The following is a 109,295-nucleotide window of genomic DNA, read 5'->3' on the forward strand; positions in this document are numbered from 1 at the left end:
GAGACTGCGCGTATGCAACGTGCATTCCGTCAGGTCGACGTGTTCACCTCCGTCCCCTATCGAGGCAACCCGCTCGCGGTCGTGCTCGACGGCCAGGGGCTGGACACCGAGGAGATGCAGCGCTTCGCCGCCTGGACGAACCTGTCCGAGACGACGTTCGTGCTGCCGCCGACCGTGCCCGAGGCCGACTACCGGGTCCGGATCTTCACCGGGAGCGGCGAGCTGCCGTTCGCCGGGCACCCGACGCTGGGCACCTGCCACGCCTGGCTGGAGGCGGGCGGGCGGCCGCGCGACGAGGCGCAGGTCGTCCAGGAGTGCGGCGCCGGGCTGATCCGGGTGCGCAGGACCGATGAGGGGCTCGCCTTCGCCGCCCCCGAGCTGGTGCGGTCGGGGCCGGTGGAGGAGGAGCTCGCCGAGCGCCTCGCCGAGAGCCTGCGCATCGGACGCGACCGCATGCTGGCCGTCGAGTGGGCCGACAACGGGCCCGGCTGGGTGGTCGTGCTGCTGGCCGCCGCCGAGGAGGTGCTGGAGCTGCGGCCGGGCGCGATCGAGCACATGGTCGGCGTGGCCGGGCCGTGCCGGGAGGGCTCGCCGTACGCCTACGAGGTGCGCGTCTTCGCCCCCGACGTCGAGGACCCGGTGACCGGCAGCCTGCACGCGTCGCTGGCCCAGTTCCTGCTGCGTACGGGACGGGTGAAGGCGCCGTACACGGCGGGCCAGGGGACCGCGCTCGGCCGGGCGGGGCGTGTGCGTGTCACCGCCGACGATCGGGACGTGTGGGTCGGCGGGGCGGTGGTCACCTGCGTCAGCGGCCGGGTCGCGTTGTGAAGCGCACCTCGTCGCCGGGCCGGAGCTGCGCCGCGACCGGCAGGTCGGCCTGCCGCACCACCGCGATCACCGGGTAGCCGCCCGTGGGCGGGTGGTCGGCGAGGAACACGATCGGCTGCCCGTCCGGCGGCACCTGCACCGCCCCGGCGACCATGCCCTCGCTCGGCAGCTCGCCCTGCCTGGCCCGCGCGAGCCCGGGCCCGCGCAGCCGCACCCCGACGCGGTTGCTGTCCTGGCTCACCGCGTACGGCCCCCCGCACAGCGCCTCCAGCGCCCCCGGGACGAACCAGTCGTCCCGCGGCCCGGCGAGCACCCGCAGCACGGCCGGCGCGGGCCCCGGCGGCGGCGCCAGGTCCACCGAGATGTCCTCGACGGCGAACCCGCCCACCGGCAGCAGCGTCCCCGCCCGCAGCGGCTCGGGGCCGAGCCCCGACAACGAGTCGGTCGACCGGCTGCCCAGCACCGGCTCGACCGCGATCCCGCCGCGCACCGCCACGTACGTGCGCAGCCCCCACTCCGGCGCCTCCAGCCGCAGCTCGCCCCCCGGCGGCACCCAGAACGGCACCCCCATCCGCGCCCCCGCCGGAGCGCCGGTCAGCGCCGCCCACGCCCCCTCGCGGAAGCGCAGCCGCGCCTGGCCGAACGTCACCTCGACGCCCGCCGCGTCCTCCCGGTTGCCCACCAGCCGGTTGGCCAGCCGCAGGCTCGGCGCGTCGGCCGCCCCCGAGCGCGGCACCCCCAGGTGGGCGTGGCCGGGTCGCCCCAGATCCTGGACGGTCGCGTACGGGCCCGGCGCGATCACCTCGATCATGCTCGCTCGAACCGCACGCGCATCCCAGGCCGGAACAGCGACGGCGGATCGGCCGACACGTCCCACACCCGCGTGGTCGTGCGCCCCAGCAGCCGCCACCCCCCGGGCGAGGCGGTCGGGTAGACCGCCGAGTACGGCCCCGCGACCGCCACCGACCCGGCCGGCACCGACGTGCGCGGCGTGTCGAGCCGGGGCAGCTCCAGCACCGGGTCGAGCCCGGTCAGATAGGCGAACCCGGGGGCGAACCCCAGCCACCCGACCACCAGCTCGCGCCCGGTGTGCCGGGCGACCACCTCCTCGGCCGAGATCCCGGCCAGCGACGCGACGGAATCGAGGTCGGCCCCGTCATAGACGACGGGAATCGTCACCACCGGCCCGGCCGCGGCGTCCCCCGGCGGCCCGCCCACCTGCCCGGCGACGGCCGCCAGCCGGGCCCGCAACCGCTCCCGGTCCGCGCCGGGAGCCACCACGAGCACGGTCTCCGGCCCCGGCACGATCTCCACGACCCCTTCGGGCCGGTCGGCGCGCAGGGCCGCGTCCAGCCGGTGGGAGGCCGCCAGCGACCCGGTCTCGACGAGCAGCGCGTGCTCTCCCGCCGTACGGATCACGCGAACGCCTGCAGGACCACTCCGGCCGCCAGCAGGTCGTTGCGCACCGCACGGGCCAGCCCGACGGCGTCAGGCGTGTCTCCGTGGACGCACAGCGAACGGGCGTCGACCGACACCGTACTGCCGTCGACGGCCGTCACGGAGCCTTCCAGGGCCATCTGGCGGGCCCGCGCGGTCACCTCGGCCGCGTCGTGGACGACCGCCCCGGGCTCCCGCCGCGGCACCAGCGTCCCCGCCGCCGTGTAGGCCCGGTCCGCGAACCCCTCGCCCACCGTCGGGACGCCCTCCGCCGCGGCCACCTCGTGCACCACCGACACCGGCAGCGTCAGCACCGGCAGCGAGGGGTCGTAGTCGGCGACCGCGTCGATCACCGCCGCCGCCTGCTCCTTGTCGCGGCAGATGCGGTTGTACAGGGCGCCGTGCGGCTTGACGTAGGACACCCGGCCCCCCATCGCCCTGGCTATGCCGTCGACGGCGGCGAGCTGGTAGAGCACCTCGGCGCACAGCTCCTCGGGCTCGACCTCCATCTCCCTGCGGCCGAAGTGGGCCAGGTCGCGGTAGGACACCTGCGCGCCGATCGACACGCCGCGGTCGACGGCCGCCGCGCACGTGCGCCTGATCGTCACGGGGTCGCCCGCGTGGAAGCCGCAGGCGACGTTCGCGCTGGTGACGATGTCGAGCAGCGCGAGGTCGTCGCCGAGCCGCCAGATGCCGAAACCCTCACCGAGGTCGGCGTTGAGGTCGATCGCCATCCCCCCATCATGGCGGCAGCGCTACCTCGGCGCGACGAACAACGTCTGAGTCGCCGCACCGACTTCGCCGCGCTCGTCGTACAGGGTGGTCCGGGTCAGGCCGCGGCCGGACGGGCCGATCGCGGTGGCCGCGTCCATGCAGGTCCACTCGCCGACCGGGGTGCGGAACAGCGAGATCGTCAGGTCGACGTTGACGAACAGGTGGGTGGCGAAGTCGACGGCCGGGCTCACGCCGTTGCCGCTGTCGGCGAACGCGGCCAGCCGCTCGAACGGGGTCATCTCCTCGCCCTCCACCAGCGGCACGGTCAGCCTGCCCCACACCGTGGCCGGGCCGGTCAGCATCGGGCCGCCGGCGGCGAACCGCCAGTCGAACGCCCTGCCGTAGCCGAAGCCCGACACCAGGTAGGACTCCGCGTGCTCTGGCGAGGGCGGCGGCACGGGCGCGGGCGGCTGCGCGGCCGGGGTGGCGGGCGTGTCCGTCTCGCGGATGCGCCACGCGGTGGCCCTGGCGTACTCCCGCCCGCCGGACAGCACGGCCGCCGACAGGCACTGCACCCGCTTGCCGTCGCGGACGACGTCGGTGACGACCTCCAGCTCGGCGACGGGGACCGGGGCGAACACGTCGACCGCCAGCCTGGACAGCGCCAGGCCGGGCCGCGGCGCGGTGCGGTCGAGCTCGTGCGCGATCAGCGCGGCCACCGGGCCCATGTGCTGGGTGCCCGGGTCCCACGGCCCCTGGGTGTGCTCGGAGGCCAGATATCGCCCATGGGCCAGCCTGCGGTACATCGACATGGGGACGAACTCTAGATCTCGTCGGGGATGTCGGCGATGTCGTCGAGCGCCGCGGCCAGCTCGTCGGGGTCGCCGCCGATGCGCTCGGCGATCTCGATCAGCACGTGGAGCACGTCGTGGCGGTCGTGGCCGAGGTCGAGCAGGCGCTGGGCGGCCTCCCACAGCTGCGGCGGGTCGCCGTCCCACAGCCGGGTCGCGATCTCCTCGTGCCAGGCCAGGTGCTCCTGGTCGATCACGCCGTCGTGGTCGATCTCGAGTAACGTGCGCCGGTCGGCCTCGTCGGCCGGGTTGAGCCGGTCGAGGTCGATCCCGTTGTGCCGGCCCTGCAGATACGGGAACGCGAACACCCGCCTGGCCAGCGCCGACAGGTCGCCGTCGGGCAGCAGCCGCTCCAGCAACGGCCGGTCGAGCCCGAACGACGTCGGGTCGCGGTAGGCCTCGGGGAACTTGCCCGTGGCCTCCCACACCGCGTCGAGCGTGGCCTTGAGCCCCTGCTCGGGCAGCCCGGTGCGGCGCGCGGCGAAGCGCACCCACGCCGACAGCACGTGCGGCATCGCCTCCTGCTCGGCCACGCTCAGCATCACCTTGCGCGGCAGCCAGTCGAGCAGGAACGTCTCGCACTTGGTCGGGCTGACCCGCAGCGGCCGGTTGAAGTCGCGCTCGCAGCCGTAGTCGATGATGTGGTCGGCGCAGCGCGAGGCCGCCGACGGGTCCGACAGGTGCTCGGCCGCGTCGGAGGCGAGGAACTCGGCGGCCAGCATGGCCCGCCGCTCGCGGCTGTAGGGCGCCTCGATGTGCAGCGGCGCCGGACGCTTGCGGCCCGGCGGCAGCGCCTTGAGCCGGGCCCGGGCGAAGGCGTGGTAGGCGCTGTAGCTCTCGCTCACCGGCGGCGGCGTCTTGGGCTCCCTGGTGGCCTTCATGGCCGACTCCAGCAGCGCCCTGGCCTGCTCGGGCTGGATCTCCTCGAACAGCAGCATCGGGTTGCCCGCCGCCTCGGCCCTGGCCTGCTCCAGCAGGTTGTCGACGTGCGAGGACACCCACGCGTCGCGGGCCATCCCGCTCATGTTGTGGTCGACGACCACGACCAGCGCGTGCCGGTCGCTGGGCACCGATGCCTCGTTCCAGCGATAGGCGAACGTGCAGATCACCGTGTCCTGGTCGCCGTAGGCGTCGCGGGAGACGTAGCAGCCGGTGGGCTTGACCGCGCCGACCTTGTCGGCCCATCCGGGCCGGGCCACGCCCGACTCCATCATCGCCAGCGCCGCGCCCTCGGCCTTGGCGCCCTGGCGGGCGGTGCCCAGGTAGGCCAGGCACACCAGCAGCGTCAGGGAGGCCGGGGTGCCGGCCTTGGCCGCGTAGTCGACCAGGCCCTCACCGAGGACCTGCTCCACGTCACCGCCCCTGACCCGCCTGCCCCACCAGGCCCCGATCATGTCTGAGACCATCAGCTCCGCGTCGAGAGGGCTGCGCACCGCGAGCAGCTCGCGGGCCGCCTGCACCATCTCCTGGAACACGTCGTCGGGCGGGCTGCTCTCCCGGGGATCTCGTCGGTGTCGGCGCACGCCCTCACTCTCTCGTATTCCAGGCGCAAACGGCGAAGAGAACTCGGCCTGGTGACCCCGATGTTATCGGTGGAACCGCGATCAGCGGGGACTTCGGGGCGGCGGGGCGGAGTTCACGATGGCGAGCAGATGCTCGCGGGCGATGCGTTCCACGACCTCGGGCGTGGCCGGGACGCCGAGATGCTCGGCGCACGCGCACACGTCGGCCACGCACCGGTCGATGGTGTCCACGGGTACGGTCAGGAACTCTTCGGCCAGCCGGAGACTGACCGGCTCCTTGAGGAAGCGTGTGGCCAGAGCGAGCATAGATGTGAGATTCCTCTGGAGACCCGGGAGCAAACCCCCAGGAACGTATGCAGGGTGACTTGCGATCCCATTTCATCTTTTCTCGGCCTTGTGTCAAGGCTCTGCGGCGCCTGTGTTCGCTTCTCGTGCAAAGCTGTTTCCATGCGCATCCAGCTCGCCCAGCGGGACGAGGCAGACGAGCTCCTCGGCCGCAGCCCGCTCGCCCTGCTCGTCGGCATGCTGCTCGACCAGCAGATCCCCATGGAATGGGCGTTCACTGGGCCGTACACCATCTCGGAGCGGCTGGGGCACGACCTGACCGCCGAGGAGATCGCCGCCTGCGATCCCGAGGCGTTCGCCGCGCTCCTCGCGCAGAAGCCGGCCGTGCACCGCTACCCCAAGTCGATGGCCGCCCGCGTCCAGCAGCTCGCGGCCTACCTCGTCGAACACTACGACGGGCGGCCCGAGGGCATCTGGAGCGACGCGGCCGACGGGAAAGACTTGTTGAAACGACTGCAGGCCCTTCCGGGATACGGCAAGCAGAAGGCCCAGATCTTTTTGGCATTGCTGGGCAAGCAGCTGGGGGTCCAGCCGTCAGGCTGGCGTGAGGCGGCCGGACTCTACGGCGAGGAGGGGTCATACCGATCGGTCGCCGACGTGGTCGACACCGACAGCCTGGGCCGGGTGCGCGCCGCCAAGCAGGAGGCCAAGCGCGCGGCCAAGGGCGAGTAACCTGATCTTGCTGCGCAATGTGGAGCGACTTTGACAGGATGCGTTGACCCTTATGGCGACCGGGCGGCGGCGGGGGCTTCCGTCAGCGCATGCCCATCGCCGATGATGTACTGCAGAATCCGGTCGCCCGGAGCTGCGCTACGCCGATACACAGTTATGGAGATGTGCCGCGTGGGAGACCCTGGCACGCGACGGAGGTGCCGACCATGAGCGCCGAGACCTCCGTTCCCCGTCCCCGGGAGTCGGATGTGGACATCTCAGACTCCGCCCTGTTCAAGGGCATGCTGTCGGAGGCCGAGTTCGCCTTCGCGTTCTTCGACGGCGACGGCCGCGTCCAGCGGGTCAACGACGTGTTCAGCGACGTCGTCAGCGTGCCCGCAGAGCGCATGGTGGGCCGTGCGCCGGTCGAGGTGCTGGCGGCCGACCTGAGCCAGATCATCACCCACGCCGTCCAGGCCGTCATCGAGAGCGACGCGCCGGTCACCGAGGGCCGCGTGCGGGTGCGCTCCGCAGAGGGTGACACCCGCCACTGGTCGTTGTCGTTCTCGCCGGTCCACGACGAGGCGGGCGAGTTGCGCGCCATCGCGCTGGTGGGCCTCGACGTGACCGAGAGCAGGCAGACCGAGGAGGCGCTGCGCCGCAGCGAGGAGCGCTACCGCTCGCTGGTCGAGGCGCAGTCCCAGCTCGTCTGGATCACCTCGCCCACGGGCGCCGTCGTCGAGGACGCGCCCCAGTGGCGCGCGATCACCGGCCAGGGGCTGGAGGAGTACCTCGCCAACGGCTGGCTGGAGGTCGTCCACCCCGAGGAGCGCCAGCAGACCGAGGAGGCCTGGCGCGAGGCGCTGCGCGGCCGCACGATGTTCGAGTGGAACTACCGGGTCCGCACCCGGGCCAGCGGCTACCGCCACTTCGAGGTGCGCGCGGTGCCGATCATCAGGCACGGCAGGGTCGTGGAGTGGGTCGGCGCCAACACCGACGTCACCCCGCAGCGCGAGGCCGAGGAGATGCGCGGCAGGCTGACCGACCAGCTCGGCGCCGCCGCCCTGCGCACCGCCCGGCTCCAGGGCGCCACGGCCCAGCTGGCCGAGGCCCTCACGGTCGAGCAGGTCGTCCAGGTCATCATCGACGTCGGCCGCACCGCCCTGGCCGCCGACCGCTCGGCCGTGGCGCTGCTCGACACCGACCGCGCCGCGCTCAAGCTGGTCAACGGCGAGGGCATCCCCGAGGTTCAGGGCTCGGGCGACGAGATCCCGCTGTCGCACTCCAACGTCATGACGATGGCCGTCAACAGCCGCCGTCCGGTCTTCGCCGAGTCGCCCGAGTCGCTGAAGGCCCAGTTGCTGGAGGCGGGCGACGACGAGGAGGCCCTGGCCGGCTTCATCAGCCAGGGCGACGAGCGGGCCTGGGTGGGCCTGCCGCTGCTGGCCGCCGGCCGGGCGCTCGGCGCGCTGCGCTTCTCGTTCACGCGCCCACAGAAGATCTCCCAGGAGGACGGCGTCTTCCTGGAGGCCCTGGCCGGGCAGTGCGCCCTGGCCGTCGAGCGGGCCACGCTCTTCGAGCGCGAGCACCGCACCGCCGAGACGCTGCAGCGCAGCCTGCTGCCCGACCGCCTGCCCGTGGTCAAGGGCCTGGTGCTGGCCCAGCGCTTCCGTTCGGGCAGCCGCCACGTCCAGGTCGGCGGCGACTGGTACGACGCGTTCGTCCTGCAGGACGGCCGGGTCGCGGCCGTCGTCGGCGACGTCATGGGCAAGGGCGTCAAGGCCGCGGCGGGCATGGGCCGCATCCGCAACGCCATGCGGGCGCTGGCGCTCACCAACCCGCCGCCCGCGGCCGTGCTCACCGGCCTCGACCGGGTCTTCGAGGCCACGGAAGAGGAGGAGCAGGTCACCACGCTGGCCTACATGGTCGTCGAGCCGGTCACCGGCGAGGGCACGCTGGCCATGGCCGGCCACCCGCCGCCCGTCCTCGTCTCGCCCCAGGGCACGGCGATCCTGTGCGACGCCGAGCCCGGCACGCCGCTGGGCTGGCCCACCAGCCGCCGGCAGTTCCGGTTCGTGGTGCCCCCGGGACACACCGCAGTGCTCTACTCAGACGGTCTCGTGGAGAACAGGAAGCGTGGGCTTGACGCCGGTCTCGCAGAGATTTGCAGTGTTGTGACCGAAGCGCCGCCTGAGGTGGTGAGTAGTCCTCACATGTTGCTGGACTTCCTGGTTGACCGGATGTTGTCGGGATATGAACAGGATGATGACGTTACCGCGCTCGCAATTCACGTTCCGCCGGCCACGAAGAGTGACTGAATGAAACAGTCATAACGGTTGCTTTCGGGTATCAGTGCCCCGCTTACGTACGCACTACTGTCTTGGTCGGCCTAGGGTGGAGGACAACCGCCGGGAGGTGGCCGTATGGAGTGCGGGGTCGTGCCACAATGCTGTGTCGGGTCCGTCGCGCTTCGCACGGCCTCACCGATCTCCGAGAGAGGCAACAGCCCCCAGCGGGCATCTGGGTCCATTGTCGCCACGCGTTCGTTCGAGAGGTGTTCGTGTCGCCTGCAAGTTCGACTCGCTCGAAGCCACAAGAGCTGAACGAGCCCGTCATTCAGCGACTGCTCGAGCGTGGGCGCTCGCAGGGTTTCCTCGAGTCTGAGGATGTCCGTCAGGCCTTCGAGGAGGCGGACATCCCCATGTCGCACGCCGCCGCGTTCTTGCGGAACCTCAGCAAAGAGGGCGTGACCGTGGTGGTGACCGCCGCGGATTCGGCTGCGCCGAAGAAGTCTCGTGGTCCAGCAAAGCGCCGCACCGCTGCCCCCGTCAAGACCAAGACGGCAGCGGCCGCCAAAGAGCAGCAGCCCGAGACCGTGACCGCGGTCGTGGGCGCCGCTGAGGCCGAGCCGGCCAAGAAGCCGGCCCCGGCCAAGAAGGCCGCTCCCGCTCCCAAGAAGGCGGCTCCGGCCGCCGCCAAGAAGGCCAAGCCAGAAGTCAGCGCTGGGCCTGCCGAGACCAAGCCGAAGGCGCCCGAGGGCGTCAAGGCGACCGACGCGGACGACGACGATCTCGAGCTCGACGGCGACGTGGAGCTGGAGGACCTCGAGGACATCGAGGTCGACGACGACATCGTGGCCGAGGACGACTCCGACTCCGAGGGCGACTCCGACGACGACTCCGACGACGAGCCCAAGGCCGCCGACGTCGCCGCCGCCACCGCGGACAAGACCGAGGACGAGGTCCTCATCCTGTCCGACGACGACGACGACGCCCCGGTCGCCCAGGTGGCCGCCGCCGGCGCCACCGCCGACCCGGTGAAGGACTACCTCAAGCAGATCGGCAAGGTCCCCCTGCTCAACGCCGAGCAGGAGGTCGAGCTGGCCAAGCGCATCGAGGCGGGCCTGTTCGCCGAGGAGCAGCTCGGCGGCGGCGAGACCGAGAGCCTGCCGGTCGACGTCCGGGCCGAGCTCGAATGGATCGCCGAAGACGGCCGCCGGGCCAAGAACCACCTGCTGGAGGCCAACCTCCGGCTCGTGGTCTCGCTGGCCAAGCGCTACACCGGGCGCGGCATGCTGTTCCTCGACCTGATCCAGGAGGGCAACCTCGGCCTGATCAGGGCCGTGGAGAAGTTCGACTACACCAAGGGCTACAAGTTCTCCACCTACGCCACGTGGTGGATCCGGCAGGCGATCACGCGTGCCATGGCCGACCAGGCGCGGACCATCCGCATCCCGGTCCACATGGTCGAAGTGATCAACAAGCTGGCCCGCGTCCAGCGGCAGATGCTGCAGGACCTCGGCCGCGAGCCCACGCCGGAAGAGCTGGCCCGCGAGCTGGACATGACGCCCGAGAAGGTCGTCGAGGTCCAGAAGTACGGCCGCGAGCCCATCTCCCTCCACACCCCGCTGGGTGAGGAGGGCGACAGCGAGTTCGGTGACCTCATCGAGGACTCCGAGGCCATCGTGCCGGCCGACGCCGTCAGCTTCACGCTGCTGCAGGAGCAGCTGCACTCCGTTCTCGACACGTTGTCGGAGCGGGAGGCGGGCGTCGTGTCCATGCGGTTCGGCCTCACCGACGGGCAGCCGAAGACGCTCGACGAGATCGGCAAGGTTTACGGGGTCACCCGTGAGCGCATCCGCCAGATCGAGTCGAAGACCATGTCCAAGCTGCGTCACCCGTCCCGGTCCCAGGTCCTGCGCGACTACCTGGACTAGGAGCCACCTCGTCGATCGCCCCGTCCGGAACCTTCCGGGCGGGGCGATCGCCGTTTCGGCGGCCGTCAGGCCGGGTCGGTGACGTGTACGTCGAGGAGCCAGGGGCGGTTCGCCCGCGCGGGCTCGGTGAGGTCGACCGTCCAGCCCAGGTTGCCGAGGGTCTTGGCCAGCTCCTCGGGGGTGCCGGGGGCCTCCTCCTGCTGGAGCAGGACGCGGGCGATCTCACCCCGGGTGGCCTTGGCCATGTGGCTGACGACCTTGCCGTCACGGAAGACGCGTACCGACACCGACCGGTCGCCGGGCTGCCACGCCCCCGCGTACGTGGACGAGCGCAGGTCCACCACCAGCCCCGGTATGCGGTCCAGTTCCTTGGCCAGGTGGGTGCGCCAGTAGGCGGCCAGACCGCCCAGCGGCGGCAGGCTGACGCCCATCGACAGGCGGTACGGGGGCACCTGGTCGGTGACGCGCAGCACGCCCCACAGGCCGGAGAAGATCAGCACGGACTCCTCCGCCCTGGCCCTGGCGGCGTCGTCCAGGGTGTTCAGGCCGAGGTTGTCGTACAGGACGCCGGTGTAGAGGTCGGCGGCGGGCAGGGTGGGGGCGGTCCGCAACGCCGTGTTCTTGGCCGCCTCGCCCGCCAGGCCGGGCGTCAGCCCGAGCACCTGCGCGGCGTCGCGGCGCTTGGAGGCCCGGATGAGCGCGGAGACGACCCGCTTGCGGGCACGGTCGAGCTTGGGGAAGGACAGCTCCCCGAGCGGCGGCCCGCTCCCCTCGGAGGCCTTTCCTTCGGACGGCGGCAGCAGAATCAGCACAACCCCACACCCTAACGGGCCGGTCAGAGGGTGTTCGCGCTGGTCGGCTAGGCTGCGCGGATGAATGTGGACCTGCTGGTGCACCAGGCGTGGCCGGCCTACGAACAGCGTTCGCATGACGGCTGGGTGCTGCGTGGCGCTGGAGGCGTGACCAAACGGGCGAACTCGGTGCTGGCCCTGCACGCCCCCGCCGACCTCGACGCCGCGATCGGCGCCGCCGAGGCGTTCTACGGCGAGCGGGGACAGAGCTGCGCCTTCTCCATCGGCCCCGGCACCTGGCCCGGCCTGGACGCCGAGCTGGCCCGCAGAGGTTACGAGCTGGTCGACCCGACGCTCATCATGGCCGGTTCGCCGCCGGCCGAGCCGCACGGCCCGGTCCGGGTCGAGGACCACCCGTGGCCGGAATGGCTGGAGACCTGGTGGTCCGTCGACGGCCGGTACGGCGCCGGCCTGGAGGAGGCCACCCGCATCTGCACCGGCGTGCCCGCCTGGTACGCGGCCGTCGAGGAGGACGGCGTCCCGGTCGCGGTCGGGCGGGTCGTGCCGCAGGGCGACACGGCGGGGATCTTCTGCATGGCGACGTTGCCGAGCGCCCGGCGGCGCGGCCTCGCGCGTACGGTGCTGCGTGCTCTGACCAGGCATGCCGGGGCGAAGAGCGCGTATCTGGTCACCACCGAGCCCAACCGGGCGGCCCAGGCTTTGTACCGCGGCGAGGGATTCCAGACCGTCGGCCGGTACCACTACCGCGTGCGGAACGGCTGAACGCAGAACGGCGACCCCGGCGTGGTGCGCCGGGATCGCCGAGCTGGACGTGCAATATGAGGTTATGTGATCACAACGAACGCGTCAGCGATCGTCGTTGGGGTTCATTGAAGGGGTTTCGCTGAGGCGAGCCGACTCGTCCAGGATGTCGGCGCCCTTTTCGCGCAGCGCTGCGACGTGCTGACGCCCATGGTGGGCGCAGAACAGCAGCTCCCCACCAACAGGCAGGGTCGCGCGAATGTAGGCCTGGGCGCCGCAGCGGTCGCAGCGGTCGAGGGCCGTCAGCGGCTTAACGGGGGCGAGAGCTCCAGTCACGTATCGCCTTTCGGGTCACCCCCGCCGAAGCGAGGATCTGGCGTCAGTCACTTGAGACAACATCTAACCGGACGTGGACGTTCCCAACCTCCGCCTCGCTACGCCCAGAGCAGAATGTGTCCGAAAGTAATGGCGATCAGCCGGTTGGTAACGGCAAACGTGTCGCCATGGCAAGCTTGTACGCGTGCCTAAGGGAAGAACGGTAGGCTACGCACACGTGTTCGATGCTTAGACCAGGGGAGCAAGAGTGACGGTAGTGGAGGCGGGTTACACGGCTCGTCACCTGTCGGTGCTTGAGGGCCTCGAGGCCGTACGCAAGCGGCCGGGCATGTACATCGGGTCCACCGACAGCCGCGGGCTCATGCACTGCCTCTGGGAGATCGTGGACAACGGCGTCGACGAGGCGCTGGCCGGCCACTGCGACCGCATCGAGGTCGAGCTCTACGCCGACGGCTCCATCGAGGTGCGGGACAACGGCCGCGGCATCCCCGTTGACATCCACCCCAAGACCGGCCTGGCCGGTGTCGAGCTCGTCTACACCAAGCTGCACGCCGGCGGGAAGTTCGGCAGCGGCTCCTACGGCGCCTCCGGCGGCCTCCACGGCGTGGGCGCCTCCGTGGTCAACGCCCTGTCCTCCCGGCTCGACGTCGAGGTCGACCTCGACGGGCGGGTCCACGAGATCAGCTTCAGGCGCGGCGTGCCCGGCGTCTTCGACGGCGACGGGCCCACGGCCAAGTTCAAGAAGAAGTCCGGGCTGCGGATCGGCGGCAGCCTGCCCAAGAACGTCACGGGCACCCGCGTGCGCTTCTGGGCCGACAAGCAGATCTTCCTGCCCGACGCCGAGGTCTCGCTCGACGAGATCCACGTGCGCCTGCGGCAGACCGCGTTCCTGGTGCCCGGCCTGACGCTGGCGGTCTTCGACAGCAGAGGCGAGGAGCGCACCGGCGAGGAGTTCCGCTTCGACGGCGGCATCTCCGAGTTCACCGAGTTCCTGGCCCGCGACGAGCCCGTCTGCGACGTGCTGCGCCTGCAGGGCGTGGGCCACTTCCACGAGACCGTGCCGGTCCTCGACGACCAGGGCCACATGACACCCACCGAGGTGCAGCGCGAGCTCACCGTCGACGTGGCGGTCCGGTGGGGCAAGGGCTACGAGTCGACCATCCGCTCGTTCGTCAACGTGATCGCCACGCCCAAGGGCGGCACCCACCTGACCGGTTTCGAACGCGGCCTGGTCCGTACGATCAACGAGCTGCTGCGCGAGACCCGGCTGCTGAAGAGCGGCGACGACCCGGTCAACAAGGAGGACATCTCCGAGGGGCTGACCGGCGTGGTCACCGTCCGGGTGCCCGAGCCGCAGTTCGAGGGGCAGACCAAGGAGGTCCTCGGCACCTCGGCGGCCACCCGCATCGTCTCGCACGTCGTCTCGCGCGAGCTCAAGGAGCTGTTCGCCAACCCGCCGCGCGGGTTCAAGCAGCCGCTGCGGGCCGTGCTGGAGAAGATCGTCGCCGCCGCCAAGGCCCGCATCGCGGCCCGTGAGCACCGCGACAACCAGCGGCGCAAGAGCGCCCTGGAGAACTCGGCGCTGCCGGCCAAGCTGGTCGACTGCCGCAGCGACGCCGTCGACCGCAGCGAGCTGTTCATCGTCGAGGGCGACTCCGCGCTCGGCACGGCCAAGCTGGCCCGCGACTCCGAGTTCCAGGCGCTGCTGCCGATCCGCGGCAAGATCCTCAACGTGCAGAAGGCGTCCGTGAGCGACATGCTCAAGAACGCCGAGTGCGCCGCGATCATCCAGGTGGTGGGGGCCGGGTCGGGGCGTTCGTTCGACATCGAGGCGGCCCGCTACGGCAAGGTCATCCTCATGGCCGACGCCGACGTCGACGGCGCGCACATCCGCTGCCTGCTGCTCACCCTGTTCCACCGCTACATGCGGCCGATGGTGGAGGCCGGGCGGGTGTTCGCGGCCGTGCCGCCGCTGCACCGCATCGAGCTCACCAACCCGGGGCGCGGCAAGGAGAAGTACATCTACTGCTACTCCGACGCCGAGCTGCACAAGGTTCTGCGCGACCTGGAGCGGCGGGGCAAGCGCTGGAAGGACCCGGTGCAGCGGTACAAGGGCCTGGGGGAGATGGACGCCGACCAGCTCGCCGAGACCACGATGGACCCGCGGCACCGGGTGCTGCGCCGGGTGCGCATCGAGGACGCCGAAGGGGCCGAGTCCATCTTCAGCCTGCTGATGGGGAGCGACGTGGCGCCGCGGCGGGAGTTCATCGTCAGCAGCGCGGCCGAGGTCGACCGCGACCACATCGACGCCTGATCCGGGACGGGCACCTTCTGAGGCCGGTTGCCCCGGCCTCAGGGTGCCCCCGGTGGCTCCAGAGGGACACCGCCTTGAGAGGGCCGGGGCCGCAGAGGGAATCTGAGGCTCCAAACGGCCCCGGCGCGGGGCCCGGTTCTCGGAGGACATCCCGGTCCCACGGAATGCCTGAGCGCCAGAGGGTTCCTGGCTCCAGAGAGATCGCGGGCCTCACGGTGATGCGCCTGGTGTCAGCAGGCGTCAAGCCGAGCTGGCCTTGAGGTGTGTCGTGCCCGTTGTCGCCGTGTGAGGCGGCCGGGTGGGGCTCTCGGGGGTGTGGGTATGCCGCCTCCGGTGGCGTCGAGGCCTGAGGGTGCCCCTTCGGTTGCTCAGGGGGCCTGGGGGCGACGCCTCGGCGCTACGGCCTCTCGTAGAGCTTCGGAGGTCCGGGCGGAGGTCGAGGCGCTCCAGGGGCGTTCTGGGGCCGTGGGGGCCCTTCCGGGGGCGAGGCTGCAGACCCGTCGTGGGCGGCACGAATGACTGCTCTCGGTAACGGTTGGTTGCTTAGTGTCATCGCGGGTCGAGTGGGTACGGGCGGAATGCCGCCGTTTCGCGGGCAATCGGTCAGGGACGAGTTCATGTGGCTCGCCGGCCCCCGATCACGCGCTCGGGGCGTGCTCGCGGGGGAGGGGGCGTTCGATGGGGCTGGCTGCGGGGGCGGCGGTGGATCTCGGCGCGGCGCGGATGCAGATGGCGTTGTCGCTCGGCTGGCACATCGTCATCGCCTGTCTCGGCGTCGGGATGCCGGCCATCACGTTGCTGGCCGAGTGGCGGGGGCAGCGCACCGGGGACAACAACTACCGGCTGCTGGCGCGGCGGTGGGCCAGGGCGCTCGGGGTGCTGTTCGCGGTCGGGGCGGTGTCCGGGACGATCCTGTCGTTCGAGATGGGGCTCCTGTGGCCGGGCATGATGGGCGTGTACGGCGAGGTCATCGGCCTGCCGTTCTCGCTGGAGGGCATCGCGTTCTTCGTCGAGGCCATCTTCCTCGGCATCTACCTGTACGCCTGGGACCGGCTGCGTCCCGTCCCGCACCTGTTGTCGGGGATCCCCATCGTGCTGGCGGGGGTGGCCAGCGCGTTCTTCGTGGTGGCCGCCAACGCCTGGATGCAGCAGCCCACGGGGTACCGGGTGGAGGGCGGCCGGATCGTCGCCGTCGATCCGTGGGCGGCGATGTTCAACCGGGCCACGCCGCCGCAGACCGTGCACATGATCCTGGCGGCGTTCATGGTGGCCGGGTTCCTGATGGCCGGCGTGTACGCGGTCGCCATGCTGCGCGGCCGCCGGGACCGCTACCACCGCCTCGGCCTGCTGCTGCCGCTCACGGTCGCGGCGGCCGTCACCCCCGTGCAGATCGGCGTCGGCGACTGGGCCGCGCACTTCGTGGCCGAGTACCAGCCGGTCAAGCTGGCCGCCATGGAAGGCGTGTTCCGGACGAGCCGCGACGTGCCGCTGCACCTGGGCGGGATCGCGGTGGACGGCGAGCTGAAGTACGCCCTGGAGATCCCCTACGGCCTGTCCCTGCTGGCCCACTGGAACCCGCACGCCGAGATCGCCGGCCTGACCGAGGTGCCGCCCGCCGACTGGCCGCCGGTCAACATCGTGCACTGGGGGTTCCAGGTCATGGTGCTGCTGGGCTTCGCGCTGCTGCTGCTCGCGGCCTGTCTCGCGCTGTCCTGGAAGCGGCGGCGTGACCTGCCGCGAACGCCGTGGTTCCTGCGCGGTGTCGCGCTGTCGGGCGTGGCCGCCGTGCTGGCGCTGGAGAGCGGCTGGGTGGTCACGGAGGTCGGACGCCAGCCGTGGATCGTGTTCCGGGTGATGCGCACGTCGGAGGCGGTCAACCCCGCGCCCGGCCTGGTGTACGGGTTCGCGCTGGTCACCGCCGTGTACGTGGCCCTGACCGTCGCCACCGTGTACGTGATGCGCCGCCTGTCCCGGGACGTGCCCGTGCCGCTGGCGCCGCAGGAGCCCGACGTCACCGGCTACAAGGTCGTGTGACCATGCCGCTGCCGCAGATCATGCTGGCCGTCATGTGGGTCGGGCTGACGGCGTACGTGCTGTTCGGGGGCGCGGACTTCGGCGGCGGCGTCTGGGACCTGCTGGCCGGCGGCGCCGAGCGCGGCCGGCGGCGGCGGGATCTGGTGGAGCACTCCATCGGCCCGATCTGGGAGGCCAACCACGTGTGGCTGATCTTCGTGATCGTGCTGGCGTGGACCGGCGTGCCGTCGGTGTTCGCCTCGGTCGCCTCCACCCTCTACATCCCGCTCACGCTGGTGGCGCTGGGTGTGATCGGGCGCGGAGCGGCGTTCGCCTTCCGCAAGGTCTCCGCGCGGCTCTGGCAGCGGCGGCTGTTCGGCGCCACCTTCGCCTTCTCCTCGGTGGTGACCCCGTTCTTCCTCGGCGCCGCGGCGGGCGGCATCGCCTCCGGCCGGGTGCCGCCCGGCATCGCCAAGGGCGACCTGGTCCGAAGCTGGCTCAACCCCACGTCGATGGCGGTCGGCGCGCTGGGCGTCGCCACGGCCGCGTACCTGGCGGCCGTCTACCTGACCCGCGACGCCCGGCGCGGCGGCGAGGAGGACCTGGCCGAGGAGTTCCGGCGGCGGGCGCTGGGCTGCGGGGCGGTCGTCGGCGTGCTGGCGGTGGTGAGCCTGCTCGTGCTGCGCGCCGACGCGCCCGCCCTGTTCACCGAGCTGACCTCGGGTCGAGCCCTGCCGCTGCTGGTGCTGTCGGTGGCGGCCGGGCTGGCCTCGCTGGTGCTGCTGTGGCGGCGGGCCTACCTCGCGGTACGCGTCACCGCCGCGCTGGCCGTGACGGGGCTGCTGTGGGGGTGGGGCGTGGGGCAGTACCCCGTGCTGCTCCCCGGCCTGACCCTCGACCGCGCCGCGGCCACCGACGCGGTGCTGGGCGCCAGCCTCGGGTCGCTGGCCGTCGGCGCGGTGCTGCTGGTCCCGTCGCTGTGGTGGCTGTACGCAACCTTCCAGCGCGATCGGCGCGAGGCTGTCAGTCGGCGACCGGCGTGAGCCGGCCCGTGCGGACGTCGTAGATCGCGCCCGTCACCGGCATGTCGGCGGGCAGGAACGGCGTCGTGCGGATGCGGGTGAGGTCGTGCCGGAGCGCCATGCCCTGGTCGGGGACGGTGTGGAACTCCAGGCTGCGGGTGTCCACCCCGCGGGCGCTGGTCAGCTCGTGCACGTCGCCGTCCGTCACCTTGGTCATCCCGCAGTCGGTGTGCGGCATGACCAGGACCCGCTCGACGCCGAGCAGGTACACGGCCAGGACCAGCGTGCGCAGCACGTCGTCGGTGACGCGGGCGCCGGCGTTGCGCAGGATCTTGGCGTCGCCGGGCTGCAGGCCCAGCAGGCCCAGCGGGTCGATGCGGGAGTCCATGCAGGTCACCACGGCCAGCCCGCGGGCTGCGCGGCCGGTGAGCCCGGAGTCGCCGAAGTCCTTGGCGTACTTCGCGTTGGCGGCATAGAGGTCGTCGAACGCAGTCATGCCTCAGATCTTCCCTTACGTCCCAAAGATGATGCTTTCCGGGGTGGCGACTGGCGCGAGTTCCCGAAGGTCCCACCAAATACACTCACCTTGAGTGATGATGTCGTCACCATCTGTACGTCGTCGAAGAGGTCAGTCGTGAGTAGGTCCGAATCGCTCGCCGCGTATCTCCGCGCTCAGGCCCGGCGTCGCCTCGACCGCGTGGAGTCCAACGACGACGGGCGCAACGCCAGATGCGCGCTGGCCCTGCTCGACACCGCCGCGTACGCCGCCGGCCTGCCCGAGGACGACCCGATCATCCTCATGCTCGACCAGGCGGGCTGCTACGGCCCGCTCGGCTGCGAGGAGTTCGACCCGGGCGAGGCCGGGGTCCGGCTGATCCGATCGTGGACCGGTGGTGAGCCGCACGAACTGCTGCTCGCGTTGCCCGCCGCCATCGAGGCCGCCGCCTCCGCCTGACGCCGCCTTCGCCTGACACGGTCAGGCCGTGGGCTCGTTCCCCGGCCGCCACTTGATGCCGCAGCCGATCGAGGCGCGCTGGTCGGCCGGGACGGGGTCGCCCGCGAGCAGCGCGTCGACCGCCGCCCGGAGGGAGGAACCCGTCACAGGGACCGGGTTGCCGGGGCGCGACCCGTCGAACTCACCCCGGTAGACGAGCCGCAGCTCGCCGTCGTAGAGGAAGAAGTCGGGCGTGCAGGCCGCGCGGTACGCCTTGGCGACGTCCTGGGTGTCGTCGAGCAGATACGGGAACGGAAACCCCGCACGCCGGGCCTGTTCGGCCAGGTGTGTGGGATCATCGTCCGGGTAGTTCACGCTGTCGTTGCTGCAGATGCCCACCACCGACAGCCTGGAGCCGTAGCCGGCGGCCAGCGCTCCGAGGCCCGTCTCGATGTGCCGTACGTAGGGGCAGTGGTTGGACAGGAAGACCACCAGCGTGGCGGGGGAGCCCTTGAGGTCCGCGAGCGAGACGCTGCCGCCGTCGATGGCGGTGAGGTCGAAGGACGGCGCGGGCGCGCCCAGGGGAACCATGTACGAGTTGGCAGCCATGACCTTCATTCTCGTCGGCGGGGACGCCGGCGAAACAAGTCCAGGAGGTGAATGATGGACGGCATCGCGGAGTTCCGCACGACGGTCCTCGACTGCCCGGAGCCGCGGGCGCTCGCCGAGTTCTACTCTCGGTTGCTCGGCTGGCCCGTCACGTACGAGGACGAGGACTGGGTGGTCGTCGAGGACGGCGGCTCGCCCAAGCGCCTGGCCTTCCAGCGCGTCCCCGGCCACCGGCCGCCGACGTGGCCGGACGGCGAGCGGCCGCAGCAGCTCCACATCGACGTCACGGTCACCGACCTGGACAAGGCCGAGCGGCAGGTGCTGGAGATCGGCGCGACCAAGCACGAGCGGCAGCCGAGCGAGGACGACAGCTTCCGGGTCTTCCTCGACCCCGCCGGCCACCCGTTCTGCCTCTGCAAGGACTGAGCGGGCGCCTGTCCCGTCCCGGAGCAAGGCGGGAGCACGCGCCCGCCCCGCACCGAAGCGGGGCGGGCGCGCGGTCAGCGGGCCGCCTGGGCCAGCAGGTCCACGGCCTTGCGCGGGCGGCCGGAGGCCAGTTCGTGGTCGGCCGCCGCCTGAAGGTCGAAGCGCCTGCCCGTGGCCTGGGCGACGTCCCTGGCCACCGAGACCACGGCGTCGTCCACGGCCGCCGAGTCGGTGCGGGAGCGTTCGAGCAGCGAGGCCGACGTCCCCACGGCGGCCAGCACGGCGCGCGCGTCGCGGACCGAGCCGTCGGCGTGCCACGCCCGCTCGCCCAGCGCGAGGGTCAGCGCCGCCGCCGCGGCCCTGGACGGTCCGTCGCCGCCGGCGAGCGTGTCACGGGCGGCCCTGAGCCGGTCCCGCGCCCGATCGGTCCGCAGGCCCCACCCGTACGGCCACAGCGGGTCGTAGGCGGCGTCGCCCACGTTGACGGGCACCTGCGCGGCCGTCCGGAACCAGGTGAACGGCAGCCGCCCGGTGTACGGCACGGCCCCGAACAGCGGGTCGGCCACCCCTGAGCCCTCGGTGCCCGGCAGCCAGGACGCCACCACCGCCTCGACGCCCGTCAGGTCGCCCAGCGCCAGCGGACGCCCCGACACGACCAGCACGACGCATCTCATCGCCGCGCACACCCGGTCCACCGCGGCCCGGTCGGCCGCCGACAGCTCCAGCGTGCGCCCGGCGCGGCCCACGTCGCCCACACCTTCCGCGTACGGCTTCTCGCCCACCACCAAGACCCCCACGTCGTGCCCGGCGAGCGGCGCGGAGGCGTCGGCCGAGTAGGTGACCGACGCGGCGCGGGCCCGGACGGCCCGCAGGATCGTCGTGCCCGGGGTGATCGGGCCGGAGGAGCCCTGCCAGGTGATCGTCCAGCCGCCCGCCTGGGCGCCGAGGTCGTCGGCGTTCGAGCCGGCCACGTACAGCCTGGCGGTGGGGCTCAGCGGCAGCAGGGCGCCGTCGTTCTTCAGCAGCACCTGCGACCTGGCCGCCGCCGTACGGGCCACCGCCCGGTGCGCCGCCGAGCCGACGTCGCCGATGCCGGACCGGTCGGCGTACGGGCGCTCGAACAGGCCCAGCCGGAACTTCTGCGTCAGGATCCTGGAGACCGCGTCGTCGATCCGCGACATCGGCACCCGCCCGGCCTCCGCCTCGGCCTTCAACGCGGCGAAGAACGCCGGGTACGCGTACGGCACCATGATCATGTCCAGGCCGGCGTTGACCGAGGTGCGCACGTCGCTCGCGTAGTCGCCGGGGAGCTGGTCGATGGCCTGCCAGTCGCTGACCACGAACCCCTTGAAGCCGAGCCGGCCCTTGAGCACGTCGGTGATCAGCTCCTTGTGCGCGTGCATCTTCAGCGGGCCGTCGCCGAAGTCCACGCTGGAGAAGGACGGCATGACGCTGCCGACGCCGCGCCTGACCGCCTCGGCGAACGGCGCCAGGTGGAGCGCCTCCAGCTCCGTCCTGGTGGTCCTGGTGACGCCCTGGTCGATCGTGTAGTCGCCGGTGGTCGAGGAGCCGTACGCGGTGCCGCCGTCGCCGGCGTAGTGCTTGGCGGTGGCCAGCACGCCGTTGTCCTGGAGGCCGTCCACGATGGTGGCCAGCCTGGAGACCAGGGCGGGGTCCTCGCTGAAGGACTCGTACGCGCGGCCCCACCGGTCGTCGCGCGAGACGCACAGGCACGGCGCGAAGTCCCACGGGACGCCGGTGGCCCTGACCTCGCGGGCGGTGATCTTCCCCTCCTGCCTGACCAGCTCGGGGTCGCGGGTGGCGCCCATGCCCACGTTGTGCGGGAAGATCGTCGCGCTGACGACGTTGTTGTGGCCGTGCACGGCGTCCACGCCGTAGATCAGCGGGATCTGCAGGCGGGTCTGCAACGCGCGGGCCTGGAAGGCGTCGATCATGTCGGCCCAGGCCGCCGGGGTGTTGACGGCCGGGGTCGAGCCGCCGCCCGACAGCAGCGAGCCGAGCACGTACGTGGCGATGTCGCTCTGCTTGGCCAGCGCGCCGCGTTCGGCCTGCGTCATCTGGCCGACCTTCTCTTCCAGGGTCATCCGGGCCAGCAGGTCGGCCACGCGTTGCCGGACCGGGCGGCGCGTGTCCAGGTAGGGCAGGCCGTGCGCGTTGATCACGATGACCGGCTGCTCGGCCGGGGGCCTGGCGCCGGAGCCCGAGAGGGTGAGGGGGATGGTCTCGGCGACCTCGTTCTCGCCGTCGGCGAGCGTCTTGACGGTGAACGTCCTGGACGAGCCGGAGGCCGTGCCCGCCGGGAAGGTCAGCGTGCCGCGCGCCGGGGTGTAGTCCGCGCCCGGGGTGGCCGTGCCGGTGCCGGTGGCGTAGTCGACGGTCAGGGCGGCGGGCAGGGGAGCGCCGTCGGCCGTGGTGAGCGTGACGCCGACCTGGGCGACGCCCTTCTCGTCCACCGTGTAGACGGGCCTGGTGGTGGACAGGCGGGCCGGGCGGGGCGGCGCGGTGCCGTAGACCTGGACGTCGTCCCAGATCAGGGTGCCCGAGGCGGCCGGCAGGCGCATCGAGTAGCCCCACATGGCGACCAGGTCGAGCTCGCCGTCCGTGGGCGCGCCGCCCGGCTGGTAGTCGGCGCGGCGGACGAAGTCGGCGAAGGGCGTCCTGATCTGCCGCCAGCCGGCGGTGTCGTCGGTGAAGGAGGACTCGAACAGCTCGGACGCGCCCGCGCCGGCGCCGCCGTCCTTGATCTCGAAGAAGACCTTCTGGCCGGAGCCGGTGCCGTTCACCCAGAACGAGAAGCCCTCGTACGGGGACCAGTCCTGGGTGGCGGACAGGTCGTGGGACCAGCCGCCCCACTGGCTCACGTCGTAGACCGCCTTGAGCGCCCGGTTCGCCGCGGTGGCGTCCGGGCGGTCCTGGGCGGGCTGCACGGTGAGCGTGGGGGTGGAGGGGGCGTCGTTGCCCCAGGCGGACACGCCTTGGGGGACGCCGTCGGACTCGAAGTCGGTGACCGTACGCGGTTCGGCCGCCGCCTGGGCGGCGGGCGGGACGACGGCCAGCGAGGCGACCAGGGCGAGGGCCGTCCATGACGATGGTCTGGCTCGGAACACGTTACCTCCCAGCAGAGAGAGCGCTCTCACGAAGGGATCGTGCCGCGAGCCGGTTTCATAACAGCCTGACGGGAAACCGCTCTCGCCCGCGTCCGGCGGAGGGGGCCGGGCCCGCCTCCGCCGGACGGCGGTCACTCCTCGTCGGCCGCCCGAGGTGGCGGCGCGTCCGTCTCGGGGCCCGCGGCCAGGGCGCCGCCGACGGCGCCGATGGTGTGCGTCAGGCGCACGCCCGAGCCGTCGCGGCGGCCCACCTCCTCCGGCAGCGGCACCGGCTTGCCCACCGCCGACACCGCCTTGGCGGGCGCGGGGCCGGCCCAGGCGAGCAGCAGCTCGTCCTCGCCCTTCAGGAAGCGCTGGGCCCGCACGCCGCCCGTGGCCCGCCCCTTCGGCGGGAACTCGGCGTAGTCGGAGACCTTGCCGCCGCCGACCTGCGTGCCCGGCAGCGCCGTCGAGGACCCGGCCACGGTGACCACCTGCGACGGACGCGAGGGGTCGACCACGCCGAACCAGATCACCCGGGCGCCGTCGTCGAGCCGGATGCCGGCCATGCCGCCCGCCGGACGCCCCTGGGGACGCACCAGCGAGGCCGGGTAGCGCAGGAGCTGGGCGTCGGAGGAGATGAAGACCAGGTCGTGGTCCTCGGAGTCGAGCTCGGCGGCGCCCACCACGGTGTCGCCGTCCTTGAGGGCGATCACCTCGAAGTCGTCGCGGTTGGCCGGGTAGTCGGGCACCACCCGCTTGACCACGCCCTGGGCCGTGCCCAGCGCGAGCCCGGGGCTGTCGGGATCGAGCGAGCCGAGGCCCACGACCTTCTCGTCCGGCTGCAGCGAGACGAACTCGGAGACCGGATGGCCGCCCGACAGCGTCGGCGGGTTGGCCGAGGGCGGCAACGTCGGCAGATCGACCACCTGGACCCGGATCAGCCGCCCGAGCGAGGTCACCACGCCCACCTCACCGCGTACGGACGTGCGCGCCACCGACACCAGCACGTCGTGCGCGGACCGATCGCCGTCACCCGCCAGCGGAGCGGCGTCGGACGTGCGGGCCAGCAGCCCGGTCGAGGACAGCAGCGCCCAGCACGGGTCGTCGGCCACCTGCAGCGACACCACCGGCGTGCGGGCCACGCCCGGCGCCTCCAGCAGCACGGTACGGCGCGGCGTGGCGTACTTCTTGGCCACCTCGGCCAGCTCGCCCGAGACCACCTGCCGCAGCTTCGTCTCCGAGGACAGGATCTCGGTGAGCGCCGCGATCTCCTGGCTCAGCGTCTCCTTCTCGCTGTCGAGCTCCAGCTTGTCGAACCTGGTCAGCCGGCGCAGCGGCGTGTCGAGGATGTAGGCGGCCTGGATCTCGGTCAGGTCGAAGACCTCCATCAACCGGGCGCGGGCCTGCGCCGAGTCGTCGGAGGAACGGATGACCTGGATGACCTCGTCGATGTTGAGCAGCGCGATGATCAGGCCGTCGACCAGGTGCAGGCGCTCCTCGCGCTTGCGCCGGCGGTACTCGGACCTGCGCCGCACGACCTCCAGCCGGTGGTCGACGTAGACCTGCAGCAGCTCGCGCAGGCCGAGCGTGCGCGGCTCGCCGTCGACCAGGGCGACGTTGTTGATGCCGAAGGTCTCCTCCATCGGCGTGAGCCGGTAGAGCTCCTCCAGGACGGCCTCGGGGATGAAGCCGTTCTTGATCTCGATGACCAGGCGCAGGCCCTTGTGCCGGTCGGTGAGGTCCTTCAGGTCGGCGATGCCCTGGAGCTTCTTGTTGGTCACCAGCTCCTTGATCTTGGTGACCACGCGCTCGGGGCCGACGTTGTAGGGCAGCTCGGTGACGATGATGCCCTTGCGCCGCGGCGTGATCTGCTCGACCGCGCACCTGGCCCGCATGCGGAACGTGCCGCGGCCGGTCTCGTAGGCGTCGCGCACGCCCTGCAGCCCGATGATCGAGCCGCCGGTCGGCAGGTCGGGGCCGGGCACGAACTTCATCAGCTCGTCGAGCGTGGCGTCGGGCTTCTTGATCAGGTGACGGGCGGCGGCCACGACCTCGGCGAGGTTGTGCGGCGCCATGTTGGTCGCCATGCCGACCGCGATGCCGGTGGTGCCGTTGACCAGCAGGTTGGGGAACGCCGACGGCATGACCGTGGGCTCGGTCTCCTGGCCGTCGTAGTTGGGCTTGAAGTTGACGGTGTCCTCGTCGAGCGACTCCACCATGAGCATCGCCGCCGGGGCCAGCCTGGCCTCGGTGTACCGCATGGCGGCCGGCATGTCGTCGGGGGAGCCGAAGTTGCCGTGGCCGTCGACCAGCGGCAGGCGCATGGAGAACGGTTGCGCCAGGCGCACGAGGGCGTCGTAGATGGCGCTGTCGCCATGGGGGTGGAGCTTGCCCATGACGTCGCCGACGACGCGCGAGGACTTGACGTGGCCGCGGTCGGGACGCAGGCCCATCTCGCTCATGGAGTAGAGGATGCGCCGCTGCACCGGTTTGAGGCCGTCGCGAGCGTCGGGCAGAGCCCGCTGGTAGATCACCGAGTACGCGTACTCGAGATAGCTCTTGCGCATCTCGGAGGAGACGTCGATGTCGACGATCCGCTCCTCGAAGTCCTCAGGCGGGGGTGCAGTCGTACGTCGGGCCATGTCGAACATTGTGCCGAAGAGACTCGGGTGCCCGCGACTCGTCGGCGCGTCTCCTGGCCTTGACCAAGCAATTGCTTGGGTCTTACCGTCGGAGACGAGGACCCCGTCCCCCCGCCTCCGGAGGCTTCGCCATGATCGAGTTTCATCCCGTGACCAAGCACATCGGCGCCGAGGTCACCGGGGTCGATCTGCGCAAACCCCTCTCCCCGGAAGACGTCGCGACCCTGCGCGAGGGGTGGCTGAGGCATCTGGTGCTCTTCTTCCGCGACCAGCACATCGACGACGAGCAGCACCTTCAGTTCGCCCTCAACTTCGGCACGCTCAACCATCCGGCGTTCAAGAAGGACTCCGGCAGCCCGATCCACGTCCTCGACCAGACCTCCCCGAAGGGCGAGGGCGGCGACGAATGGCACAGCGACAACACCTTCGAGCCCACGCCGCCGATGGGCTCGCTGCTGCGCTGCATGCAGCTGCCGAGCGTGGGCGGCGACACCTGCTGGGCCAACACCTACCTGGCCTACGAGACGCTGTCGCCGTCGATCCAGCGGCTGTGCGACGAGCTGACGGCCGTGCACGACATCACGATGTCGATGAAGAAGGCGATCTCCAAGGGACACCCGTTCGACCTGGCCGAGATCCAGGCCAAATGGCCGCCGATCGAGCGCCCGGTCGTCCGCGTGCACGCCGAGACCGGTCGCAAGGCCCTGTTCGTCAACCGCGCCTCCACCACCCGCCTGGTGGGGCTGAGCGACCGCGAGAACGAGGCCCTGCTGCCGATGCTCATCGACCACATCCGCTCGCCCGAGTACCAGTGCAGGCTGAACTGGCGCCCCGGCACGCTCGCCTTCTGGGACAACCGCCCCACCCAGCACTACGCGGTCGCCGACTACACCGAACGCCGCCGCATGCACCGCGTCACGATCAACGCGTTCCCCGAGCACGCGGACGGGCAGGGCCTCACGGCTTGAGGCCCGCCCAGCTCGACAGGGCGAGGAACAGGAGCAGCAGGGCCTCCACGCCGTAGACGATGTTGCGTCCCGTCGGGCCGATGAGCACGTACGCCACGGCGGCCAGCGTGCACCCCACCACCAGGATCACGTCGACGACCCCCAGGACGATGGCCAGCGCCAGGCGTACCAGGAACCACAGGAAGCCCAGGCCGAACCAGCTCGACATCGTGGAGTCGTCGTAGGCCCACCTGGACAGCGCCATGGGGGAGTAGAAGGAGGCGTCCCAGAACTCCTGCCAGCGGTCCCCGATGCCCGCGGAGCGCTCCTTGACGGCCGTCTCGGCGTTCCTGAACTCGATGGTCCGCACGGTGCCGTTCGTGACGTCAACGATCACCTGCCGGCGGACGACCTGGATCACGGCCGTCCCGTTGACCACGGCAGTGAACTCGCCGGAACCGCTGTTCACCTTGTAGATGTGGTCGAAGCCCGCGACGTCCGGGTTGTCCGGGCTCTTGCGGGCGTCGCGGACGACGACGTAGAAGGCGTCGTCGTCCGCCTCGGGCAGGTTGTACGCGGCGCCGATCGAGAAGACGCCGACCGGCGTGACCAGCGAGGTCTCCCCCGAGACCTGGACCATCCCGTCGGACCCCCACTCCAGCTTCACCGGGAGGAAGGTGGGGTGGTAGGAGGCTTTCATGCCGGTTCCGGCACAGCCCGCCGTGGTGAGGATCATGACTGCCAGGACCACCCTGGCCACCATCTCGAAGTGGTCTTCCATGCTTCTGCGGCGGCGCGTCGTCGCCGCCGGTGCCGCCGAGGTGCAGGCAAGCCCCGTCATCAGCCCTCCTGGGGGCGAAAGCCGCTTGACGTCTGCTCAACGTTCCTCCCCCGCCCAACGTTCCTCCCACCTCCGGGCTCCCACCCCCGGGCTCCCACCCCCGGGCTCCCACCCCCGGGCTCCCACCCCCGGGCTCCCACCCCCGGAGGCCCTTCCGGAGGGACAGGACCGTGGCAGGTCTGTTCCGCGCTCCTTCCCCCTCCCTTCCGGGGAGACAGGGGCCGTGGCGGGCCGGTTCTGCGCCCTTCCCCTCCCTTACGGAGGGACAGTGGGCCATGGTGGGCCTGTTCCGTCGGTGGGAGCTGGTAATAAGGGGGGCATGATTGAAGCCCCCGACGCGGCGATGCTGCGCGAAGAGGCCGAGGAGCGCCTACGGGCCCTGGCCGGCGACCACGCCCGGCTGCGAGACGACCAGTGGTCCGCCATCGAGGCGCTCGTGCTCGACCGGCGCAGGGTCCTCGTCGTGCAGCGCACCGGCTGGGGCAAGTCCGCCGTCTACTTCGTGGCCACCGCCCTGCTGCGCGAGCTCGGCGAGGGCCCCACGGTCATCGTCTCGCCGCTGCTCGCCCTCATGCGCAACCAGATCGCCGCCGCCGAGCGCGCCGGCATCAGGGCCGTCACGATCAACTCCGCCAACCCCGAGGCGTGGGAGGAGATCTACGGCCAGGTCGCCGAGGGCATGGTCGACGTGCTGCTGGTCAGCCCCGAGCGGCTCAACAACCCCGACTTCCGCGACAACGTGCTGCCCGAGCTGGCCGAGAGCGCCGGCCTGGTCGTCGTCGACGAGGCCCACTGCATCTCCGACTGGGGCCACGACTTCCGGCCCGACTACCGCAGGCTCGCCACGCTGTTCGACGAGCTGCCGCCCGGCATTCCCGTGCTGGCCACCACCGCCACGGCCAACGCCCGCGTCACGCGCGACGTCGCCGAGCAGATGGGCGAGGGCACGTTCGTGCTGCGCGGCGCGCTGGAGCGCGAGAGCCTGCACCTGAGCGTCGTCAAGCTGCCCTCGGCCGAGCAGCGCCTGGCCTGGCTGGCCCAGACCCTGCGCGAGCTGCCGGGCTCGGGCATCGTCTACACGCTCACCGTCGCCGCCGCCCACGAGATCGCCGGCTACCTGCGCGAGCAGGGCCACGAGGTGGCCGCCTACTCCGGGCAGACCGACCCGGCCGAGCGGCTGGCCGCCGAGGAGGCGCTGCTCAACAACAAGATCAAGGCGCTGGTCGCCACCAGCGCGCTCGGCATGGGGTTCGACAAGCCCGATCTGGGGTTCGTCGTGCACGTCGGCGCGCCGCAGTCGCCCGTCGCCTACTACCAGCAGGTCGGCCGGGCCGGGCGCGGCGTCGAGCGCGCCGAGGTCATCCTGCTGCCCGGCGCCGAAGACCGCGAGATCTGGGCCTACTTCACCTCCCTGGCCTTCCCGCCCGAGCCCGTCGTGCGCGCCACCCTCCAGGCGCTCGAACAGGGCGGTGTGATGTCCACCCCGGCCCTGGAGACCGCGGTCGACCTGAGCCGCAGCCGCCTGGAGATGATGCTCAAGGTCCTCGACGTCGACGGCGCCGTACGCCGGGTCAAGGGCGGCTGGGAGTCGACCGGCGAGCCCTGGGCGTACGACACCGAGCGCTACGCCCGCATCGCCGCCGAGCGCAAGGCCGAGCAGGACGCCATGCTGCGCTACCTGACCACCGAGGAGTGCCGCGAGCAGTACCTGCGCCGCCACCTCGACGACGACACCGCCACGCCCTGCGGCCGCTGCGACAACTGCACCGGCCGCCACCGTTCACCGGAGATCGCCGCCCAGGCCGTCGAGACCGCCCGCGAACGCCTGAGCAGGCCCGGTGTCGAGATCGAGGCGCGCAGGCAGTGGCCGACCGGCCTCGCCGACCTGTCCGGCAGGATCAAGCCCGAGCTCGGCGCCGAGCCGGGCCGCGCGCTCGGCCGGCTGACCGACATCGGCTGGGGCAACCGGCTGCGCGAGCTGCTCGCCGGAGCCGACGGGCCGATGGCCGACGACATGTTCAAGGCCGTGATCCAGGTGTTGTCGGCGTGGGGCTGGCAGGAGCGGCCGGTGGCCGTGGTCAACGTGCCGTCCGCGTCGCGCCCGCAGCTCGTGCGCGGCTTCGCCGAGCGGCTGGCGCAGGTGGGCCGGCTGACCTACCTGGGCGAGCTGGGCTACCGGGCGGGGTCGCCGGGCCGGCAGTTCAACAGCGCCAAGCGCGTCCAGGCGATCAGAGGCACCCTGGCGATGCCCAAGGAGCTCGGCGCCGCGATCGCCGACTGCGGCGGCCCGGTGCTGCTGGTGGACGACCGCGTGGACACCGGCTGGACGATGACCCTGGCGGCGGCCCTGATCCGCCACGCGGGCGCACCGGCCGTGCTCCCGCTCGCGCTGGCCACCACCTCGTAGCGGCGCCAGGGAGAACCCCGGCTGGGACGGCGACGCCCCGGCCGGGGAGGGGACGGGTCAGAACGGGGGACGTGCGCCCAGGTGCATGATCGCCTTGGCCGCGAGCCGGCAACCGGCGGCCAGCGACTCGGCCGGCGGCTTGCCGGCCAGCCACGGCGGCAGGAACCCGGCCGAGAACGCGTCGCCCGCGCCCGTGCCGTCAACGATCTTGTCGACCGGCTCGGCGGCCACCCGGACCGGGTCGGGACGGCCGTTGCTGAACCACAGCGCGCCCTCGGCGTTCATCTTGATGATGACCTGCGGGAACCACGCGGTGAGCACCTTGGCGGCGGCCTCGGCCTCGTCGCGGCCGGTCAGCACCTTGGCCTGGTCGATGTTGGCGAACAGCAGCTTCGCGCCGTTGGTCCATTCGAGGAAGGGCTCGGCGCCCGTACGCTCCAGCGGAGCCGACGAGGCGCAGTCGACCGAGATCGACATGCCGGAGCGCCGCGCCATGTCGAGCGCCGCGAGACCGGCGTCGCGCGAGCCCTCGTTGATCAGCGTGTAGCCCGACAGGTGCAGGTGGGCGCCCGAGGTGAACAGGTCGCGCGGCAGGTCCTCCGGCGACAGGGCGGCGTTGGCGCCCGGGTCGGAGAGCATCGTGCGCTCGCCCTTGTGCGTGACGAGCACCACGCAGGTGCCGGTGGGCCGCTCGGGGTCCATGACGAGCCGGGCGTCGACGCCGTAGCCCATCAGCTCCATGTCGCGGTTGCGGCCGGTGATGTCGGCGCCCCTGCGGCCGATGAAGGCCACCTCCGCGCCCTCGACGGCGAGCCACGAGGCGATGTTGGCGCCGGAGCCGCCGCCGTGCATCGTCACGATCGCGGGCGTGTCGCTCGCGCGGGCGAGCGCGTAACGGGCGCGCGCGACCGCGTCGGTCATGAGATCGCCCACCACGACGACCCGCGTCATGATGCCACCACCTTGCTGCCTTCAGAACGACCCTGGCCACGGCAAAACTAACAGCTTCCGGGCTGTTCGTGGGGCTGACCCCGGACACCGGGCAGCAGTCGATGCACAAGCGTTGCCCAAAGAGGCCCACCGGTCTTGGCATGTGGGATGCGGGTTTACGCTCGTGGCGTGGAGGCACAGTATCCGGCTCACTGGGAGGCCGACGTCGTTCTGGCCGACGGGGGCACCGCGCACGTACGCCCGATCAGGCCCGCCGACGCCGACCGTCTCCGTGCTTTCTACTCCCGTCTGTCCGCCGAGTCGATCTATTTCCGGTTCTTCGGCCCCCGTCCCCGGTTGTCCGACCGCGACGTCGAACGTTTCACCAACGTCGACTACGACAACCGCGTGGCCCTCATCGCCACCATCGGCGCCGAGATGGTCGCGGTGATCCGCTACGACCGCACCGAGCCGGGCGAGGCCGAGGTCGCCTTCCTGGTCGAGGACGCCCACCAGGGCAGGGGAGTGGCCTCCGTCCTGCTGGAGCACCTGGCGGCCACGGCCCGCGAGCGCGGCATCGAGCGGTTCGTCGCCGACGTGCTGCCCGCCAACATGAAGATGATGGGTGTCCTGCGGCAGGCCGGCTACACCGCGGAGAGCCGGTTCGCCGACGGCGTCGTACGCATGACCCTCGACCTGACCCCGACCGAGACCTCGGCGGAGGTGACGGCCTCGCGCGAGCATCGGGCCGAGTCCCGGTCGATCGCGCGCCTGCTGGCGCCCGGGTCGGTCGCGGTCATCGGCGCCTCGCGCGAGCCCGGGGGCGTCGGCCAGACCGTCCTGCGCAACCTGCTGGCCGCCGACTTCACCGGCCCCGTCTTCCCCGTCCACCGCCAGGTGCGGGCCGTCGCGGGCGTGCGGGCCTACCCGAGCGTGACGGCGATCGACGGCGAGGTCGACCTGGCGGTCGTGGCCGTGCCCGCGGAGGGCGTGCTCGACGTGGTCAAGGAGTGCGCCGAGAAGGGCGTCCACGGGCTGGTCGTGGTCTCCTCCGGCTTCGGCGAGACCGGCGCGTCCGGCCGCGCCAGGCAGGACGAGCTGGCCCGCATCGCCCGCTCCTACGGCCTGCGCGTGGTCGGCCCCAACTGCCTCGGCATCGCCAACACCGCCCCGGCCGTCAAGCTCAACGCCACGCTGGCCGCCACCGTGCCGGGCCGCGGCCGGGTGGGCTTCTTCAGCCAGTCGGGCGCGCTCGGCACCGCGCTGCTCCAGCGGGTGGCCCAGCGCGGCATGGGCATCTCGTCGTTCGTCTCGGCCGGCAACCGCGCCGACGTCTCCGGCAACGACCTCCTCCAGTACTGGGAGGAGGACGACGCGACCGAGGTCATCCTGCTCTACCTGGAGTCGCTGGGAAACCCGCGCAAGTTCACCCGCCTGGCCAGGCGCATCGCGCGCAGCAAGCCGATCGTGGTGGTCAAGAGCGGCGGCACCCCGGCCGGCCACTCGGCCGAGGAGCTGGGGCTGCCCGACTCCGCGATCAGCTCCCTGTTCGCCCAGGCGGGCCTGATCAGGGTCGACGACCTCATCCAGCTCTTCGACGTGGGCCAGCTCCTGGCCTACCAGCCGCTGCCCGCCGGGCCCAGGGTCGCGCTGGTGACCAACTCCGACGCCCTCGGCCTGCTGGCCGCCGACGCCTGCCTGGCGGCCGGCCTCGAACCGCGCCCACCGGTCAACCTGGGCGCCGCGGCCGGGCCGGCCGAGTTCGCCGCGGCGCTCGCCGGCGAGCTGGCCGCCGAGGAGGTCGACGCCGCCGTCGTGATCTACATGCCGCCGATCCCCGGCGAGTCGGACGAGGTGGCGGCCGAGCTGCTGCGCGTCTCGCAGGGGTCGGCCAAGCCGGTGCTGGCCACGTTCCGCGGGCATCTCGGCATGCATCCGTCGTTGCGGGTGCCCGGCGACTCCGGCGGTGTGCCCGCGCGGGGCTCCATCCCGTCGTACGCGGCGCCGGAGGAGGCCGTCAGGGCCCTGGCCCACGTGGCGCGGTACGCCACCTGGCGGGCGCATCCGGCCGTGCCGCCGCCCGAGCTCGACGGTCTCGACACCGCCCGCGCCCGCGCGCTGGTCCTGGCCGCGCTGTCCGGCGCCCCGGCCCCGGCGGGGGAGGAGCCGGGCGGGTTCGCCGAGCCCGGTCCGCCGGTCGAGATCGACGCCGCCGAGCTGCTGTCGTGCTACGGGCTGACCGTCTGGCCCGCCGAGGTCGTCCGCTCGCCGGAGGAGGCCGTGGCCGCCGCCGAACGGCTCGGCTGGCCGGTGGTGCTCAAGGTGGCCGACCCGGGGGCCTCGCGCCGCGCCGGGACCGTACGCCTGGGGCTGACCGGGCCCGAGATGGTGCGCAACGCCTACGCCGAGTTCGCCGACCAGCTCGGCGAGCGGGTCGAGCTGGCCGTCCAGCGCATGGCGCCGCAGCCGGCCGTGCCCACGGTCGTGGGGGTCGTCGAGGATCGCGCGTTCGGGCCGGTGGTGTCGTTCGGGCTCGGCGAGGTGACCGCCCGCCTGCTGCTCGACCAGGGCTTCCGGCTCGCCCCGCTGACCGGCGAGGACGCCGCGGCCCTGGTGCGTTCCGTCCGCGCGGCCCCGCTGCTCTTCGGCCAGTACGGCTACCCGCCCGTCGCCGTCCCCGCCCTGGAGGAGCTGCTCGTACGCGTGGGCCGCCTGGCCAACGACCTGCCGGAGGTGGCCCGGCTCGACCTCGACCAGGTGTTGGTGGGGGAATCGGAGGTGCTGGTCCTGGGCGCCCGCGCCACCCTGCGCACCCCGGCCGGACCACGCCTGGACGGCGGCCCGCGACGGCTCTCCTGACCACGCCCACCATGTCGTTCATGTCTAGACAAAGACGTTCATAGAGCGTTATGTCTGGCGGGTGAGTGCACTGCGCGGCCCTGGCAGGATGGAGGCATGAGGGAAACCCGAGTCTCAGCCGCGGGCCTGCGTGAAGCGATCGAGCGCAGCGGCTACTACCCCGACCTCGTCACCGATGCGGTCGAATCCGCGCTGGGCAAGGAGGCCGTGACCGCATTCGTGGTCCACCACGAGGCCACCTTCGATCCCGCGATGGAGGTTCGCAGGCACGTCACCGTCCTGGTGCTGTCGACGACGAGGCTGCTGGTCTGCCACACCGACGAGCACCCGGCGGTGGAGGGCGTCTCGGCCTCCCACGCGTCCACGACGACCGAGGCGGTCCGCCTGAGCCGCGTCCAGTCGGTGGCCGTCACCCGCGTGGTGCCCGACCCGGCCTCCTACGTGCCGGGCGTGCCGCCCACCGAGGTCACCCTGACGATCGGCTGGGGCGCGATCTCCCACGTCGACCTTGAGCCGGCCACCTGCGGCGACGAGAACTGCGACGCCGACCACGGCTACACCGGCGCCATCACGGCCGACGACCTGTCGCTGCGGGTCAGCGAGGCGGCCGACGGTCCAGAGGCGGTCACCCACGTGCTGGCCTTCGCCAAGGCCCTCTCCGAGGCCACCGCCCGAGCCGCCGCCTGACACCACACCCGGCCCACCCCCACAGCAGCCGTCAGAGCCACCGTCAGGACCACTGCCACAGCCATCCGCCGGGCCGCCGCCGGGCCACGGCCGGCCACTAGGATGTGGGGATGCTGCCGGACTACGGCGCCGGGTCGCTGGCGGACCTCCCCGGTTCGCTGCTGGCCGCCCTCGGCCTGACCGAGCCCAACCCGCTGGCCCTCGACCCCGCGGCGCGCGTCTGCCTGCTCCTGGTCGACGGCCTGGGGGCCGAGCTGCTCCGCGCCCACCCCGAGACCGCCCCCTTCCTGTCCACCCTCCCCGCCCGCACCCTCACCGCCGGTTTCCCCGCCACCACCGTCACCAGCCTGTGCTCGCTCGGCACCGGCCTGACCCCCGGCGAGCACGGCATGGTCGGCCTGATGCTGGCCGTCCCCGGCACCGGCCACCTGTTCAACTGCCTGCGCTGGACGCTCCCCGGCGGCCAGACGATGGACCCCGACGAGTGGCAGCCCGCGCCCACCGTCTACCAGCGCGCCGCCGCCCAGGGTGTCGACGCCGTCTACGTCGCCCCCGCCGAGTTCGAGGGCTCCGGCCTGACCAGGGCCGTCTACCGCGGCGCGCGCTACGTGGCCGCCGACGGCGTCGACGCCACCGTCGCCCGCGTCGCCGAGGCCCTGCGCGCCACGCCCCGCGCCCACGTCACCGCCTACTACGGCAACCTCGACGCCGTCGGCCACATGGCCGGGTGGGGTGGCGAGGAGTGGCTGAGCGAGCTGGCCGTCGTCGACGACCTGGCCCGGCGGCTGGCCGAGTCGCTGCCGCCCGGCTCGGCCCTCTACGTCACCGCCGACCACGGCATGGTCAACGCCACCGAGAAGATCGACGCCGAGAGCGTGCCCGCGCTGACCGAAGGGGTGGCGCTGCTCGGCGGCGAGGCTCGGGCCAGGCACGTCTACGCCCAGCCCGGAGCCGCCGGCCACGTCCTGGAGGCGTGGCGCGCGACCCTCGGCGACCGCGCCTGGGTAGTGTCCAGGCAGGAGGCGGTCGAGTCCGGCTGGTTCGGGCCCCGGGTGCGCGAGGCGTGGCTGGGCCGCATCGGCGACGTCGTGGCCGTGCCCCGCGCCGGCCTGGCCCTCACCGCCCCCACCCGTCATCCGATCGAGGCGCTGTTCACCGGCTACCACGGCTCGCTGACCGCCGCCGAGCTCAACGTCCCGCTGCTGGAGGTAACCACCCGATGAGTGCGCTGATCACGCCTGCCGAGCTGGCCGCGCTGCCCGACGTGTCCGTGCTCGACGTGCGCTGGCGGCTGAACGGCCCGCCCGGGATCGAGCTCTACCGCGAGGGGCACCTCGCGGGCGCCGTCTTCTGCGACGTCGACGCCGATCTCGCCGCGCCGCCCGGCGCCGCCGGCCGCCACCCGCTGCCCGGCGCCGGCGAGTTCCAGCGGGCCATGCGGGCGCTCGGCGTGTCCGACGGGCGTCCGGTCGTGGTCTACGACGACGCCGGCTCCACGACCGCCGCCCGCGCCTGGTGGGCACTGCGCTACTTCGGCCATCGATCCGTACGCGTGCTCGACGGCGGCCTGACGGCCTGGGCCGAGGCCGGCCTGCCGCTCACGAAGGACGAGCCCGAGGTCGTGCCCGGCGACTTCACCGCCAGGCCCGGCGGCATGCCGACCCTGACGGCCGACGAGGCCGCCGCGGTGGCCGCCGAGGGCGTGCTGCTCGACGCCCGCGCCGCCGAACGCTACCGGGGCGAGGTCGAGCCCGTCGATCCGGTGGCCGGTCACGTGCCCGGTGCGGTGAACGCGCCCACGACCGGCAACGTGGGCCCGGGCGGCAGGTTCCTCGCCCCCGCCGACCTGCGTGACCGCTTCGCCGCGCTGGGCGTGCGCGAGGGTGTCCCGGTCGGCGCGTACTGCGGGTCGGGCGTCACCGCCGCCCACGAGGTGCTGGCCCTGGAGCTGGCCGGCCTGCCCGCAGCCCTCTACGTCGGCTCCTGGTCCAACTGGGTCGCCGACCCCACCCGCCCGGTGGCCACCGGCTGAGGCCGGCACCTGGTCAGCCGGCCGGGTAGAGGGGCCGGTCGCCCGCGCCGAAGCAGACGAACCCCAGCAGCCCGGTCTTGGCCGACGCGCAGGCCAGGGCCGCGTCAGGTGCCTGCCCGGAGGCGAGCAGCTCGTGGAAGGCTCCCATCATGGCCATCGCGGCCTCGTCGCCGATGGGCACCATCCCCGCCACCACGCACGAGCTCCCGTGCGCCAGGAACGTGCCCGGCAGGCCCAGCGGCGCCCCCTCCGCCGGCGTGCGGGCCATGCCCGAGTTGCACGCCGACAACACGACCAGCTCCGGCGCGCGGCTCAGGCCCAGCAGGTCGTAGGCCATGAGCTGCCCGTCGCCAAGGGTGATGCCGGACAGCAGCGGGCTGCGGGCGTTGAAGGCGCCGTGCGCGGCCAGGTGGAGGACGTCGGCCGCGCCGAGCGCCGCCAGCACGTCGGCCCTGCGGCCGGGCACCTCCCGCCCACCCGGATGGCAGGCCAGCACGCGGGCCACCTCCTCCTCGGCATGGACCAGCGCCGGCCCGGCCGCCGCCAGCACCACCGGGGCGGCCTCCCGTACGCGGGCCCGCCGCCGCGCCCCCGCCCAGGCCGCCGCGCTCGCCGCCACGCTCACGGGACGTTCGCGCAGGCCCGGCAGCGCGCCCCACGGCAGGGTGTGCAGCGGCCCCACGGGCACCACCACCAGCGGCCGGTCGCCCAGCTCGGCCTTGAGCGGCCCCAGCAGCAGCCGCTCCAGCTCCGCACCGGCGCCGGTCAGCTCCGTGAGCGCCCGCGCGGGACCGGCCACGTCGAGCCCCGCACCCCACTGACGCAGGGCGTGGCGCAGCCGCATGATCGCCTCACGCACCTGCCGCACGTCGCCCAGCCGCCGCAGGATGAGCCGTTCGCCGGTGACGAGCACCGCCAGCAGCGTCTCCTCGTCGGCCACGAACTCCACCAGCGCCGCGCCGTCGAGCGCCGCCCGGACCTGGTCGATCTCGGCCAGGCCGCACGCGTGCTCCGGCGCCGCGACCGCACGCCACCGCTCGGCCCACTCGAACACCTCGCCCACGCACCCGTCGCGCACCGCCAGCCCCAGCCCGAAGGCGGCCAGCCGCTCCCCGGACCGGGCGGCATGGGCGCGCAACGCCGGATCCTCGAACGTCTCCACCTGCCCGCTCACCTCGGCCAGCCCGTCACGGACCGCCCGCAGCGCCCCCGCGACGTCCTCCCGCAGCGCCGCCTCCAGGGCCAGGGCGTGCTGGCGTACGGTCACCGGGATCTGCGCGAGCTGCGTGGGCTGCGGCTCGGGGGCCAGCGAGGTCAGGCGGGTGCCGGCGGGCATCCAGCGCTCGGCGCGCTCGGCGTGCCGGGTGAGCCTGCGGAGCTGCGCCGAGGCCACCGGATGGTCGTCGACGGCCAGCGCCGCCTCGGCCGCGGCCAGCCGCAGCGCCGCGGCGGCGGCCACGTGCGAGGAGACGTCCTCCAACTCGTCGGCGCACCGGATCAGATCGGTGACCAGCGCGGACGTGACCGGCCCGAGCACCAGCCGGGCCCGCAGGACGACCTCCTCGGCCAGCGGCAGCCACGACAGCCGCTCCTGCTCGGCCAGCTCGCGCGCCGCCTGCTCGGCCACCTGCCGCGCCCGGTGGGGGTCGCCGGTGAGCAGCTCGACCTGGGCCAGCTTCAGCCGCGCCTCGGCCAGCGCCACCTGCGCGCCGGAGGACTCCAGATCGGGCACGGCCAGGCTCAGCATGGCCCTGGCCTCGCCGGGCAGGTGGGCCGCCAGCAGCGCGCCGGCGAAGTCGGCCCGCATCGTGGCCAGCCGCTCGGGGAAGCCGAACAAGGTGTCCTCCGCCTCCCGGTAATGCTCGAAGGCGCCCGCGATGTCCCCCCGCCGCACCGCGAGGAACGGCAGGTTGGCGGCCGACAGCCGGGCCAGGTGGCGCAGGCCGGCGTTCCGGGCGAGCTGCAGGCAGGCCGCGATGTCGCGCATGGCGGACTCCCAGTCGCCCCGGTAGGCGTGGATGAGCCCCCGGTTGAGCAGGCCGCCGGCCAGGAAACGCCGGTCGTCGACCGTGCCCGGCGCGGCCACGAGGGCCCGCAGCGCCCGGTCGCAGGCGGCGATGGCCTCCTGGTGACGGCCCAGGTGGGCCAGGGCGACCGCCCGCTGCGTGTCGAGCTTGGCGCGGTCGAGCGGGGACAGGTACGCCCATGCCAGGGCGGCCACGCGCAGCGCCTGGAGCGGGTGCCCCCGCTCGGTGCGTACGGTGACCAGCGACAGCCGCGCCTGGGCCCGTCGCTCGGCCGGGGCGTCCGGGATGGCGATGGCCTGCCGCAGGCAGTGTTCGGCATTGAGAAGGTCGCCCAGCTCGCGGGCGGCCAGCGCCATGGCGCGCAGCGCGATCGCCTCGGCCTCCGGCGCTCCGGCACGGCGGGCGGCGGCGAGGACGGTGCGGCCGGCGTAAAGGGCCTGTTCGGGATCGACGTGCGCGCGCAGCACGGCGGCCTCGGCCGTCTCGACGAGCGGACCGTGGTCGGCTGCTGATCCTGGTGGGGGTGACGTGACGCTCATGGGGGACTGACCGGCGGGGAGGAGGGGGCGGGGGTGTACGGCGCGGACGTGTGCCTCGGCGGAGGCGTCACGGCCGGATGCGCACCCACCTGGTCTGGACGGGCGCATGACCGGGACGGTGGCACACCACGCTCAGCCACCCCGGCGGCAGCCCGGTGACCGCGAACCGGCCGTTGTGGGCGACCTGCCGGGTGAGGGTCAGATGCGGGGTGCGCACGTCGACGACGGAGTCTTCCCCGGGGTCGGGGAAGATCTGACCGGCGACGTCGATCAGCCCGTCGCCCACGGTCACCTCCAGGTCGAAGGTGAGACCGTCGGTGACGAACCGCACCAGCTGGGCCCCGTCGTCGAGGTCGGCGGCGACGGACCGCGACGCGCGGCCCTCGGCGGGGTCGGCCGGGTCGGCGGTCACCGCGTGCGGAACGCGCAGCCCGTAGATCTCACGCGCGGAGGCCGACACGTGCCCGGGCATCGGATCCATTCCGGCGGCGAGCCGGAGGGCCGCCAGGAAGTACTCGTCGTTGATCATTGCGCTGTCTCCTGTAGTGAGAGCAGAGTGCGCAGTTTCTCCAGGCAGCGGGCCCTGGTCGGCCCCACGCTGCCCACGGGCAACCCGAGCCGCATCGCCATCTGCTGGTTGCCCAGATCGGTCGCGACCAGCTGCAGCAGAGTACGGCAGGGTTCCTGCAGGGCGGAGACCGACTTCCACAGCAGGCGCCTGCCATCGGCCTCCAGCACGGCGGACGCGGGATCCGGCTCCTCGACGGCCCCGAAGGTGGGCCTTCCCTCCGGATCGCTGACCAGCAGGCCCGACGACTCCTTCCGCAGCAGGAGGAGCGCCTCACGGCGGGTGGTCGTCATCAGCCAGCCGCCCACCCGCGAGGGGTCGCGGATGTCGTGCATGTGCTGGAGCAGCCGCAGCCAGGCGCCCTGGACCGCGTCGGCGGCATCGGCCTCGCCCAGCCCGCACGAGCGGGCCAGCGCCCACATGCGCGGGCCGAACCGGGACTCCAGCTCGTCCCAGGCGGATCGGTCGCCGTCGGCCGCGTCGAGGAGCAGCTTCGCCGGATCGCGCAAGTCGCTCATGCGGCCTCCTTTCGTCCCACACGGGGAGGTCATCCTGTCTCCTCGTGATTGACTGAGGACTGAGCGTAAACTCTACAGACTCGTGGGTACGAGAACTCCCAGATCGGGAATTTGCCGGGACCTCCGGGAGTCGAGCAGTCGCTCCACGGCCTCCTTGGCCGGTTCGCTCCGGGCGGCGTCGGCCACGGCCCCCGACACCAGGGCGGCGGCGAACGACGTGCCGCTCCAGGCGGCGTAGCCGCCGAACTCGCCCGTGTCCAGGAAACTGCTGGTCAGCCAGTCGCCGCGGGCGCAGGCGTCGACCCAGGTGCCGTACCCGGAGAAGGGCGCGCGGCGCTCCTGCGCGGCGTCGAGGGCCGCCACGCCCACCGCGCAGGGCAGGGCGGCGGGCCAGAACGGCCGGTCGGAGGCGGTGTTGCCGGCGCAGGCCACCGTCACCGTGTCCTTCAGCGCGCCGATGGCGTCGGACAGCAGGGGCGGCGGCCGGTCGTCGAAGGAGTGGCAGCCGAAGGAGAGGTTGAGCACCTGGGGCGGGTCCTCGCGCATGCGGTGGAGGGTGCGCACCACGGTCGCCTCGTCGCCCAGGCCGTCGCCGTCGAGCACCCGGCGCACCCGGAGCCTGGCCCCGGGCGCCTGGCGGGTCAGCAGGCCGGCGACGAACGTGCCGTGCCCGGCCTGCGTCCCCCGGACGGCGTCGGCGCCCTCGGGGCCGAGCCTGGCGTACCAGTCGCTGCCCGACCACCAGGGATGTTTCGCCACGCCGGTGTCGAGCACGGCCACGACCACGTCGGAACGCGACCTGCCCGCCCGGTACGACACCGGCGGCACGGGGAAGGGCCGGGAGGCCGGGCCGCCGAAGAACAGCGGCTGGCCGGTGACCACGTGGTTGGGCGAGGCACGGAAGCCCCGGTCGCGCAACTCGGCGGTGATCTCGCACGGGTCCACCCCGGCCGACAGGTGCAGGACGGTCACTCCGTCGGCCTCGGAGACCGCCTGCGTCCAGCGGGCGGCGACCGACACCGCGCCGCGGTCGACCAGCACCTGACCTGGCCGGATGTACGCCTCGCCGACAGATTGCATGTCCATGAGGCGGTATGTTTCCCCGCCTGCCACAACTGTCACGTGACACGCCCGCACCAACTTGGTATGGCCCCCCTCTGGTGTCCGATGGCGACCGACGGTAGTCTCTCCCTAGTCACTTGTGATCATCCCGGGGCGAGGCCGTTGGGGAAGGCGCACCTCGTACCGAAACGGGAGGTCCGGTGTCTGCTCGTGGCGTGCTTTACGTCCACTCGGCTCAGCCCGCGCTGTGCCCTCACATCGAATGGGCAGTCGCGGGTGTCCTTGGCGTGCCCGTTGATCTGACGTGGACACCGCAACCAGCCGCGCCGAACGTCGTGCGCGCGCAGGCGGAGTGGGAGGGCCGCGCCGGTATCGCGGCGGCCATCGCCTCTTCCCTCATGGGCTGGCAGCGCCTGAGATTCGAGATCACCGAGGATCCGTCGCCCGGCGTCGACGGCTCCAGACACGCCTACACGCCGACGCTCGGCGCCTTCACGGCGGTCATCGGCGCGGCCGGGGACATCATGATCTCCGAAGACCGCCTGCGTGCCGCCATGATGACGGCCGCCCAGGGCCGGTCCGTGCTGGAGGACGAGCTCGACAAGCTGCTCGGCCGGCCGTGGGACGAAGAGCTGGAGCCCTTCCGGTACGCCGGCGACGGCGCTCCCGTCCGCTGGCTGCACGCCGCCGTCTGACCCGCCCCACCTCCCGCTGAGCGCCCGCCGAGGGCGGCCGGCATCGGCCCGCCGTTCCACAGGCCGTCACGCGCGCCTTGTCACTCAGGCCGTCACGAAGGCCGTCACGAAGGCCGTCAAGCAGCGGAAAGGCCCCGCACCGGGCATCGGTGCGGGGCCTTTCGCGGACGGGTCTACAGCGGGATGTTGCCGTGGGCGCCCCTGGCCGGGGTGGCCTGGGCGAGCACCTTGGCGATGGCGCCGCGCGTCTCGGCCGGCTCGATCACCTCGTCGACGACGCCCAGCTCCTGGGCGCGGGCCAGGCCGCCGGCGAGCTTCTCGTGCTCCTCGGCGAGCCGCTGTTCCAGCGCCGGCCGCTCCTCGTCGGAGGCCGCCGCGAGCTCGCGCCGCTTGAGCACGCGCACCGCCGCCACGGCCCCCATGACCGCCACCTCGGTGGTCGGCCAGGCGAACACCTTGGTCGCGCCCAGCGCCCGCGAGTTCATCGCGACGTACGCCCCGCCGTACGCCTTGCGCGTGACCAGGGTGATCCTGGGAACCGACGCCTCGGCGAAGGCGTGCAGCAGCTTGGCGCCGCGCCGGACCACGCCGTCGTGCTCCTGGCCGACACCCGGCAGGTAACCGGGGACGTCCACGAGGACAACCAATGGCACCCCGAAGGCGTCACACATACGTACGAAGCGGGCGGCTTTCTCGGCGGACGTGGCGTCGAGGCAGCCGGCCAGCCGCAACGGGTTGTTGGCGACGACGCCGACCGTCCGGCCGCCGAGGCGGCCCAGCGACGTGACGACGTTGGGCGCCCATTTGGCGTGCAGTTCGACGCCGTCCTCGTCGAGCAGGCCGTTGACCAGCGGCTTGACGTCGTAGGCGCGCCGCGCGGACTCGGGCAGCAAGGAGGAGAAGTCGACCTCCTCCACCTCGCCGGGACGCACCCTGCCCTGGTGGCCGAGCAGCGTGGCGAGCCGGCGCGCCTGGAGGTAGGCGTCGGCCTCGGTCTTGGTGACGACGTGCACCACGCCGCTGCGCCTGCTGTGGGGCTCGGGGCCGCCCAGCGCCTCGGCGTCGACGTTCTCGCCGGTGACGCTGCGCACGACGTCGGGGCCGGTCACGAAGATGCGGCCGGTGTCGGCCAGGATCACCAGGTCGGTGAGCGCGGGGCCGTAGGCGGCGCCGCCGGCGGCCGGGCCGACGACCACCGAGATCTGCGGCACGACGCCCGACGCCTTGGTCATGGCCGCGAACACCCGGCCGACCGCGTGCAGCGACTCGACGCCCTCGGCGAGCCGGGCGCCGCCGGAATGCCAGATGCCGATGACCGGCACCCGCTCGCGGACGGCCACGTCGTAGGCATGCACGATGTGCTCGCAGCCCTCGCTGCCCATCGCGCCGCCCTGGAAGCGGGCGTCGCTGCAGAAGGCGGCGACGGGCACGCCCTCGATCCTGCCCATGGCGGCCAGGACGCCGCTTTTGTCCTCTGGGGTGATGAGCCGCAGCGAGCCCTCGTCGAGCAGCGCTGTCAGGCGGACGACTGGATCACGGGGATCGGCGGGCTCCTGGCCGGAGCCCTCACCCACCACCCGGCTGTCCAGTACGGTCATCAAGCCCCCTTGAAGACGACGGTGACGTTGTGCCCGCCGAACCCGAAGGAGTTGTTGACGGCGGCGAGGTCGCCCTGCGGCAGCGGACGGTTCGCGCCGTGGACGATGTCGACCTCGATCCCGTCGTCGAGGTTGTCGAGGTTGATGGTGGCCGGGACGATCCGCTCCTGCAGCGCCTTGATCGTGAAGACGGACTCGATGCCGCCCGCGCCGCCGAGCAGGTGACCGGTCATGGACTTGGTCGAGGTGACCAGCGGGTGGGTGCCGATGGCCTTGGCCACGGCCTGCACCTCGCCGACGTCGCCCGCCGGGGTGGACGTGGAGTGGGCGTTGACGTGCTTGACGTCGAGGCCGGTGATCTCGGCGTCGGTCAGCGCCTGCGTCATCGCCATGATGATGCCGCGGCCCTCGGGCTCGGGCTGCGTGATGTGGTGGGCGTCGGCCGAGTAGCCGACACCGGCGGCGTAGGCGTAGATGCGCGCGCCGCGCGCCTTGGCGTGCTCCTCGGACTCCAGCACCACGATGCCGGCGCCCTCGCCGAGCACGAACCCGTCGCGGTCGCGGTCCCACGGCCGGGAGGCGCCCTGCGGGTCGTCGTTGCGGGTGGACATCGCCCGCGCGGCGGCGAAGGCCGCGATGTTGAGGCCGTGGATGGCGGCCTCGGTGCCGCCCGCGACCACCACGTCGGCGCGGCCGAGCCGGATCATGTCCATGGCGTAGCCGATCGCCTCGGCGCCGGAGGCGCAGGCGGAGACGGTGGCGTGCACGCCCGCCTGGGCGCCCAGGTCGATGCCGATCCAGGCGGCCGGGCCGTTGGGCATGAGCATCGGCACGGTGAAGGGCGACAGCCGGTTCCAGCCGCGCTCCTTCCACGTGTCGTAGGCGGTCAGCGTGGTGGTGATGCCGCCGATGCCGCTGGAGACCACGACGCCCAGCCGCTCGGGGGCCACCTCGGGGGCGCCGGCGTCCTGCCAGGCCTCCCGGGCGGCGACCAGGGCGAACTGCTCGCTGCGGTCGAGACGGCGGGCCTCGGGGCGGGGCAGCACCTCGGTGGGGTCGACCGCCGCCGTCCCCGCGAACCGCACGGGGACGGAGTCGATCCACTCCGTGGTGAGGGTCTCCACACCCGACTGACCGGCGAGGAGCGCCGTCCAGGTCGAGGTGACGTCTCCACCGACGGGCGTCGTCGCGCCAAGCCCGGTGACGACGACACGTACCCGGTTCGCACTCACGTTTTCGCGCTCCTTACTGGTCAGAACTGTTTTGTCAGGCCTGGATGAAGTTGAGGACGTCCTTGACCGTCTTCAGGTTCTTCAGCTGGTCGTCGGGGATCTCGACGCCGAACTCGTCCTGAGCGGCCACGGCGATCTCGACCATGGACAGGGAGTCGATGTCGAGGTCGTCGACGAAGCTCTTCTCCGGGGTCACCTCGCCGGCCGGAATGCCGGTGATCTCGTTGATGATCTTGCCGAGGCCCGCGAGGATCTCCTGCTCGGTGGCAGCCATGTCGCTACTTCTCCTTTATTTTCTGGTTTCTGTACGGCTCTCGCCGTACGAGCTCTGAACAAGTACGGCGGGCGCCGTACCGGATCCTACGGAATCTCGATCACTTGGCCCGCATAGGTCAGACCGGCGCCGAAGCCGAGGATGAGCGCGAGGTCGCCTGAGCGGACCTCGCCGCGCTCCAGCATCCGCGAGAGCGCGAGCGGAATGGAGGCCGCCGACGTGTTGCCCGCGGTGACGATGTCACGGCCGATGACGGCCTTGTCGGCACCGAGCTTGCGTGCGATGGCCTCGATGATGCGCAGGTTGGCCTGGTGGGGCACGAACGCCGCCAGCTCCGAGGGGTCGACCCCGGCGCGGTCGCACGCCTCCAGGGCCACCGGGTGCAGCGCGGTGGCCCAGCGGAAGACCGTCTGGCCCTCCTGGGCGAGGAACTTCGTGCGGTCGGCGATGGAGATGGCCTCGGACTTGTCGCCGGAGCTGCCCCACACCACCGGGCCGATGCCGGGCGTGTCGGACGGGCCGACCACGGCGGCGCCGGCGCCGTCGGCGAAGATCACGGCCGTGGACCGGTCGGTCCAGTCGACCCACTGCGACAGCTTCTCCGAGCCGATGACCAGCACGTTCCTGGCCGCGCCGCCGCGGACCGCGGCACTGGCGGTGGCCAGCGCGTAGCAGAAGCCGGCGCAGGCGGCGTTGACGTCGAACGCGCCCGGGGACTTGATGCCCAGCCGGTGGGCCACGACCGCCGCGGCGTTGGGGATCTGGGTCTCCAGCGTGCAGGTGGCCACGATCACCAGGTCGACCTCGTCGGGGGTCAGGCCGCTGGCGGCCAGCGCCTTGCCGCCGGCCTGGGCCGCCATGTCCTCCACGGACTCGTTGGCGGAGGCGACCCGGCGCTCCTTGATCCCGACGCGGGACTGGATCCACTCGTCGTTGGTCTCCATGGTCTTGGCCAGGTCGTCGTTGGTGACGACGTTGTCCGGCTGGTAATGGCCGAAGGCCAGAATCCGGGCGCCTGGGGCGATGTCGGGGATCCTCATTTGATCAGCTCCCTGGCCGCGTCGAGGTCGTCGGGTGTCTTCAGCGCCACGGTCTCGACGCCCCGCAGGCCGCGCTTGGCGAGCCCGGTCAGCGTGCCGCCGGGCAGCAGCTCGATCATCTTGGTCACGCCCAGCTCGGCCATCGTCGCCATGCACAGGTCCCATCGGACGGGGCTGCTGATCTGCGAGATGAGCCGCTGGACGAACTCGGCGCCGGTGGCGGCGGGCCGGCCGTCGGCGTTGGACAGCAGCGTGACCCGCGGGTCGCCGGGCACGACGTTCCAGGCCGCCTCGCGCAGGGCGTCGACGGCCGGGGCCATGTGACCGGTGTGGAACGCGCCGGCCACCTTGAGCGGGATGAGCCTGGCACGGGCGGGCGCGTCGTCCTTGAAGGCGGCGAGCTGCTCCAGCGTGCCGCCCGCCACGATCTGGCCCGCGCCGTTGATGTTGGCCGGGGCCAGCCCGTGGCGCTCGATCGCGGCCAGCACGTCGGCCTCCACGCCGCCGAGCACGGCCGTCATGCCGGTCTCGGTCACGGCGGCGGCCTTGGCCATGGCCTGGGCGCGCTCGCGGACCAGGCTCAGCGCCTGCTCCGGGGTGAGCACCCCGGCCAGCGCGGCCGCGGCGAACTCGCCCACGCTGTGGCCGGCCAGCACGTCGGGGGAGGCCCCCAGCGCCTCGGCGGCGGCCAGCGCGGCGGCCACGAGCAGTGGCTGGGCGACGGCGGTGTCGCGGATCTCGTCGGCGTCGGCGGTGGTGCCGTAGGCGACCAGGTCGATCCCGGCGACCTCCGACCACGCGCCGAGTCTGTCGGCGAGGCCGGGCAGCTCGAGCCAGGGGGCCAGGAAGCCTGGGGTTTGGGCACCTTGGCCCGGAGCGACGAGTACAAGCACAAAAACCACCATGCCCTGTAGAACTTCGACACGCGGATGGAGATCCGTACGAACTTTGTCCGGGGTGTTTTGTAGGAACCCTACAGTGAAGATTTCGGGAATGTTACGTTAGGGCCCGCCATGCCGCAGCGCCCTCAGAAAGCCTGCCGAGGATGAGGCCGACCTGCAGCGTGAAGGCCGACCTGCCCTCGGTGGGCTGGTAGCCCGTGAGTTCGGTGATCTTCTTCAGACGGTAGCGGACCGTGTTCGGGTGCACGAACAGCAGCCGCGCCGTCGCCTCCAGGGAGGTGCCCTGTTCGAGGTATGTGGCAAGCGTATCGAGCAGGGGTGTGCCGGCCAACGGCAGGTAGACGTTCTCGATGAGCTGCTCCCTGGCGTCGGTGTCGCCGTCGAGCGCGCGTTCGGCCAGCAGGTCCTCGGCGTGCACCGGCCTGGGCGCGTCCGGCCAGCCCGCGGACGCCTTCAGCCCGGCCAGCGCGGCCCGTGCCGACCGCGCCGCGGCATGCAGGTCGGGCACCTCGGGGCCGATGACGATCGGGCCCACGCCGAAGCGCGCCACGACCTGCCGGGCCGCGTCCTGGACGCTGTCGGCGCCGCCCACGATCACGATCAGCCGGTCGGCCTGCACGCCGGCCAGCAGGTCCATACCGATGCGGCGGCCCTTCTCGCGCAGGCCGTCGATGACCGCGCGCGGGTCGTCGTCGGGGGCATGCCCGGCGATCACGACGACGGGGGAGGAGGTCCAGCCGAGGGCCGCGGCCCAGGAGTGGAGGCCGTCGTCGACCTCGCCCCGCACCAGCGCGTCGACGATCAGCGCCTCCAGCCGGGCGTCCCAGGAGCCGCGGGCCTCGGCCTCGCGGGCGTAGACATGGGCGGCGGCGAAGGCCACGTCGCGCGTGTAGCGGAGCATCGCCTGCTGGAGCTGGTCCTCACCGCCCGGTGCGGCCAGCTCGTCGGTCTGGGCCTCGACCACCTCGACCACGATCCTGACGATGTCGACCGTCTGCTGGAGCGAGATCGAGCGTTTGAGCTCGCGTGGCGCCGTGCCGAAGAACTCGATGCTGGGCGTCGGCCGGTCCTCGCCGGCGTGCTGGAACCACTCCACGAACGCGGCGATGCCGGCCTGGGCCACCAGGCCCACCCACGAGCGGTCCTCGGCGCTGAGCGCCCGGAACCAGGGGAGCTGGTCGTCCATGCGCGCCATCGCCGCCGTGCCGAGCGCGCCCATCGCACGCTCGAGCCTGCGGGTGGTGTCCTCCCGAGTCCGGTCTGTCACGCCTCCTAGAGTGCCAGGTCGGTTCCGATGACCGTAACCGTGGTGTTTCAGATGACCGCAACCGCCGTGATCAGGCCGATCGCCACGTGGGTGACCGCGAGCAGGCGCGCGCCGGGCTGCAGCTCCGGCTCCTTCACCAGGTCGCGTACGGAGATGCCGACGACCTTGTCGAACACCAGCATCGCCACGGTCTGCACCACGATGCCGACCAGCCCGAACACGGCCGTGCCCGCGAGCCCCTCGGCCAGCCGGCCGCCGGAGGACCAGATGGAGGCGGCCACGATGAGGCCGATCGCGGCCAGCGCGGACGTGGTGAGCAGCGTGGCGTTGGCGTTGCGCTCGGTGCGGATGATCTCGCTCAGCTTGCCGGGCGTGGCCCAGTCGATCACGTAGAAGCCGACGATCAGGAGGATCACGCCGACGGCGGCGTACGCGGCGATCGCGCCGGCGCCGCGGGCCAGTACTTCGAGAAGGGTCACGTCATTTCCAATCACGGGGGTGCTTCAGCTCGCAATGCGATGAGGGACGAAGGAGGAGGTGTCGTCGGTGATCAGGCCGGTGGTCTCCCTGATGCCGAGCCCGGCGGCCTCGTCGGCGACCACCCAGGCGCCGAGCACCGGCCGCTGCCCCTCGAAGGCGGGCAGGGCCTCGAAGCCCTGGAAGACGTAGCCTTCCTGGCCGTAGCGGCCCGGCGTCTCCCGGGTGCCCTCGGGGGTGACGATGCGCATGGACGCGCCCTCCCTGCCGAGCAGCGGCTTGGCGATGTAGGAGGTCAGCTCGCGTGGGCCGTCGAGGTAGGCGGGCAGCAGGTTCGGATGGCCGGGGTAGAGCTCCCACAACACGGCCAGCAGCGCCTTGTTCGACAGCAGCGACTTCCACAGCGGCTCGATCCAGGTGGAGTAGCGCACCGCGTGCCGGCCGAAGTCGTCGGCCAGCATCCACTCCCAGGGGTAGAGCTTGAACGCCGAGCGGATCATCTCCTCGCCGGCGTCGACGAAACGGCGGTTGAGCTCGTCCCAGCCGATGTCCTCCATGGCCACGGCGACCGTCCGGCGGCCCGCCTGCTCGGCGGTCTCCTGCAGGTAGGCGACCGTCATGGCCTCCTCGCCCGTCTCGTCGGCGTTGGTGAAGGCGAAGTGCGTGGGGCCGGGCGGCAGCGGCAGCTCGCGCCACCGCTCGATCAGCCGCTCGTGGATGGAGTTCCACTGGTCGTCGCCGGGGTGGGTGTCCTGGAGCCAGAACCACTGGATCACCGACGACTCCAGCAGCGACGTCGGCGTGTCGGCGTTGTACTCCAGCAGCCGGGCCGGGCCCGTGCCGTCGTAGCGCAGGTCGAAGCGGCCGTAGAGGTGAGGGTCGCGGCGCTCCCAGGAGCGCGCCACGGCGTCCCCGGCCCACTCGGGGACGGCGAAGTCGGCGTAGCGGCCGGTCGAGACGACGTGCTCGACGGCCCGCAGGCACATGCCGTGCAGCTCCTCGACCTGCGCCTCCAGCGACTCCACCTCCTCCAGGGACAGGACATAGTGGACCGACTCGTCCCAGTAGGGCCTGTTCAGGCCCTCGGGGTGGGCCGCCCGGTGGTAGGCCAGGCCCTGGCTCTCGATCGTCTTCTCCCAGCCGGGACGGACGTTGCCATGCTCGCGGCGCACGTCAGCTCCCGCCGCCCCAGCTGTTGCCGAAGCCGCCGCGCTGGATCGACTTGCCGCTGCGGCTGGAGATGTTGACGTCCGACGGCCGGTACGTGGTGCCGCCCTGCATGCGGTTGCCCACCCGGTGGCCGCCGTAGTACCACAGGTACGCGCCGCGCGAACCGCCGTAGAAGTGGGACCCGCTGCCGCCGCTGCCGCCGTCGTCGTCGCAGTAGTCGTCGTCGACGACCTCGTACGTGCCGTCGTCGAGCTGCACCACGCAGTCGGCGGTGACGTCGTCGTCGTCCTGGGTGGCGGCGCAGTAGCCGACCAGCATCACCGACAGGACCCCGAGAATGGTCAGCGGGACGGCCTTGGACGACTTGCGCGGGGGTGTGGGGGCCGGCTTGTGCGGCGGCGGATATGCCATCTAGCTCCTGCTTTCCTGGGCGATCAGCCTATCGGTGGGCCTTGTCCCCGTTCAACGCCGGTGACCGTCCGCTCGGGTATGAATGGACTCATGGAACCGGTTCAGGCCCTGCGCGAGATCGCCTTCCTGCTCGAACGCGCAGGTGAGCCCACCTACCGGGTCCGCGCGTTCCGCCGCGCGGCCGCGGTCGTGGACGACCTGCCGGAAGGGGAGCTCACACGGCTGGCCGCCGCCGGCGGGCTGGGCGACCTCCCCGGCATCGGCAAGGTCACCGCCCTTGTGATCAACGAAGCCCTCGACGGACAGGTTCCGACGTATTTGCGTAGGTTGCGGGCCACCGAGGGCGTCGAGCTCGACGCCGAGACCGCGACCCTGCGCGAGGCGCTGAAGGGCGACCTGCACAGCCACTCCGACTGGTCCGACGGCGGCTCGCCGATCGAGGAGATGGCCGAGGCCGCCAGGGGGCTCGGCCACGAGTACTGGGCGCTGACCGACCACTCGCCGCGCCTGACCGTGGCCAAGGGGCTGTCGGCCGAGCGGCTGGAACGGCAGCTCGACGTGGTGGCCGGGCTCAACGAGCGGCTGGCGCCGTTCCGGATCCTGACCGGCATCGAGGTCGACGTCAACCTCGACGGCTCGCTCGACCAGGACCCGGCCCTGCTCGGACGGCTCGACGTGGTCGTGGCCAGCGTCCACTCCAAGCTGCGCATGGACCGCGAGGAGATGACCCGCCGCATGGTCACCGCCGTCGCCAACCCCCTGGTCGACGTGCTGGGGCACTGCACGGGGCGAGTCGTGCGGGCCGGCGGCGAGCGCGGGGTCAAGAGGCCGGAGTCGGAGTTCGACGCCGAGCTGGTCTTCGAGGCGTGCCGGCGGTTCGGGGTCGCCGTGGAGATCAACTCCAGGCCCGACCGGCTCGACCCGCCCAAGCGGCTCATGCGGCTGGCGTACGAGATGGGGTGCGTGTTCTCGATCGACTCCGACGCGCACGCGCCCGGTCAGCTCGACTGGCAGCGGTTCGGCTGCGAGCGGGCGGCCCGGTGCGGCATCGAGGCCGGCCGCATCGTCAACACCTGGCCCCTGGAACGGCTCCTGGAGTGGACGGCGGCGTGAGTCCCGGCGCGGCTCCTGGGGTGGACGGCGGCGTGAGAGGTGGGTGTCCGGGCGGTTAGGGCGTTCTTGCGTGGCCCGTGCGGGGCCGGTGATTGTCGGTGGCGGCGCGTAGCGTTCCGGCTGTGAACCGTACCGACCGGCTCTATGCGCTCGTCGAGGACCTGCGCGCCATCGCGCCACGCTGCCGCTCCGCCCGCGAGCTCGCCGAGCGGTTCGAGGTCAGCGTGCGCACCATCGAGCGCGACATCACCGCGTTGCAGGGGTCCGGGGTGCCGATCTACGCCGAGCCCGGTCGCAGGGGCGGCTACGCCCTCGACAAGAAGATGTCGCTGCCCCCGCTCAACTTCACCCCGGCCGAGGCGGTGGCCATCGCGGTGGCGCTCAGCCAGGCCGGCGACCAGCCGTTCGGCCGCCAGGCCCGCAGCGCGTTACGCAAGGTGGTCTCGGCCATGCCGGGGCCCGAGGGCGACCTGGCCAGGGAGCTGGCGCGGCGGGTGCAGCTCGTCAGCGAGCCGCCCGAGCCCGGCTCCCAGATCCGGCCGCTCGGCGCCGAGGGCATCTCCCGGGCGATCGAGGAGGCGCTGCTGCGGCGGCGCGTGCTCAGGCTCGACTACGCCGACGCCAAGGGTGCGCTCACCTCGCGCGACGTCGAACCGGGGGTGTTCCTGGGCGGGCGCGGCGGTTTCTGGTACCTCGTGGCGTGGTGCCGATTGCGGGAGGACGTCCGCGTCTTCCGGCTCGACCGCATGGCCTCGGCCGTCGTCACCGTCGAGCGTTGTCCCGAGCGGCCGCTCGAAGGGTTCGCCCCCGACGTGCCGGAGATGGTCGTACGCGGAACCATGCTCGATTAAACATGCGAAAACACCGACATAGGGTTGTCGCCATAGCGATACATCGTTGTCTTGTTCGAAAGACGAGGAGATGACGATGGACAACACGGTGACCTGGTTCGAGGTAGCGACCGACGACCCCGAAGGCGCCGAGCGCTTCTACGGCGAGCTGTTCGGCTGGTCGTTCAGCCGCGACGACGACGGCCCGCTCGACTACCGCATGGTCAACTACCCGGGCGGCGAACGTACCGGCGGCGGGCTGTTCAACACCAAGGGCGACTTCCCCGCCCACGCGGTGTTCCACGTGCAGGTCGCCGACGTCGAGGCCGCGTGCGCCAAGAGCGAGTCGCTCGGCGGCAAGGTGGTCATGAAGGTGATCGACGACGGCGCCGGCACCGACTTCGCCTATCTGCGTGACGTCTCGGGGAGTCTGTTCGGAGTCTTTCACCGCAGGTGAGCCCGCCCGGCGGCGGACGCCGCCGGAGCGCGCGGGACCGTGCCCGCGATCGCGCCCCCGGGGAAGCACCTTCCCCGCCGAACCGGGGCCGCGCGACCGAGGTCGTCCCGTCTCGGAGCGGTTCACCCGCCCTGGACACGCCGCCGATCGCCGAGCGGCGGCGCGTCCAGGGCCCCTTCCCCCGGCAGGGGGCGTTCTCAGAAGGCGGCGGCCGCCAGCCAGCGGGTCAGCAGGTCGCGGTCGCCGAAGACGGCCGGCGACCGCGGGGGCCGCCGACCGTAGAGCAGCAGGAGCAGCTCGCTCGCCGGGCCGCGTACGGCGGCGTCGCCCTTGGTGTGGCCGCGCACGCAGCTGACCGCCCCGGCGGCGCCCTGCGTCACGGTCCACTCGCCGTCGACGTCGCTCGCGTGGAGGTGGATCGTGGCCCCCTCCGCGCCGAGCCCGGCCAGCGACCGGCTCACCCAGGTCGCGTACGGCAGGTTGTGCAGGAACTCCTCGATGCCGTCCACGGCGGTCGCCGCCGGGATCTCCGGGTCCAGGCCGAGTGCGAGCTCGGCGTCGGCCCGGTGGATCACCAGCTCGAAGAGCATCCTGGGCGCCCACCACCCGGCCCGCAGGTCTGGCCCCCACGTCCACACCGCGAGGTCCGGGTCGGTGGCGCGCAGCACGTCCAGCAGGTCGGCGGCCCCCGCCAGGAGCCAGGCGGCGTCGCCGCTCGCCCCCTCCGCGAGCCCGCTGGGCACCTGCCGCGACCAGACGCGCTCCCGCACCTGGTTGCGCAGCACGTACGCCGCCCAGCGATGAGTCTGGCCGACGTGCGTGACGAGCTCGGCGAACGTCCATCCCGGGCAGGTCGGCACCGGGACCGACAGGTCGGTCGCCAGCGCCGCCAACCGCGCGGCCTCGTCCTCGATCCGGGTGATGAAGGTGTCGTTGTCGGTCACCCGTCACACACTAGGCCGCCGGGCAGGTCGCGCCCCTGCTGGGCAGCTTGCCCTCCACCAGGTACGCGTCCACGAGCCCCTGCACGCACTTGCTGCCCGACAGGTACGCCCCGTGCCCCTCGCCCTCGTACGTGACCAGCCGCGCGGTCCTGAGCTGGGCCGTCAGCCGCGGCGCCCACTGGTACGGCGTGGCCGGGTCGCCCTTGCCGCCCACGACCAGGATCGGTGCCGAGCCGGTGGCGTTGACGTGCCGCGCCTGGTTACTGCCTTGTGCCGGCCACACCCGGCACAGCCCGCCCGAGCCCTCGCTGCCGAACAGCGGCGAGATCTTCAGCGCCGCCTCCTCGGTGCGCCGCAGCTCGGCCTCGCTGGGCCGTTCGGCGGTGTCCACGCAGGTGATGGCCGGGAAGCTGGTCATCTGGGTGGAGTAGGTGCCGTCCTCCGAGCGTCCGGTGTAGGAGTCGGCCAGGTACATCAGCGCCTCGCCGTGGCCCTTCAGCGCGTCGCCGAGCGCCTTCTCCAGGAACGGCCAGGTCAGCTCCGAGTACAGGGCGGCGGCCACGCCGGTGGAGGCCAGGCCCTGGGTGAGCTGCCGGCCGTCCACCTGCAGCGGCTTGGTGGTGAGCTGGTTCATCAGGTTCTCGACGTTGGCGTTCGCGGCGGTCACGTCCTTGCCGACCTCGCAGCCGCCCTTGACGCAGCTGCGCAGGAAGCTCTCGTACGCCTGCTGGAAGCCGCGGGTCTGGGTCAGCGTGCGCTGCTCGAAGGTGACCGTCGGGTCGAGGGGCGCGTCGAGCAGCATGCGGCCCACGTTCTGGGGGAACTGGGTGGCGTAGACGGCGCCGAGCTGGGTGCCGTACGACATGCCGACGTAGTTGAGCTTGGGGTCGCCGATGGCGGCGCGGATGCGGTCCATGTCGCGGGCGGCGTTCACGGTGCCGACGTAGGGGAGGATCTTGCCGGAGTGCTCCTGGCAGAGCCGGGCGAACTCCTTGTTGGCGTCCAGGCTCTCCTGGTGCGTCTGCGCGTTGGTGGGCAGCGTGTTCAGCGAGACGAACCGGTCCATCTGCGCGCTGTCGCCGCAGCGGACGCCCGAGCTGCGCTCGACGCCGCGCGGGTCGAAGCTGACCAGGTCGTAGTGGGCGCGCAGGGAGGTGAGCGCCTTGGCCGCCTGGTCGAGGGTGTCCACGCCGGAGGCGCCCGGCCCGCCGAAGTTGAACACCATCGAGCCGAGCCGCTTCTTGGGATCGGTGGCCGACAGCTTGATGAGCGCCAGTTCCAGCTTCTCACCGTCAGGGCGGGAGTAGTCGAGGGGCACCGCCAGCTTGCCGCAGCGCACCGAGGCGTCCGTCTTGGCCGGTGGCTCGCCGTCCGGGCGCCTGATGTCGGTGCACGGCCCCCAGACGATCTTGTCGGTGTCGGCGCCGGGGCCGTCGGTGGCGGGCTCTGCGGGTGCACTCGCGCAGCCCGCGGCCGTCACGAGCAGGGCGGCGGCTAGGACGCGTCGCATACGAACATTCCCCTTCGTGTCTCCGGGGGAAGTAGTGCCCACCATACGGGACCCCGCGTCAAACCTGGGTGAGGCGGCACGCACCCCTCCTGGACGTGCCGCCTCATCCGTCTGACCGCGCGGAGGCCCGGACATGACGGCGCTCCCGCGAGAAGTTCTTCGCGGGAGCGCCCCATCCGGATGACTCAGACGCCCATCGACTGGGTGTCGTTGCTCTCCGCGCCGCCGGCTTCGGTGACGCCGTTCTTCAGGTGGTAGCGGGCGATGGCCTCGCGCAGCACCTCGCCGTCGAGCTCGCCCCGCTTGACCAGCCGGGTGAGCACGGCCAGCGTGATCGAGGCGGCGTCCACGTGGAAGTGGCGGCGCAGCGCCGAGCGGGTGTCGGACAGGCCGAACCCGTCGGTGCCCAGCGAGGACCAGTCACCCGGCACCCACTGCGCGATCTGGTCCTGGACCGCCTTCATGTAGTCGCTGACGCCCACGAACGGCCCGTCGGCCTGCGAGAGCACCTGCGTCACGTACGGGACGCGCTGCTCGGCGTCGGGGTTGAGCAGGTTGTGCTCCTCGCACGCCAGCGCCTCGCGCCGCAGCTCGGTCCACGACGTCGCCGACCACACGTCGGCCGACACGCCCCACTCCTCGGCCAGCAGCCGCTGAGCCTCCATGGCCCAGGGACCGGCCACGCCGGAGACCAGGATGTTGGCCTTCGGACCCTGCGTCTGCGGCGCCTCGGCGAACTTGTACAGGCCCTTGAGCAGGCCCTCGACGTCGAGATCGGCCGGCTGCGCGGGCTGCAGGTAAGGCTCGTTGTAGACGGTCAGGTAGTAGAAGACGTCCTCGGGCTGCTCGCCGTACATGCGGCGCAGGCCGTCCTTGACGATGTGGGCGACCTCGAAGGCCCAGGACGGGTCGTAGGAGACCGCGGCCGGGTTCGTCGAGGCGATGAGCGGCGTGTGGCCGTCTTCGTGCTGCAGGCCCTCGCCGTTGAGCGTGGTGCGACCGGCGGTGGCGCCGAGCAGGAAGCCGCGGCCCATCTGGTCGCCCATCTGCCACATCTGGTCGCCGGTGCGCTGCCAGCCGAACATCGAGTAGAAGATGTAGACCGGGATCATGTGCTCGCCGTGCGTGGCGTAGGCGGTGCCGGCCGCGATGGTCGAGGCCATCGAGCCCGACTCGCTGATGCCCTCGTGCAGGATCTGCCCCTGCACGGCCTCCTTGTACGACAGCAGCAGCTCCCTGTCGACCGCCTCGTACGTCTGCCCGTGGGGCGAGTAGATCTTGGCGGTCGGGAACATCGCGTCGAGACCGAACGTGCGGGCCTCGTCGGGGATGATCGGCACGAACCGGTGGCCGATCTCCTTGTCGCGCATGAGGTCCTTCAGCAGGCGCACGAACGCCATGGTCGTGGCGACCTGCTGCTTGCCCGAGCCCTTGCGGAACTGGCTGTAGACGTCGTCGCCGGGCAGCTTGACCGGCTTGGCGCGCATGACCCGCTTGGGCAGCACGCCGCCGAGCGCCGCGCGCCGCTCCTTCATGTACTGGATCTCCGGGTCGTTCTCGCCCGGGTGGAAGTACGGAGGAAGCTCGCCCTCCAGGGCCGAGTCCGGGATCGGCAGGTAGAGCCGGTCGCGGAACTCCTTCAGCTCGGCCTTGGTGAGCTTCTTCATCTGGTGGGTGGCGTTGCGCGCCTCGAAGTCCTTGCCCAGCGTCCAGCCCTTGATGGTCTGGGCGAGGATCACCGTCGGCTGGCCGACGTGCTCGCGGGCCGCCTTGAAGGCCGCGTAGACCTTGCGGTAGTCGTGGCCGCCGCGCGACAGCTTGCGGATGTCGTCGTCGGACAGGTGCTCGACCATCTTGCGCAGGCGCGGGTCGCCGCCGAAGAAGTGGTCGCGGATGTAGCCGCCGGTCTCGACCGAGTAGGTCTGGAACTGGCCGTCGGGCGTGGTGTTCATCTGGTTGACCAGCACGCCGTCGACGTCGGCCGCGAGCAGCGGGTCCCAGTCGCGGCCCCAGACGACCTTGATCACGTTCCAGCCGGCGCCGCGGAAGTACGACTCCAGCTCCTGGATGATCTTGCCGTTGCCGCGCACCGGGCCGTCGAGCCGCTGCAGGTTGCAGTTGATGACGAACGTGAGGTTGTCCAGCTCCTCGCGGGCGGCCAGGCCGATCGCGCCGAGCGACTCGGGCTCGTCCATCTCGCCGTCGCCCAGGAAGGCCCACACGTGGCTGCGCGAGGTGTCCTTGAGCTCGCGGTTGAGCAGGTAGCGGTTGAACCGCGCCTGGTAGATCGCACCGATCGGGCCGAGACCCATGGAGACCGTCGGGAACTCCCAGAAGTCGGGCATGAGCCGCGGGTGCGGGTAGGAGGGCAGGCCGTGGAAGCCGTGCGACAACTCCTGCCGGAACGCGTCGAGCTGCGCCTCGTTGAGACGGCCCTCCAGGAAGGCGCGGGCATAGATGCCCGGCGCGGCGTGGCCCTGGAAGAACACCTGGTCGCCCGACTCGCCGTGGTCCTTGCCGCGGAAGAAGTGGTTGAAGCCCACCTCGTAGAGCGAGGCCGCCGAGGCGTAGGTGGCGATGTGGCCGCCCACGTTCGTGCGGGCGTTGGCCCGCGACACCATGACCGCCGCGTTCCACCGGATGTAGGCGCGGATGCGCCGTTCGACGTGCTCGTCGCCCGGGAACCAGGGCTCGCGCTCCGGCGGGATCGTGTTGATGTAGTCGGTGCTGCGCAAGCCCGGCACGCCGACCTGGTGCTCGCGGGCCCGTTCCAGCATGCGGAGCATGAGGTAGCGGGCTCTGGTGCGGCCTTCGGTCTTGACGACATTGTCGAGAGACTCGAGCCACTCGTTGGTCTCACTGGGGTCGACATCAGGCAGCTGGCTGGGTAGGCCGTCGCTGATGATCGAGAATCGCTGGCGTCCGGAAGCCACTGGGTCTCGCCTTCCGAGAATGACTGAAGTCTGGTCTGGGTCGCCTTCCATCCTGGTCGCTAGCCGTAGAAAACGCATCTCTACTGACGGGTAACCAGAGCGTCCCTGCTGGCAGGGCCATGTTGGTGGCCTAGACCACCGATGGTAGGACGAATAGCCACCAAAGGTTACATCGGTGGAGCAATTTAACAAGACTAGAAAACGGACGAAATTTCGCCCCAATCCTAGGGGGCTGTCCCGGTGGGTCGGCCGCCGCCCTCACCCCTCCCCCGAACCGGCCGCTTCTCACGCAGCCGCGGCCCCGGGCCCGGGCTGGGACGCGGGCCCGGGCTGGGGCGGGGCTGGGACGCGCGGGTCCGGCTGGGGGCGCGTCGGCGGGTTTGGGCCAGGCTGGGGTGCGCCGGTGGGGCGTCGGTCGGGTTGGGCGGCGTGGGCGGGGTGTCCGCCGGGCCGGCCCGGCGGGGGTGTTGATGATGAGCGGGCGTTGGCGGCATGGGTCGGGTGGCGCGCCGCGCGAGTCTAACCACCCACCTCGCGGTGCGGCCCGGCGGGGCTCGCGTTCGCGATGGGCGCAGACCAGCACCACCTCGCCCCTTGGGTTGCTCCGGGTGGGTGCGCGGCCTGGCGGGGGACCTTGTAGGGGTTTGGCCCCGGCGGGGACCTTGAGGCGTGCCGCAGGGGTCAGGGCCCAAGGCGGCTTGGGAGCCTGTCCCGGCGCGCCGAAGGCGTGCGGTGTCTGGCCATGCCTCGCTCAACGCCTCGTGATCGACCCACCGAGGCCTCAGGCGTGGAGCCCATACCTTTTATCCGCCTATTCAAGAGGTGTGGCCGCAGTCGTCGGCAGGCCCACGCCTGCCGGCTCCTCGCCACCTCCACCGGCCGGCGGGCGCGCGGACACTCAGTCGGACGCCGTCCCCTCACCCCTCCTCCTCCAGAGGGACGCCACCCGATCCGGCCCCCTCAGACCTGTCGCTGCAGAAATGAGGCCATATCGGAATCATCAAGCGACAGGGCACCCCGAAACTTCGCGATCATGCCCCTGACCAGCAGAGACGCCGAAGTGGCCAGGGCCGCCGCCGAACCACCGTCCAGCCACGAAGCCCGAAACGTCCCGCCCTCCTTGCGTAACGTTTCGGTCATTGTTTTCGGCCCGAATGAAGACCCGGCAAAAAATCGCCGTACGCGGCATCCGCTCTTTTCCTCGGCGGTCCGCCGTACCAATGTGGAAGGTATGAATGCGACGGCAGGAGACCGGCTCCTGATGCACGGCAACACCGTCGGCGAAAGGGAGCGGGGCGGCGTCATCATCGAGGTCCACGGCACGGACGGCGGGCCTCCCTACAGTGTGCGGTTCGACGACGGCCACACCGGGCTGGTCTTTCCCGGCCCTGATGCCGTCGTTGTGCCTCAGTAGGATTTCCCTGTGAGATCAGAAATCATCTCCGTGGCCACGGGTTCACGTGAGACCGTGCACGACATCACCGCTGAATGCGCAGATTTCGTGCGCGCGCAGGGAGAAGACGGCCTGTTGCACGTTTTCGTACCGCACGCGACCGCGGGCGTGGCCCTGCTGGAGCTAGGGTCGGGCAGCGACGACGATCTGCTCGCCGCACTGCGTGACCTGCTCCCGGCCGACGACCGCTGGCGTCATGCCCACGGTTCGCGCGGTCACGGCAGGTCACACGTCATGCCCGCGCTGATCCCGCCATATGCCACGATCCCCGTGCTGGGCGGGAGAATGGCGTTGGGCACCTGGCAGTCCGTCGCGCTGGTCGATCTCAATGTCGACAACACGCAACGTCAGGTTCGCCTGTCGTTTTTGTCGGGTTGATTCTGGCCGACTACGGCCGTACCCGTGGCGACCGTTGACGACTGAGGGTCACAGCGTGTGGACTGTGCCGAAGCGATAAACCGCATAGAGCGGGGCCACTCAAGCAGGAGGGATAAACGTGAGCGCGACCGCGGGTCAGGCGCAGGGCGAGCGCGGCCTGGCCGAACGACTTGGCCTCAAGCCGGGTCAGGTGGTGCAGGAGATCGGTTGGGACGAGGACGTCGACGACGAGCTTCGCGACTCCATCGAGGACCTGACCGGCAACGAGATGCTGGACGAGGAGAGTGACGACGTCGTCGACGTTGTGCTGCTGTGGTGGCGCGACGGCGACGGGGACCTCTTCGACGCCCTCAGCGACGCCATGCGAGCACTCGCCGAAGCCGGCCAGATCTGGCTGCTGACTCCCAAGGCCGGGCGCGATGGCCACGTGGAGCCGAGCGACATAGGGGAGGATGCCGCTACCGCGGGTCTCTCGCAGACCAGCAGCATCTCCGCCGCACCCGACTGGTCCGGGACCAGGCTCGTCGCCCCGAAGGGCCGACGTTAGGAAACTCCGAGGCCGGCCGATACGGCAGGATGGTCGCTGTGAACGCACATCCTGCCGAGGTCGGCGCCATGGCTCCGGATTTCGAGCTGCAGGACCAGCACGGCGCCCCGGTGAGACTGTCCATGTTCCGGGGCGAGAAGGTCGTGCTGGTCTTCTATCCGCTTGCCTTCAGCGGGATCTGCGAAGGCGAGCTCACCGCGCTGCGTGACCAGCCTCTCGACGCGCGGGTGCTCGCCGTGTCCGTCGACTCCGTGTTCGCCTTGCGTGCCTGGTCCGATCGGGAAGGTTACGGATTCGCCCTACTCTCCGATTTCTGGCCACACGGACAGGTCGCCCAGGCGTACGGTGTGTTCGATGAGGCGAAGGGGCTCGCGCGTCGGGGGACCTTCGTCATCGACGGCGAGGGCGTGATCCGGTGGTCGGTGATCAGTCCGATCTCCTCGGCACGCGACGTCGCCGACTACGTCAAGGCACTCGCCGACATTTCTTGACCTCGGAGGGAACGATGCCCTGCTACCGATGCGGGGCCCGGCAGACCGACCCGGTCCGTGGCGCCAGCCCGTGGCAGCGCGGGGTGCGCAACGAGTCCCAGGTGCTGATCTGCCCGGACTGTCAACGACTGCACGATCTCGACCTCGACTCCTGCGGCACGTGCGGGTCCACCGCGCTCATCTGCCGGTTGGGGGAGGTCGAGTGCCGCGGCTGCGGCGCCGTCCGGATGGCTCGGGCGTCGGAGGGGTTCGGGGAGCAGGGGGCGTACGTCGGGTCGGGGGCTCCGCCGGGGCTGTCGGCGGAGGTCGAGGCGGCGCTGAACCGGGTGCTGGGCAGGGCTTGACCGTCCGCGTCTCGCCCGTGCCTCCCCGCCGTCGGCCTGGGATGATCATCGGCTCGGGACCGTCCCGCCGTCATCTCGATGCAACGGACTCCCGCCCCCTCCCACCTGAGAGATTCTCAAGCGTCTTTTCGGACATTTGCTGACCTGCGCTATCGTCTCCTTTCGTGTCCGCTATGAGTTCGTTCGTCGTTGCTCTCGACGTCGGTGGCACGTCCATGAAGGGCGGCCTGGTCAGCGAGTCCGGCGAGGTGCTGCTGAGCGAGCGGCGCCACACCCCTCGCGCCGACGGTCCTGAGGCGGTCGTGTCCGCCATTTCGGACTTCATCGGCCACCTGGCCGCCTCCGGCGACGGCGACCCGGCAGGCGTCGGTCTGGCCGTCCCTGGGCTGGTGTCCGAAAGCGCGGCTCTCTACGCGGCGAACCTGGGCTGGCGGGACGTCCCCGCCTCGAACTTCACCACCCTGGACATCCCCGTGATGCTGGGCCACGACGTCCGTACGGGCGGCCTGGCCGAGAGCATCCTCGGCGCCGGAAAAGGTGTCTCCGACTTCCTCTTCCTCCCCATCGGCACCGGTATCGCCGGCGCGTCGATCATCAACGGCGACCCGTACGGCGGCTCCTCGGGCTGGGCCGGCGAGATCGGCCACACCCCCGTCTTCCCTGACGGCGAGCAGTGTGCGTGCGGTCAGTTCGGCTGCCTGGAGACGTACGCCTCGGCGGCCTCGGTCGGACGCCGCTACAGCCAGCGCGCGGGCGTCGAGGGCGTACGCGCCGAGCAGGTGGTCGCCTCCGACGACCCCATCGCCATCGAGGTGTGGGACGAGGCCGTGGAGGCCCTGTCGCTCGCCCTGGCCACGTACACGCTGCTGCTGGACCCCTCGGTGATCGTCCTCGGCGGCGGCCTGGCCGAAGCCGGTCCCGCTCTGTTCGACCCCGTACGCACGCGCCTGGTCAAGCGCCTGGCCTTCCGCGACGCACCCCCGCTGATCCCGGCCGCGCTGGGCGTCGACGCCGGCATGCTGGGCGCCGCCCTGCTGGGCTGGCGAGCCGCCGGCCGCCCCGAACTGGGCCCCGGCTGGACGGTGAATGTGCGATCGGCCCCCCGGGTGTCGTAAGGTTAGTGCCGATCCGGGGGCGGTTAGCTCAGCGGTAGAGCACTCGCCTTACAAGCGAGGGGTCACTGGTTCGAACCCAGTACCGCCCACCAGCGAAAATATACAATCTCTGATCTTGAAAACGGCGTCTGAGTGACTAAGTGAGGGACTAAGTCCCGAAGATCTTGTCCATCGCCGCAGCTCCCTGCATGATCACGGGCCGGATTTGATGCCGGTAGACGGTCTCGGTGACCACCGTGTTGGAGTGCCCGACGAGGCGCGAGATGTCCTCGATGGGGACGCCGGAGTCTGACAGCACGGACACGAAGCTGTGGCGCAGCTCGCGAGGCGACCACTCCCGCCCGGTGAGCCCTGCCGCCTCCACGATCTTCCGGAAGTCGCGTCGTACGTTGTGCGCCGTGACGGGGGTGCCCGTGCGCGTGCAGAACACGAGATCCGTGTCCTTCCACCGGTCGCCGGCCTTCTCCTGCGCGACGTCCTGGGCTTCTCTGAGCAGGCGTAGCGCCTCCACGCAACGCCGGGGGAGTTTGAGTGATCGCCGAGACTTGACGGTCTTGGTGTCACCTTTCTGCCGTACGGATCGCCAGACGTAGACCGCGAAGTCGTCGTGCTCCCAGCCGGTCTGGGTCACCGGCAGCCAGGATGCACGGGCCTCGTCGTACGCCACGACGTGCGACCAGAGAAGTGCCCTCAGCTCTTCGGTGCGAGCGCCGATCAGCAGGGAGAGGACAATGTAGGCCCGCATGCGCTCGCCACCCTGTTCCGCCTGTGTGAGGACGGCGAGAGCTTGGGCCAGTGTCAGAGCCTTGGAGGGACGTCCAGTGCGTCCCTCGGGGATGTCGCAGAGATCCACGACGTTTCGCTTGACCTTGTCGCGGCGCATCGCGCTCTTCACCGACCGGTTGAGGATGCCGTGGATCAGCTTGAGCGACCGGGTGCCCAGTTCGCCGGTCTTGCCCGCCAGCCACTTGTCGACGTCCTCCACTGAGAGATCGCGTAGCTTGCGAGCCCCGAGGGCAGGGATCACGTGCTTGTCGGCGTAGGTGTTGTACATCTTCACCGTGGCCTCTGACCTCGCACCGAGACCGTGTTCCAGCCAGTAGCGCACTGCGTCAGCAACGGTGTAGTTGGTCGGCGCGATGGCCAGACCGTCCTCGTAGTCGCGGATGATCTCTTTGAGCTTGGCCTTGGCTTCGGTCTTGGTCTTGCCGCTGGCCTTCTTGACGATGCGCTTGCCCGCCGGGGTGTAGCCGACCGTGACTGAGGCGATCCAGCGTTGCCGGGTCTCGTCCCAGTGCAGGCCGCCGTCTCCTCGGCTGCGTCGTTCGGTCATGGAGCCTCCTGTTCGAGCAGGGAGATGTAGTCCTCTATGGCTGAGGCGGGGATGAGCCGGGTCCGTCCCTGGGTGACGGAGCGGAGCCGGCCGGATCGGAGGAGTTCGTAGATCACGCTGCGGCTGAGGCTGAGCAGGTGCATGGCGTCGGTGACGCGGTAGAGCCGCCGGTCGTGGGCGGGGAGGGGTGGGGTCATTCATCCGCCTGCGCGGCCGCGATGTGGCGGGCGGTCTGGACGCGCTGGCGGATGTGTTCGGCCATGATCGCCTCGCCGGAGGTGTAGCCGATCCCGGCGAAACGCCAGTGGCCCAGGACGAGGGTGGTGGCGTCGTCGAGAGCGGGCAGGCCGTGGCGTTCGCGGGCTTCGGCGGCGCGGTGGGCGGCGCGGGCGTTGCGCAGGTCGGTGAGGTTGAGGGAGTAGGCACGGCTCTTGCTGGAGAAGTGGCCGCGGAAGCCGAGCATGTGCGCCCACGGGCGGAGCCGCAGCGACCGGAACTCGGGGCGTGCGCCCAGCTCCCAGCAGGTGCGGATCATGCGGCGCGCATGGTCGGTGACGGGCAGGGCGTCGAGGGTGAGGCCAGGCTTGAGGCCGGTGCCGTGGCAGTGTCCGCAGGGAGTCATCGCGGTCAGCCGTCCGCGTCCGGCGCAGGCCCGGCAGGACAGACGGTGATCGACGGTGCCGGAGGCTTCGGCACCCTTGGTGGCGTACTTGGCGATGTAGGAGGCGACGGCGCGTTCGCTGAGACCGTCGGCGCGTGGGTCGAACAGGATGGGGCAGATGTCGAGCTGTTCGCCCCAAGTGAGGGTCCACCGGCCCAGGTCGCTGGGTGGCGTGGTGGCGGTGACCTGTTGCGCGGCGGGTGGGATGGCGTGGGTGAGCAGGTGGTGGTCGGCCCAGTCAGGTGGCGGCTGGTGCGGTCCGGCGGGGCCGTCGAGGCGGATGATGGCGTGGAAGTGGATCAGGCCGCGCCGCTGGTACTCGGCGACCTTGGCGAACGACACCTTGACGTGTTCGGCGAAGGCACGGCGGGTCATCCCGGTCTGGGCGGCCAGTTCTTGCCGGAGGGCGAGGGTGAAGCGGTGCCACAGCGCGCCCGCGTGTGCCTGCCACAGGACCGCGCCGGTGTAGTCGTAGCAGTCGGGGCACAGGGGTTGGCCGAGGCGTTCGTCGTGGGGTTGGTGCCGCAGGTGGCAGCCGACCGGCCGCCCGTGCTCGCATCGGGTGTCGTGCTTGCGTGGGCGGCAGGCGCGGCCGTCGCGGTGGGAGTGGACGGGGCCGAAGGACGGCGCGGTCAGGGTGACGAACGCGCGGGGGTGCGCGCTGACCGTCTCGGGTACGCCCTTCCCACCGGACAGGCCCGCCCGGATCAGGTGGAAGGTGTCGGCCTGGTAGGTCTGTGAGCAGGCCAGGCAGACCGAGGCCCGCCGGTTGCCGCAGGCCACCAGGAGATGTCCGGAGGGCTCGCCGTCGGTGGTGTAGGCGTGCAGGACCTCGCCGGTGCCCGCGTCCACGATCATGGACCCGCCGGCCAGGTGCACCGGGTGGGCACATCCGCCGGTCGCGGCGACCATGGAGCGCCACCGCTCGTAGTCCGGGGCGTTGATCAGCCGAGCGAGATCGGCCATCCATTCCGTGCCGGATGTCTGCTCGTCGTGCCGTTCCTCCTTACTCATAGGGCACCACCTCCTTGTTTGACGTCCTGTACTACAGGTTGACAGACATGGCGACGCACGTCAACCTGTAGTACAAGTAGTCCTGGAAGCTTTACCAAGGAAGGCGCAGCATCAGCATGGAGACCACCACCGACGACAAGGACGCCCGCTGGCGCGTCATCGCCACCGACCTACGAGCCGCCATCCTCGACGGCCGCTACCCACCCGGCGGCGCACTGCCCAGCGAACCCGAACTCGTCCGCAAGTACGACGTCTCCCGCCCCACCGTCCGCAAGGCCATCGACACCCTCGTCTCCGAAGGGCTCGCCTACGTCATGCGCGGACGCGGCTCCTTCGTCCGCCCCATGCCCGAACGCCGCGCCATCCTCATCACCGACCGCGACCGGCCCGACCTCGCCGCCCTCGGCAACCACCCCGACGTCCAAGCCTTCGGCTGGGACCTCGCCCAACGCGACCGCGAAACCCCGCTCTTCACCGGCGAGAAGATCACCGCCAACCGCGACGTCGCGATCATGCTCAGCGTCCGGGCCGGCCACCCGATCATCCACCGCCGCAGCATGTGGCACCGAGGACACACCGCCGTCATCCACGGCGCATCGGCCCGCCTGGAGATCAACTCCTACACCAACGCCGACATGCTCCCCGACTGGGACGACCCCAAGCGCCACGCCCAGTACCGCAAGCGGCCCGGCTTCTTCTACCAGTCACTCATCCGCGAACACGGCCCTGTCCGATGGCTGACTCTCACCAGTGCCCGCATCGCCTACGAAGACGAACGAGCCGCACTCGGCATGGACTACGCCGAAGCCGTCCTCATCATCCGCCGCACCATGGCCCACCCCAACGGCCACCCCATCGAAGTCACCGAGGTCAAAGCCCCCGCCAACCGCTACGAGATCGGCTACCACCGCGAGCTCGCCGACGACCCCGAAGCCGACTTCACCCCGCAGGAACTCAGCGACAACGGCATAGACCTCGTGATCTAGGCACGGCCGTAAAGCTCGCTCATATTGCGGTTGATTCGTGGCAACCTTCGGGCCGACTCCTGTTTGTCGTCCAAATCCCACTCCTCATCTGCGGGATTGGGCAAGGAGTCGAGAACATGACCACGAGCCTCAAGAGCATCGGCAAGGGCATCCCAGTCGCCGCCTGTCGCTTGCTCCCACGCCCTGACGGCTACGTAACCCAACTCCTCGAACTCCGGCCGATCCTCGTCCGAGCGCCGAACGCGGTCACGTTGCATGGTGTTGTAGCGTCGGACCTCTGGAACGTCCATGAGGGTGTCGGGGTCGCTCGTTACCTGCTCGAAGGTCTCCCTGCCGAGGCTGATGATCCACGAATAGAAGTACCAGATGCTGTCCAAGCCGCCTACCAGGTGCAAGGTGCGCGCCGCGCCCCACATCAGATAGGTGTCCACCTTGCGTCGGGCCACCTCCATCCATGAAGCGAAATCGATGATGTCCTCCGCGGAACGCCTCACCAACCGCTCATGAAGCCATTCCAGGCGCGCTTCCCGCCCAACGGCTTCTCGCGCGGACTCCTCGATCAGGTGCCAGAACTCGTCCACATCCATGTCAGCCGATCTTGACATGGACCGACGACAATTGCTGGCTCAGAGTTTCTTTACTGGTTCAAGGGCTCGCTGCGCTCGCCACGGGGCCGCCGGCCCGCTTAGCGGTCTGGCGGGCTTGCGCGTGCGGCCTGGGGGCCGTTCGCGCCCGCCACCGCACGCGGGCCGGCGGCCCCGACGATGAGCTTTCAAGATCCTGCCGCCCCGCTTCCGGTGCTCGGGCCTGGAGGCCCTGCGCTCCGGGTCGGGTTGCCATCGATTCACCCGGGTTGCTGCCTGTGGTGGTGCCCGGCGAGCCGCAGGGCCGTTCAGACCGACCCGCGAAGAGACCTCTGCTTCTTCCCTAGCCTGGTCTCCGCTTGCAGGTTCGCAGCCAGTTCATCCAACGTCGCCCCGCAACGGACGTTGGACTGCCCGCTTCTACAGGGAACGGACTGTTTCCGAATGGCCGCCCACCCTGCGGCCATGTCGTGAACCTGCCACTCCGGGTACTCGGCGATCAACTTCGCCAAGGTCATGGGCATGGTTGCACTCCGACGACCGGCGTACAGGGCGGCTGCGACTCTCGTAGGCGGGCGTAGCGGAGAGCGATTCGGTGCGCGGCCCGAGTGGGCTCGGCGGAGGAGTGCCAAGCGTGGATGACTCGCTGTCGTCTCGCGTCCCAGGCTGACCGCCACCAGTACCGCCCGCCGTGACACCAGACGACCAGTCCGACCCACACGGACACCAGCGCAAGCATGCCACTGCGCAGGCTCTCCTTCACTGGGTGCTCGCTTCCGTGGATTCCGGCCGCAGACTGCGGATCGTCTCCGAGAGAGGGTGGCGTCGTTGAAGGTCCGCGTAGCGGAAGGCAACCCGGCGCGCGGCTCTCGACGGTTCGATGGCCGGATGGCGGGCGTACAGCACTCGTTTGCGGCGGTCGTCCCAGCCTGCCCGCCACCAGTACCAATCGCCGTCGCACCAGACGACGAGCCCGACCCACACGGACACCAGGCTCAGGCCATAGCCGTCATGGACGTCTGCGGATACGCCGTGAGCGGCGAGGGCGTCGGCCAGGGCATCGGCGGCGTGCTTCTCTGGCGTGGGGTGTCGGTTCGGCGGTTGCATGAGTGACCTCCCATCACGTACGGCAGTGACGTAGCGTGACGGTATGTGTCGGCCGAGCTGTGAGGCCGGAAAGAAATTCAGGGGTCCGTCGTAGGCATCCGATGAGGATGAGGTGCATGCGAGGAATGACCAGCAATCTGTCCATCGGCCAGCGCGTGGCCTGGTACCGGCGACGGCGTGGGATGTCTCAAGACGTATTGGCCGGGCTGGTGGGACGGACCACCGATTGGCTGAGCAAGGTGGAGAACGACCGCATCACCTTGGATCGTCTGTCCGTCATCAAATCCCTGGCGAGCGTATTGGACGTGTCCCTCGGTGATCTACTGGCCGAGCCGCACCTGTTCGAGTGGACGGACGGAAGCGGCGATCAGACCATCCCAGCACTGCGCGCCGCGATCACGGACTATCGGCAGCTCTCGCCGATGGCCGGGCTCGTGGAGAATGCGGAACCCTCCGGGCAGGCCGACCTGCGACGTGCCCTTGCCGAGGCGTGGAGGGCGTACCAGGGAGCCCGGTACAGCTACGTGATCCGGACTCTGCCCGGACTCCTGGGAGAGGCGCATCATGCTGCGCGCGCAGCGAACGGTGACGCCCGCATGGCCGCATCGGGAGTGCTCGGGCAGGTCTACCACGCCGCTGCCAGCATCCTGGCCAAGGTGGGTGAGGCTGATCTCGCATGGATTGCCGCTGAGCGGGGACTCTCCTTCGCACGGCAATCCGGTGATCAGCTCGTGACGGCCTCATTGCTTCGCTCCGTGACCCACGCCCTTCTGTCCAACGGTCGCTACGAGGCAGCCAAGCAGCTCACGATGGACGCCGCCGACCTGCTGTCTCCCGACCTCCCGCACGCCACGGCTGAGCTGCTTTCGGTGTACGGCACGCTGTACCTCGCCGGGTCGATGGCGGCGGCGCGAGACGACGATCGCAGCACGACACGCGCGTTCCTCGCCGAGGCACAGGAAGCGGCGGTGCGGCTCGGCGGTGACGCCAACCATGTCTGGACCGCGTTCGGGCCGACGAACGTCCGTATCCATCAGGTGGCCACGGCAATCGAGCTGGGAGACATCCAGGTGGCTGTGGAACTCGGGCCGAAGCTGGATACCAGCGGGCTTCCGATCGAACGTCGCGCTCGTCATGGCCTGGCCGTGGCGCATGCCCTGAGCCTGTGGAACCGTACCGACGACGCGATGGCCGCGCTGTTGGAGGCCGAGAGCATCGCTCCTGAGCAGGTGCGTCCTCACTACCTCAGCCGCCAGCTCACGATGTCGTGGATCAGAAGGCAGAAGGGCAAACCCAGTTACCAACTCGCAGCTCTCGCCCGGCGACTGCACATCGTGTGAAGGCAGTCCCTGTGGCGTAAGGTCGGGGCTGTGAACGATCAGGAGGCTCCGCCGTTCGCCCAGGCCCGTGCCGCCGCCGGTGCGCTGTTCTTCGATGACAGCGGTCGTGTGCTTCTCGTCCGTCCTACGTACAAGGCCTCCATGGACATCCCGGGCGGGTACGTCGAGCCGGGGGAGACCCCGTACGAGGCGTGCGTTCGAGAGGTGCAAGAGGAACTGGGCATTCAGCCGGCCATCGGTCGCCTCCTCGTGGTCGATTGGGCGCCTCTCCCTAAGGAGGGCGACAAGGTCCTGTTCGTGTTCGACGGCGGCACCTTGGACGGCGAGTTGCTCAAGCAGATCAGGTTCGTGGACAACGAGCTGAGCGCCTACGAGTTCCATCCCGTCCAGGAACTGGACGGGCTGTTGATCGAGCGGCTTGCTCGTCGCGTCAAGGCCGCCGCCACTGCACGCGAGCTTGGCAGGACCGTCTATCTGGAGCACGGCCAGGCCGCTCCCACTGAGTGACTATCTGAGTGACAACGGCCCAGGACGAGCGTGGACGATTGAGGACCAGGGCGGAACGTTCGCCGAGGTAGGACCCCGAATCACCCGAGGTCCCACCTTCTCGCGGCGAGCCTCACAAGCGAGGGGTCACTGGTTCGAACCCAGTACCGCCCACCTCGTCGAACAGCCCCGTTTCCCATCGCGGAAGCGGGGCTTTGTGCCATCAGCCGGGCGTGAGGGGCCTTTTCACCCGGGCCGAGTGGCCGCGCGGCGAAGTTGCTGTGTCGGAGGATGCCGCCTCGCGCCCCGGTGAAGATCAGCGCGTCGGTTTCCGAAGCCGTGAATTCGTCCAGATGTTCGCGGAGCGCCGGGGTGATCGTTTTCGGGATGGCGATCGTACGGACACCCGCGCGGGACTTGGGTGGCCCGACGAGGAGTTCGTCCGTGTCGAGTTCTACGTGTTGTGCCGAACGCTGACGGTCCGGGCATTCAGGTCCAGGTCCATCCGCCGGCGCTGGCGTGGAGTTGCGGCGTGTGGAAGGAAGCCGAAGGTGCGGATCGGAATCGGGTCGCAGGGACAGAGGGATGTAGGTGCAGGGCTGGTTCTCGCTCATGCCGCCACCACTGGCCGTCCGGGAGGCCGTGGAAGCCGCGCTCGATGGAGCGGGCGAATCGGGTGGCTGCATGGGTGAGCTGGTGGCCGAAGTCGAGCGCCAGGACGGGCTCACGGCGGGTGAACGGGTGGCCGAGGGCGCGGGCGGCGTGCCCGGTGGTCAGCCCGATCATGGGGCGTCCTTTTCGGCCGAAGTCTTGTTCTGAGCCGGTTGGGCGGTCTGGCGGGGCGCGTGCATCTCGCGAGCCTTGATCGAGTACGCGAGGCGTGATGGCGATGCCGTTGAACTCGACCGGACGGGCTCGACCTCGCCGACGATGTAGCAGCCGTGCGGTGTGGTGACGTCCGTGTCACCAGTGCGATAGACAGTCCCCCAAGACGAAGGCCCGACATCTGTGGAGGATCCGGTGCGAACCCTGTGGGGCTGCGTCGCCCTGGCCGTGACAGCCCCACTGGTCGGACTGTTGCTGCTGATCATGATTCCGGTGTGGCGCGACAACGCACGCCTCGACGACCTTTACGAGCGCGTCCTCGCACACCCGCTCCCGCCGAACAGCCGAGACGTCTTCCTGATGGACCGCGATGTGACCTTCGGCAAGAATCTGGTCGGGGGCAGCGGATCCTATTGTGACTACCGGGTCCGGATCACGCTGCAAACAGCGCTCACTCCACAGGAGATCCGCCGCCACTATGACAATGCGGTCATCCCTGGAGCTGAGTCGAAAGCGATGATCTCCCTGTACTTCGGGGAAGATGGCGATGGTGGAGGTCGCAGGGTCATCGTCGAGGCGTACGACTCCCACAACTGGGACGGGGATTGGCGCTGCTACTAGCGGGCCTTCTGCTCCACGCTTGCTCTGCACCTGCCAAGTACGGCTGGAGCCTCCGCCAGCCTGTTGCACCCGTTCACCTGCTCTGCGAGGTAGGACGGCGTGTGGTGACGCGCGATGAACCGGTCTTCGCAGCGACGGCTAACCAGTGACCCCAGGTTGGGCCGAGTCGGCCAAAATGGCCGCCAGTTTGAGGCCTTCGTCGGCGAAAAGTCGTCCTGCCTGTTCGCCCTTGGCACGTGTCTCCAGAAGGACGAGCCGGGAGGAGCCGTCGCGTTGGAGGACGACGCGGATCTGCCGCACCTCGCTGAAGCCGACCTTTGCAGTTCGGGGTGGATCGCCGTCGGTGACCAGCTCACCTTCCAGGCGCGGTCGAAATCCATGATCTCCAGTTGTCCGTCATAGGAGTAGGGGACCGGTCCGTCGAGGGTGACGGCGAACGAGGCGTAGTAGGTGGCGGTCTCCCCGACATTCAAGTAGGCCTTGGGGTGGACGCGGATGTCCTGGATGGTCATCCGCTTGGCCTGGGAGCCCTTGGTGAAGGCGTTGTAGACGCCGTCGAGGTCTCGGGGAAGCTCCAGCACCTGGGCTTTCAGGGCGGACAGGTCGCCGCGCTGCCAGGCAGTCAGGAACGCGGTCGCCGTCTGCTGGGGCGAGCCTTTGGTGCGTACCGTCAGGTGGACGCAGTGCCCAAACCGAGGACGGCGGTCAGGGCTACGGGGATGGTGATCGCTGTCCGTCGCCGTCGGCGAGAAAATGCGGGCATATCGGGCGATCCTATTGGCTGGGCTACAACACTCAGAACCCGAGCCCGACCGCCCTTGTGTCCTCGGACGGGAACGTCCGTCACAAACGGCACCCTGCGCCGACAGTCCGACACCGGCCCTTTCGCCCAAATCCGCACGGAGATCGGCCGCCTGTCGACCGACCTGGCGGGTCGCCTCATTGGGGGAGGACGTGCGGCATACCGGCATCGTGTAGCGATTCCTGGACGAGCTGGAGAATCGAACGGTCTCGTGAGGTAGCGGGCCGACGGTTGGCCAACATGTTGCTCCACGATCGCCCTTGCATGGCTGGTCGCCATACGTGCTGGGGGAGATCGACGATCCAGGGTTCGTTCCTCCCCTTGGCTCGCCGAGTAGCGTCGCTGATCTTCGAGCCGTGGATCGCAGGTGACCAACCAAGAGCTCGCGCAGATAGGCGGCGTGGGACCTCGACAACAAGGCGGGCACCGGTGCCAGTGATCATGGAGTTGCGACGCTTTGTGACTACTGGGGAGACCTGTGCCTGTCCTTCCATCATGGCTGATCGATCCGCTGTGGGACCAATTCGCGGCGCTGCTGCCTGAGCGGCCGAAGGCCAATCCGATCCATCCGCTTCATCACGATGACGCGGGTTAGCGGCCGATCTTGTCGAGCTCGGCGAGATCCTCATCGGAGAGCGAGAGTCCCGCGCCTGTGACGTTCTCGCGCAGGTGCGCCACCGAGGAGGTGCCGGGGATCAGCAGGATGTTCGGCGACCGCTGCAGCAGCCAGGCCAGGGCGACCGACATCGGCGTCGCGTCCAGCCGGGTGGCCACGGCCGTGAGGGCCGAGGACTGTAGCGGGGTGAAGCCGCCGAGCGGGAAGAAGGGCACGTAGGCGATGCCCTGCTCGGCGAGCTCGTCGATGAGCTCGTCGTCGCGGCGGTGGGCGAGGTTGTACATGTTCTGCACGCACACGATCGGTGCGATCGAACGTGCCTCGGCGACCTGTTCCGGCGTCGCGTTGCTCACGCCGAGGTGCCGGATCAGGCCCTGCCGCTGGAGGTCGACGAGCGTCTCGAACGCCTCGGCGAGCGAGCCGGTCACGGGGCCCTGGGCGTCGCCGAGGCGGAGGTTGACCACGTCCAGCGTCTTGAGGCCGAGGTTCTCCAAGTTCTCCTGGACGGCGCGGCGCAGGTCGTTGGGCTTGCGGGCCGGGGGCCAGCCGCCCTGCTCGTCGCGGGTCGCGCCGACCTTGGTCACGATGTGCAGCGAGTCGCGGTAGGGGTACAGCGCCTCGCGGATCAGCTGGTTGGTGATGTGCGGGCCGTAGGCGTCGGCGGTGTCGATGTGGGTGATGCCGAGGTCGACGGCCTCGCGCAGGACGGCGAGGGCGCCGTCGTGGTCGGCGGGCGGGCCCATGACCCAGGGGCCGGCGAGCTGCATGGCGCCGTAGCCGAACCGGGTGACGGTCAGGTCGCCCAGGGTCCAGGTGCCGCCGGGAAGTGAAGCGGGAAGCGTGCTCATGCTGCTGCGCTGCCTTTCGTGTCAAACCAGGAACTGGTGCCTGATGGCTTCTTGCACCATCATTGACACGTAGCTCTCCGAGGGGAAGTAGGCACTTCGGAGTGCGTGAGGCACCCGAAGGGGTGTGAGGAGTGGTTTTGATGGCGACGATGACGGCGGCCCAGCAGAGGGCGCAGGCCAAGGTGCAGTACGACGCGTTCGTGGCGGCATGCCCCAGTCGGCAGTTGCTCGACCGGATCTCAGACAAGTGGGTCACGCTGATCCTGGCCGCGCTCGGCAACGGCAGCCCGCACCAGGCAGGCACCGACTGCGCCGGCGAGCCCCGGGCGATGCGCTACTCGGAGCTGGGCCGCCTCCTGGCCGGGGTCAGCCAGAAGATGCTCACCCAGACGCTGCGCTCCCTGGAGCGCGATGGCCTGGTGACCCGCACCGTGACGCCGACCGTGCCCGTCACGGTCTCCTACGAGCTCACCGATCTCGGCCTGTCGCTGTACGACATGATGCGCGGCCTCAAGAGCTGGGCCGAGACGCATATGGACGACGTGCTCGCCAACCGCGAGACCTACGACGGCCGCGTCGACTGAAACCCCAGGGGCAAGACGTGGCCGGTTGCCCGTTTCGGACCTTGGCTTGGATCAGGGTCGCTGGTCGGCAGGAACAGTATGCGCGTAAAAGGCAGGGCAGATAGGCAGGTGGTCATGGGCGTCGCTTCGGGCGGTTGTCCCAGCGGTGGGTGGTCCAGGCTCGGCGGATCAGGCTACGGACGGTGATGATTGTGTCGGCGAGGTGGAAGAAGGCGTGGATGACGGTCGTGCGGCGCTCGTAGCAGCGGGCGAGGCGGTGGAAGGCGTTCTGCCAGGCGTGCGTGCGTTCGACGTGCCACCGCTGGCTGGCCTGGATCGGTGCCTTCTCACCCTTGTGGGCGATGCGACCGTGCAGGTGGCGGGCGGTGAGTTCGGTGCGGGTCTTGTCTGAGTCGTAGCCGGCGTCCAGGTGCACGGTGATGTCGTCGGGCAGGGGTCCCAGGTCGTCCAGCAGGTCCAGGGTCGGGGCGAGCAGCGGGGAGTCGTGGCGGTTCGCTCCTGCGAGAACCCTGCCGAGCGGGATTCCGTAACCGTCCGTCATGCTCGAGCGTTTCAAGCCTCGTTTGCCGCGGTCGACCGGTGAGCGTCCGGCGGCCTCGCCGCCGCCGGGGTGCCTTCGTGATGGAGCCGTCGACAGCGATCTGGTCGAGCACGAGCCCGACGATCCGGTCGTAGGACTCCAGCGCGATCTGCTTGAGCCGGGCGAAGACGCCGAGGTCGATCCACTCGTCGCGGCGGTTGCGGATGGTGGTCGCTGAGCAGGTGGTGTCGGCGATCGCCTGGTAGGAGCAGCCGAATCGCAGGAGCTGGAGCAGCTTGTCGAACACGATCCGGTCGCTGATGCGGGGGGGATGGCAGCCCAGCGGGTGGGCCGGATCGACCGCTGGACGCTCGGGCAGCAGCGCCGCGAATTGGTCCCACAGCGGGTCAGTCAGCCATGATGGAAGAACGGGCACAGGTCTCCCCAGTGGTCACAGAGCGTCGCAACTTCATGATCACCGGCACCTGTGCCCGCCTTGTTGCCGGGGCTCCCCACGCCGCCTATCTGCGCGAGCTCTAAGGTTCTTCCATGCCCCCTGGCAAGGCTTTCCTCATACTGATGTGCGCCGCGTTAACACTGTCCGGCTGTGCAACCTCCTCCTGGCAGGGCATTGGAAGCGCGAAGCTGTCGGTGGACGAGCGTACTTTGACGGTTGATGTGATATTCGGTGCCCCTGACGGGTCCCCGCAGCTCTGTGACAGAGTGACGGACACCGAACTGGACGAATCCTCCTCACAAGTGGTCATCGGGATCTTGGTGGAGGAGGACTGTCCTCGGCAATGGCCCTGGGAGGAGCCTGTGTACTCCAACCTGGTTGCTTACTTGCATCCGGTGAAGTTCACCCTGAAGCGACCTCTTGCTGGAAGAACCGTCATCAACAACACCGACGGTAAGCATGTGCGGATCTATCCGGGCGAGCGCAAGTCCGGGTGACTCCGGCTGATGGGGTGCGCTGCCAAGGGCGCGAGCAGGAGTCGTAGAGCTGCGGGAAGCTCAGTTGCAGTACCAGGCCGTTCACAGCCGTTAAGGATGGACCGAGCACGTCCTCTGACCTGCAGCGAACTGTCTGGAACGGCTCGAACTGGATCTTTTGATCCGCAGGTTCCAGGGACGTTCGTCGCTGGCTCGGCCTCGCGTGACATACGCGGGATGATCTTCCCGGGTATGGGGAGGACGGGCCCCGTACACCAATGTCAGAGGCCAGATGCGGTCAGTAACGTCAGCCCGCTGTAAACCGTCGGCAGTTCGACCAATGCGGGCGGATCGCCCGTGGGTGTGCCGGATTTGCTTCCGTGCCATCTGCGTGCCGCAAGGCCGTGCCACACCGTGCCCGATCCCGCGAGCGAACACCACGTCAGAGACATGATCGCCGTGCCATTAGGCTGCATCGATCACGTGCAGAGAAGCGCCCCGCAGGTAAGGGGGGCAGGTCCAGACGTACGGCCAAAGGATCACGTCTCCTTACAGCGAGGAATCACTGGTTCGAACCCAGTGCCGCCCACCTCGTAGAAGACTGGAGATCGACTCCCGCGCCACGTCGACAGGTTCCCCGACTGGGACGACCTCAAGAGCCACGCCCAGTACCGCAAGCGCCCCGGCCTCTTTCTAGCAGTGAATCCCTTTCAACCCCAACGGCCACATAGGCTACGCCCATGGGACGGCTGTCCGGAATCGCCGGGTTCCGCATACTTCGGGTGGTGCCATGCAAGACGTTCCTCCTGCCGTCAGCGAAGACCCGCCCAGGAAGAAGTCGTTCTGGCGCAGTTGGAAGGGGGGCTGTCTGGTCGCTCTCCTGTCACCGGTGATGGCCTTGGGGCTGCTCGTACTCTTCTTTATGATCCCCGTGTGGGTCAACGACGGGAAGCTGGCGGGCATGATCAGCCGGTTTGAGCGTTACCCCCTGCCGCCCACGACCGGGTGGGTCGGCCAGGGCGAAGGATCCGTCGCGCTTCGCGGCAACGGCAACCACTGTGACTACCTCGCTCGCTTCACGCTTGAAACGGGCTTGAGCGTCCCCGAGCTCGAGGACTATTACGACCGGGCGAACATCGTGGGGATCGACGGAGATCGGCCCGACATCACGATGCGGGCTCAGGAGTCGTCGAAACCCACCGCTCACGGCGGCCAAGTGGTGATCGTGGAACTGTTCGACAGCACAGAAGCGGGCCTGGACCTTCGCTGTCACTGATGAACCCTTTCCTCTCCCGGCTGCAGGGTGCTGGTCACAGGGTGATCGCAAGCTTGATGTTCGCTTGATGACGTAAGAAACCCCTGGTAGATGGATTGATCACCACAACCATGGGCCTCGAATGCTCGCGGTTTCATGGGATGAACGTCCAGGTCCTCGCCTCACCAAACGGGACGATCGTCTGGACCTCTGGAGCGTTGCCGGGCAAAGCCCACGACCTGAGTGCCACCCGCATCTCGGGCATCCGGCGCGCTCTGGAGAAGGCCGGGGTCATCACCCTGGCCGACAAGGCGCATCAAGGAGCCGAAGTCGCGGTGATCACCCCGTACAAGGGCAGGAACAAGCCCCCACCCCAGAACAGGCCAACCGCTCCCACGCCGAGCTCCGCGGACCCGGAGAACGCGCAAACGCCCAGCTGAAGAGCTGGAAGATCCTCCGCAAGCCACGCTGCAGCCCCGGCAAGGCCGGCCACCGCTGCAAGGCCATCGCCGTCCTTCAGAACCACCGCGTTGCCCAAGGTGCGACCCCGAAACCGACTGCATCCCACAGGAACTCAGCGACGAATTGACCTGGTGATCTAGGCATCGCCATAAAGCTCGTGCAGGTACCGGTGAGTTCGAGGAAGCCTCCGAGCGCGCTCCTTCCTGTTGTCGAGCTCCCATTCCTCATCAGTGGGATTGGGAAACGCGAACAACTCATGGCCACGAGACCGAAGGGCTTCCGCTAGTTCGTCACGCTCCTGGCCTGTCACTTGATCCCAGGCCCTGCAGGCTACGTAATCCAGTTCTTCGAACTCGGGCCAGTCATCGTCCGTCCACCTTTCCTGGTTCCGCCGCATCAGGACAAGTCGCTGAATCGCCGGCACATCCACCAGAGCATCGGGCTCTTGAGCCACCCGCTCGAAGGTCTCCCGGCCAAGTCCGACGAGCCACATCTGGAAGTACCAGAAGCCGTCATCGGACCCGCCCCCGAACAGGGTGCGCATCGCACCCCACATCAGCCATGTGTCGACCTTGCGTCGCTCTGTGAGTATCCATGCGTCGAAATCGACGATCTCCTCGGAGGAACGTTGCGCCAACCGCTCGTGAAGCCAATCCAGGCGGGCTTCTTTACCCGAGGTTTCATGCGCAGAATGCTCGATCAGATGCCAGAACCCGTCGATATCCATGGCGGACGATCTTGGCACGGATCTACGGCGTAGCCCATGGCGTGAAGGCCTCGCACTGGCTCTGAGCTTCTTCGCTGGTTCAGGGCGACGGCGCTTCCCGCCGTGCGCCCGGCCCCCGCCCGCGTGCGGTCCCAGGCGTGCGGCCCGGGGGGCGGTCCCTGGGCGGCAGAGGAGCTGGGCATTCGGCCGGCCATCGGTCGTCTCCTCGTGGTCGATTGGGCGCCGTTCCCTAAGGAGGGCGACAAGGTCCTGTTCGTTTTCGGTGGCGGCATCTTGGACGGCGAGTTGCTCAAGCAGATCAGGTTCCTGGACAACGAGCTGAGCGCCTACGAGTTTCATCCCGTCAAGGAATTGGACGGGCTGTTGATCGAGCGGCTTGCCCGTCGCGTCAAAGCCGCCGCAGGTGCCCGCGAGCTTGGCGAGACCGTCTATCTGGAGCACGGCCAGACCGCTCCTGCTGAGTGGCAACGGCCCAGGACGAGCGTGGACGGTCGAGGCCAGGGCGGAACGTTCGCCGAGGCGGGACCCGAGTCACCCGGCCGCCGTCTCGACTGGAAGTCAATGGCGACGGACTTGCGGTCACGTCATGATGTCTCGATGGACAAGGCGACCGCTTACCATGACGCGCTCGGCGATCACTTCGCCGCACATGCGGAGACGAGCCCTTACAACGCCTACACCGACAGACCTGCAATGCTTCGACTCGCGGGTGATGTCTCTGGGGTCAGGATTCTGGATGTCGGCTGTGGAGCAGGCCACCATGCGGCCGAACTCGCGGCCCGCGGGGCCCGGGTGATCGGAATCGAAGGCAGCGCCACGCTGTTGCGCCACGCGTACGCGCGCGTGAACGGCCAGGCAGGACTCCTTCTCCATGACTTGGAAGAGCCGCTCGGGTTCGCCGGTGACGCGTCGTTCGACGGGGTGGTCTGTGCCCTGGTGTACGAGCACATCAGGAATCGTGTGCAACTGCTGGGCGAAATACGCCGCGTGTTGAGGCCGGGTGGATGGCTCCTGGTGTCGACCACCCATCCCACAGCCGATTGGCGCCACTTCGGAGGCTCGTACTTCAGCCATGACTGGAGAGACCTGCCCATCGGTGACAGTGAGCTCTCGATCCACTACCAACGCCTGTCCTTGGAGACCTTTTTGGGAGAGCTGCTGGCGGCAGGGTTCGTGCTGGAGCAGCTGATCGAACCGCGCCCCACGGCCGACCTCCGGGAGATCGACGAAGCCGCCTACGACAGGCTCCACCAAGTGCCGTCCTTCCTTGCGGTGAAGCTGCGACGTCCTTGACCGCAAGCCACGGACCTCATCGCGTCCCGGAGACCGCTGAGGGCGCGGCACCGACCGAAGGTTCGGGCCATGCTGCGATCTTGAGCGAACGCAGCCGGTCGAGGCGGTGAGCACCGAGGCTCGGATGATCCAGTGTTCGGGGCTGGGCCGAGTTCTCGCCTAGGAAGATCGAGGTGGTGGCTTGCGGGCCGCATGTCAGGTGAACGCCGCCAGGATGGCCATGGCGCCGTCGTCCGAGTTGCTGATCGTCAGATAGACCTCTTGGCCATCCCACTCGCTGCTTACGCCGTCGAGTCCGTCGACACAACGGAGGCACCCGTCTTCTTCGGGATCATCGATTCGACTCCATCCCTTGGCGAGGAACTTCTCGAATATCTGCTCGCTGGTCATCGTGCGTTGTGCGCTGAAGACAAGGGAACCGCCGCTTCCGGAGTCACAGTCGTCTTCTTCCATGACAGTCTCGGCGACGGTCACAGGGAGAAGTCCCGAAACGATCTGCTTCAGTTGGTTGATCTCCTTCTTCGCCTGTGCCTCGCACATTGCTCCGCAGCCGGTCAATGAGGTGACGAAGACGGCACCTGCTGCGATGACTGCGCAGGTTCTCGTAAGGCGATTCATAAGTCTTTGACTCCAAGGACTCTCGGGCGCGGTGGCTGCGACAACGGATAGCCGCCCTGGCCGGGGACCGCCTGTGCGGTTGTCGTGGATACGGAAGGTGTCGAAAGGGAGCTGCCGAGGTTCGGGTGCCGAACTCGGTAATGGGCGGCGCAGTCGGTCGGCCATGGTCTGTCCCTCTCGAAGGGGCGCGTTTTTAGCAGATACGAAGGGGATGAGCAGTGTGTCGTCGATGGGGTATGGCTGGTTCGTTGAGGAGTGTCAGAAGGACAGCGATCTGGTCGGTGTGACGTTCGTGCGGGGCCTGTCGCCGGAGGAAGCGTTGCGTCGGATTGGAGCCGGTCCCGGGGACACCTCGCGAGAAGTGGGCATTGCCGCCTACACGGCAGACGGAGGCGCGGTCCTGATTGATTACCATGGGCAGCCACTCCCGGAGCCCCTCTCGCAAGGGACGGAGATGGCGAGGGTCATCACAGGCATCACCATGGACGAGTACTTCGTCTATTCCGTCGACGAGGTGGTGGTGACGGAATTCGAGCCGTTCTTCCCCGGTGAGCGGGACGGCACCGACCCTGACCACCTGCTGACCCATATGCGAGAGCTGGGCATGCCGCTGGACGGAGAGGCCGACACGGGGACCTCCACCGCTCTCGCCCTCGCGCTGGCTGCACGGGCCACCGGGGTCACCCTGACGCCGCCCCACTACGCGGCCGAGCCCGTCGTCGGGTCGATCGACTGAAGGTGAAGATCACGGATCTCATGGTGGCGGACGATCATTCCGCTGCAGGCAAGCATGTACCGTTCCGTGGCTACTCGGTGTCCCGGTGGACGGGCGGTACGGGCTGGGGCGGATATCGGGACGGTTTTTGAGGGTGGCAGGCCGGGGCGGACGGTGGGACTCTAGGGGGCGAGGCGACCTGCTGGAGGAGATCGTGAATCACCCCGAGTTGACCACGAACATGGTCCTCGCCGCCATCCGGGACCACGAGTTCGCAGCCTACGACGTCCTGGTCAAGGAGTACCGGTCAGAGGCCGTGATCGCAGCGTTCACGGACGCGGCCAGGTCGGGCTTCACCAGCTTCGGTGTAGCGGTACATCTGGCGTCGTTGACGGACAAAGGACGTAAGCACCTCGCGGGCTGAACGGCGCGGTGGGTCTCACGAATGAGCCGTAGGCGGTTGTTCGCCTCGACCATGAGGCTGATGTCCGGCTTGCGGCTCCTGCCCTGGGCGGTGCGTCTCGGGGCAGGCCAGTGCCTTGGCGTAGGGTCGAAGTTGTGAACGATCAGGGCGTTCCGCCGTTCGCTCGGGCCCGTGCCGCGTCCGGAGCGCTGTTCTTGGACGACGGTGGTCGTGTGCTTCTGGTCCGTCCTACGTACAAGCCGTTCATGGACATTCCGGGTGGGTGTGTCGAGCCGGGGGAGACCCCGTACGGGGCCTGCATTCGGGAGGTGCAAGAGGAGCTGGGTATTCGGCCGGCCATCGGGCGCCTTCTCGTGGTCGATTGGTCGCCTTCCCCGAAGGTGGGCGACAGGGTCCTGTTCGTGTTCGACGGCGGCACGTTGGGCGACGCACTGCTCAGGCAGATCAGGTTCGTGGACAAGGAACTGAGCGCCTATGAGTTTCACTCCGTCGAGGAACTGGACGGATTGTTGATCGAGCGGCTTGCCCGTCGCCTCAAAGCGGCCGTCACGGCGCGGGAGCTTGGCAGGATCATCTATTTGGAGCACGGCCAGGCCCTTCCCGTCGAGTAAACCATCTGAGTGGCAACGGTCTTCTGTCCGGGCCACGACTGCCTTTATGGGCAACCATTCGCGGCGGATGGGTAGGGGCTTTCCGCATTGTGGATGCGCATGGAAGGCTTTCCGCCGTGGCTGAATCGGATGAACCCGTGCGGGATGAGAAGTCGAGAGACGATCGCGGCGAGATCGAAATGGTCAGTGCGGTCGGTACCGCGCTTCTCGTTCTCGGTGGAGCGCTGTGTGTCGGGGCGCTCGTGTTCGGCGATGGTGAGCCGACGTGGCAGATGCTCGGCGTCTTCATGCTCGCAGTGGTCGCGGGGCTGGCTCTGCGTATCGAAGCGGCCATTCGTAGCCGGTGAGCGTTCTTCTTGAGGTCTGAAGGGCGTCGCGGCCTGACGGTCGGCCCCCAGGCCGGCTCGGCGACGGTTTCTCCGCCACCGCCGTGGACGAGATCTGCGCCAGGGCCGGTGTGACCCGTGGCGCATTCTCGCCGCAGACCAGAAGGCTGGTCGAGGCGCCGGGGGCGCTCGGCTGGACCGCGATGCGGGACATCCAGGCGGGGTGCAAGGAGCAGATGCGCCGCGGGCTGGCCATCGCGATCGAGGCCGGGTGCATCCCGGACCGGCCGCTGGACCCCGTGACCTCACTGCTGTACGGGGGGATCTGCGAGAGCGCCCTGGACATCGCCCGCGCCCCGGACCAGAGTGCCGCGCTGGAGGACTCGGTGGCGGAACTCGACCTGGTGCTCGCCGGTGTAGCCCACCGGTCAGGTCGCGGCTGCGCGCACACGAGATGAAGGCGCCGATCCGGTGCGGCCACGGTTCTCAGGCCGTACCATCCGCCTTGGGATCAGGGAGCCGGGCCCGGCTCTGATGGCGCTGTTGCCTTGCGAAAGGGGCTTCTGCTGTGTCATCTCTCGAAGAGGCGCTGGAGTCCAGGGATCATCTCGTCGCCGTCTGGAGCGCCTTGGTACGGGATCGGGGCGGCCGGGTCAGTACGGATGGCGGCATCGTCCACATGTGGGCTGACAGCTCGTTCGGGTTCTGGAACACCGTGACCCTCGCCGGCGCGGACATCTCGGCGGACGCGCTCGGCGAACAGCTCGCGCGGGCGGCGTCGTTCATGAGGGCCAGGTCCGAGAGCGGGTATCTGTGGGTCTTCGAGGATCTGCTGAGTTCCCAGGCGAAGGCGAGCCTGGCTCAGCGCGTCGCCGAGGCCGGTCTGGAGGTGGCGTTCTCGGGCCGGGGCATGGCGGGCGACCTGTCGGTGCCTGAGCCGTACCATCCGGACCTGGAGTTCCGGCGGGTGGAGAGCGAGGAGCACCTCGCCGCGTACGGCGACGTCAACGCACGTGCCTATGGCATGACGCCCGAGGCGGGCAGGGCCGCCCTGGCGGGTTCGGAACTGTGGCGCGGCGACGTGCACGCCTATCTCGGATACCGCGACGGACGGCCGGTGACCTGCGCCGCCACCGTCGCCGGCCCGGGTTCGATCTTCCTGGCGCTCGTCGCCACCCTGCCCGAGGAGATGCGCAAGGGGTACGGCGAGGCCGTCACCCGTAAGGCGATCCACGAAGGAGCCAGGCGGAGCGGGCACCGGCGGCTGGTTCTCCACGCCACGCCGGCCGGGCAGCCCGTGTACGAACGGATCGGCTGTCGCGCCAACACGGCCATCCACTTCCTCCAGCTCGCCGCCCGGAGCTGACAGGCCGGGTTGCCGTCCCCAGGGGCGACGCGCTCCTCAGGAAGGCTGACCAGGGGCCCAGACCCTTTCGTCATGCCTACTTCGGATGATCACGGGTAGCGCTGTGCAACCACCCCAGCTACAGAAGTGGAAGCCGGCATGATCACTCTCATTCTGCTCATCCTCGCCCTGGCCTGCTTCGTCCTGTCCGCCTTCAACATCGGCGGAGCGCGCGTCAACCTGCTCGCACTCGGGCTGGCGCTCTGGGTCCTCAGCGAGATCATCCCGAAGCTCGGCGAGCTCTGACCCCCGGCGCCTGAGACCACCCCCGACGGGCAGGAACACTCACATGGACGCCCTCACCATCCTCGCCCTGCTGGCGCTCCTCGCCGGCATCCTGGTCGCCCTCACCCAGAAGGTGTGGCCCATCGCGTTGTTGTGCGGAGGTCTGTTCCTGTCCGTTCTCGCGGACGCCGGTCTCATCATCAGGTAGGCGAGCCCCCTCGCCTCCCCCGGCGGGGAGAGGTGAGGGCTGCTCGTGCCTCAGCAGTAGGCGATGCCGGTGACGGTGAACGGGATGTTGTGGTACGGCGTGTACTCCGACCGCTGGCCAGGGGAGACGCAGGGGCCGCCCTCGGGCCAGGAGCCGACCTGCGGGTCGGGATGGGTGACCCGGATGACCACGGCGTAGTTGCCGGTGCCGCCGGTGCAGTACGCCCAGGCGGTCTTGCCGTCGCGGCCGGTGGTGCAGCCGGTCGGGGAGGCGTGTGCGGGGGAGGCGGCGCCGGCTAACGCGACGGCGGTGAGGACGGTGGCGAGGGGCAGGACCAAGTGCTTTCTCGCGCGCATGTGCTGACCTCCAGCGGGTCGTCAGGCAGTGCACTGTTAGGAAAGCTTCCTAAGAGAAACTAGTCGCGCCGTCCTCGGCGTCAAGCCCTTGCCCGGTGTCCGGGACGAACGGTCAGCGGGGGCGGGGCCCCTTCTTCTTGCGGCCGGTCGGCGCGGCGCGGCGGCCCGAGCTTTTCTGGGCGGGCTTGGGGGACTGGCGTTGCGCCTGCTTCTGCGTCGGCTTCTGCGTCGGCTTCTGGGCCTGCTTCTGTGGAGGTGAGGCGGGGGCGCGGCCCCGGGAGCTGTTCGCCGTGCGGCCGCGCACGATGCCGATGAAGTCCTCCACCAGGTCGGTGGTCGCGTCCGTGGGCCAGGCCAGGGCGACCTGGGACTGGGGGGCGTCGGTCACCGGGCGGTAGGTGAGGTCTTTGCGGTGGTGGAGGCGGGCCAGTGACTGGGGGACGAGGAGCAGGCCGGCGCCGGAGGCCACCAGCTCGATCGCGTCGGCCGTCGTGGCGGGACGGGTGAAGGCCGGCTGTCCGGGCCGGGGCGTCCACTCGATGGTGTCGTCGAGGGGGTGGAAGATCTCCTCGTCGGCCAGGTCGGCGAGGGTCACCTCGTCGGCGGCGGTCACGGCGTGGTCCTTGGGCGCCACGACCACCGTGGTCTCGACGTAGAGGGGGATCGCGCTCAGGCCCTCGCGGTCGATCGGCAGCCGGACGAACGCCGCGTCGGCGTCGCCCTCCCGCAGGAGGCCCAGCGCCTCCAGGTTGGGGACCGTGAGCAGGGTCAGCGGCACGTCGGGCAGCCTTTCGGCCCAGACGCCGGCCCACTTGGCGGGGGTCACGCCGGGCACGTACGCCAGCCGGAAGCCGCTGCCTGTCTCGTCAGTCACGTCCTCAGGGTATCGATGTCGGGGACGGTGTTCCGACTGGCTAGGCTTGGGGCCATGACCTCGTCCAAACCGAAGAGCATCCAGACGATGAAGCCCGAGACGGCGGCCAAGAAGCTGGGTGTCCTTCTCTCGGCCACGCCCGCGGAGTTCCAGGCGGGTGTCGTCTCCAGGGACGAGCTGAACGAGTTGCAGGCCAAGCCGCCCGCGTGGCTCGCCGACCTGCGTCGTAACGGGCCGCATCCCAAGCAGGTCGTCGCCGCGAAGCTCGGCGTCTCGATCTCGGGCCTGCTCAGGGGCGGGATCACCGAGCCGCTCACCACCGCCGAGATCGACGCCCTGAAGGCGGAGAACCCCGACTGGCTGGAGCGGGAGCGGACCGTCCAGGCGGACAACCGCAAGGAGGCGCTCCGACTCAAGGAGCGCTAGCGGCGCGGGCCGGACGCGGTTGCGGCCCGCCTGAAGGAGGCAGGCCGCGGTTCGCGATCCGGTCAGGCGCGGGCGAGGTCGGGGATGCTCGACAGCCCGTGTTCGAGGTCCTCGTCGGTCGGCTCGTCGTCGGGGAGCAGCCCGGCCTGGTACTTCTCGTAGGCGGCCAGGTCGAAGTGGCCGTGCCCGGACAGGGCGATCAGGATCGCCTTCGAGCGGCCCTCCTCGCGGCAGCGCAGCGCCTCGTCGATGGCGGCGCGCACCGCGTGCGCGGACTCGGGGGCGGGCACGATGCCCTCCTCGCGGGCGAACAGCACGCCCGCCTCGAAGCAGTCGTTCTGCCGCATCGCGACCGCCTCCATCAGCCCGTTCTCGACGGCCCGGCTGATCAGCGGCGAGATGTCGTGGGCGCGCAGCCCGCCGGCGTGCACGGGCGGCGGCACGAACCTGTGGCCCAGCGTGTGCATCCGCGACAGCGGGGTGAGCCGGGCCGCGTCGGAGTGGTCGTAGGCGATGCGGCCACGCGTCAGGGTGGGGCAGGCGACCGGTTCGGCGGCGATGAGCCGGATGTCGCGGCCGCGGCGGAGCTTGTCGCGCAGGAACGGGAAGCACATCCCGGCCAGCGTGCTGCCGCCGCCGCAGGGGCCGACCACGATGTCGGGATAGTCCTCGGCGAGCTCCATCTGGAGCATCGCCTCCTGGCCGATGACGGTCTGGTGCGCGCACACGTGGTTGAGCGAGCTGCCGCGCGTGTAGCCCAGCTCGGGGTTGGCGTAGGCGACCTCCAGCGCCTCGGACTTGGCGATCCCGAGGCTGCCGGGGTGGTCGGGGTCCTCGGCCAGCACGGCCCTGCCGGCCGCGGTCAGCGGGCTGGGGCTGGAGTTGCAGACCGCGCCGTACGCCTCCATCAGAGCCCTGCGGTACGGCTTCTGCCGGTAGCTGACGCCCACCATGAACACCTGCGCGCTCAGCCCGAACATCGCCGCGGCCGAGGCGATCGAGCTGCCCCACTGGCCCGCGCCGGTCTCGGTGACCAGCCCGGTCTTGCCGACCTGCTTGTTGTAGTACGCCTGCGGCACCGCCGAGTTGGGCTTGAGGCTGCCGACCGGCGAGACGCCCTCGTACTTGTAGTAGATGCGGGCGGGGGTGTCGAGGGCGCGTTCGAGGCGGCGGGCCCGGTAGAGCGGGGTCGGCCGCCACTGGCGGTAGATGTCGCGGACCGGGCCGGGGATCTCGAACTCCGGCTCGGTGCTGAGCTCCTGGTCCACCAGCGGTTCGGCGATCGTCCTGCACAGCTCGGCGCGGCTGATCGCCGCGCCGGTGGCCGGGTCGAGGATGGGGGCCGGCTCGCCGAAGTCCGCGGCGATGTTCAGCCACGTGTACGGGATGTCGTCCTCGTTCAGGGTGTATTTGACGCGCTCGTTCAACGGATACCTCTCAAGGGGACTTCGTCGATGGGTGTCAGACGCCCGCTTCCGCGGCCAGCGAGCCCTGCACGGTCTGGTCCCGGCCGCCCAGCAGCCCGGGGTGGGCGGTCCGGAACCCCTCCAGGACCAGCTCGTAGGGGAAGTCGTCGAACTCGCCGTGCCAGTGCAGGAACTCCATGTGGCGCCGGCCCGACTCGTCGTGCGGGTGGTAGACGCTGTCGGCGGCGCCGTCGAACTCCAGGGGCTTCAGGCGGTACAGCCGGCAGAGCAGCTTGTTGAACACGGGGGTGGCCTTCACCCAGCGGCCTTCGAGCTGGACGGAGACCAGGCCGTGGAAGCGGAACACGTCGCCGCCGACGAGCTCCTTGAGCCGCCCGGAGGCCAGGTGGTTGCGCACGTCGGCGAACACCAGCCGGGACGGGATGCCGAGGGAACGGGCGGCGGCGGCGTACACGACCGACTTGTGCAGGCAGAAGCCGCTGCCGCGGGCGATGATCGTGCTGGCCCGCAGGCCGTCGCGGGACATGTCGATGTCGTAGACGTCGTACAGGATGTCGTCCCGCACCTTGTAGTACAGGCGCACGGCCTGCTCGGTGGGGGTGGTGGCGCCTTCGACGGCCCGTTCGGCGAACTCGCGCACCACGGGGTGGCCGGCGTCGAGGAATTTCGTGGGGGCCAGGTCAGCGGTCATGTGTGTGACTCCTTGAGGCCGAGCATCCGGGCGATGCGGATCCGTTGCATCTCCGAGGTGCCGGAGTAGATGGTGCCGCCGACCGCGTCCCGGAGGTCCTTCTCCAGCCCGGTCCCGGTCAGGTAGCCGCTGCCGCCGAAGATCTGGATCGCGGCCAGCGCCGACCTGACGTTCGCCTCGCTGGCCACCACCTTGGCGATCGCGACGTCGGTGGCGACGTCCCGGCCGGCCACGAAGCCGCGCGCGGCGTCGTACAGCCAGCGCCGCGCGGTCTCCACGTCGATCTTCATGTCCACGATCCGCCCGGCGACCAGCTGGAACGAACCGATCGGACGGCCGAACTGGCGGCGCCGGGAGGCGTGCTCGACGCAGCGGTCCAGCCGGTGCCGCATCGCGCCGACCTGGACGATGAAGGAGCAGAGGATCTCCCACCGCATCACGTGCTCCAGCACGGTGAACCCCATGCCGGGCCGGCCCACCACGTTCCCGGCCGGGACGCGGCAGTCGCGGAAGGTCAGCTCCCCGAGCGGCGACGTGCGCAACCCCATCTTGGGCACGTCCGGGCCGGTCAGCAGGCCCGGGGTGTCCTTCTCGACCAGGAAGGCGGTCAGGCCGAAGGGGCCCAGGTCCCGGTCGGTCACCGCGTAGACCACGAACAGGTCGGCGACCGGGCCGTTCGTGACGAGCACCTTGTCGCCGTCGAGGATCCAGTCGTCGCCGTCCTGTTTGGCGGTCATGCCCATGCCCAGCACGTCGGACCCGCCCCCGGGGTCGGTGATCGCGTGCGCGGTGATCGTCGTCCCGTCGCAGATGCCGGGCAGGTGGCGGGCCTTCAGCTCGGGGCTGCCGAAGCGTTGCAGCGGGATCCCGGCGCTCACGATCTGCGTGCAGAGCGAGAAGCACAGCCCGCCGTCCCGGCAGCCCTCGCCGAGCCCCTCCAGGACGTACATGGTGCTGAGCAGGTCCAGGCCGCGGCCGCCCCACTCGGGGGCGAACGGCAGGCGCAGCAGGCCGGAGGCGCGCACCTGCTCCCACTTCTCCGCGGGCAGGCCCGCCGCCCGATCGGCTTCCAGGTGGCCTTCGCCCAGCACCTCGTACCAGTCCGCGAACTCGGCCCGGAGTTCGCGGTGTGTGTCGCTCCACTCGTCCATGGGTGACCAGATCCGTCAGTAGTGGGAGAACTGAGCCTCAGCCAGCCGGTGGCGCTCGTCGCCCTGCAGCGCGGGGGAGAAGACGCAGATCAGCCGCAGGTCCTCGCCGGGGTCGGCGATCAGGTGGTGCGGGTCGTTCTGGTCGAGGGCGTACATGGTGCCCGGCTCCAGGACGTGGTGGCGTCCGTCGGCGTCGATCACGGCGCCCCGCCCGCTGATGCAGTAGCACGCCTCCAGGTGCTTGCGGTACTGGAGGGGGGAGCTGGTGCCGGCCCAGACGATCGTGTCGGTGAGCGAGTAGCCCATGCCGTCGCGCTCGACCAGGAAGCGGTGGCTCAGGCCGTTCCCCCACTCGACCGGCGTCACGTCAGAAATCTTGCGGATGATCATTGCAGTGTCCGTTCTGCTGGTGCTGATAATGCGTTTCCGACGAATTCACGAATGGCCGCCACGGTCCGGAAGTTCTCCGGGGCGATGTCGAGCTCGTCGACCGGGACGTCGAACCTGTCCTTGATCCAGCCGATGAGCTTCAACAGGCCCAGACTGCTGATGACCCCGTTGCGGAAAAGGTCGTAGTCGGCCTCGAGTTCGTCGGGCGGAGTATCGGGGAGATACTCGGTCACCACGAATTCTTTAATCTGGCGTGTGATGTCCACGAAAGGCAGCATCACACGCGCGCGCACGCGGCGGCATCTCCGAGAATGCGCGTGCCCGCAATATGGCTTTGCGTGTCAGCCGATGCGCTTCCGGTCCACCTTTCCGGTCGAGGTACGCGGGAACGGCTGCTCGACCAGCCTGATGGCGGACGGGATCGCGGCCCGCGGCAGCCGCATCGCGCAGTGCGTACGCAGGCGCAGCCCCGACAGCCGCCCCGGCCCGGTTCCGCGGACGAACGCGGTCAGCCGGGTCTCGGCCCCGTCCACGGCCGGGACGACGGCGGCCTCCACGACGTCGTCGTGCTCCAGCAGCACCCGCTCGATCTGCTCCAGGTTGACCCGGATGCCGCGCACCTTGAGCTGGAAGTCGTCCCGGCCGACGAGGAACAGCCGGCCGGCGGCGTCCCGGCGGACCAGGTCGCCGGTGCGGAACCAGCGGCGGCCGTCGGGCCCGGTCACGAACCGGCCGGTCGCCGCCGCCGGGTCCGGCGTCACGTACCCGGCGGTCTGGAACGGCGTCCAGACCAGCAGCTCGGTGCCGCCGTCGTCCGGCGGGACGGGCGCCAGGTCCGGGCCGAAGGCGGCGACGACTCCGGGCAGCGGCCGGCCGATCGGCAGGGGGCCGGGCCCGGCGGCCTCGGCGGCGTCGAACTCGTGCCAGAAGCTGTCGTTGGTCTCGGTGCAGCCGTAGACGTTGTGCAGCCGGGCGCGCGGGAACCTGCGCGGCAGGCCGGCGCGCAGCGGGACCGGCGCGTGGTCGCCGGTGACGACGACGTGCCGCACCCCGGGGAAGACGCCCTCCTCCAGCAGCTGGTACAGCATGGGCACGCCCTGGACGACGGTGACCCGCGCGGCGGTGAAGAAGTCGGTGACGTAGCGCGGGTTGGCGGCCAGGGCCGGGTCGACCAGGGCGACGCATCCGCCGTGCCGCAGCGTGGCCCACACGTCCAGCAGGCACAGGTCGAAGTTGAGCGGCGCGTAGTTGAACACCACCTCGCCGGGGCCCAGGCCGAACGCCTCCCCGGCCCAGCCGGTGAACCGGGCCACCGCGCCCGCCGGCAGCGGCACGATCTTCGGCGCGCCGGTCGAGCCGGAGGTGGTCAGCATGAACGCGGTGTCCTGTTCGTCGACCGCGACCGGCTGCGGGACGGCGGGCCCGTCGCCGTGCCCGCCGATCACGGTGGTCACCACGTCCGGGTGCTCGGCGGCGTCCTCGGGGGTGGCGGCGAGCACCTCGACGCAGCCCGCCCGCGCGCACAGCTCGCCGAGCGCGACCGTGCCGAGGTCGATCGGCGGCAGCAGCAGCGGCCGGCCGGCCGCCAGGCAGCCGAGCACGAGCGCGACCGCCTGCGGCGATTTGCGGGCGAGCACCGCGACCGGGCCCGGCGGAAGGGCGTCCAGTTCCTTTTGGGCCCGTCCGGCCCGTGCGGCGAGTTCGGCGTAGCTGACGATTTCCGTCCGGGTGCGCAGCGCCGGCGCGGACGGTTCTCTCTTGGTGTGCGCGATGAAATCGCGGAGCAATTCTGTGGTCATCGGAGGTCACCCATCGATTTCTTGGTTGCCGGATACCAATGATTTTGTTCGATGTGCGACTTCGGTATCGGGAACGCGGGCTTCAGCTAATTGCCCGCGCCCGGCAGCTTCCTGTCAGCGAGAAAGGGTCAGGACCGTACTTCCAGTTCTTCCGCCCGCTCCGGCGGGGCCGCGGGGGCGGGCGTCTCCTCCTCGGCGCGGGTCGCCAGCACGCACCCGCCCAGGATCAGCACGAACGAGACGATGATCAGGGCGGTCAGCGGCTCGTCCAGGATCAGGACCCCGGCGACGATCGCCACCGCCGGGTTCATGTACGTCGACACCAGCGCCCGCGACGGCCCGGCCTCCTTGATGAGCTCCACGAACACCACGAACGCCAGCCCGGTGCAGACCACGCCCAGCCCGGCCAGCGCCGCCAGCACCTGCCCGCTGGGCATGGCGGACGGCCAGGTCCAGATCGCGGCGGGCGTGTAGACCAGCGCGGCCAGGGTGAGGCAGGCGGCGGTCAGCGGGAGGGTGGGCAGGTCACGCAGGTACCGGTCGGCGATGAGCGGCGCGATCGAGTAGCAGAGCGCGGTCAGCAGCACCTCGCCCATCGACCAGGCGTCCCCGCCGCTCAGGTGCGGCCCGGCCAGCACGGCGACGCCGGCCAGCCCGACCACCAGCCCGGCCCAGCGGGCCCTGCCGAGCCGTTCGCCGCCGCCGCTCAGGCGGGCCAGCGCCACGCCGAGTATGGGGGCCGCGGCGATCAGCAGGCCGCTGGTGGAGCTGGTCAGCCGGCGTTCGGCGTCCGACAGCAGCCACCAGGGCGCCAGGATCTCCAGGAAGGCGAACGCGATGACCGGCCGCCAGTACCGCCGGACCATCGCGAGCTGCCCGCCGCGGATCGCCAGCGGCAGGAGCAGCGCGGCGCCGATCGCGGTACGCGCGAAGACCAGCACGGGCACCGGCACGCCGCCGACCGCGACCTTGATGAGGAGGTAGGGGATGCCCCAGATCACGGACATCAGCGCGAACAGCACCCAGCCACGGCGGCTCACATGCGGCTCCTTGGGATCGGGATGGACGGCCTGCTCGGGACGAAGGGCACGCGAGCGGCCGGCGACGGAACAGGGAGGGCGGGGACGGGAGCGGCGCCGGGGATGCGGGCCGTCGGCCTGCGTGAGACCGACGGCGAATCCATGAAAATCCTCCAGCCTATTCGCTGCCGCGCGACAATTCCCGCACGAAAGCATTTCTCCCGAGAATTGCACGGCGCCCGTGTCGCGGCTTCTTCCAACGTGCTCTTTCAGTGGACAATCGGCTCGATCCCAAGGGATGCTGGACGCGCGACCGGAGTGCCGCCGATCGGTGTCCTCGCAGGTCAGTCGCGAATCACCGGCTCTCGCCGGACGGCATCGGGCCGCTGGTCCCGCCGCGCCAAGCCGTGCACTGTCACCCTGAAACGGAGGGAAACCACCAATGACCGATAAATCCCCCAATCCCGCGCTCCGGCAGCTGGACGTCCTCATCGGCACCTGGCGGGTCAGCAACGTCGAGGACGGCGTGCCGGCCGACGCCGGCACCGTGCGCTTCGAGTGGCTGGAGGGCGGCAACTTCCTGGTCCAGCACGTCGACCTGGCCGACACCAAGGCCGTGGAGTACATCGGCTACGACGAGGAGAGCAAGACCCTCAAGTCGCACCTCTTCGGCCAGGGCGCCGAGATCCTGAAGTACACCTGGGAGGTCAGCGGCGACACGCTGACCATCTGGTACGGCGACCAGGGCTCGCCCGCCCGCTTCGTCGGCAAGTTCAGCGAGGACGGCAACACCAACGCCGGCGCCTGGGAGTGGCCCGGCGGCGGCTACCAGTCGACCATGACGCGGGCCTAGCCTTCCCGGTTCTCCGCCCGGCGGCCGAGGTCGCCGGGCCGCCCGTGTTCGCTGGGCGATCTGGCAGGTTCTTGTCAAGGATGACCGAAACATCCGTAAGATACGTGGCCTATTGCTACGGATGTGACTTGGGGGCCTGACGTGACGCTGCTGTCCCGGCGAAACCTTCTCAAAGCGGGCGCAATCGCGGTACCGGCCGCGGTCCTCGCGCCCGGAACGGCCGCGCGGGCGGCGAGGCCGATGCCCGGGGTCGAGATGTCGGGGATCGCCCCCGCCTCGCTGGCCGGGTTCGACAACGTGGTGAAGAAGTTCGTGCTGGACCGGCGGATCACCGCCGCGCAGCTCGCCATCATGAAGAGCGGCAAGATCGTCCTGGCCCGGGGCTACCGCTACAACGACTTCTCCAGGGCCCTGCCGACGGTGTCGCCGACGTCGTTGTTCCGGATCGCCAGCCTGAGCAAGAACATCACCTCCGCCGCGATCATGCGCCTGGTGCAGGACGGCAAGCTCAGCCTGTCGGCCAAGGTCACCCAGCTCCTCGGGCTCACCCCGCTCGACACCCGCATGGGACAGGTCACCGTACTGCGCCTCATGCAGCACCTCGGCGGCTGGGACCGCGACGTCTCCAAGGACCAGCTCTGGCTGGACCACACCATCTCGGCGGCGCTCGACGTGCCGCTGCCGATCAGCCACGCCGACATCATCAAGTACGCCACCGCCCGGCGGCTCGACTTCGACCCCGGCGCCAAGATGGTCTACAGCAACTACGGCTACCTGCTGCTGGGACGCGTCATCGAGAAGGTCTCCGGCATGTCGTACGAGTCGTACGTCAAGACCAAGCTGCTCAAGCCGCTCGGCATCACCCGCATGCGGCTCGGCCTCAGCCTCAGGAACGAGGCCGCGCCCGGCGAGGTCGCCTACGAGTCGCAGTACACGAACAAGTCCGTGGTGGACACCTCCGGCACCGTCGTCCCCTACCAGTACGGCGGCTTCAACATGCCCAACCAGGACGCCAACGGCGGCTGGCTCGCCTCCGCCGTCGACCTGGTCCGCTGGACGCTCGCCTTCGACAAGCCCGGCACGGTGCTGACCTCGGCCTCGATCGCCAAGCTGTTCGCCAAGCCGGAGATCGGCGTCAACCAGTACGGGTCCTGGTACGGCGGCGGCTGGTGGGTGCGCCAGGTCACCGGCCACCTCAACACCTGGCACGACGGCTCGATGCCCGGCACGTTCTCCTACCTGGCCCGGCTGCAGAACGGCTTCAGCTACGCGGTCGTGTTCAACCGCAGGGAGGAGACCGGGTCGCTCGACTTCGACACGATCGACGACGACATGAACAAGGTCAGCGTCTCCTCCTGGCCCACGACGGACCTGACGTCCCGCTACTTCTGAGGACGCCGGAAGGCGCGGGGCTCACTTCGCCGACCGGAGCTCCTTCAGGTACTCCTTCAGCGGCTTGAGCCCCGCCGCCGCGCGCCGTTCGTCCACCCGCGCCTCGTCCTCGATCGGGGTGCGGGGGCGCCAGCGGCCCTCGGGGGTGGTCTCCCACTGCGTCCCGTACACCTGGGGTCTGTGCTCGGCCACCCGTACCCGGTCCACCAGGTAGGCCAGGTCGGACGGGTCGGCGTCGCCGTCGTCCACCGCCCGCCGCATCATCTCCAGGCCCCGGCGCTGCAGGGGCAGGTCGCGGTCGGCGTGCTGGACGAGCGCCCACGCCGCCCGCGCGCCGTCCTTGCCGACCAGCTCGAACCCCTGCCAGCCGTACGCGTCGAGGATCTGCCGGATGCGCTCGGTGTTGGCCTTCTCGACCCGGTCCCAGTCCTCCTGGCCGGCCTCCAGGGTGCGCTGCTCCTGGTCCGCCTTGAGCATCGTCAGCAGCTCGGCCCGCAGCGCCGGGTTCTTGGGGGCGTCGTCCTTCTTCGGGGTGTCGCCGCACGCCGAGACCACGACCAGCGCCGCGAACAGCCACAGGAATAAGGCCCGCATGGCCCGATCATCACCCGGTCCGTCCGGAGATGCGAGGGGTGCCCGCGGCCCTTCCGGCGGCCGGCGTGGGTCACATCCGGGTCCGCGCGTACGCCTGGAGCGCGTCCCGGACGAACCGCGCGCCGTCGGCGTCGTCGTACATGGTGGCGAAGCGGGGGTCGTCGACGTACATGTCGCCCAGGCAGGTCACCATCTCGATCGAGCGCTCCCGGTCGCCGTCGGCCGTGGGTGTGCCGGGGATCCGGCTCAGCCACCGGACGTGCCGGGCGGCCATCGTCTGGGCGGGTTCCGAGGTCGGCGAGATCCCCGACCGCGCCGCGGCGACCCAGGCGGCGACCAGGTCCTCGGCGGCCTGCTTCCAGGCCCGCTGCTGGTCGAGTGTCTTGCCGTGCCACCAGTCGTTGCTCACCCGGAACACGCGCTCGCCCCAGCGCGAGATCACCTCGTCCTTGTAGGGGTCGTTGAACCCGGCCAGCATGACGTCCTGCCGCGGTTCCGTCCCCGCGCGCAGGGCGTCGAGCGTGTCGCGCGCGGAGCGGATCTGCCGTTCGACGCGGTCCCGTTCCTCCTCCAGCGCGGTGATGTGGGCACGGAGCCCGTCGCACACGTTGACCTCGTCGGCCAGGACCTCGGCGATGGCCGGCAGACCCATGCCGAGCCGGCGCATCAGCAGGATCCGCTGCAACCGGACGACCGAGGTGGAGTCGTAGTAGCGGTACCCGTTCGCGCCGACCCGGGACGGGGCCAGGAGCCCGAAGCTGTCGTAGTGCCGCAGGGTGCGGCTGGTGACGCCGGCCCTGACCGCGAGTTCCTGGATCGTCCATTCCATCCCTCCAGTGTCACCCGCGGCCGAGCGTGGCCGCGATGACCTCCGAGCTGTCGGCGTGCAGGGCCTGCACCGCGCTCCGCCCGGTCGCCGCCAGGTAGGCGTCGACCAGGCGGTTGCCCGCGGCGTATCCGGCGCCCATCGGCAGGCCCACCGGGGTGAGGCCGAAGCGCTCGGCGCTGGGGTCGCCGTGCACCCAGGCGGTGAAGTTCTGCATGCCCGTCACGTCGAGCCCGGTGAGCACCTTGTCGAAGACGGCGTCGTCCTTCAGGTGCGGCACGCCGAGGCGGGCGTGGCCGAGCTCGTCGCCGTAGAGGCTGCGGGCGAAGGCGTCGGCCAGGCCCTCGGAGACGATGTGCTCGCCGACGGTGACGGTCATCGGGTCCCACACCACGCCGCCGGGGCTGAACCTCAGGTTGTGGTGGAGCTCGTGCACGACGGTGGCCTCCAGCCGCTCCACGTTCTCGGGGAAGGGCCACAACGTGATGGCGATGTTGCCCGAGATGCCGCCGAACCCGGTCACTCCCAGGCAGGGACCCATGAAGTGCTGGTCGGCCGGATCGCCGAGGACGAACAGCACGGTGATGTCCGGGGCCTCGAACCCCGGCGTCGCCTCCAGCAGCACGGCGAGAGCGTCGTCGAGCGCCCGCCGCATCCGCTCCCAGGCTCCGGCCGCCGCCAGGGTCTCCAGCGCGTCGAGGCAGCGCTCCTCGTCCCGGTCGATGGGGAACCCGGACGTCTCGCGGTGGATGGCCACCAGGTCGATCTCGCCGGGCTGGTAGCGGTACATGCCGCTGTTGGGCTCCAGCATCGAACGCAGCAGACCGGCGCGCTCCGCGACGGGGGCCAGCAGAATCCGCCGCATGGCGGAGTAGGTGTCAAGAAGGTTGATGGACATGGCCCGGATGCTAGAAGTTGACGCAGCGTCAAGGTCAAGCCGATGGGTTCCGGCCCGGCGGCGGGTCAGAATCCGATGGGCTGGCGGAGCAGCAGGACGGTGCCGCGTCCGGGCTGGTACTCGGCGTGGAGGATGAGCAGGCGGTTGACGGCGCTGGGCGACCCGTAGACCGCCAGGGCGCGGGCGTTCTCCAGCGGCAGGCAGTGCTCTTCGACGCGGCGCAGCGCGGTGCTCAGGTCGGGCACCACCTTCTGCGCCCCGACGACCCAGATCGCACGGGCGGCGCCGCCGGCGTAGCCGGGCAACTGGCTGCCGCTGCCCGAGGCGATCACGATGGAACCGGTCTCGGTGACCGCGTGGACGCTGCCCACGGCGACGTCGGGGCTGGCGCGCAGCCGCCGGATCTCGTCCGCCTGGGTGCTGCGGTCCATGGCCAGGGTGCGCGGCTTGACGGCCTCGTACCGGGTGCTGGCGTTGAGGTCCTCCTCGATGCCGGACAGGCGGAGGGTCTCGCTGGCCCCGGTGAACACGCCGGCTCCGGCGGGGATCAGCTCCCTGACCCGGGCACGCGCGGCGGCGGCGTCGTCGAGGATCTCGACGGTGAAGCCGTGCGCGGTCAGCGCGGCGGCCGCCCGCTCCAGGCGCTCCGAGGACGCCGCGTCGGCGAAGGGGGTTTCCGTGATGGAGATGGTCATGATGTCCCTGCGCTTCCTGTTCGCTGGATGATGGGTGGGTTCTCAGCGGTTCGACAACGCAGCCCTGAGGAATGTGAGGACGATGCGTCGCCTCACATTTCGGTCCGCCGTCTTGTCGAAGGGGTGAGTACAACCACGACCCAGGGAGCGAAGGCGCCATGACCACCCGATCCGAGCCGGAGCCGAGCCTGGACGCGATCATGAGCGAGCGGCGTCACCTGACCAACCTCGCCTACCGGCTGCTGGGCTCGCTGGCCGAGGCCGAGGACGCCGTCCAGGAGACCTACACCCGCTGGTACGCCATGTCCAGGGAGGAACAGGACGCCATCAGGTCGCCCGGCGCCTGGCTGACGACGGTCGCCAGTCGCGTCTGCCTCAACGTGCTCGGCTCGGCACGAGCCCGGCGGGAGACCTACGTGGGCGAGTGGATCCCCGAGCCGCTCCCCGACGGCGCCGTCACCGACCCCGCCGACCGGGTCACCCTGGACGAGTCGGTCAGCCTGGCCTTCATGGTCGTGCTGGAGTCGATGACCCCGGCCGAACGGGTCGCGTTCGTCCTGCACGACGTCTTCTGCCACTCCTTCGCCGAAGTGGCCGAGATCGTCGGCCGTTCCCCGGCGGCGTGCCGCCAGCTTGCCTCCTCGGCCCGTCGCCGTGTCCGGGCCTCGCGGCCTTCACTGACGACCCCGGCCGCCCGGTCCGCCGGCGTCGTCAGGGACTTCAAGCAGGCATGGGAGGCCAAGGACATCGACGCGCTGATCGGCCTGCTCGACCCCGACGCCAAGGCGATCGCCGACGGCGGCGGCCTGGCCGTCACCTTCCCGCACCCCATCGAAGGAGGCGAGCAGATCGCCCGCGCCTGGGTCGAGATCGCCCGCCTGCGGCCCGACGACATGACGTTCCTCGAATGCGCGGTCAACGGCCAGCCCGGCCTGGTGGCCCGGCAGGACGGCGTCGTCGTGACGGTGTTCGCGTTCGAGGTCGCGGACGACCGGATCAAGAACATCTGGGTGGTCCGCAACCCCGACAAACTCCGTCGCTGGACGACGACCGGCATCGCCTGAGGAGGCGTTCCGAGCGGTCGGCGTGGCCCCGGGTGGCGAGCCCTGCCGCCGGCGGGCTCAGCTCGTCGTGATCTCGCTGACGGGCGAGCCGGGAGGCAGGGAGCGTACCTGCTCGTGGATCTGGCCGGCGATGTTGAGCCCGACGACGAAGTCGATCACTCCCAGGTTGTCCACGTCCACCTCGCCTCCGAGAACCGGCGGGCGCGTGAAGTCGTACACCTGTCCGGCGGCCGGAGTCAGACCTCGCTGCTCGGCCGCCTGCGCGAGGCTCGCCAGCAGGTAGTGCTCCCGGCCGTCGACGGTGCTCAGCTCCGCCAGCAGCGCGTCGGCGTCCTCCCAGGATCGGGTGAGGCTGCCCTGCATCGCGTCGAGCCACCAGAAGCCGTCCGCCGCCTGGAGGATGACGTCCCCGAACAGGGACGCGAGCACCGGTACCTTGCCCTCCAGCCCGATCCAGCGCCAGGACTCCAAGCCCTGCTCGAACTGTTCCGGCGTGAAGTCCTTCGTCAATTCCATCCCGATATCAAACCGTATGTCCGTTACGTGTGGGACCGCCGGCGGACAGGAGGTCCGCTGAAAATTTCTTCGCGGCGGGATGTCGAGAACCGGAGTCCGGCTCCGTCCCAGCAGCGGAACACGGGCCACACTGGACCGTACAGCTCGAAGGAGAACGCTGATGGCCAAGTACCTGCTGCTCAAGCACTACCGGGGCGCGCCGGCGTCGGTCAACGACGCGCCGATGGACCAGTGGACGCCGGAGGAGGTCTCGGCGCACCTGCAGTACATGCGCGACTTCGCCGCCCGGCTGGAGGAGACCGGCGAGTTCGTCGACAGTCAGGCGCTCTCCCCGGAGGGCACGTTCGTCCGCTATGACGGCGAGGGACGGCCGCCGGTCACCGACGGCCCGTTCGCCGAGACCAAGGACCTGATCGCCGGCTGGATGGTGATCGACGTCGAGAGCCACGAGCGGGCGGTGGAGCTGGCCGGCGAGCTGTCGGCGGCGCCGGGGGCGGGGGGGAAGCCGATCCACGAGTGGCTCGAACTGCGCCCGTTCCTGGTCGAGCGTCCCTCGGTGATCGAGTGAACGAGTCGCTGCTGCGGGAGCTGGTGCCCGCGGTGATCGGTGTCCTCGTCCGTCGCGGAGCGGACTTCGCGTCGGCCGAGGACGCCGTGCAGGAGGCCTTGGCCGAGGCCGTACGCGTCTGGCCGGACGACCCGCCCCACGACCCCAAGGGCTGGCTGGTCACCGTCGGCTGGCGCAAGTTCCTCGACGTCGCCCGCGCCGACGCCTCGCGACGGCAACGCGAGACCCGCGTCGAGAGCGAGCCCCCGCCCGGCCCGGCCGAGGCGGTGGACGACACGCTCCAGCTGTACTTCCTGTGCGCGCACCCGTCCCTGACGCCGGCCTCGGCCGTCGCGCTCACGCTGCGCGCGGTCGGCGGCCTGACCACGCGCCAGATCGCGCAGGCCTACCTCGTGCCCGAGGCGACCATGGCCCAGCGGATCAGCCGGGCCAAGCGCATGGTCTCGGGCGTGCGGTTCAACCAGCCCGGCGACGTCGCCACCGTCCTGCGCGTGCTGTACCTGGTCTTCAACGAGGGCTACTCCGGCGACGTCGACCTCGCCGGCGAGGCGATCCGGCTCACCCGCAGGCTCGCGGCGCGGATCAAGCATGAGGAGGTCGCTGGCCTGCTCGCGCTCATGCTGCTGCACCACGCCCGGCGTCCGGCGCGCACCGCGCCCGACGGACGGCTGGTGCCCCTCGCCGGGCAGGACCGCGCCCTGTGGAACACCCGCCTGATCGCCGAGGGCGTCGACGTGCTCCAGGCGGCCCTCGCCCGCGACCGGCTGGGCGAGTTCCAGGCCCAGGCCGCCATCGCCGCGCTGCACGCCGACGCCCCGACGGCCGAGGAGACCGACTGGGTGCAGATCGTCGAGTGGTACGACGAGCTGGTGCGCCTGACCGGCAACCCCGTGGCCCGCCTCAACCGGGCCGTCGCCGTCGGCGAGGCCGACGGTCCGCGCGCCGGTCTGGCCGCCCTGGCGGACCTCGACCCCGCCCTGCCCAGGTACGCCGCCGTCGCGGCGTACCTGCACGAGCGCGACGGCGACCCGGTCACCGCGGCCCGGCTCTACGCCGAGGCCGCCCGGTCGGCGCCCAGCCTTCCCGAACGCGACCACCTCACCCGCCAGGCCGCCCGGCTCAACGCCCGATCGCGCGGCTGAGCCCCTGGGGCCGACGGCCTGATCCCGTCGAGTCACCGGGGGTGCCGAGGCAGGCGTCAGCCTCCGGTGATGACGAGCACCAGCCCGGAGGCGATCAGCCCCGCCTCGACCGCCACCACGAAGGCCCCGGCGGGCAATCGCTCGACGATCTTCTTGCCCGCCCACGCGCCGGCCGCGCTCGCCGGCGCCAGGGCCAGCCCGGTGGCGGCGCCGGTCGTGGTGAGCACGGAGGCCGCGCCGAAGACGATCAGCTTGGTCAGGTGCATCACCACGGCGGCCGCGGCCTCGGTGCCGATGTACGCGCCGCGCAACAGACCCCGGGCCAGGAAGAACGGGGCGACCATCGGCCCCATGGAGCCGACCAGCGCCGATCCGAACCCGGACGCGGCTCCCACGGCCGCGAACGCCGCGTCGTCCAGCCGGACGCCATGCGGCCGCCGACGTCGCCAGACCACCATGACCAGCAGGAACACCCCGATGACGCGGGTCAGCGCCTCCAGCGGGGCGGCGGCGAACACCAGCGCCCCGGCCACGGCGGCGGGGACCGCGCCGGTCGCGAAGACGCCCACCAGACGCCGGTCCACCTCGGCCCGGTTGAACCACACCCGGCTGCCGTTGCCGGCCAGCTGTGTGACGGTCAGCACCGCGACCGCGTCCCGGGTGCCCAGGACCGCGACGAACACCGGCAGCAGCAGCACCCCGCCGCCGAACCCGGCCACGGCCGACAGCACCGCGGTGGCGAACGTCGCGGCCACCATGACGGCCATGACCAGGACCGTGTTCACGACCTCGCCTTTCCCTTCTGGAAATCGGTCCGGCGCCTCGGTCAGGAGGCGCGGCCCCCTCCGGACGACGAGCAGCAGGAACATTCGGGAGCACAACCGCCACAGCCGTCGCCCCGCCCCTCGGCGCCGCTGACGGCCGCCGGGACAGACGCCGCCGGGGCCGAGCCGGCCGGAACAGAGGCCGCCGGGGCCGAGGTCGCCGGGACGGCGCAGCAGGTGTCGCCGCGCCACGCCTCACGGCCTTCCTTGACCGCGACGGCCGCGATCACCAGCGCGGCGATCGGGTCGGCCCAGGACCAGCCGAAGGCGCTGTTGAGCGCCAGGCCCACCAGCAGCACGCCGGACAGGTACGTGCACAGCAACGTCTGCTTGGAGTCGGCCACCGCCGAGGCGGAGCCGAGCTCGCGGCCCGCGCGGCGCTGCGCGTGGGACAGGAACGGCATGACCACCAGCGACAGGGCGGCCAGCACCAGGCCCGGGGTGGAGTGCTCGGCCTCCCCGGCGCCGAGCAGGGCGCGGACGGCGTCGACGGTGACGTAGGCGGCCAGCGCGAAGAAGGAGATCGCGATGACCCGCAACGCGGCCCTCTCGCGGCGTTCGTGGTCGGCGGCGGAGAACTGCCAGGCCACCGCGGCGGCCGAGGCGACCTCCACCACCGAGTCGAGCCCGAACCCGATCAGCGCGGCGGAGGAGGCCACGGTCCCGGCGGTGATGGCCACCACCGCTTCGATCACGTTGTAGGTGATGGTCGCCGCGACCAGCAGCCGGATGCGACGCCGCAGGACCGTCCGCCGCGCCGTGGCGGCGAGGTCGAGGGAGCTCACGACACCGCCTCCCCCGCAGCCTGTCCGGTGCGAAGGGAGACGGCGTGGCCGGTGGCGGCCAGCAATTGCTCGGCGGAGGCGAGCAGGTCCATCAGCTCGGGCCGGGTCAGAGAGTAGAACGACTGGCGGCCTTCGGCGCGGTAGTCGATCAGGTCGCAGTCGCGCAGGCAGGCCAGGTGCTTGGACACCGTGGACTGGGCCAGCCCGAGCTCGGTGGTCAGGTCCACCACACGGGCCTCGCCGCGGGCCAGGCGCTGGACGATGCGCAGCCGGGTCTCGTCGGCCAGGGAGTGGAAGAGCGCGGCCGCGGGGGAGATGCCGGCGGCGATGTCGGTGCTGACACACCGGCCACCCTCAGAATCAATCGCCATATGGCGATGTTAACCCGAATTCGTGATGTGTTGGCAAGCCGGTCCGTACACCCGCCTTGCCGCCCGGCCGTGCGGTCACCGTTCGCAGACGACTCCGTCGCCGTCGCGGTCCTGGTACCAGGCGTACTCGGGGTCGACGCCCCGGCGGTACGGGCCGTAGCCGGCGGCGTTCGCCTCGGCGCAGGTGCGGAAGCGTGGGTCGGTCCCGGCGGGCGGAGCCGTCAGGGTGGGGGACGGGGTGGGGGACGGGGTGGGTGTGGAGCTGGTGGTGTCGCACCTGCCGGACCAGATCCGCAGCTTGTCCGCCTTGGCCTTCGCCTGTTCGGTGCGGAAGAGGGTCGTGTACTTGTCGGCCGGCTTGGACGGGACGGCCTTGCCGTAGCCGTAGCGGATCAGGTTGCGGTTGACGTGCACGCCCTTGGCGCTCCAGACGTGGAGGGGCAGCCGGCCGATGCGGTCGGTCCTGCCGGTGAGCAGGCGGGCCGTCGTCCCGGGTGGCAGGAGGGCCGCCGTCCGGGCGGTCGCCGCCTTGGACCAGCACCGGCCGCGCTCCGGCGTGTCCACCCCCAGCAGCTGTACGCGGACCTTCGTGGCGCCGCGCATGACGTCGACGGTGTCGCCGTCCACGATCTTGACGACCCGGACGTCGACAGTGCCTCCGGGGATCCCGGCGGCCGCCTGGGCCGGAGCGCTCAGGGTGAGGGTGAGGGGTAACAGGGCGGCCGCGGTGGTGACGATCCTGGCCGTGCTCGGGCTCGTACGCATGAGGTGACTCCAGGGGCGGAAGGTCCGGACGGGAGGAGACGCGCCCGTGGAGACAGGGGTGTACCGCCGAAAGGGAAGGATTGTGTCACTCGTGGTCGGGGTGCGGCGACGCTGCGCTTAGGGTTTGTCTGGTCGCCGGGCCCTCGGGTGCGGCCGTTGTCCATGTTCAGAGGCTTGCGAGCGCTCGCCGGTCCGCCCCGCGCGGCGGGTGCGCGTGCGTGGCGGGCGGGGCCGCCGAGGCTTGTCCGGTGTCGAACCGGCGATATGCTCGCACTGGTGTTCGATAAGCTGCCTCTGGGGGAGTGTCGTGGTTGTCACCAAGGAAGCCGGATGGGTGGGCCTGAGCTGGGATGACTGGTCCGATCTGGGCGAGATCCGCGCCCGGCTCGACTCCGGCGCCGACCCGCATGCCGACCTGTGGCACGAAGGGCCGCCGCTGCACCTCGCGGCCGAGTACGGCTCGCCCGACGTGGTCGCCGAGCTGGCCCGCCGCGTCGGCGACGTGGACACCCCGTACGAGGGGCGCAGCGCTCTCTGGCGTGCCGTGTTCGCCCACCGCAGGGACAACGCGCTCGCCCTGGTCGCCGCCGGGGCCGATCCTTGGCGGCCGATGACGGGCGGCTGGTCGCCCGGCCGGCTCAGCCTGGCCGGCCCCAACCCCGGGCTGTTCTTCCCCTTCCCGCGCGACAAGCCCTCGCTGTCGGAGGCGGAGAACGCGGCCGTCGTGGAGGCCGAGCGGCTGATCGAGGCCCTGGGCGACTTCGAGTACGAAGGGCTGGGGCTGGTGTGCGTCGCGGGCGTCACCGCGGCGGAGGCCGCGCGGCGGCTGGGTGCGACGGTGGCCGAAGGGGCCGGGATCGACGGGGTCCTCGACGGGCCTTACCCGGGGGAGAGGGCCGGTCTCGTGGGCGCCACCGACGTGCCGGGCGGGTGCGTGGTCAGCCAGCGCCGGGGGCACGAGGTGACGAGCGCCGACGTGATCAACCGCCTGTCGGCCGGGACCGTCTGCTACGCGATGTTCGCCGATCCGAAGAGCGGCAACCTGGGGTTCGGCTCGCGGCACGGGGTCGTCGAGGAGCGGGACGCGTACCCGGGCGGCGGCCTGGTGTCGCCGGACAGCTCGTCGGACGAGGTGCTGACCGCCTTCCTGTACCAGGGGGAGGCTGTGGCGTACTGCTGCGCGTACGCGGGGCTCCGACTCACCGACGCCCGCCCCGTCCTGGGCCCTCCCGACATCTGGCTCCACCTCCCACCCCACGACTGAGACCTCCTGCGCACGCCGCTGTCGGCGAGCCGGTGGGCGGTCAGGGTATGGCGGCCGAGGCGGCGCCCAGGACGGCTCCGTGCGGGCCCAGGGTGGAGAGCCGGATGGGGACGGAGCCGAGGCCGCGCGGCGCGTACCGGCGGACGGTCTCGACCAGTGGGACGGTCAGGAGGTCGCCGAGGCCGGTGACGCCGCCGCCCAGGACGATCACGTCAGGGTCGAGGAGAGTGGCGGCGGAGGCGATCGATCTGCCGAGGATGAGGGCGGCCTCGCGGATCACCTCGCGGGCCAGAGGGTCGGTGGCGTCCCGCTGACCGGTCGTCTCGGGCGAGCCTGGTAGGTCGGTGGAACCGGAGAAGGTCCGTGCGGCGTGCCCCGGGGGCGCGGGGATGAGCAGGGATTCGAGGTTGGTGGCTGTGCCGCCGCGGGTGCGGTAGGTGGACAGGATCGCCGGGCCCGACGCGTACGCCTCCAGGTGGCCGGTCGCGCCGCAGGGGCACAGGCGGTCGGCGTCCGCACCCGGGGGCAGGACGGCCGGGATGTGGCCGAGGGAGCCCGTCATGCCGTTGCGGCCACGTAGCAGTTCGCCGTCACGTACGAGGGCGCCGCCGATGCCGGTGCCGATCGTGAGGACCAGGGCCAGGCGGCTGCCCCTGGCCGCGCCGTGACGGGCCTCGCCGAGCGCCCAGGCGTGGACGTCGTTGAGCACCGTGACCGGCAGGCCGAGCCGGTCGGTGAAGGCGGTGGCCAGGTCGGTGCCCCGCCAGCCGGGCAGGGCGTCGGTGGCGTGCGTGACCACGCCCTTGTCGTCGATCGTCCCCGCGCTGCCGACTCCGCAGGCGATGACCTTCATGCCGGCGGCACGGGCCTGGGCGAGGCGGTCCGCGGCCAGGTCCAGCGCGGCGGCCAGCACCGCCGTCGCGCCGCCTTCGGCAGGCGTCGGAACGCGGCCGGGGAGGTGGATCTCCGCTTCGCCGGAGGCCGGGGGTGAGGTGAGGAGGTGGGGTTCTGTCTTGGGGGAGGTCGGGATGAGGGCGGCGGCGGTCTTGGTGCCGCCGATGTCGATGCCGAGCACGACCGGGGTGCCGTCCGTGGGGCGTTGTGGAGCGGGGGCGGATGGGGTCACCGGGGGCCTCCCTTGGGGGTGGACGCGGTGAGGTGGCGGGTGATGGCCAGGGGGTCGGTGATGGCGGCGCCGATCACGACCGACCATGCGCCGCGGGCGAACGCCTCCGCCACGTGGACGTCCGTACGCAGCCGGCCTTCGGCGACCGTACGGACCCCGAGGGCGGCGAGCTCGCCGACCAGGTCGAGATCGGGCTCGTGCACGAGCCCCGCCCCAGGCGCGGAACCGGCCCTGAGGGTGGGGGAGAAACCGGGGGCGGTGGCGGCTCTCGGGTGGGGGGAAGGGGCGGGGGTGGTGTACGGGGTGTAGCCGGAGAGCGTGGTGGAGATCAGGGAGGCGCCTCGGTTCCAGGCTCGCAGGCCCTCCTCCGTGGTCGACACGTCGGCCATGACGGGCACTCCCAGCTCCTCTCGTACCCGTTCGACCAGGGCCGCCAGGTCACCGGCCGCCGGTTCGGCCTCGGCCGTCACCTCCAGGGCGACCATGTCGGCGCCGGCCCGCACCAGGTCCTCGCACAGAGCGAAGGACGGCGTGATCAGCGGACGGACATGAGGGCGGGGGACCTTGGCGAGTCCGATGAGGGGCAGGTGTGTGACGGCCTTGACCGCCCGGACGTCCTCCGCGCCGTTCACCCGCAGCCCGGCCGCGCCGCCCAGTTCGGCGCAGCGGGCCAGCAGCGCGATGGTGCGCGGATCGCGGAGGGGGTGGCCCTCGGGGGCCTGGCAGCTCACGACCAGGCCGCCTTCGATCGCGGTCACCACATCCATCTGGTACAGCCCAATCTGTCGATCTGAGGGGAAAACAAGGCCCAGTTGCTCGATTGGTATAGCCCAATTACGATCAGAGCGTCAAGAGGCGCACCCCGACCGAGGACGGCCACCCGTGACGAAGATCGGCCAGCTCACAGACCATCTGCTCACGCTCATCGCGACCGAGCTGAAGCCGGGCGAACGGCTGCCCGCCGAACGCGATCTCGCCGAGGAGTTCGGGGTCAGCAGGCTGACCGTGCGGCGGGCGGTCGACCGGCTGGAGACCGACCAGCGGGTCTACCGGGTCCAGGGAGCGGGGACGTTCGTCGCCCACCGGAGCATCGCCAAGACGATCGAGCTGACGTCGTTCAGCGAGGACATGCGGGGGCGCGGGCTGGAGCCGGGGTCACGGCTGCTGGAGGCGGCCGAGGTGCCCGCGGGCGCGCGGGTGGGGCAGGCGCTCGGCGTCAGCCCGGCGGACGCGGTCGTGCGGCTGTGCCGGGTGCGTACGGCCAACGGTTCGCCGATGTGCCTGGAGCGCGCGCACGTTCCGGCCGCGTTGGTGCCCGGCCTGCTCGACCGGCCGCTCGGCGGGTCGCTGTACGAGGTGCTGGCGGGGGCGTACCGGATCAGGCTGGAGCGGGCCGAGCAGTCGATCAGGGCCACGGTGCTGGAGCCCGAGGAGGCGGAGCTGCTGGAGGCGGCGCCGCTGTCGCCGGCGCTGCTGGTCGAACGGGTGGCCTACGACCAGCGGGGAAGGGCTGTGGAGGCGGCCAAGTCGATCTACCGGGGCGACCGCTACTCCTACGAGATCGCGATCCGCCGGTGAGGGCAAAGGCGACTTGTCAGGACGAGGGAGGGTGCGGTAGACGACTGGAGGACGGGTGGCGTCCCTTCAGAGTCCCTGCGAAGTCCCTTCAGAGAGGTCGATCGGAATGCGATGGAGTGACATGTCGAGGCGGCGACGGGCGATGCTGCTCGCGCTCGCCTCGGCGGAGCTGGTGCTCACCGGGGCCGCCGCCGCGGACCTGCGGCGCCGGCCGCAGCGGGAGATCCGCGGCTGGAAGGGCGTCTGGTGGCTGGGCATCTTCGTGCAGCCGTTCGGCCCCATCGCCTACCTGACGTACGGCAGGCGGAAGGGTCACGGGAGCTGACGGAAGCCGCCGTATCCGTTGGGGCTCATCCGCGGGTGTCCACCCACACGCTCACGGTCGTGTGCGCCGTGACCCCGGTGCAGGAGGTCTGCCCGGCCGGCACCCACGGGCCCACGATCGGGATCAGGCCGACCTCGGGCCGGCCCGTGGCCGGCGCGGCGCAGCCGGCGGTCCGTCTTCTCGCGTTCATGCGGGGCTCCTCGGAGGTGTGCGCGCGGCGAGAATTGCTTAGGAAAGTTTCCTAAACATTAGGCCCCGGAAAGCCGCACCGTCAACGGTTCACCACCGATCGTGGACCTGCGGCCGGATGAGCTCGTCGTAGACCGACCGCACGGCGTCCAGCGTCTCCCCGGGAAGCGGGCCGAGGTCGGCGGCGGAGGCGTTCGAACGCGCCTGGCCGGGGTTGCGCGCGCCGGGGATGACGACCGAGACGCCGGGCTGGTCGAGGATCCAGCGCAGTGCGAACCGGGCCATGGACGCGCCCTCGGGCACCAGCCCGGCCAGCCTGCGCACCGCCTCCAGCCCGGTGCCGAAGTCCACGCCGGAGAAGGTCTCGCCGACATCGAACGACTCGCCGCGCCGGTTGTAGGTGCGGTGGTCGTCGGGGGCGAACACGGTGTGCTCGTCGTAGCGGCCCGACAGCAGGCCGCTGGCCAGCGGGACACGCGCGATGACGCCCACCCCGGCCGCGCGGGCGGCGGGCAGGACCCGCTCCAGCGGCTTGAGCCGGAAGGCGTTGAGGATGATCTGCACGGTGGCCACGCCCGGCCTGGCGATGGCGGTCAGCGCCTCCTCGCAGGTCTCCACGCTGACGCCGTACGCCGCGATCCTCTGCTCGGCGACGAGCGTGTCCAGGGCGTCGAAGACCGCGTCGGAGGAGTACACCGGGGTGGGCGGGCAGTGGAGCTGGACCAGGTCGAGGGTGTCCACGCCGAGGTTGCGCCGGGAGCGCTCGTTCCAGGCGCGGAAGTTGTCCAGCACGTAGTTGGACGGGACCTGCGCCACCCTGCGGCCCATCTTGGTGGCCACGGTGAGCCCGGGATGTGCCTTGGCGAAGCGGCCGACGATCTGCTCGCTGCGGCCGTCGCCGTAGACGTCGGCGGTGTCGACGAAGGTGACGCCCGCCTCCACGGCCGCCTCCAGGGTGGCGAACGCCTCGTCCTCGCTCACCTCGCCCCAGTCGGCGCCGAGCTGCCACGCGCCGAGGCCCACGACGCCGACCTGGCGTCCCGTACGTCCGAGTGTGCGATGTTCCATGCTGTTTGTCCGTTCGTCTGGTTGCTGCGACCAGTGTCCCGGACAGTGAGGTCCGGGCGCGCCGCGGGGGCGCGCCCGGCTCGCCTTCAGCGGGGCCGGTAGCTGCAGCGCACGCCCGTGTGCACGGTGGCCCGCAGCTCCTCGCCCAGCGCCTGGTCGGCGGAGGAGACGCGGGAGATCGCCCGCCTGATCGCCTTCCCGACGGCGATCCGCGCACGTTCCTCCGTGCCCGTGAACGGCCGCGCCCGCCCGCCGATCCCGGTCGCCGCCGACAGCTCGGCCACCAGCCACTCGCGCTCCAGCCGCAGCGCGGCGGCCCGCTCGATGTCGTTCATCGCCTCCAGTTCGTCGATCTCCTCCTGCAACTCGCTCAGCCGCTGCCGGTAGGTCTCCCTGGCCAGGTCGTCCAGCACCGGCTGCGCCGAGGCGGGCTCGCTCTCCTGCGCCGGCGCGCCCGCGGCCAGGTCGGCGGCGAGGATCTCCCGCCCCGGATTGGCGATCAGGGTCGCCAGGTGACCCATGCCGACGCTGTGCTCGACCACCACCAGCCGCCCGCCGTGCTCGACCTGCCAGTGCCGTCCGTGCCTGCGCAGCCGGAACGCCCCGTGCGCCCCGGTCGCCCGGCCGACCACGGCGGGCAGCACCATGCCGAGGTCCCTGGCCTCCTG

Annotated in this window: 114 protein-coding genes, 1 tRNA gene and 3 pseudogenes (1 of these 118 running past the window's edge); 55 read left to right on the plus strand and 63 right to left on the minus strand. The window is 70.7% G+C overall.

Annotated elements, in window-relative coordinates; genetic code table 11:
• The first annotated feature begins 12 nt into the window (after positions 1-12).
• On the plus strand, positions 13-828 hold the full coding sequence (locus ACIA8R_RS36755; RefSeq protein WP_364090681.1) for a PhzF family phenazine biosynthesis protein: 816 nt from the start codon (positions 13-15) through the stop codon (positions 826-828).
• On the opposite strand, the gene ACIA8R_RS36760 is transcribed toward ACIA8R_RS36755, so the two are convergent.
• The 6 genes from ACIA8R_RS36760 to ACIA8R_RS36785 form a co-directional block, all read right to left on the minus strand.
• Positions 806-1,639: a biotin-dependent carboxyltransferase family protein gene (locus ACIA8R_RS36760; RefSeq protein WP_357698584.1), complete on the minus strand. Its 834-nt coding sequence runs from the start codon at positions 1,637-1,639 to the stop codon at positions 806-808. The two genes, ACIA8R_RS36755 and ACIA8R_RS36760, sit on opposite strands and share 23 nt — an antisense overlap.
• Positions 1,636-2,247, minus strand: coding sequence for an allophanate hydrolase subunit 1 (locus tag ACIA8R_RS36765; RefSeq protein WP_397042310.1), 612 nt, complete (start codon positions 2,245-2,247; stop codon positions 1,636-1,638). The genes ACIA8R_RS36760 and ACIA8R_RS36765 overlap by 4 nt, the downstream gene beginning before the upstream one ends.
• On the minus strand, positions 2,244-2,999 hold the full coding sequence (locus ACIA8R_RS36770; protein ID WP_397042311.1) for a LamB/YcsF family protein: 756 nt from the start codon (positions 2,997-2,999) through the stop codon (positions 2,244-2,246). The genes ACIA8R_RS36765 and ACIA8R_RS36770 overlap by 4 nt, the downstream gene beginning before the upstream one ends.
• A 21-nt stretch (positions 3,000-3,020) precedes the next feature.
• Positions 3,021-3,791 (minus strand): thioesterase family protein, encoded by a 771-nt coding sequence (locus ACIA8R_RS36775; protein WP_397042312.1) that lies wholly within the window; start codon positions 3,789-3,791, stop codon positions 3,021-3,023.
• Positions 3,792-3,802: 11 nt separating this feature from the next.
• Positions 3,803-5,293, minus strand: coding sequence for a hypothetical protein (locus ACIA8R_RS36780; protein WP_364091049.1), 1,491 nt, complete (start codon positions 5,291-5,293; stop codon positions 3,803-3,805).
• Between the two features lie 141 nt (positions 5,294-5,434).
• Positions 5,435-5,659, minus strand: coding sequence for a hypothetical protein (locus ACIA8R_RS36785; RefSeq protein ID WP_357698572.1), 225 nt, complete (start codon positions 5,657-5,659; stop codon positions 5,435-5,437).
• Positions 5,660-5,800: 141 nt separating this feature from the next.
• Here ACIA8R_RS36785 and ACIA8R_RS36790 point away from each other — a divergent pair, with 141 nt between their 5' ends.
• The 3 genes from ACIA8R_RS36790 to ACIA8R_RS36800 all read left to right on the plus strand — a co-directional run bounded on the left by ACIA8R_RS36790 (position 5,801) and on the right by ACIA8R_RS36800 (position 10,565).
• Entirely contained in the window at positions 5,801-6,370 is a 570-nt protein-coding gene (locus tag ACIA8R_RS36790) for an HhH-GPD-type base excision DNA repair protein (RefSeq protein ID WP_357698569.1), read from the plus strand.
• A gap of 206 nt (positions 6,371-6,576) precedes the next feature.
• A complete protein-coding gene (locus ACIA8R_RS36795; protein WP_364090663.1) occupies positions 6,577-8,667 on the plus strand; it encodes a SpoIIE family protein phosphatase in 2,091 nt (696 codons plus the stop codon).
• A gap of 242 nt (positions 8,668-8,909) precedes the next feature.
• Positions 8,910-10,565 (plus strand): RNA polymerase sigma factor, encoded by a 1,656-nt coding sequence (locus ACIA8R_RS36800; protein WP_397042313.1) that lies wholly within the window; start codon positions 8,910-8,912, stop codon positions 10,563-10,565.
• Between the two features lie 65 nt (positions 10,566-10,630).
• On the opposite strand, the gene ACIA8R_RS36805 is transcribed toward ACIA8R_RS36800, so the two are convergent.
• A complete protein-coding gene (locus tag ACIA8R_RS36805; protein WP_357698562.1) occupies positions 10,631-11,377 on the minus strand; it encodes a peroxide stress protein YaaA in 747 nt (248 codons plus the stop codon).
• A 60-nt stretch (positions 11,378-11,437) separates the two neighbouring features.
• Here ACIA8R_RS36805 and ACIA8R_RS36810 point away from each other — a divergent pair, with 60 nt between their 5' ends.
• On the plus strand, positions 11,438-12,139 hold the full coding sequence (locus ACIA8R_RS36810) for a GNAT family N-acetyltransferase (protein WP_397042314.1): 702 nt from the start codon (positions 11,438-11,440) through the stop codon (positions 12,137-12,139).
• Between the two features lie 84 nt (positions 12,140-12,223).
• Here the strand turns inward: ACIA8R_RS36810 and ACIA8R_RS36815 are convergent, their stop codons facing one another.
• On the minus strand, positions 12,224-12,454 hold the full coding sequence (locus tag ACIA8R_RS36815) for a hypothetical protein (protein ID WP_125639804.1): 231 nt from the start codon (positions 12,452-12,454) through the stop codon (positions 12,224-12,226).
• A 247-nt stretch (positions 12,455-12,701) separates the two neighbouring features.
• On the opposite strand from ACIA8R_RS36815, the gene ACIA8R_RS36820 reads away from it, so the two are divergent.
• From ACIA8R_RS36820 to ACIA8R_RS36830, 3 genes are all read left to right on the plus strand, one after another.
• Entirely contained in the window at positions 12,702-14,768 is a 2,067-nt protein-coding gene (locus ACIA8R_RS36820) for a DNA topoisomerase IV subunit B (protein ID WP_357698558.1), read from the plus strand.
• Positions 14,769-15,446: 678 nt separating this feature from the next.
• Positions 15,447-16,802 carry a cytochrome ubiquinol oxidase subunit I gene (locus tag ACIA8R_RS36825; protein ID WP_397042315.1) on the plus strand — a complete coding sequence of 452 codons (1,356 nt, stop codon included), beginning with the start codon at positions 15,447-15,449 and terminating at the stop codon, positions 16,800-16,802.
• Positions 16,803-16,804: 2 nt separating this feature from the next.
• Positions 16,805-17,824: a cytochrome d ubiquinol oxidase subunit II gene (locus ACIA8R_RS36830; RefSeq protein ID WP_397042316.1), complete on the plus strand. Its 1,020-nt coding sequence runs from the start codon at positions 16,805-16,807 to the stop codon at positions 17,822-17,824.
• On the opposite strand, the gene ACIA8R_RS36835 is transcribed toward ACIA8R_RS36830, so the two are convergent.
• A complete protein-coding gene (locus tag ACIA8R_RS36835; protein ID WP_364090644.1) occupies positions 17,805-18,299 on the minus strand; it encodes a carbonic anhydrase in 495 nt (164 codons plus the stop codon). The genes ACIA8R_RS36830 and ACIA8R_RS36835 overlap by 20 nt on opposite strands.
• A gap of 138 nt (positions 18,300-18,437) precedes the next feature.
• Between ACIA8R_RS36835 and ACIA8R_RS36840 the strand changes: the two genes are divergently transcribed.
• Positions 18,438-18,758, plus strand: coding sequence for a hypothetical protein (locus ACIA8R_RS36840; RefSeq protein WP_352357718.1), 321 nt, complete (start codon positions 18,438-18,440; stop codon positions 18,756-18,758).
• Positions 18,759-18,779: 21 nt separating this feature from the next.
• On the opposite strand, the gene ACIA8R_RS36845 is transcribed toward ACIA8R_RS36840, so the two are convergent.
• On the minus strand, positions 18,780-19,346 hold the full coding sequence (locus ACIA8R_RS36845) for a thioredoxin family protein (RefSeq protein ID WP_357698548.1): 567 nt from the start codon (positions 19,344-19,346) through the stop codon (positions 18,780-18,782).
• 51 nt (positions 19,347-19,397) lie between these two features.
• Here ACIA8R_RS36845 and ACIA8R_RS36850 point away from each other — a divergent pair, with 51 nt between their 5' ends.
• Positions 19,398-19,772: a VOC family protein gene (locus tag ACIA8R_RS36850; RefSeq protein ID WP_357698546.1), complete on the plus strand. Its 375-nt coding sequence runs from the start codon at positions 19,398-19,400 to the stop codon at positions 19,770-19,772.
• A gap of 74 nt (positions 19,773-19,846) precedes the next feature.
• On the opposite strand, the gene ACIA8R_RS36855 is transcribed toward ACIA8R_RS36850, so the two are convergent.
• Entirely contained in the window at positions 19,847-22,900 is a 3,054-nt protein-coding gene (locus ACIA8R_RS36855; RefSeq protein ID WP_397042317.1) for a glycoside hydrolase family 3 N-terminal domain-containing protein, read from the minus strand.
• A 131-nt stretch (positions 22,901-23,031) separates the two neighbouring features.
• Positions 23,032-25,524: a DNA topoisomerase (ATP-hydrolyzing) subunit A gene (locus ACIA8R_RS36860; protein WP_397042318.1), complete on the minus strand. Its 2,493-nt coding sequence runs from the start codon at positions 25,522-25,524 to the stop codon at positions 23,032-23,034.
• A 131-nt stretch (positions 25,525-25,655) separates the two neighbouring features.
• On the opposite strand from ACIA8R_RS36860, the gene ACIA8R_RS36865 reads away from it, so the two are divergent.
• Positions 25,656-26,492, plus strand: coding sequence for a TauD/TfdA family dioxygenase (locus ACIA8R_RS36865; RefSeq protein WP_357698538.1), 837 nt, complete (start codon positions 25,656-25,658; stop codon positions 26,490-26,492).
• Here the strand turns inward: ACIA8R_RS36865 and ACIA8R_RS36870 are convergent.
• Positions 26,482-27,312: a hypothetical protein gene (locus ACIA8R_RS36870; protein WP_397042319.1), complete on the minus strand. Its 831-nt coding sequence runs from the start codon at positions 27,310-27,312 to the stop codon at positions 26,482-26,484. The genes ACIA8R_RS36865 and ACIA8R_RS36870 overlap by 11 nt on opposite strands.
• A gap of 319 nt (positions 27,313-27,631) precedes the next feature.
• Between ACIA8R_RS36870 and ACIA8R_RS36875 the strand changes: the two genes are divergently transcribed.
• Positions 27,632-29,719 carry a RecQ family ATP-dependent DNA helicase gene (locus ACIA8R_RS36875; protein ID WP_364090629.1) on the plus strand — a complete coding sequence of 696 codons (2,088 nt, stop codon included), beginning with the start codon at positions 27,632-27,634 and terminating at the stop codon, positions 29,717-29,719.
• Positions 29,720-29,776: 57 nt separating this feature from the next.
• On the opposite strand, the gene ACIA8R_RS36880 is transcribed toward ACIA8R_RS36875, so the two are convergent.
• Complete coding sequence (locus tag ACIA8R_RS36880; protein ID WP_357698532.1) at positions 29,777-30,670, minus strand: sugar kinase; 894 nt, start codon at positions 30,668-30,670, stop codon at positions 29,777-29,779.
• Between the two features lie 168 nt (positions 30,671-30,838).
• Between ACIA8R_RS36880 and ACIA8R_RS36885 the strand changes: the two genes are divergently transcribed.
• From ACIA8R_RS36885 to ACIA8R_RS36900, 4 genes are all read left to right on the plus strand, one after another.
• Complete coding sequence (locus tag ACIA8R_RS36885) at positions 30,839-33,508, plus strand: GNAT family N-acetyltransferase (protein ID WP_397042320.1); 2,670 nt, start codon at positions 30,839-30,841, stop codon at positions 33,506-33,508.
• Between the two features lie 96 nt (positions 33,509-33,604).
• Complete coding sequence (locus tag ACIA8R_RS36890; protein ID WP_352323634.1) at positions 33,605-34,195, plus strand: DUF5998 family protein; 591 nt, start codon at positions 33,605-33,607, stop codon at positions 34,193-34,195.
• Positions 34,196-34,305: 110 nt separating this feature from the next.
• Positions 34,306-35,418, plus strand: coding sequence for a nucleotide pyrophosphatase/phosphodiesterase family protein (locus ACIA8R_RS36895; RefSeq protein ID WP_364090619.1), 1,113 nt, complete (start codon positions 34,306-34,308; stop codon positions 35,416-35,418).
• The gene (locus tag ACIA8R_RS36900; RefSeq protein WP_357698523.1) at positions 35,415-36,227 is read left to right on the plus strand and encodes a sulfurtransferase; all 813 of its coding nucleotides are present in this window, start codon (positions 35,415-35,417) and stop codon (positions 36,225-36,227) included. The genes ACIA8R_RS36895 and ACIA8R_RS36900 overlap by 4 nt, the downstream gene beginning before the upstream one ends.
• 13 nt (positions 36,228-36,240) lie before the next feature.
• On the opposite strand, the gene ACIA8R_RS36905 is transcribed toward ACIA8R_RS36900, so the two are convergent.
• The 4 genes from ACIA8R_RS36905 to ACIA8R_RS36920 all read right to left on the minus strand — a co-directional run bounded on the left by ACIA8R_RS36905 (position 36,241) and on the right by ACIA8R_RS36920 (position 40,965).
• On the minus strand, positions 36,241-38,793 hold the full coding sequence (locus ACIA8R_RS36905) for a CHAT domain-containing protein (protein ID WP_397042321.1): 2,553 nt from the start codon (positions 38,791-38,793) through the stop codon (positions 36,241-36,243).
• Between the two features lie 67 nt (positions 38,794-38,860).
• Positions 38,861-39,322, minus strand: coding sequence for a hypothetical protein (locus tag ACIA8R_RS36910; protein WP_364090611.1), 462 nt, complete (start codon positions 39,320-39,322; stop codon positions 38,861-38,863).
• Positions 39,319-39,879 carry a sigma-70 family RNA polymerase sigma factor gene (locus ACIA8R_RS36915; protein WP_357698515.1) on the minus strand — a complete coding sequence of 187 codons (561 nt, stop codon included), beginning with the start codon at positions 39,877-39,879 and terminating at the stop codon, positions 39,319-39,321. Before ACIA8R_RS36915 ends, ACIA8R_RS36910 begins: the two co-directional genes overlap by 4 nt.
• Positions 39,880-39,951: 72 nt before the next feature.
• Positions 39,952-40,965: a S8/S53 family peptidase gene (locus ACIA8R_RS36920; RefSeq protein WP_364090607.1), complete on the minus strand. Its 1,014-nt coding sequence runs from the start codon at positions 40,963-40,965 to the stop codon at positions 39,952-39,954.
• 176 nt (positions 40,966-41,141) lie between these two features.
• Here ACIA8R_RS36920 and ACIA8R_RS36925 point away from each other — a divergent pair, with 176 nt between their 5' ends.
• On the plus strand, positions 41,142-41,636 hold the full coding sequence (locus ACIA8R_RS36925) for a DUF3145 domain-containing protein (protein ID WP_357698511.1): 495 nt from the start codon (positions 41,142-41,144) through the stop codon (positions 41,634-41,636).
• Between the two features lie 173 nt (positions 41,637-41,809).
• Here ACIA8R_RS36925 and ACIA8R_RS36930 read toward each other — a convergent pair whose 3' ends face one another.
• From ACIA8R_RS36930 to ACIA8R_RS36970, 9 genes are all read right to left on the minus strand, one after another.
• Complete coding sequence (locus tag ACIA8R_RS36930) at positions 41,810-43,234, minus strand: carboxyl transferase domain-containing protein (protein WP_357698508.1); 1,425 nt, start codon at positions 43,232-43,234, stop codon at positions 41,810-41,812.
• Positions 43,234-44,466, minus strand: coding sequence for a beta-ketoacyl-ACP synthase II (fabF, locus tag ACIA8R_RS36935; protein WP_357698505.1), 1,233 nt, complete (start codon positions 44,464-44,466; stop codon positions 43,234-43,236). Before fabF ends, ACIA8R_RS36930 begins: the two co-directional genes overlap by 1 nt.
• A 34-nt stretch (positions 44,467-44,500) precedes the next feature.
• Positions 44,501-44,740 carry an acyl carrier protein gene (locus ACIA8R_RS36940; protein WP_125639869.1) on the minus strand — a complete coding sequence of 80 codons (240 nt, stop codon included), beginning with the start codon at positions 44,738-44,740 and terminating at the stop codon, positions 44,501-44,503.
• 86 nt (positions 44,741-44,826) lie between these two features.
• The gene (locus ACIA8R_RS36945; protein WP_364090599.1) at positions 44,827-45,780 is read right to left on the minus strand and encodes a beta-ketoacyl-ACP synthase III; all 954 of its coding nucleotides are present in this window, start codon (positions 45,778-45,780) and stop codon (positions 44,827-44,829) included.
• Positions 45,777-46,673 (minus strand): ACP S-malonyltransferase, encoded by an 897-nt coding sequence (locus ACIA8R_RS36950; RefSeq protein WP_397042322.1) that lies wholly within the window; start codon positions 46,671-46,673, stop codon positions 45,777-45,779. The genes ACIA8R_RS36945 and ACIA8R_RS36950 overlap by 4 nt, the downstream gene beginning before the upstream one ends.
• Positions 46,674-46,776: 103 nt before the next feature.
• Positions 46,777-47,901 carry a helix-turn-helix domain-containing protein gene (locus tag ACIA8R_RS36955; RefSeq protein WP_364091046.1) on the minus strand — a complete coding sequence of 375 codons (1,125 nt, stop codon included), beginning with the start codon at positions 47,899-47,901 and terminating at the stop codon, positions 46,777-46,779.
• A gap of 95 nt (positions 47,902-47,996) precedes the next feature.
• Entirely contained in the window at positions 47,997-48,428 is a 432-nt protein-coding gene (locus ACIA8R_RS36960) for a DUF350 domain-containing protein (protein WP_364090593.1), read from the minus strand.
• 24 nt (positions 48,429-48,452) lie between these two features.
• A complete protein-coding gene (locus ACIA8R_RS36965) occupies positions 48,453-49,598 on the minus strand; it encodes a glutathionylspermidine synthase family protein (protein ID WP_397042323.1) in 1,146 nt (381 codons plus the stop codon).
• 1 nt (position 49,599) lies between these two features.
• A complete protein-coding gene (locus tag ACIA8R_RS36970; protein WP_357698495.1) occupies positions 49,600-50,007 on the minus strand; it encodes a hypothetical protein in 408 nt (135 codons plus the stop codon).
• A 90-nt stretch (positions 50,008-50,097) separates the two neighbouring features.
• Between ACIA8R_RS36970 and ACIA8R_RS36975 the strand changes: the two genes are divergently transcribed.
• The 3 genes from ACIA8R_RS36975 (at position 50,098) to ACIA8R_RS36985 (ending at position 52,407) form a co-directional block, all read left to right on the plus strand.
• Positions 50,098-51,120 (plus strand): PHP domain-containing protein, encoded by a 1,023-nt coding sequence (locus tag ACIA8R_RS36975; RefSeq protein WP_397042324.1) that lies wholly within the window; start codon positions 50,098-50,100, stop codon positions 51,118-51,120.
• Positions 51,121-51,242: 122 nt separating this feature from the next.
• Positions 51,243-51,971: a YafY family protein gene (locus ACIA8R_RS36980; protein WP_364090584.1), complete on the plus strand. Its 729-nt coding sequence runs from the start codon at positions 51,243-51,245 to the stop codon at positions 51,969-51,971.
• Positions 51,972-52,047: 76 nt separating this feature from the next.
• The gene (locus tag ACIA8R_RS36985) at positions 52,048-52,407 is read left to right on the plus strand and encodes a VOC family protein (protein ID WP_397042325.1); all 360 of its coding nucleotides are present in this window, start codon (positions 52,048-52,050) and stop codon (positions 52,405-52,407) included.
• A gap of 197 nt (positions 52,408-52,604) precedes the next feature.
• Here ACIA8R_RS36985 and ACIA8R_RS36990 read toward each other — a convergent pair whose 3' ends face one another.
• The 3 genes from ACIA8R_RS36990 to aceE form a co-directional block, all read right to left on the minus strand.
• Positions 52,605-53,351 (minus strand): maleylpyruvate isomerase family mycothiol-dependent enzyme, encoded by a 747-nt coding sequence (locus ACIA8R_RS36990; protein WP_397042326.1) that lies wholly within the window; start codon positions 53,349-53,351, stop codon positions 52,605-52,607.
• A gap of 10 nt (positions 53,352-53,361) precedes the next feature.
• Positions 53,362-54,861 carry an alpha/beta hydrolase gene (locus ACIA8R_RS36995; RefSeq protein ID WP_397042327.1) on the minus strand — a complete coding sequence of 500 codons (1,500 nt, stop codon included), beginning with the start codon at positions 54,859-54,861 and terminating at the stop codon, positions 53,362-53,364.
• Positions 54,862-55,046: 185 nt separating this feature from the next.
• Complete coding sequence (gene aceE / locus ACIA8R_RS37000) at positions 55,047-57,845, minus strand: pyruvate dehydrogenase (acetyl-transferring), homodimeric type (protein WP_357698483.1); 2,799 nt, start codon at positions 57,843-57,845, stop codon at positions 55,047-55,049.
• A 982-nt stretch (positions 57,846-58,827) separates the two neighbouring features.
• Here aceE and ACIA8R_RS37005 point away from each other — a divergent pair.
• The 7 genes from ACIA8R_RS37005 (at position 58,828) to ACIA8R_RS37035 (ending at position 62,214) form a co-directional block, all read left to right on the plus strand.
• Positions 58,828-59,208, plus strand: coding sequence for a DUF1918 domain-containing protein (locus ACIA8R_RS37005; protein ID WP_397042328.1), 381 nt, complete (start codon positions 58,828-58,830; stop codon positions 59,206-59,208).
• A 9-nt stretch (positions 59,209-59,217) separates the two neighbouring features.
• Positions 59,218-59,625, plus strand: coding sequence for a secondary thiamine-phosphate synthase enzyme YjbQ (locus ACIA8R_RS37010; RefSeq protein ID WP_357698479.1), 408 nt, complete (start codon positions 59,218-59,220; stop codon positions 59,623-59,625).
• Between the two features lie 118 nt (positions 59,626-59,743).
• Positions 59,744-60,172 (plus strand): DUF3052 domain-containing protein, encoded by a 429-nt coding sequence (locus tag ACIA8R_RS37015; RefSeq protein WP_357698477.1) that lies wholly within the window; start codon positions 59,744-59,746, stop codon positions 60,170-60,172.
• A 29-nt stretch (positions 60,173-60,201) separates the two neighbouring features.
• Positions 60,202-60,663 (plus strand): peroxiredoxin, encoded by a 462-nt coding sequence (locus ACIA8R_RS37020; protein WP_357698475.1) that lies wholly within the window; start codon positions 60,202-60,204, stop codon positions 60,661-60,663.
• Positions 60,664-60,677: 14 nt separating this feature from the next.
• Positions 60,678-61,007 (plus strand): hypothetical protein, encoded by a 330-nt coding sequence (locus tag ACIA8R_RS37025; RefSeq protein WP_357698473.1) that lies wholly within the window; start codon positions 60,678-60,680, stop codon positions 61,005-61,007.
• 173 nt (positions 61,008-61,180) lie between these two features.
• The gene (locus ACIA8R_RS37030; RefSeq protein ID WP_364091044.1) at positions 61,181-62,122 is read left to right on the plus strand and encodes an ROK family protein; all 942 of its coding nucleotides are present in this window, start codon (positions 61,181-61,183) and stop codon (positions 62,120-62,122) included.
• A gap of 17 nt (positions 62,123-62,139) precedes the next feature.
• Positions 62,140-62,214 (plus strand) — tRNA-Val (locus ACIA8R_RS37035).
• A gap of 56 nt (positions 62,215-62,270) precedes the next feature.
• Here ACIA8R_RS37035 and xerC read toward each other — a convergent pair.
• Genes xerC through ACIA8R_RS37050 form a run of 3 tightly spaced genes read right to left on the minus strand, consistent with a single transcriptional unit; the run spans position 62,271 to position 65,130 of the window.
• The gene (gene xerC, locus ACIA8R_RS37040; protein ID WP_397042329.1) at positions 62,271-63,455 is read right to left on the minus strand and encodes a tyrosine recombinase XerC; all 1,185 of its coding nucleotides are present in this window, start codon (positions 63,453-63,455) and stop codon (positions 62,271-62,273) included.
• Positions 63,452-63,652 carry a helix-turn-helix domain-containing protein gene (locus tag ACIA8R_RS37045; protein ID WP_357704615.1) on the minus strand — a complete coding sequence of 67 codons (201 nt, stop codon included), beginning with the start codon at positions 63,650-63,652 and terminating at the stop codon, positions 63,452-63,454. Before ACIA8R_RS37045 ends, xerC begins: the two co-directional genes overlap by 4 nt.
• Complete coding sequence (locus ACIA8R_RS37050; protein WP_397042330.1) at positions 63,649-65,130, minus strand: replication initiator; 1,482 nt, start codon at positions 65,128-65,130, stop codon at positions 63,649-63,651. Before ACIA8R_RS37050 ends, ACIA8R_RS37045 begins: the two co-directional genes overlap by 4 nt.
• Before the next feature lie 116 nt (positions 65,131-65,246).
• On the opposite strand from ACIA8R_RS37050, the gene ACIA8R_RS37055 reads away from it, so the two are divergent.
• Positions 65,247-66,116: a GntR family transcriptional regulator gene (locus ACIA8R_RS37055; protein ID WP_397042331.1), complete on the plus strand. Its 870-nt coding sequence runs from the start codon at positions 65,247-65,249 to the stop codon at positions 66,114-66,116.
• Here the strand turns inward: ACIA8R_RS37055 and ACIA8R_RS37060 are convergent.
• Positions 66,113-66,703, minus strand: a complete 591-nt coding sequence (locus tag ACIA8R_RS37060) for a DUF4240 domain-containing protein (RefSeq protein ID WP_397042332.1) — start codon at positions 66,701-66,703, stop codon at positions 66,113-66,115. The genes ACIA8R_RS37055 and ACIA8R_RS37060 overlap by 4 nt on opposite strands.
• A 756-nt stretch (positions 66,704-67,459) precedes the next feature.
• Positions 67,460-67,807, minus strand: coding sequence for a hypothetical protein (locus ACIA8R_RS37065; RefSeq protein ID WP_397042333.1), 348 nt, complete (start codon positions 67,805-67,807; stop codon positions 67,460-67,462).
• A gap of 125 nt (positions 67,808-67,932) precedes the next feature.
• On the opposite strand from ACIA8R_RS37065, the gene ACIA8R_RS37070 reads away from it, so the two are divergent.
• The 4 genes from ACIA8R_RS37070 to ACIA8R_RS37085 all read left to right on the plus strand — a co-directional run bounded on the left by ACIA8R_RS37070 (position 67,933) and on the right by ACIA8R_RS37085 (position 71,079).
• Positions 67,933-69,147 carry a helix-turn-helix domain-containing protein gene (locus tag ACIA8R_RS37070; RefSeq protein WP_397042334.1) on the plus strand — a complete coding sequence of 405 codons (1,215 nt, stop codon included), beginning with the start codon at positions 67,933-67,935 and terminating at the stop codon, positions 69,145-69,147.
• Positions 69,148-69,177: 30 nt separating this feature from the next.
• Positions 69,178-69,654, plus strand: coding sequence for an NUDIX domain-containing protein (locus tag ACIA8R_RS37075; RefSeq protein WP_397042335.1), 477 nt, complete (start codon positions 69,178-69,180; stop codon positions 69,652-69,654).
• A 570-nt stretch (positions 69,655-70,224) separates the two neighbouring features.
• Positions 70,225-70,452 carry a hypothetical protein gene (locus ACIA8R_RS37080; RefSeq protein ID WP_397042336.1) on the plus strand — a complete coding sequence of 76 codons (228 nt, stop codon included), beginning with the start codon at positions 70,225-70,227 and terminating at the stop codon, positions 70,450-70,452.
• A gap of 201 nt (positions 70,453-70,653) precedes the next feature.
• Positions 70,654-71,079: a hypothetical protein gene (locus tag ACIA8R_RS37085; protein WP_364091065.1), complete on the plus strand. Its 426-nt coding sequence runs from the start codon at positions 70,654-70,656 to the stop codon at positions 71,077-71,079.
• On the opposite strand, the gene ACIA8R_RS37090 is transcribed toward ACIA8R_RS37085, so the two are convergent.
• Positions 71,076-72,050: an NTF2-like N-terminal transpeptidase domain-containing protein gene (locus ACIA8R_RS37090; protein WP_397042337.1), complete on the minus strand. Its 975-nt coding sequence runs from the start codon at positions 72,048-72,050 to the stop codon at positions 71,076-71,078. The two genes, ACIA8R_RS37085 and ACIA8R_RS37090, sit on opposite strands and share 4 nt — an antisense overlap.
• Before the next feature lie 309 nt (positions 72,051-72,359).
• Between ACIA8R_RS37090 and ACIA8R_RS37095 the strand changes: the two are divergent.
• Positions 72,360-72,452, plus strand: a pseudogene (locus ACIA8R_RS37095) (IS5/IS1182 family transposase); the annotation flags it as partial.
• Between the two features lie 20 nt (positions 72,453-72,472).
• On the opposite strand, the gene ACIA8R_RS37100 reads toward ACIA8R_RS37095, so the two are convergent.
• The gene (locus ACIA8R_RS37100) at positions 72,473-73,345 is read right to left on the minus strand and encodes an aldo/keto reductase family oxidoreductase (RefSeq protein WP_364090557.1); all 873 of its coding nucleotides are present in this window, start codon (positions 73,343-73,345) and stop codon (positions 72,473-72,475) included.
• Between the two features lie 140 nt (positions 73,346-73,485).
• On the opposite strand from ACIA8R_RS37100, the gene ACIA8R_RS37105 reads away from it, so the two are divergent.
• The gene (locus ACIA8R_RS37105; protein ID WP_364090551.1) at positions 73,486-73,929 is read left to right on the plus strand and encodes a helix-turn-helix domain-containing protein; all 444 of its coding nucleotides are present in this window, start codon (positions 73,486-73,488) and stop codon (positions 73,927-73,929) included.
• Positions 73,930-74,041: 112 nt separating this feature from the next.
• On the opposite strand, the pseudogene ACIA8R_RS37110 reads toward ACIA8R_RS37105, so the two are convergent.
• Positions 74,042-74,885 (minus strand): annotated as a pseudogene (locus tag ACIA8R_RS37110) (IS5 family transposase).
• A 113-nt stretch (positions 74,886-74,998) separates the two neighbouring features.
• On the opposite strand from ACIA8R_RS37110, the gene ACIA8R_RS37115 reads away from it, so the two are divergent.
• The 3 genes and pseudogenes from ACIA8R_RS37115 to ACIA8R_RS37125 form a co-directional block, all read left to right on the plus strand.
• The gene (locus ACIA8R_RS37115) at positions 74,999-75,403 is read left to right on the plus strand and encodes a hypothetical protein (RefSeq protein ID WP_397042338.1); all 405 of its coding nucleotides are present in this window, start codon (positions 74,999-75,001) and stop codon (positions 75,401-75,403) included.
• 769 nt (positions 75,404-76,172) lie between these two features.
• A complete protein-coding gene (locus ACIA8R_RS37120; protein WP_397042339.1) occupies positions 76,173-76,658 on the plus strand; it encodes a hypothetical protein in 486 nt (161 codons plus the stop codon).
• Between the two features lie 128 nt (positions 76,659-76,786).
• Positions 76,787-77,226, plus strand: a pseudogene (locus ACIA8R_RS37125) (transposase family protein); the annotation flags it as partial.
• 9 nt (positions 77,227-77,235) lie between these two features.
• Here ACIA8R_RS37125 and ACIA8R_RS37130 read toward each other — a convergent pair.
• Positions 77,236-77,826, minus strand: coding sequence for a DUF4240 domain-containing protein (locus tag ACIA8R_RS37130; protein ID WP_397042340.1), 591 nt, complete (start codon positions 77,824-77,826; stop codon positions 77,236-77,238).
• Between the two features lie 207 nt (positions 77,827-78,033).
• Here ACIA8R_RS37130 and ACIA8R_RS37135 point away from each other — a divergent pair, with 207 nt between their 5' ends.
• Positions 78,034-79,119, plus strand: a complete 1,086-nt coding sequence (locus ACIA8R_RS37135; protein WP_397042341.1) for a methyltransferase domain-containing protein — start codon at positions 78,034-78,036, stop codon at positions 79,117-79,119.
• Between the two features lie 195 nt (positions 79,120-79,314).
• On the opposite strand, the gene ACIA8R_RS37140 is transcribed toward ACIA8R_RS37135, so the two are convergent.
• Complete coding sequence (locus ACIA8R_RS37140) at positions 79,315-79,737, minus strand: hypothetical protein (protein ID WP_397042342.1); 423 nt, start codon at positions 79,735-79,737, stop codon at positions 79,315-79,317.
• Positions 79,738-79,948: 211 nt separating this feature from the next.
• Between ACIA8R_RS37140 and ACIA8R_RS37145 the strand changes: the two genes are divergently transcribed.
• The 8 genes from ACIA8R_RS37145 to ACIA8R_RS37180 all read left to right on the plus strand — a co-directional run bounded on the left by ACIA8R_RS37145 (position 79,949) and on the right by ACIA8R_RS37180 (position 83,651).
• Entirely contained in the window at positions 79,949-80,473 is a 525-nt protein-coding gene (locus ACIA8R_RS37145) for a DUF6461 domain-containing protein (protein ID WP_397042343.1), read from the plus strand.
• Between the two features lie 193 nt (positions 80,474-80,666).
• Positions 80,667-80,876 carry a hypothetical protein gene (locus tag ACIA8R_RS37150; protein WP_357698431.1) on the plus strand — a complete coding sequence of 70 codons (210 nt, stop codon included), beginning with the start codon at positions 80,667-80,669 and terminating at the stop codon, positions 80,874-80,876.
• Positions 80,877-81,010: 134 nt separating this feature from the next.
• Positions 81,011-81,487, plus strand: a complete 477-nt coding sequence (locus ACIA8R_RS37155; RefSeq protein WP_397042344.1) for an NUDIX domain-containing protein — start codon at positions 81,011-81,013, stop codon at positions 81,485-81,487.
• A 116-nt stretch (positions 81,488-81,603) separates the two neighbouring features.
• Complete coding sequence (locus ACIA8R_RS37160; RefSeq protein ID WP_357698427.1) at positions 81,604-81,834, plus strand: hypothetical protein; 231 nt, start codon at positions 81,604-81,606, stop codon at positions 81,832-81,834.
• A gap of 110 nt (positions 81,835-81,944) precedes the next feature.
• Positions 81,945-82,271, plus strand: coding sequence for a hypothetical protein (locus ACIA8R_RS37165; RefSeq protein ID WP_364090532.1), 327 nt, complete (start codon positions 81,945-81,947; stop codon positions 82,269-82,271).
• Between the two features lie 110 nt (positions 82,272-82,381).
• Positions 82,382-83,179 carry a GNAT family N-acetyltransferase gene (locus tag ACIA8R_RS37170; RefSeq protein ID WP_397042345.1) on the plus strand — a complete coding sequence of 266 codons (798 nt, stop codon included), beginning with the start codon at positions 82,382-82,384 and terminating at the stop codon, positions 83,177-83,179.
• Between the two features lie 138 nt (positions 83,180-83,317).
• Complete coding sequence (locus tag ACIA8R_RS37175; protein WP_357698421.1) at positions 83,318-83,464, plus strand: hypothetical protein; 147 nt, start codon at positions 83,318-83,320, stop codon at positions 83,462-83,464.
• Between the two features lie 43 nt (positions 83,465-83,507).
• The gene (locus ACIA8R_RS37180; protein WP_357698419.1) at positions 83,508-83,651 is read left to right on the plus strand and encodes a hypothetical protein; all 144 of its coding nucleotides are present in this window, start codon (positions 83,508-83,510) and stop codon (positions 83,649-83,651) included.
• A 50-nt stretch (positions 83,652-83,701) separates the two neighbouring features.
• Here the strand turns inward: ACIA8R_RS37180 and ACIA8R_RS37185 are convergent, their stop codons facing one another.
• Together ACIA8R_RS37185 and ACIA8R_RS37190 are read right to left on the minus strand one after the other, a co-directional pair.
• Complete coding sequence (locus tag ACIA8R_RS37185) at positions 83,702-84,007, minus strand: hypothetical protein (RefSeq protein ID WP_364090526.1); 306 nt, start codon at positions 84,005-84,007, stop codon at positions 83,702-83,704.
• A 112-nt stretch (positions 84,008-84,119) separates the two neighbouring features.
• Positions 84,120-84,881, minus strand: coding sequence for a LysR family substrate-binding domain-containing protein (locus ACIA8R_RS37190; protein WP_397042346.1), 762 nt, complete (start codon positions 84,879-84,881; stop codon positions 84,120-84,122).
• A gap of 54 nt (positions 84,882-84,935) precedes the next feature.
• On the opposite strand from ACIA8R_RS37190, the gene ACIA8R_RS37195 reads away from it, so the two are divergent.
• Positions 84,936-85,307, plus strand: coding sequence for a DUF5997 family protein (locus ACIA8R_RS37195; protein WP_357698414.1), 372 nt, complete (start codon positions 84,936-84,938; stop codon positions 85,305-85,307).
• Positions 85,308-85,369: 62 nt separating this feature from the next.
• On the opposite strand, the gene ACIA8R_RS37200 is transcribed toward ACIA8R_RS37195, so the two are convergent.
• The 7 genes from ACIA8R_RS37200 to ACIA8R_RS37230 all read right to left on the minus strand — a co-directional run bounded on the left by ACIA8R_RS37200 (position 85,370) and on the right by ACIA8R_RS37230 (position 91,805).
• Positions 85,370-86,734, minus strand: coding sequence for a TrpB-like pyridoxal phosphate-dependent enzyme (locus tag ACIA8R_RS37200; protein WP_357698412.1), 1,365 nt, complete (start codon positions 86,732-86,734; stop codon positions 85,370-85,372).
• A 34-nt stretch (positions 86,735-86,768) separates the two neighbouring features.
• Positions 86,769-87,425: a transglutaminase family protein gene (locus tag ACIA8R_RS37205; RefSeq protein ID WP_357698410.1), complete on the minus strand. Its 657-nt coding sequence runs from the start codon at positions 87,423-87,425 to the stop codon at positions 86,769-86,771.
• On the minus strand, positions 87,422-88,576 hold the full coding sequence (locus ACIA8R_RS37210) for an acyl-CoA dehydrogenase family protein (protein ID WP_357698408.1): 1,155 nt from the start codon (positions 88,574-88,576) through the stop codon (positions 87,422-87,424). Before ACIA8R_RS37210 ends, ACIA8R_RS37205 begins: the two co-directional genes overlap by 4 nt.
• A gap of 15 nt (positions 88,577-88,591) precedes the next feature.
• On the minus strand, positions 88,592-88,966 hold the full coding sequence (locus ACIA8R_RS37215) for an ectoine synthase (protein WP_357698407.1): 375 nt from the start codon (positions 88,964-88,966) through the stop codon (positions 88,592-88,594).
• Positions 88,963-89,232, minus strand: coding sequence for an acyl carrier protein (locus tag ACIA8R_RS37220; RefSeq protein ID WP_357698405.1), 270 nt, complete (start codon positions 89,230-89,232; stop codon positions 88,963-88,965). The genes ACIA8R_RS37215 and ACIA8R_RS37220 overlap by 4 nt, the downstream gene beginning before the upstream one ends.
• 75 nt (positions 89,233-89,307) lie before the next feature.
• Positions 89,308-90,765, minus strand: coding sequence for an AMP-binding protein (locus tag ACIA8R_RS37225; protein WP_397042347.1), 1,458 nt, complete (start codon positions 90,763-90,765; stop codon positions 89,308-89,310).
• A 128-nt stretch (positions 90,766-90,893) separates the two neighbouring features.
• The gene (locus tag ACIA8R_RS37230) at positions 90,894-91,805 is read right to left on the minus strand and encodes a DMT family transporter (RefSeq protein ID WP_397042348.1); all 912 of its coding nucleotides are present in this window, start codon (positions 91,803-91,805) and stop codon (positions 90,894-90,896) included.
• A gap of 421 nt (positions 91,806-92,226) precedes the next feature.
• On the opposite strand from ACIA8R_RS37230, the gene ACIA8R_RS37235 reads away from it, so the two are divergent.
• Positions 92,227-92,637: a hypothetical protein gene (locus ACIA8R_RS37235; RefSeq protein WP_357698400.1), complete on the plus strand. Its 411-nt coding sequence runs from the start codon at positions 92,227-92,229 to the stop codon at positions 92,635-92,637.
• A 240-nt stretch (positions 92,638-92,877) separates the two neighbouring features.
• Entirely contained in the window at positions 92,878-94,029 is a 1,152-nt protein-coding gene (locus tag ACIA8R_RS37240; RefSeq protein WP_357698399.1) for a serine hydrolase domain-containing protein, read from the plus strand.
• Between the two features lie 21 nt (positions 94,030-94,050).
• Here ACIA8R_RS37240 and ACIA8R_RS37245 read toward each other — a convergent pair whose 3' ends face one another.
• From ACIA8R_RS37245 to ACIA8R_RS37260, 4 genes are all read right to left on the minus strand, one after another.
• Positions 94,051-94,623 (minus strand): DUF6624 domain-containing protein, encoded by a 573-nt coding sequence (locus tag ACIA8R_RS37245; RefSeq protein ID WP_397042349.1) that lies wholly within the window; start codon positions 94,621-94,623, stop codon positions 94,051-94,053.
• Positions 94,624-94,693: 70 nt separating this feature from the next.
• On the minus strand, positions 94,694-95,452 hold the full coding sequence (locus ACIA8R_RS37250; RefSeq protein WP_397042350.1) for a MerR family transcriptional regulator: 759 nt from the start codon (positions 95,450-95,452) through the stop codon (positions 94,694-94,696).
• A 10-nt stretch (positions 95,453-95,462) separates the two neighbouring features.
• Entirely contained in the window at positions 95,463-96,347 is an 885-nt protein-coding gene (locus tag ACIA8R_RS37255) for a DUF2268 domain-containing protein (protein ID WP_397042351.1), read from the minus strand.
• Between the two features lie 65 nt (positions 96,348-96,412).
• Positions 96,413-97,042, minus strand: a complete 630-nt coding sequence (locus tag ACIA8R_RS37260) for an LUD domain-containing protein (RefSeq protein ID WP_397042352.1) — start codon at positions 97,040-97,042, stop codon at positions 96,413-96,415.
• A 158-nt stretch (positions 97,043-97,200) separates the two neighbouring features.
• Between ACIA8R_RS37260 and sigJ the strand changes: the two genes are divergently transcribed.
• The gene (gene sigJ, locus ACIA8R_RS37265) at positions 97,201-98,106 is read left to right on the plus strand and encodes an RNA polymerase sigma factor SigJ (protein ID WP_357698390.1); all 906 of its coding nucleotides are present in this window, start codon (positions 97,201-97,203) and stop codon (positions 98,104-98,106) included.
• A gap of 57 nt (positions 98,107-98,163) precedes the next feature.
• On the opposite strand, the gene ACIA8R_RS37270 is transcribed toward sigJ, so the two are convergent.
• The gene (locus ACIA8R_RS37270) at positions 98,164-98,622 is read right to left on the minus strand and encodes a T6SS immunity protein Tdi1 domain-containing protein (RefSeq protein ID WP_364090497.1); all 459 of its coding nucleotides are present in this window, start codon (positions 98,620-98,622) and stop codon (positions 98,164-98,166) included.
• Positions 98,623-98,782: 160 nt separating this feature from the next.
• Between ACIA8R_RS37270 and ACIA8R_RS37275 the strand changes: the two genes are divergently transcribed.
• Together ACIA8R_RS37275 and ACIA8R_RS37280 are read left to right on the plus strand one after the other, a co-directional pair.
• Positions 98,783-99,190, plus strand: a complete 408-nt coding sequence (locus ACIA8R_RS37275; protein ID WP_357698388.1) for a YciI family protein — start codon at positions 98,783-98,785, stop codon at positions 99,188-99,190.
• Positions 99,187-100,332, plus strand: a complete 1,146-nt coding sequence (locus tag ACIA8R_RS37280; RefSeq protein ID WP_397042353.1) for an RNA polymerase sigma factor — start codon at positions 99,187-99,189, stop codon at positions 100,330-100,332. The genes ACIA8R_RS37275 and ACIA8R_RS37280 overlap by 4 nt, the downstream gene beginning before the upstream one ends.
• Positions 100,333-100,388: 56 nt before the next feature.
• Here the strand turns inward: ACIA8R_RS37280 and ACIA8R_RS37285 are convergent, their stop codons facing one another.
• The 4 genes from ACIA8R_RS37285 to ACIA8R_RS37300 all read right to left on the minus strand — a co-directional run bounded on the left by ACIA8R_RS37285 (position 100,389) and on the right by ACIA8R_RS37300 (position 103,077).
• A complete protein-coding gene (locus ACIA8R_RS37285) occupies positions 100,389-101,117 on the minus strand; it encodes a sulfite exporter TauE/SafE family protein (RefSeq protein WP_364090491.1) in 729 nt (242 codons plus the stop codon).
• A gap of 41 nt (positions 101,118-101,158) precedes the next feature.
• Entirely contained in the window at positions 101,159-101,941 is a 783-nt protein-coding gene (locus tag ACIA8R_RS37290) for a cation transporter (RefSeq protein ID WP_364090488.1), read from the minus strand.
• The gene (locus tag ACIA8R_RS37295; RefSeq protein WP_357698380.1) at positions 101,938-102,312 is read right to left on the minus strand and encodes a metalloregulator ArsR/SmtB family transcription factor; all 375 of its coding nucleotides are present in this window, start codon (positions 102,310-102,312) and stop codon (positions 101,938-101,940) included. Before ACIA8R_RS37295 ends, ACIA8R_RS37290 begins: the two co-directional genes overlap by 4 nt.
• A gap of 75 nt (positions 102,313-102,387) precedes the next feature.
• Complete coding sequence (locus ACIA8R_RS37300) at positions 102,388-103,077, minus strand: thermonuclease family protein (RefSeq protein ID WP_397042354.1); 690 nt, start codon at positions 103,075-103,077, stop codon at positions 102,388-102,390.
• A 307-nt stretch (positions 103,078-103,384) separates the two neighbouring features.
• Between ACIA8R_RS37300 and ACIA8R_RS37305 the strand changes: the two genes are divergently transcribed.
• Entirely contained in the window at positions 103,385-104,341 is a 957-nt protein-coding gene (locus ACIA8R_RS37305) for an ankyrin repeat domain-containing protein (protein WP_364090482.1), read from the plus strand.
• 40 nt (positions 104,342-104,381) lie between these two features.
• On the opposite strand, the gene ACIA8R_RS37310 is transcribed toward ACIA8R_RS37305, so the two are convergent.
• Both ACIA8R_RS37310 and ACIA8R_RS37315 read right to left on the minus strand, forming a co-directional pair.
• Complete coding sequence (locus tag ACIA8R_RS37310; RefSeq protein ID WP_397042355.1) at positions 104,382-105,467, minus strand: ROK family protein; 1,086 nt, start codon at positions 105,465-105,467, stop codon at positions 104,382-104,384.
• Complete coding sequence (locus ACIA8R_RS37315) at positions 105,464-106,234, minus strand: N-acetylmannosamine-6-phosphate 2-epimerase (RefSeq protein WP_397042356.1); 771 nt, start codon at positions 106,232-106,234, stop codon at positions 105,464-105,466. Before ACIA8R_RS37315 ends, ACIA8R_RS37310 begins: the two co-directional genes overlap by 4 nt.
• Before the next feature lie 115 nt (positions 106,235-106,349).
• On the opposite strand from ACIA8R_RS37315, the gene ACIA8R_RS37320 reads away from it, so the two are divergent.
• Positions 106,350-107,045, plus strand: a complete 696-nt coding sequence (locus tag ACIA8R_RS37320) for a GntR family transcriptional regulator (RefSeq protein ID WP_397042357.1) — start codon at positions 106,350-106,352, stop codon at positions 107,043-107,045.
• Positions 107,046-107,166: 121 nt separating this feature from the next.
• Positions 107,167-107,370, plus strand: a complete 204-nt coding sequence (locus ACIA8R_RS37325) for a PLDc N-terminal domain-containing protein (protein WP_364090470.1) — start codon at positions 107,167-107,169, stop codon at positions 107,368-107,370.
• A 25-nt stretch (positions 107,371-107,395) separates the two neighbouring features.
• On the opposite strand, the gene ACIA8R_RS37330 is transcribed toward ACIA8R_RS37325, so the two are convergent.
• The 3 genes from ACIA8R_RS37330 to ACIA8R_RS37340 form a co-directional block, all read right to left on the minus strand.
• Positions 107,396-107,560 (minus strand): hypothetical protein, encoded by a 165-nt coding sequence (locus ACIA8R_RS37330; RefSeq protein WP_397042358.1) that lies wholly within the window; start codon positions 107,558-107,560, stop codon positions 107,396-107,398.
• An 89-nt stretch (positions 107,561-107,649) separates the two neighbouring features.
• Complete coding sequence (locus ACIA8R_RS37335) at positions 107,650-108,627, minus strand: aldo/keto reductase (RefSeq protein WP_357698365.1); 978 nt, start codon at positions 108,625-108,627, stop codon at positions 107,650-107,652.
• An 86-nt stretch (positions 108,628-108,713) separates the two neighbouring features.
• A protein-coding gene (locus ACIA8R_RS37340; protein ID WP_364090461.1) for a hypothetical protein crosses the window boundary here: on the minus strand, positions 108,714-109,295 show its 3' portion. 1,254 nt of this gene lie beyond the right edge of the window; the window shows 582 of its 1,836 coding nt (coding positions 1,255-1,836); its start codon lies off the right edge, out of view — the gene reads right to left on this strand; the stop codon is at positions 108,714-108,716.

The sequence above is a fragment of the Nonomuraea sp. NPDC051191 genome (genome assembly GCF_044455665.1).
Classification (GTDB): domain Bacteria; phylum Actinomycetota; class Actinomycetes; order Streptosporangiales; family Streptosporangiaceae; genus Nonomuraea.

Excerpts from the sequence above, each read along its gene's own strand:
- ACIA8R_RS36755 (WP_364090681.1), top strand. The coding sequence starts at position 13 with ATGCAACGTGCATTCCGTCAGGTCGACGTGTTCACCTCCGTCCCCTAT.
- ACIA8R_RS36760 (WP_357698584.1), bottom strand. The coding sequence starts at position 1,639 with ATGATCGAGGTGATCGCGCCGGGCCCGTACGCGACCGTCCAGGATCTG.
- ACIA8R_RS36770 (WP_397042311.1), bottom strand. The coding sequence starts at position 2,999 with ATGGCGATCGACCTCAACGCCGACCTCGGTGAGGGTTTCGGCATCTGG.
- ACIA8R_RS36775 (WP_397042312.1), bottom strand. The coding sequence starts at position 3,791 with ATGTCGATGTACCGCAGGCTGGCCCATGGGCGATATCTGGCCTCCGAG.
- ACIA8R_RS36780 (WP_364091049.1), bottom strand. The coding sequence starts at position 5,293 with ATGGTGCAGGCGGCCCGCGAGCTGCTCGCGGTGCGCAGCCCTCTCGAC.
- ACIA8R_RS36785 (WP_357698572.1), bottom strand. The coding sequence starts at position 5,659 with ATGCTCGCTCTGGCCACACGCTTCCTCAAGGAGCCGGTCAGTCTCCGG.
- ACIA8R_RS36790 (WP_357698569.1), top strand. The coding sequence starts at position 5,801 with ATGCGCATCCAGCTCGCCCAGCGGGACGAGGCAGACGAGCTCCTCGGC.
- ACIA8R_RS36795 (WP_364090663.1), top strand. The coding sequence starts at position 6,577 with ATGAGCGCCGAGACCTCCGTTCCCCGTCCCCGGGAGTCGGATGTGGAC.
- ACIA8R_RS36810 (WP_397042314.1), top strand. The coding sequence starts at position 11,438 with ATGAATGTGGACCTGCTGGTGCACCAGGCGTGGCCGGCCTACGAACAG.
- ACIA8R_RS36825 (WP_397042315.1), top strand. The coding sequence starts at position 15,447 with ATGGGGCTGGCTGCGGGGGCGGCGGTGGATCTCGGCGCGGCGCGGATG.
- ACIA8R_RS36830 (WP_397042316.1), top strand. The coding sequence starts at position 16,805 with ATGCCGCTGCCGCAGATCATGCTGGCCGTCATGTGGGTCGGGCTGACG.
- ACIA8R_RS36835 (WP_364090644.1), bottom strand. The coding sequence starts at position 18,299 with ATGACTGCGTTCGACGACCTCTATGCCGCCAACGCGAAGTACGCCAAG.
- ACIA8R_RS36845 (WP_357698548.1), bottom strand. The coding sequence starts at position 19,346 with ATGGCTGCCAACTCGTACATGGTTCCCCTGGGCGCGCCCGCGCCGTCC.
- ACIA8R_RS36850 (WP_357698546.1), top strand. The coding sequence starts at position 19,398 with ATGATGGACGGCATCGCGGAGTTCCGCACGACGGTCCTCGACTGCCCG.
- ACIA8R_RS36860 (WP_397042318.1), bottom strand. The coding sequence starts at position 25,524 with ATGGCCCGACGTACGACTGCACCCCCGCCTGAGGACTTCGAGGAGCGG.
- ACIA8R_RS36865 (WP_357698538.1), top strand. The coding sequence starts at position 25,656 with ATGATCGAGTTTCATCCCGTGACCAAGCACATCGGCGCCGAGGTCACC.
- ACIA8R_RS36870 (WP_397042319.1), bottom strand. The coding sequence starts at position 27,312 with ATGACGGGGCTTGCCTGCACCTCGGCGGCACCGGCGGCGACGACGCGC.
- ACIA8R_RS36875 (WP_364090629.1), top strand. The coding sequence starts at position 27,632 with ATGATTGAAGCCCCCGACGCGGCGATGCTGCGCGAAGAGGCCGAGGAG.
- ACIA8R_RS36880 (WP_357698532.1), bottom strand. The coding sequence starts at position 30,670 with ATGACGCGGGTCGTCGTGGTGGGCGATCTCATGACCGACGCGGTCGCG.
- ACIA8R_RS36890 (WP_352323634.1), top strand. The coding sequence starts at position 33,605 with ATGAGGGAAACCCGAGTCTCAGCCGCGGGCCTGCGTGAAGCGATCGAG.
- ACIA8R_RS36895 (WP_364090619.1), top strand. The coding sequence starts at position 34,306 with ATGCTGCCGGACTACGGCGCCGGGTCGCTGGCGGACCTCCCCGGTTCG.
- ACIA8R_RS36900 (WP_357698523.1), top strand. The coding sequence starts at position 35,415 with ATGAGTGCGCTGATCACGCCTGCCGAGCTGGCCGCGCTGCCCGACGTG.
- ACIA8R_RS36905 (WP_397042321.1), bottom strand. The coding sequence starts at position 38,793 with ATGAGCGTCACGTCACCCCCACCAGGATCAGCAGCCGACCACGGTCCG.
- ACIA8R_RS36910 (WP_364090611.1), bottom strand. The coding sequence starts at position 39,322 with ATGATCAACGACGAGTACTTCCTGGCGGCCCTCCGGCTCGCCGCCGGA.
- ACIA8R_RS36915 (WP_357698515.1), bottom strand. The coding sequence starts at position 39,879 with ATGAGCGACTTGCGCGATCCGGCGAAGCTGCTCCTCGACGCGGCCGAC.
- ACIA8R_RS36920 (WP_364090607.1), bottom strand. The coding sequence starts at position 40,965 with ATGGACATGCAATCTGTCGGCGAGGCGTACATCCGGCCAGGTCAGGTG.
- ACIA8R_RS36930 (WP_357698508.1), bottom strand. The coding sequence starts at position 43,234 with ATGACCGTACTGGACAGCCGGGTGGTGGGTGAGGGCTCCGGCCAGGAG.
- ACIA8R_RS36940 (WP_125639869.1), bottom strand. The coding sequence starts at position 44,740 with ATGGCTGCCACCGAGCAGGAGATCCTCGCGGGCCTCGGCAAGATCATC.
- ACIA8R_RS36945 (WP_364090599.1), bottom strand. The coding sequence starts at position 45,780 with ATGAGGATCCCCGACATCGCCCCAGGCGCCCGGATTCTGGCCTTCGGC.
- ACIA8R_RS36955 (WP_364091046.1), bottom strand. The coding sequence starts at position 47,901 with ATGGGCGCGCTCGGCACGGCGGCGATGGCGCGCATGGACGACCAGCTC.
- ACIA8R_RS36970 (WP_357698495.1), bottom strand. The coding sequence starts at position 50,007 with ATGGCATATCCGCCGCCGCACAAGCCGGCCCCCACACCCCCGCGCAAG.
- ACIA8R_RS36975 (WP_397042324.1), top strand. The coding sequence starts at position 50,098 with ATGGAACCGGTTCAGGCCCTGCGCGAGATCGCCTTCCTGCTCGAACGC.
- ACIA8R_RS36985 (WP_397042325.1), top strand. The coding sequence starts at position 52,048 with ATGGACAACACGGTGACCTGGTTCGAGGTAGCGACCGACGACCCCGAA.
- ACIA8R_RS36995 (WP_397042327.1), bottom strand. The coding sequence starts at position 54,861 with ATGCGACGCGTCCTAGCCGCCGCCCTGCTCGTGACGGCCGCGGGCTGC.
- aceE (WP_357698483.1), bottom strand. The coding sequence starts at position 57,845 with ATGGAAGGCGACCCAGACCAGACTTCAGTCATTCTCGGAAGGCGAGAC.
- ACIA8R_RS37005 (WP_397042328.1), top strand. The coding sequence starts at position 58,828 with ATGCCCCTGACCAGCAGAGACGCCGAAGTGGCCAGGGCCGCCGCCGAA.
- ACIA8R_RS37020 (WP_357698475.1), top strand. The coding sequence starts at position 60,202 with ATGGTCGCTGTGAACGCACATCCTGCCGAGGTCGGCGCCATGGCTCCG.
- ACIA8R_RS37025 (WP_357698473.1), top strand. The coding sequence starts at position 60,678 with ATGCCCTGCTACCGATGCGGGGCCCGGCAGACCGACCCGGTCCGTGGC.
- ACIA8R_RS37030 (WP_364091044.1), top strand. The coding sequence starts at position 61,181 with ATGAGTTCGTTCGTCGTTGCTCTCGACGTCGGTGGCACGTCCATGAAG.
- xerC (WP_397042329.1), bottom strand. The coding sequence starts at position 63,455 with ATGACCGAACGACGCAGCCGAGGAGACGGCGGCCTGCACTGGGACGAG.
- ACIA8R_RS37045 (WP_357704615.1), bottom strand. The coding sequence starts at position 63,652 with ATGACCCCACCCCTCCCCGCCCACGACCGGCGGCTCTACCGCGTCACC.
- ACIA8R_RS37050 (WP_397042330.1), bottom strand. The coding sequence starts at position 65,130 with ATGAGTAAGGAGGAACGGCACGACGAGCAGACATCCGGCACGGAATGG.
- ACIA8R_RS37055 (WP_397042331.1), top strand. The coding sequence starts at position 65,247 with ATGGAGACCACCACCGACGACAAGGACGCCCGCTGGCGCGTCATCGCC.
- ACIA8R_RS37060 (WP_397042332.1), bottom strand. The coding sequence starts at position 66,703 with ATGGATGTGGACGAGTTCTGGCACCTGATCGAGGAGTCCGCGCGAGAA.
- ACIA8R_RS37065 (WP_397042333.1), bottom strand. The coding sequence starts at position 67,807 with ATGCAACCGCCGAACCGACACCCCACGCCAGAGAAGCACGCCGCCGAT.
- ACIA8R_RS37070 (WP_397042334.1), top strand. The coding sequence starts at position 67,933 with ATGACCAGCAATCTGTCCATCGGCCAGCGCGTGGCCTGGTACCGGCGA.
- ACIA8R_RS37090 (WP_397042337.1), bottom strand. The coding sequence starts at position 72,050 with ATGCCGGTATGCCGCACGTCCTCCCCCAATGAGGCGACCCGCCAGGTC.
- ACIA8R_RS37100 (WP_364090557.1), bottom strand. The coding sequence starts at position 73,345 with ATGAGCACGCTTCCCGCTTCACTTCCCGGCGGCACCTGGACCCTGGGC.
- ACIA8R_RS37105 (WP_364090551.1), top strand. The coding sequence starts at position 73,486 with ATGGCGACGATGACGGCGGCCCAGCAGAGGGCGCAGGCCAAGGTGCAG.
- ACIA8R_RS37115 (WP_397042338.1), top strand. The coding sequence starts at position 74,999 with ATGCCCCCTGGCAAGGCTTTCCTCATACTGATGTGCGCCGCGTTAACA.
- ACIA8R_RS37120 (WP_397042339.1), top strand. The coding sequence starts at position 76,173 with ATGCAAGACGTTCCTCCTGCCGTCAGCGAAGACCCGCCCAGGAAGAAG.
- ACIA8R_RS37130 (WP_397042340.1), bottom strand. The coding sequence starts at position 77,826 with ATGGATATCGACGGGTTCTGGCATCTGATCGAGCATTCTGCGCATGAA.
- ACIA8R_RS37140 (WP_397042342.1), bottom strand. The coding sequence starts at position 79,737 with ATGAATCGCCTTACGAGAACCTGCGCAGTCATCGCAGCAGGTGCCGTC.
- ACIA8R_RS37145 (WP_397042343.1), top strand. The coding sequence starts at position 79,949 with ATGAGCAGTGTGTCGTCGATGGGGTATGGCTGGTTCGTTGAGGAGTGT.
- ACIA8R_RS37175 (WP_357698421.1), top strand. The coding sequence starts at position 83,318 with ATGATCACTCTCATTCTGCTCATCCTCGCCCTGGCCTGCTTCGTCCTG.
- ACIA8R_RS37180 (WP_357698419.1), top strand. The coding sequence starts at position 83,508 with ATGGACGCCCTCACCATCCTCGCCCTGCTGGCGCTCCTCGCCGGCATC.
- ACIA8R_RS37185 (WP_364090526.1), bottom strand. The coding sequence starts at position 84,007 with ATGCGCGCGAGAAAGCACTTGGTCCTGCCCCTCGCCACCGTCCTCACC.
- ACIA8R_RS37195 (WP_357698414.1), top strand. The coding sequence starts at position 84,936 with ATGACCTCGTCCAAACCGAAGAGCATCCAGACGATGAAGCCCGAGACG.
- ACIA8R_RS37205 (WP_357698410.1), bottom strand. The coding sequence starts at position 87,425 with ATGACCGCTGACCTGGCCCCCACGAAATTCCTCGACGCCGGCCACCCC.
- ACIA8R_RS37210 (WP_357698408.1), bottom strand. The coding sequence starts at position 88,576 with ATGGACGAGTGGAGCGACACACACCGCGAACTCCGGGCCGAGTTCGCG.
- ACIA8R_RS37215 (WP_357698407.1), bottom strand. The coding sequence starts at position 88,966 with ATGATCATCCGCAAGATTTCTGACGTGACGCCGGTCGAGTGGGGGAAC.
- ACIA8R_RS37225 (WP_397042347.1), bottom strand. The coding sequence starts at position 90,765 with ATGACCACAGAATTGCTCCGCGATTTCATCGCGCACACCAAGAGAGAA.
- ACIA8R_RS37235 (WP_357698400.1), top strand. The coding sequence starts at position 92,227 with ATGACCGATAAATCCCCCAATCCCGCGCTCCGGCAGCTGGACGTCCTC.
- ACIA8R_RS37240 (WP_357698399.1), top strand. The coding sequence starts at position 92,878 with ATGCCCGGGGTCGAGATGTCGGGGATCGCCCCCGCCTCGCTGGCCGGG.
- ACIA8R_RS37245 (WP_397042349.1), bottom strand. The coding sequence starts at position 94,623 with ATGCGGGCCTTATTCCTGTGGCTGTTCGCGGCGCTGGTCGTGGTCTCG.
- ACIA8R_RS37250 (WP_397042350.1), bottom strand. The coding sequence starts at position 95,452 with ATGGAATGGACGATCCAGGAACTCGCGGTCAGGGCCGGCGTCACCAGC.
- ACIA8R_RS37255 (WP_397042351.1), bottom strand. The coding sequence starts at position 96,347 with ATGTCCATCAACCTTCTTGACACCTACTCCGCCATGCGGCGGATTCTG.
- ACIA8R_RS37260 (WP_397042352.1), bottom strand. The coding sequence starts at position 97,042 with ATGACCATCTCCATCACGGAAACCCCCTTCGCCGACGCGGCGTCCTCG.
- sigJ (WP_357698390.1), top strand. The coding sequence starts at position 97,201 with ATGACCACCCGATCCGAGCCGGAGCCGAGCCTGGACGCGATCATGAGC.
- ACIA8R_RS37270 (WP_364090497.1), bottom strand. The coding sequence starts at position 98,622 with ATGGAATTGACGAAGGACTTCACGCCGGAACAGTTCGAGCAGGGCTTG.
- ACIA8R_RS37275 (WP_357698388.1), top strand. The coding sequence starts at position 98,783 with ATGGCCAAGTACCTGCTGCTCAAGCACTACCGGGGCGCGCCGGCGTCG.
- ACIA8R_RS37295 (WP_357698380.1), bottom strand. The coding sequence starts at position 102,312 with ATGGCGATTGATTCTGAGGGTGGCCGGTGTGTCAGCACCGACATCGCC.
- ACIA8R_RS37300 (WP_397042354.1), bottom strand. The coding sequence starts at position 103,077 with ATGCGTACGAGCCCGAGCACGGCCAGGATCGTCACCACCGCGGCCGCC.
- ACIA8R_RS37315 (WP_397042356.1), bottom strand. The coding sequence starts at position 106,234 with ATGGATGTGGTGACCGCGATCGAAGGCGGCCTGGTCGTGAGCTGCCAG.
- ACIA8R_RS37325 (WP_364090470.1), top strand. The coding sequence starts at position 107,167 with ATGTCGAGGCGGCGACGGGCGATGCTGCTCGCGCTCGCCTCGGCGGAG.
- ACIA8R_RS37330 (WP_397042358.1), bottom strand. The coding sequence starts at position 107,560 with ATGAACGCGAGAAGACGGACCGCCGGCTGCGCCGCGCCGGCCACGGGC.
- ACIA8R_RS37335 (WP_357698365.1), bottom strand. The coding sequence starts at position 108,627 with ATGGAACATCGCACACTCGGACGTACGGGACGCCAGGTCGGCGTCGTG.